The sequence below is a fragment of the Marinobacter lipolyticus genome, assembly GCF_018424605.1.
Lineage (GTDB): Bacteria > Pseudomonadota > Gammaproteobacteria > Pseudomonadales > Oleiphilaceae > Marinobacter > Marinobacter lipolyticus_B.
In genome coordinates this window covers 1-95,596 of record NZ_QTKT01000012.1, presented here as the reverse complement: position 1 = coordinate 95,596, position 95,596 = coordinate 1, and the positions used below count along the sequence as shown (strand labels likewise).

The 95,596-nt window shown below is 60.5% G+C and carries 92 protein-coding genes and 2 tRNA genes; 30 read left to right on the top strand and 64 right to left on the bottom strand.

What is annotated here, in order from left to right; all coding sequences use genetic code 11:
- Positions 1 to 172 precede the first annotated feature (172 nt).
- The 12 genes from putP to DYI22_RS15145 form a co-directional block, all read right to left on the bottom strand.
- Complete coding sequence (gene putP / locus DYI22_RS15200) at positions 173 to 1,663, bottom strand: sodium/proline symporter PutP (protein ID WP_213478927.1); 1,491 nt, start codon at positions 1,661 to 1,663, stop codon at positions 173 to 175.
- Positions 1,664 to 1,900: 237 nt separating this feature from the next.
- Positions 1,901 to 2,680, bottom strand: a complete 780-nt coding sequence (locus DYI22_RS15195) for a helix-turn-helix transcriptional regulator (protein WP_213478926.1) — start codon at positions 2,678 to 2,680, stop codon at positions 1,901 to 1,903.
- Between the two features lie 107 nt (positions 2,681 to 2,787).
- Positions 2,788 to 3,423, bottom strand: coding sequence for a dTMP kinase (gene tmk, locus DYI22_RS15190; protein WP_213478925.1), 636 nt, complete (start codon positions 3,421 to 3,423; stop codon positions 2,788 to 2,790).
- Complete coding sequence (gene mltG, locus DYI22_RS15185; protein ID WP_213478924.1) at positions 3,420 to 4,475, bottom strand: endolytic transglycosylase MltG; 1,056 nt, start codon at positions 4,473 to 4,475, stop codon at positions 3,420 to 3,422. Before mltG ends, tmk begins: the two co-directional genes overlap by 4 nt.
- Positions 4,472 to 5,287 (bottom strand): aminodeoxychorismate lyase, encoded by an 816-nt coding sequence (gene pabC / locus DYI22_RS15180; RefSeq protein ID WP_213478923.1) that lies wholly within the window; start codon positions 5,285 to 5,287, stop codon positions 4,472 to 4,474. The genes mltG and pabC overlap by 4 nt, the downstream gene beginning before the upstream one ends.
- A gap of 9 nt (positions 5,288 to 5,296) precedes the next feature.
- Positions 5,297 to 6,544, bottom strand: coding sequence for a beta-ketoacyl-ACP synthase II (gene fabF, locus DYI22_RS15175; RefSeq protein ID WP_213478922.1), 1,248 nt, complete (start codon positions 6,542 to 6,544; stop codon positions 5,297 to 5,299).
- A 132-nt stretch (positions 6,545 to 6,676) separates the two neighbouring features.
- On the bottom strand, positions 6,677 to 6,910 hold the full coding sequence (acpP, locus tag DYI22_RS15170; protein ID WP_012136033.1) for an acyl carrier protein: 234 nt from the start codon (positions 6,908 to 6,910) through the stop codon (positions 6,677 to 6,679).
- 133 nt (positions 6,911 to 7,043) lie between these two features.
- Complete coding sequence (gene fabG / locus DYI22_RS15165) at positions 7,044 to 7,787, bottom strand: 3-oxoacyl-ACP reductase FabG (protein WP_213478921.1); 744 nt, start codon at positions 7,785 to 7,787, stop codon at positions 7,044 to 7,046.
- A gap of 17 nt (positions 7,788 to 7,804) precedes the next feature.
- Positions 7,805 to 8,743, bottom strand: coding sequence for an ACP S-malonyltransferase (fabD, locus tag DYI22_RS15160; RefSeq protein ID WP_213478920.1), 939 nt, complete (start codon positions 8,741 to 8,743; stop codon positions 7,805 to 7,807).
- 113 nt (positions 8,744 to 8,856) lie between these two features.
- Positions 8,857 to 9,858 (bottom strand): phosphate acyltransferase PlsX, encoded by a 1,002-nt coding sequence (gene plsX / locus DYI22_RS15155; protein ID WP_213478932.1) that lies wholly within the window; start codon positions 9,856 to 9,858, stop codon positions 8,857 to 8,859.
- 43 nt (positions 9,859 to 9,901) lie between these two features.
- On the bottom strand, positions 9,902 to 10,081 hold the full coding sequence (rpmF, locus tag DYI22_RS15150) for a 50S ribosomal protein L32 (protein WP_213478919.1): 180 nt from the start codon (positions 10,079 to 10,081) through the stop codon (positions 9,902 to 9,904).
- An 89-nt stretch (positions 10,082 to 10,170) separates the two neighbouring features.
- Entirely contained in the window at positions 10,171 to 10,731 is a 561-nt protein-coding gene (locus tag DYI22_RS15145; RefSeq protein WP_213478918.1) for a YceD family protein, read from the bottom strand.
- Between the two features lie 129 nt (positions 10,732 to 10,860).
- Between DYI22_RS15145 and DYI22_RS15140 the strand changes: the two genes are divergently transcribed.
- Positions 10,861 to 11,457, top strand: coding sequence for a Maf family protein (locus DYI22_RS15140; RefSeq protein WP_213478917.1), 597 nt, complete (start codon positions 10,861 to 10,863; stop codon positions 11,455 to 11,457).
- Between the two features lie 3 nt (positions 11,458 to 11,460).
- Here the strand turns inward: DYI22_RS15140 and DYI22_RS15135 are convergent, their stop codons facing one another.
- From DYI22_RS15135 to rluC, 3 genes are read right to left on the bottom strand one after another with little or no spacing between them, the layout of a single operon-like run.
- Positions 11,461 to 12,492, bottom strand: coding sequence for a S49 family peptidase (locus DYI22_RS15135; RefSeq protein WP_213478916.1), 1,032 nt, complete (start codon positions 12,490 to 12,492; stop codon positions 11,461 to 11,463).
- A gap of 30 nt (positions 12,493 to 12,522) precedes the next feature.
- Positions 12,523 to 13,170, bottom strand: coding sequence for an HAD family hydrolase (locus tag DYI22_RS15130; protein ID WP_213478915.1), 648 nt, complete (start codon positions 13,168 to 13,170; stop codon positions 12,523 to 12,525).
- A gap of 42 nt (positions 13,171 to 13,212) precedes the next feature.
- The gene (gene rluC / locus DYI22_RS15125; protein WP_228301065.1) at positions 13,213 to 14,190 is read right to left on the bottom strand and encodes a 23S rRNA pseudouridine(955/2504/2580) synthase RluC; all 978 of its coding nucleotides are present in this window, start codon (positions 14,188 to 14,190) and stop codon (positions 13,213 to 13,215) included.
- 710 nt (positions 14,191 to 14,900) lie between these two features.
- On the opposite strand from rluC, the gene rne reads away from it, so the two are divergent.
- Both rne and DYI22_RS15115 read left to right on the top strand, forming a co-directional pair.
- On the top strand, positions 14,901 to 18,035 hold the full coding sequence (rne, locus tag DYI22_RS15120) for a ribonuclease E (RefSeq protein WP_213478913.1): 3,135 nt from the start codon (positions 14,901 to 14,903) through the stop codon (positions 18,033 to 18,035).
- 3 nt (positions 18,036 to 18,038) lie between these two features.
- Positions 18,039 to 18,581, top strand: coding sequence for a YecA family protein (locus DYI22_RS15115; RefSeq protein WP_213478912.1), 543 nt, complete (start codon positions 18,039 to 18,041; stop codon positions 18,579 to 18,581).
- On the opposite strand, the gene DYI22_RS15110 is transcribed toward DYI22_RS15115, so the two are convergent.
- Positions 18,566 to 19,456, bottom strand: a complete 891-nt coding sequence (locus DYI22_RS15110; RefSeq protein ID WP_323132928.1) for a PHP domain-containing protein — start codon at positions 19,454 to 19,456, stop codon at positions 18,566 to 18,568. The genes DYI22_RS15115 and DYI22_RS15110 overlap by 16 nt on opposite strands.
- Before the next feature lie 87 nt (positions 19,457 to 19,543).
- On the opposite strand from DYI22_RS15110, the gene DYI22_RS15105 reads away from it, so the two are divergent.
- The 3 genes from DYI22_RS15105 to DYI22_RS15095 all read left to right on the top strand — a co-directional run bounded on the left by DYI22_RS15105 (position 19,544) and on the right by DYI22_RS15095 (position 20,934).
- Positions 19,544 to 19,843 (top strand): YciI family protein, encoded by a 300-nt coding sequence (locus DYI22_RS15105; RefSeq protein WP_213478910.1) that lies wholly within the window; start codon positions 19,544 to 19,546, stop codon positions 19,841 to 19,843.
- A gap of 124 nt (positions 19,844 to 19,967) precedes the next feature.
- Complete coding sequence (locus DYI22_RS15100) at positions 19,968 to 20,639, top strand: TIGR04211 family SH3 domain-containing protein (RefSeq protein ID WP_213478909.1); 672 nt, start codon at positions 19,968 to 19,970, stop codon at positions 20,637 to 20,639.
- A 4-nt stretch (positions 20,640 to 20,643) separates the two neighbouring features.
- On the top strand, positions 20,644 to 20,934 hold the full coding sequence (locus tag DYI22_RS15095; protein WP_213478908.1) for a PilZ domain-containing protein: 291 nt from the start codon (positions 20,644 to 20,646) through the stop codon (positions 20,932 to 20,934).
- A 58-nt stretch (positions 20,935 to 20,992) separates the two neighbouring features.
- Here the strand turns inward: DYI22_RS15095 and rraA are convergent, their stop codons facing one another.
- Both rraA and ppsA read right to left on the bottom strand, forming a co-directional pair.
- Positions 20,993 to 21,472, bottom strand: coding sequence for a ribonuclease E activity regulator RraA (rraA, locus tag DYI22_RS15090; protein WP_213478907.1), 480 nt, complete (start codon positions 21,470 to 21,472; stop codon positions 20,993 to 20,995).
- Positions 21,473 to 21,501: 29 nt separating this feature from the next.
- Entirely contained in the window at positions 21,502 to 23,874 is a 2,373-nt protein-coding gene (gene ppsA, locus DYI22_RS15085) for a phosphoenolpyruvate synthase (RefSeq protein ID WP_213478906.1), read from the bottom strand.
- A gap of 124 nt (positions 23,875 to 23,998) precedes the next feature.
- On the opposite strand from ppsA, the gene DYI22_RS15080 reads away from it, so the two are divergent.
- Positions 23,999 to 24,814 (top strand): pyruvate, water dikinase regulatory protein, encoded by an 816-nt coding sequence (locus DYI22_RS15080; protein ID WP_213478905.1) that lies wholly within the window; start codon positions 23,999 to 24,001, stop codon positions 24,812 to 24,814.
- A 28-nt stretch (positions 24,815 to 24,842) separates the two neighbouring features.
- Here DYI22_RS15080 and DYI22_RS15075 read toward each other — a convergent pair whose 3' ends face one another.
- A complete protein-coding gene (locus DYI22_RS15075) occupies positions 24,843 to 27,767 on the bottom strand; it encodes an insulinase family protein (protein WP_213478904.1) in 2,925 nt (974 codons plus the stop codon).
- A gap of 99 nt (positions 27,768 to 27,866) precedes the next feature.
- Here DYI22_RS15075 and DYI22_RS15070 point away from each other — a divergent pair, with 99 nt between their 5' ends.
- The 3 genes from DYI22_RS15070 to DYI22_RS15060 all read left to right on the top strand — a co-directional run bounded on the left by DYI22_RS15070 (position 27,867) and on the right by DYI22_RS15060 (position 30,925).
- Positions 27,867 to 28,340: a hypothetical protein gene (locus DYI22_RS15070; RefSeq protein ID WP_213478931.1), complete on the top strand. Its 474-nt coding sequence runs from the start codon at positions 27,867 to 27,869 to the stop codon at positions 28,338 to 28,340.
- Between the two features lie 102 nt (positions 28,341 to 28,442).
- Positions 28,443 to 29,774: an MORN repeat-containing protein gene (locus tag DYI22_RS15065; protein WP_213478903.1), complete on the top strand. Its 1,332-nt coding sequence runs from the start codon at positions 28,443 to 28,445 to the stop codon at positions 29,772 to 29,774.
- A gap of 50 nt (positions 29,775 to 29,824) precedes the next feature.
- Complete coding sequence (locus DYI22_RS15060) at positions 29,825 to 30,925, top strand: response regulator (RefSeq protein WP_213478902.1); 1,101 nt, start codon at positions 29,825 to 29,827, stop codon at positions 30,923 to 30,925.
- Here the strand turns inward: DYI22_RS15060 and DYI22_RS15055 are convergent.
- On the bottom strand, positions 30,885 to 31,583 hold the full coding sequence (locus DYI22_RS15055; RefSeq protein ID WP_323132927.1) for a nucleotidyltransferase family protein: 699 nt from the start codon (positions 31,581 to 31,583) through the stop codon (positions 30,885 to 30,887). The two genes, DYI22_RS15060 and DYI22_RS15055, sit on opposite strands and share 41 nt — an antisense overlap.
- Before the next feature lie 54 nt (positions 31,584 to 31,637).
- Between DYI22_RS15055 and DYI22_RS15050 the strand changes: the two genes are divergently transcribed.
- Positions 31,638 to 32,489, top strand: coding sequence for a 6-pyruvoyl trahydropterin synthase family protein (locus DYI22_RS15050; protein WP_213478901.1), 852 nt, complete (start codon positions 31,638 to 31,640; stop codon positions 32,487 to 32,489).
- 148 nt (positions 32,490 to 32,637) lie between these two features.
- Here DYI22_RS15050 and DYI22_RS15045 read toward each other — a convergent pair.
- The 3 genes from DYI22_RS15045 to gltX form a co-directional block, all read right to left on the bottom strand.
- Positions 32,638 to 32,713, bottom strand: a tRNA-Glu gene (locus tag DYI22_RS15045).
- Between the two features lie 7 nt (positions 32,714 to 32,720).
- Positions 32,721 to 32,796 (bottom strand) — tRNA-Ala (locus DYI22_RS15040).
- A gap of 112 nt (positions 32,797 to 32,908) precedes the next feature.
- Positions 32,909 to 34,393, bottom strand: coding sequence for a glutamate--tRNA ligase (gene gltX, locus DYI22_RS15035; RefSeq protein ID WP_213478900.1), 1,485 nt, complete (start codon positions 34,391 to 34,393; stop codon positions 32,909 to 32,911).
- A gap of 154 nt (positions 34,394 to 34,547) precedes the next feature.
- Here gltX and DYI22_RS15030 point away from each other — a divergent pair, with 154 nt between their 5' ends.
- Positions 34,548 to 35,489, top strand: coding sequence for a zinc ABC transporter substrate-binding protein (locus DYI22_RS15030; RefSeq protein ID WP_213478899.1), 942 nt, complete (start codon positions 34,548 to 34,550; stop codon positions 35,487 to 35,489).
- Between the two features lie 3 nt (positions 35,490 to 35,492).
- Here the strand turns inward: DYI22_RS15030 and DYI22_RS15025 are convergent, their stop codons facing one another.
- The 4 genes from DYI22_RS15025 to DYI22_RS15010 all read right to left on the bottom strand — a co-directional run bounded on the left by DYI22_RS15025 (position 35,493) and on the right by DYI22_RS15010 (position 38,601).
- Positions 35,493 to 36,407: an AEC family transporter gene (locus DYI22_RS15025; RefSeq protein ID WP_213478898.1), complete on the bottom strand. Its 915-nt coding sequence runs from the start codon at positions 36,405 to 36,407 to the stop codon at positions 35,493 to 35,495.
- An 81-nt stretch (positions 36,408 to 36,488) separates the two neighbouring features.
- Positions 36,489 to 37,259, bottom strand: coding sequence for an SDR family oxidoreductase (locus DYI22_RS15020; protein WP_213478897.1), 771 nt, complete (start codon positions 37,257 to 37,259; stop codon positions 36,489 to 36,491).
- A 35-nt stretch (positions 37,260 to 37,294) separates the two neighbouring features.
- Positions 37,295 to 37,702 (bottom strand): MAPEG family protein, encoded by a 408-nt coding sequence (locus DYI22_RS15015; protein ID WP_213478896.1) that lies wholly within the window; start codon positions 37,700 to 37,702, stop codon positions 37,295 to 37,297.
- Between the two features lie 32 nt (positions 37,703 to 37,734).
- Positions 37,735 to 38,601 carry a metal-dependent hydrolase gene (locus tag DYI22_RS15010; RefSeq protein WP_213478895.1) on the bottom strand — a complete coding sequence of 289 codons (867 nt, stop codon included), beginning with the start codon at positions 38,599 to 38,601 and terminating at the stop codon, positions 37,735 to 37,737.
- A gap of 112 nt (positions 38,602 to 38,713) precedes the next feature.
- Between DYI22_RS15010 and DYI22_RS15005 the strand changes: the two genes are divergently transcribed.
- Complete coding sequence (locus DYI22_RS15005; protein WP_213478894.1) at positions 38,714 to 39,772, top strand: AraC family transcriptional regulator; 1,059 nt, start codon at positions 38,714 to 38,716, stop codon at positions 39,770 to 39,772.
- On the opposite strand, the gene DYI22_RS15000 is transcribed toward DYI22_RS15005, so the two are convergent.
- Complete coding sequence (locus DYI22_RS15000; RefSeq protein WP_213478893.1) at positions 39,769 to 40,518, bottom strand: CLCA_X family protein; 750 nt, start codon at positions 40,516 to 40,518, stop codon at positions 39,769 to 39,771. The two genes, DYI22_RS15005 and DYI22_RS15000, sit on opposite strands and share 4 nt — an antisense overlap.
- Positions 40,519 to 40,717: 199 nt before the next feature.
- Here DYI22_RS15000 and dusA point away from each other — a divergent pair, with 199 nt between their 5' ends.
- The 5 genes from dusA (at position 40,718) to DYI22_RS14975 (ending at position 45,271) form a co-directional block, all read left to right on the top strand.
- Positions 40,718 to 41,737 carry a tRNA dihydrouridine(20/20a) synthase DusA gene (gene dusA / locus DYI22_RS14995; RefSeq protein ID WP_213478892.1) on the top strand — a complete coding sequence of 340 codons (1,020 nt, stop codon included), beginning with the start codon at positions 40,718 to 40,720 and terminating at the stop codon, positions 41,735 to 41,737.
- A gap of 145 nt (positions 41,738 to 41,882) precedes the next feature.
- Entirely contained in the window at positions 41,883 to 42,848 is a 966-nt protein-coding gene (gene tal / locus DYI22_RS14990) for a transaldolase (protein ID WP_213478891.1), read from the top strand.
- A 34-nt stretch (positions 42,849 to 42,882) separates the two neighbouring features.
- A complete protein-coding gene (locus tag DYI22_RS14985; protein ID WP_213478890.1) occupies positions 42,883 to 43,332 on the top strand; it encodes a TerB family tellurite resistance protein in 450 nt (149 codons plus the stop codon).
- Between the two features lie 17 nt (positions 43,333 to 43,349).
- On the top strand, positions 43,350 to 44,477 hold the full coding sequence (locus DYI22_RS14980) for a 3-deoxy-7-phosphoheptulonate synthase (RefSeq protein WP_213478889.1): 1,128 nt from the start codon (positions 43,350 to 43,352) through the stop codon (positions 44,475 to 44,477).
- Complete coding sequence (locus DYI22_RS14975; RefSeq protein WP_213478888.1) at positions 44,474 to 45,271, top strand: glycerophosphodiester phosphodiesterase; 798 nt, start codon at positions 44,474 to 44,476, stop codon at positions 45,269 to 45,271. The genes DYI22_RS14980 and DYI22_RS14975 overlap by 4 nt, the downstream gene beginning before the upstream one ends.
- A gap of 69 nt (positions 45,272 to 45,340) precedes the next feature.
- On the opposite strand, the gene sthA is transcribed toward DYI22_RS14975, so the two are convergent.
- From sthA to DYI22_RS14925, 10 genes are all read right to left on the bottom strand, one after another.
- Positions 45,341 to 46,732 carry a Si-specific NAD(P)(+) transhydrogenase gene (sthA, locus tag DYI22_RS14970; RefSeq protein WP_213478887.1) on the bottom strand — a complete coding sequence of 464 codons (1,392 nt, stop codon included), beginning with the start codon at positions 46,730 to 46,732 and terminating at the stop codon, positions 45,341 to 45,343.
- 43 nt (positions 46,733 to 46,775) lie between these two features.
- Positions 46,776 to 47,015: a (Na+)-NQR maturation NqrM gene (gene nqrM / locus DYI22_RS14965; RefSeq protein ID WP_213478886.1), complete on the bottom strand. Its 240-nt coding sequence runs from the start codon at positions 47,013 to 47,015 to the stop codon at positions 46,776 to 46,778.
- A 12-nt stretch (positions 47,016 to 47,027) separates the two neighbouring features.
- The gene (locus DYI22_RS14960) at positions 47,028 to 48,041 is read right to left on the bottom strand and encodes an FAD:protein FMN transferase (protein WP_228301063.1); all 1,014 of its coding nucleotides are present in this window, start codon (positions 48,039 to 48,041) and stop codon (positions 47,028 to 47,030) included.
- A gap of 45 nt (positions 48,042 to 48,086) precedes the next feature.
- A complete protein-coding gene (nqrF, locus tag DYI22_RS14955) occupies positions 48,087 to 49,313 on the bottom strand; it encodes an NADH:ubiquinone reductase (Na(+)-transporting) subunit F (RefSeq protein WP_213478884.1) in 1,227 nt (408 codons plus the stop codon).
- 37 nt (positions 49,314 to 49,350) lie between these two features.
- A complete protein-coding gene (gene nqrE / locus DYI22_RS14950; protein WP_213478883.1) occupies positions 49,351 to 49,959 on the bottom strand; it encodes an NADH:ubiquinone reductase (Na(+)-transporting) subunit E in 609 nt (202 codons plus the stop codon).
- Positions 49,959 to 50,624, bottom strand: coding sequence for an NADH:ubiquinone reductase (Na(+)-transporting) subunit D (locus tag DYI22_RS14945; protein WP_213478882.1), 666 nt, complete (start codon positions 50,622 to 50,624; stop codon positions 49,959 to 49,961). Before DYI22_RS14945 ends, nqrE begins: the two co-directional genes overlap by 1 nt.
- 2 nt (positions 50,625 to 50,626) lie before the next feature.
- Positions 50,627 to 51,430 (bottom strand): Na(+)-translocating NADH-quinone reductase subunit C, encoded by an 804-nt coding sequence (locus tag DYI22_RS14940; protein WP_213478881.1) that lies wholly within the window; start codon positions 51,428 to 51,430, stop codon positions 50,627 to 50,629.
- Positions 51,423 to 52,631: an NADH:ubiquinone reductase (Na(+)-transporting) subunit B gene (locus tag DYI22_RS14935; protein WP_213478880.1), complete on the bottom strand. Its 1,209-nt coding sequence runs from the start codon at positions 52,629 to 52,631 to the stop codon at positions 51,423 to 51,425. The genes DYI22_RS14940 and DYI22_RS14935 overlap by 8 nt, the downstream gene beginning before the upstream one ends.
- Before the next feature lie 4 nt (positions 52,632 to 52,635).
- Complete coding sequence (locus DYI22_RS14930; RefSeq protein WP_213478879.1) at positions 52,636 to 53,982, bottom strand: Na(+)-translocating NADH-quinone reductase subunit A; 1,347 nt, start codon at positions 53,980 to 53,982, stop codon at positions 52,636 to 52,638.
- A 251-nt stretch (positions 53,983 to 54,233) separates the two neighbouring features.
- The gene (locus tag DYI22_RS14925) at positions 54,234 to 55,703 is read right to left on the bottom strand and encodes a glyceraldehyde-3-phosphate dehydrogenase (RefSeq protein WP_213478878.1); all 1,470 of its coding nucleotides are present in this window, start codon (positions 55,701 to 55,703) and stop codon (positions 54,234 to 54,236) included.
- Positions 55,704 to 55,924: 221 nt separating this feature from the next.
- Between DYI22_RS14925 and mfd the strand changes: the two genes are divergently transcribed.
- Both mfd and DYI22_RS14915 read left to right on the top strand, forming a co-directional pair.
- Complete coding sequence (gene mfd, locus DYI22_RS14920; RefSeq protein ID WP_213478877.1) at positions 55,925 to 59,431, top strand: transcription-repair coupling factor; 3,507 nt, start codon at positions 55,925 to 55,927, stop codon at positions 59,429 to 59,431.
- Positions 59,432 to 59,484: 53 nt separating this feature from the next.
- On the top strand, positions 59,485 to 60,270 hold the full coding sequence (locus DYI22_RS14915; RefSeq protein WP_228301062.1) for a CsiV family protein: 786 nt from the start codon (positions 59,485 to 59,487) through the stop codon (positions 60,268 to 60,270).
- On the opposite strand, the gene DYI22_RS14910 is transcribed toward DYI22_RS14915, so the two are convergent.
- The 5 genes from DYI22_RS14910 to DYI22_RS14890 are packed head-to-tail and all read right to left on the bottom strand — an operon-like array spanning position 60,251 to position 64,644.
- Positions 60,251 to 61,033, bottom strand: a complete 783-nt coding sequence (locus tag DYI22_RS14910; RefSeq protein WP_213478876.1) for an S-methyl-5'-thioinosine phosphorylase — start codon at positions 61,031 to 61,033, stop codon at positions 60,251 to 60,253. The genes DYI22_RS14915 and DYI22_RS14910 overlap by 20 nt on opposite strands.
- Positions 61,034 to 61,075: 42 nt before the next feature.
- Complete coding sequence (locus tag DYI22_RS14905) at positions 61,076 to 62,326, bottom strand: mechanosensitive ion channel family protein (protein WP_213478875.1); 1,251 nt, start codon at positions 62,324 to 62,326, stop codon at positions 61,076 to 61,078.
- Positions 62,327 to 62,379: 53 nt separating this feature from the next.
- Complete coding sequence (locus DYI22_RS14900; RefSeq protein ID WP_213478874.1) at positions 62,380 to 62,886, bottom strand: L,D-transpeptidase; 507 nt, start codon at positions 62,884 to 62,886, stop codon at positions 62,380 to 62,382.
- A 60-nt stretch (positions 62,887 to 62,946) separates the two neighbouring features.
- On the bottom strand, positions 62,947 to 63,621 hold the full coding sequence (locus tag DYI22_RS14895) for a TetR/AcrR family transcriptional regulator (protein WP_213478873.1): 675 nt from the start codon (positions 63,619 to 63,621) through the stop codon (positions 62,947 to 62,949).
- A 60-nt stretch (positions 63,622 to 63,681) separates the two neighbouring features.
- Positions 63,682 to 64,644 (bottom strand): hypothetical protein, encoded by a 963-nt coding sequence (locus DYI22_RS14890; RefSeq protein WP_213478872.1) that lies wholly within the window; start codon positions 64,642 to 64,644, stop codon positions 63,682 to 63,684.
- Positions 64,645 to 64,827: 183 nt separating this feature from the next.
- Between DYI22_RS14890 and DYI22_RS14885 the strand changes: the two genes are divergently transcribed.
- Entirely contained in the window at positions 64,828 to 65,448 is a 621-nt protein-coding gene (locus DYI22_RS14885; protein ID WP_213478871.1) for a riboflavin synthase subunit alpha, read from the top strand.
- On the opposite strand, the gene DYI22_RS14880 is transcribed toward DYI22_RS14885, so the two are convergent.
- On the bottom strand, positions 65,421 to 66,578 hold the full coding sequence (locus tag DYI22_RS14880) for a class I SAM-dependent methyltransferase (protein WP_213478870.1): 1,158 nt from the start codon (positions 66,576 to 66,578) through the stop codon (positions 65,421 to 65,423). The two genes, DYI22_RS14885 and DYI22_RS14880, sit on opposite strands and share 28 nt — an antisense overlap.
- Before the next feature lie 121 nt (positions 66,579 to 66,699).
- On the opposite strand from DYI22_RS14880, the gene DYI22_RS14875 reads away from it, so the two are divergent.
- Positions 66,700 to 67,149: a hypothetical protein gene (locus DYI22_RS14875; RefSeq protein WP_213478869.1), complete on the top strand. Its 450-nt coding sequence runs from the start codon at positions 66,700 to 66,702 to the stop codon at positions 67,147 to 67,149.
- Positions 67,150 to 67,211: 62 nt separating this feature from the next.
- Here the strand turns inward: DYI22_RS14875 and DYI22_RS14870 are convergent, their stop codons facing one another.
- The 4 genes from DYI22_RS14870 to DYI22_RS14855 all read right to left on the bottom strand — a co-directional run bounded on the left by DYI22_RS14870 (position 67,212) and on the right by DYI22_RS14855 (position 74,290).
- The gene (locus DYI22_RS14870) at positions 67,212 to 68,261 is read right to left on the bottom strand and encodes a class I SAM-dependent methyltransferase (protein WP_213478868.1); all 1,050 of its coding nucleotides are present in this window, start codon (positions 68,259 to 68,261) and stop codon (positions 67,212 to 67,214) included.
- 103 nt (positions 68,262 to 68,364) lie between these two features.
- Positions 68,365 to 68,538: a hypothetical protein gene (locus DYI22_RS14865; RefSeq protein ID WP_213478867.1), complete on the bottom strand. Its 174-nt coding sequence runs from the start codon at positions 68,536 to 68,538 to the stop codon at positions 68,365 to 68,367.
- Between the two features lie 127 nt (positions 68,539 to 68,665).
- Positions 68,666 to 69,340: a carbonate dehydratase gene (gene can / locus DYI22_RS14860; RefSeq protein ID WP_213478866.1), complete on the bottom strand. Its 675-nt coding sequence runs from the start codon at positions 69,338 to 69,340 to the stop codon at positions 68,666 to 68,668.
- A 66-nt stretch (positions 69,341 to 69,406) separates the two neighbouring features.
- Positions 69,407 to 74,290 carry an NAD-glutamate dehydrogenase gene (locus DYI22_RS14855; RefSeq protein WP_213478865.1) on the bottom strand — a complete coding sequence of 1,628 codons (4,884 nt, stop codon included), beginning with the start codon at positions 74,288 to 74,290 and terminating at the stop codon, positions 69,407 to 69,409.
- Positions 74,291 to 74,433: 143 nt separating this feature from the next.
- On the opposite strand from DYI22_RS14855, the gene DYI22_RS14850 reads away from it, so the two are divergent.
- Genes DYI22_RS14850 through DYI22_RS14825 form a run of 6 tightly spaced genes read left to right on the top strand, consistent with a single transcriptional unit; the run spans position 74,434 to position 81,391 of the window.
- Entirely contained in the window at positions 74,434 to 75,396 is a 963-nt protein-coding gene (locus DYI22_RS14850) for an AAA family ATPase (RefSeq protein WP_213478864.1), read from the top strand.
- Between the two features lie 12 nt (positions 75,397 to 75,408).
- Positions 75,409 to 76,353 (top strand): DUF58 domain-containing protein, encoded by a 945-nt coding sequence (locus tag DYI22_RS14845; protein WP_213478863.1) that lies wholly within the window; start codon positions 75,409 to 75,411, stop codon positions 76,351 to 76,353.
- Positions 76,353 to 76,820 (top strand): DUF4381 domain-containing protein, encoded by a 468-nt coding sequence (locus DYI22_RS14840; RefSeq protein WP_228301061.1) that lies wholly within the window; start codon positions 76,353 to 76,355, stop codon positions 76,818 to 76,820. The genes DYI22_RS14845 and DYI22_RS14840 overlap by 1 nt, the downstream gene beginning before the upstream one ends.
- Complete coding sequence (locus tag DYI22_RS14835; protein ID WP_213478862.1) at positions 76,814 to 77,854, top strand: vWA domain-containing protein; 1,041 nt, start codon at positions 76,814 to 76,816, stop codon at positions 77,852 to 77,854. Before DYI22_RS14840 ends, DYI22_RS14835 begins: the two co-directional genes overlap by 7 nt.
- Positions 77,847 to 79,655: a vWA domain-containing protein gene (locus tag DYI22_RS14830; protein WP_323132926.1), complete on the top strand. Its 1,809-nt coding sequence runs from the start codon at positions 77,847 to 77,849 to the stop codon at positions 79,653 to 79,655. Before DYI22_RS14835 ends, DYI22_RS14830 begins: the two co-directional genes overlap by 8 nt.
- Positions 79,649 to 81,391: a BatD family protein gene (locus tag DYI22_RS14825; RefSeq protein ID WP_213478860.1), complete on the top strand. Its 1,743-nt coding sequence runs from the start codon at positions 79,649 to 79,651 to the stop codon at positions 81,389 to 81,391. The genes DYI22_RS14830 and DYI22_RS14825 overlap by 7 nt, the downstream gene beginning before the upstream one ends.
- 13 nt (positions 81,392 to 81,404) lie before the next feature.
- Here the strand turns inward: DYI22_RS14825 and ccmI are convergent, their stop codons facing one another.
- Genes ccmI through ccmA form a run of 9 tightly spaced genes read right to left on the bottom strand, consistent with a single transcriptional unit; the run spans position 81,405 to position 88,604 of the window.
- Positions 81,405 to 82,673 (bottom strand): c-type cytochrome biogenesis protein CcmI, encoded by a 1,269-nt coding sequence (gene ccmI, locus DYI22_RS14820; protein WP_213478859.1) that lies wholly within the window; start codon positions 82,671 to 82,673, stop codon positions 81,405 to 81,407.
- 41 nt (positions 82,674 to 82,714) lie between these two features.
- Positions 82,715 to 83,197: a cytochrome c-type biogenesis protein gene (locus tag DYI22_RS14815; protein ID WP_213478858.1), complete on the bottom strand. Its 483-nt coding sequence runs from the start codon at positions 83,195 to 83,197 to the stop codon at positions 82,715 to 82,717.
- Positions 83,197 to 83,733 carry a DsbE family thiol:disulfide interchange protein gene (locus DYI22_RS14810; protein ID WP_213478857.1) on the bottom strand — a complete coding sequence of 179 codons (537 nt, stop codon included), beginning with the start codon at positions 83,731 to 83,733 and terminating at the stop codon, positions 83,197 to 83,199. Before DYI22_RS14810 ends, DYI22_RS14815 begins: the two co-directional genes overlap by 1 nt.
- The gene (locus tag DYI22_RS14805; RefSeq protein WP_213478856.1) at positions 83,730 to 85,727 is read right to left on the bottom strand and encodes a heme lyase CcmF/NrfE family subunit; all 1,998 of its coding nucleotides are present in this window, start codon (positions 85,725 to 85,727) and stop codon (positions 83,730 to 83,732) included. Before DYI22_RS14805 ends, DYI22_RS14810 begins: the two co-directional genes overlap by 4 nt.
- 34 nt (positions 85,728 to 85,761) lie before the next feature.
- Positions 85,762 to 86,235, bottom strand: coding sequence for a cytochrome c maturation protein CcmE (ccmE, locus tag DYI22_RS14800; protein ID WP_213478855.1), 474 nt, complete (start codon positions 86,233 to 86,235; stop codon positions 85,762 to 85,764).
- Between the two features lie 14 nt (positions 86,236 to 86,249).
- Positions 86,250 to 86,489, bottom strand: coding sequence for a heme exporter protein CcmD (gene ccmD / locus DYI22_RS14795; protein ID WP_213478854.1), 240 nt, complete (start codon positions 86,487 to 86,489; stop codon positions 86,250 to 86,252).
- Between the two features lie 4 nt (positions 86,490 to 86,493).
- Complete coding sequence (gene ccmC, locus DYI22_RS14790; protein ID WP_213478853.1) at positions 86,494 to 87,237, bottom strand: heme ABC transporter permease CcmC; 744 nt, start codon at positions 87,235 to 87,237, stop codon at positions 86,494 to 86,496.
- Positions 87,238 to 87,256: 19 nt separating this feature from the next.
- Positions 87,257 to 87,982, bottom strand: coding sequence for a heme exporter protein CcmB (gene ccmB / locus DYI22_RS14785; protein ID WP_213478852.1), 726 nt, complete (start codon positions 87,980 to 87,982; stop codon positions 87,257 to 87,259).
- Entirely contained in the window at positions 87,972 to 88,604 is a 633-nt protein-coding gene (ccmA, locus tag DYI22_RS14780) for a cytochrome c biogenesis heme-transporting ATPase CcmA (protein ID WP_213478851.1), read from the bottom strand. The genes ccmB and ccmA overlap by 11 nt, the downstream gene beginning before the upstream one ends.
- Before the next feature lie 190 nt (positions 88,605 to 88,794).
- Between ccmA and DYI22_RS14775 the strand changes: the two genes are divergently transcribed.
- Together DYI22_RS14775 and DYI22_RS14770 are read left to right on the top strand one after the other, a co-directional pair.
- Positions 88,795 to 90,153 (top strand): flagellar hook-length control protein FliK, encoded by a 1,359-nt coding sequence (locus DYI22_RS14775; RefSeq protein ID WP_213478850.1) that lies wholly within the window; start codon positions 88,795 to 88,797, stop codon positions 90,151 to 90,153.
- The gene (locus tag DYI22_RS14770; protein WP_213478849.1) at positions 90,150 to 90,455 is read left to right on the top strand and encodes an EscU/YscU/HrcU family type III secretion system export apparatus switch protein; all 306 of its coding nucleotides are present in this window, start codon (positions 90,150 to 90,152) and stop codon (positions 90,453 to 90,455) included. The genes DYI22_RS14775 and DYI22_RS14770 overlap by 4 nt, the downstream gene beginning before the upstream one ends.
- 31 nt (positions 90,456 to 90,486) lie before the next feature.
- Here DYI22_RS14770 and DYI22_RS14765 read toward each other — a convergent pair whose 3' ends face one another.
- The 7 genes from DYI22_RS14765 to DYI22_RS14735 form a co-directional block, all read right to left on the bottom strand.
- Positions 90,487 to 90,879: a DUF2802 domain-containing protein gene (locus DYI22_RS14765; protein ID WP_213478848.1), complete on the bottom strand. Its 393-nt coding sequence runs from the start codon at positions 90,877 to 90,879 to the stop codon at positions 90,487 to 90,489.
- Between the two features lie 73 nt (positions 90,880 to 90,952).
- Entirely contained in the window at positions 90,953 to 91,441 is a 489-nt protein-coding gene (locus DYI22_RS14760; RefSeq protein WP_213478847.1) for a chemotaxis protein CheW, read from the bottom strand.
- A gap of 129 nt (positions 91,442 to 91,570) precedes the next feature.
- Complete coding sequence (locus DYI22_RS14755) at positions 91,571 to 92,371, bottom strand: chemotaxis protein CheW (protein WP_213478846.1); 801 nt, start codon at positions 92,369 to 92,371, stop codon at positions 91,571 to 91,573.
- Positions 92,364 to 93,161 (bottom strand): ParA family protein, encoded by a 798-nt coding sequence (locus DYI22_RS14750; RefSeq protein ID WP_213478845.1) that lies wholly within the window; start codon positions 93,159 to 93,161, stop codon positions 92,364 to 92,366. The genes DYI22_RS14755 and DYI22_RS14750 overlap by 8 nt, the downstream gene beginning before the upstream one ends.
- A gap of 201 nt (positions 93,162 to 93,362) precedes the next feature.
- On the bottom strand, positions 93,363 to 94,142 hold the full coding sequence (gene motD, locus DYI22_RS14745) for a flagellar motor protein MotD (protein WP_213478844.1): 780 nt from the start codon (positions 94,140 to 94,142) through the stop codon (positions 93,363 to 93,365).
- A gap of 15 nt (positions 94,143 to 94,157) precedes the next feature.
- Positions 94,158 to 94,898 (bottom strand): flagellar motor protein, encoded by a 741-nt coding sequence (locus DYI22_RS14740; protein WP_213478843.1) that lies wholly within the window; start codon positions 94,896 to 94,898, stop codon positions 94,158 to 94,160.
- Positions 94,898 to 95,596 (bottom strand): chemotaxis protein CheB (locus tag DYI22_RS14735; RefSeq protein ID WP_323132925.1); only part of this gene is annotated, 699 nt, incomplete at its 5' end. The genes DYI22_RS14740 and DYI22_RS14735, both read right to left, overlap by 1 nt.

Genomic DNA, 95,596 nt, shown 5'->3' with positions numbered 1-95,596 from the left:
TTCAACGCTGGGCGGGAGCAGCAGCGTCTGACTGCGAGGGGTACCTTCCAGATGTCTCATAAAAAAATAACCGCGAGCCATGTCGCGGTTATTTTGCCAGTTTGGGAGGCTGTTTTCACACAGCCTCCGAAGGGCCCCTTTGCTTAACCGGGAGCATTGCTCCCGGTGGTCGTTACCGGTGGATATGCTGATACTCGCCGGCATCCTCGGTCGCCAGGCTCACCGCCACAATGGCGATGAAGGCCGCGAGGAAGCCAGGGATGATTTCGTACACACCCGGGCCGCCCATGAACTCTCCGTTCCAGCCCAGAGAAATCCATACGATGACCGTCGCAGCGCCCGCGACCATGCCGGCGATGGCGCCAGCACCGTTGGTGCGTGACCACATCAGCGACAGGATGATCAGCGGACCGAAGGCCGCACCGAAACCGGCCCAGGCGTTACTGACCAGCGCCAGAACCTGAGAGTCCGGATCAGATGCAATCACCGCAGCCACCAGGCCGACAGCCACAACACACACCCGGCCCACGTTCACACACTCACGGTCAGTCGCTTCTTTACGCAGGAACAGGCGGTAGAAGTCTTCCGTCAGCGAAGACGATGACACCAGCAGCTGACTGGAGATGGTACTCATAACCGCCGCCAGCAGCGCCGCGTAGAGGAAACCGGTGATCAGCGGGTGGAACAGCAGATCAGAGAGGATGATAAAGATGGTTTCCGGATCCGCCACATCAAGACCGTTGCGCACCGCATAGGCGCGGCCAAAGATACCCAGAGAGATAGCGCCGATCAGGGAAATGCCCATCCAGCCCATACCGATGTTCCGGGCGATGGGTACGTCTTTCAAAGTGCGGATTGCCATGAAACGCACAATGATGTGAGGCTGACCGAAATAGCCAAGGCCCCAGGTCACGGCAGACAGCCAGCCGATAAAGGTCAGCCCTTCGGTCCACGACAGCAGATTCGGGTCCACTTCGTTGAGGGTCTGTGAGGCCTGAGCGAAGCCGCCTCCGCCTTCGCCAAAGAGGACAACTGCCGGCATGATGACCAGCGCCAGCATCATGATGCAGCCCTGGACGAAGTCCGTCATGCTCACTGCCAGGAAACCGCCAACGACCGTGTAGGCCAGAACCACGCCCAGGGTGATGACGATACCCACGGCGTAATCACTGAGGCCGCCGAAGTTAAAGATGCCGGCGAACGCGCTCTCGAACAGTTTACCGCCGGCCACAAGGCCAGACGCCGTATAAACTGCGAAGAAGATAACGATGACGATCGCCGACACCGTCCGCAGCGACAGAGCCTGCGTCGGGAACCGGTTCGCCAGGAACGACGGGATGGTGATGGCATTGCCATAGTGCACCGTCTGCTCACGCAGCCGTGGTGCAACCAGCACCCAGTTAAAGAACGCACCGACAAACAGACCGATGCCGATCCAGGCTGAGGCAAGACCGGACACGTACAGCGCCCCGGGCAGCCCCAGAAGCAACCAGCCACTCATGTCCGACGCACCGGCAGAGAGGGCCGCCACCTTAGGACTGAGAGCTCGCCCACCCAGCATGTAATCTTCCGATGAAGACGTAGATCTGCGCATTGCATAAATGCCGATGGCAATCATGAGCGCAAAATATGCAAATAGACTTATCCAAACACCAATAGCCATAGGGCTCCTCCGGTTTAATGAGTCGGATCAGATCCGCTCGCAAAGCACAGTACGGGCAGAATGCCGGCAAGCTGTACGTTGTTCTTGTTTATTTTCCTGTCGATGGCCGCCTTGGATGAACACTCATCGTGGCGGCTCTTCAAGCGCTATAACTTAGTATTACTACGAATGCCCGGCTTACAAAATCCTACGATTCTCTTGCACAATCCTACGGGACTACCTGAAATACGGATAAAATCAGGCGACGTCCTTACACAACTGCAATCTGGACGGGGTCGTCCCCCTGTATTTCCTCAAGGCATTGGTCAACGCGCTGTGAGACGAAAAACCGGTACGGTAACTGATTTCCGAAACGGAAAGAGACGTTGTCGTCAGCAGATCCGCGGCCTTGTCGAGCCGGGTCTGTAACAGAAACTGGTGTGGTGTGATGCCCGCCACCTCGCGAAACACGGCGTGAAACCGGCTGACGCTCAGGCACGCTTCTCCGGCCAGATCCTCGACACTGATCTTGCGATGCAGGTTGTTGAGGATGTAACGGCGGATAGCTTCCGGGCTGACGGAGTTACGGTTCATTGACAGGGATTGCCGGTCGCTGATCCGATCCGCCATGCTGTAAAGGATGCTGGCAGCAAGATGCTGCTGCAGGGTTATATGATCGGGAGCGCGGTCGAATTCACCGGCGGCGAACTGAACCAGGCCTTGCAGGCGGGTGTCCATCTGCAGGGTGCGGGGCTTTTCGAAGACCCGCATCATTCTCTCGTAATCCGCGTGGGCAGGTGTATTGATGGCGGGTGCCAGTGGATCAAGGTTGATCACCAGCACATAATTCCTGTCATCCCCGCGGTAATCGTGCCTGGCGTCTGTAGGCACCACGAACGCCTTCCAGGTGTCGAGGTGGGCACCGGTGCCGTCGACACTCAATTCCGCTTCTCCGCGGATCCCGACCACGATCTGATGGTGTTCGTGTCGATGTTGGTGTGACGCTGTGGGAAGCTTCAGCAAACGTGCGTTCAACATACCCGGTTTCCGGAGTTATGACTGCAATTTCCACTAATTAAAGCAGACAAGAGAAAAACTTGCACGAAATGGCACGGAACATCCTGATCTTGCGAACCGCCTCTCACTCAGACCGCTGTTGAGACCAGGTGCCGAATGCACTCGGCAACGTCGGCAGTCACTGCGTCCAGCTCTCTGGCGGCGTCGACGATCTGGTAGCGTGTGGGATCGGCACTGGCACGACGAAGGTAGGTGGCCCGGATACGTTCAAAGAACGCAACAGCTTCCTGTTCGAAACGATCCAGTTCCCCCCGGTGTCGCGCCCGGGTCATTCCGGTCTCGACCGGTGCATCCAGCACGATGACCTGATCCGGCCGCAAATCTCCCTGCACCAGGGTCTCCAGCTGCGCGATGCGATCTTCGGCCACGCCGCGACCACCGCCCTGATAGGCAAACGTAGCATCGGTAAAGCGATCGCACAGCACCCACCGCCCGGCGTTCAGCTCCGTAATGATGCGGGTGTGCAGGTGCTGCGCCCGGGCGGCAAACATCAGCAGCAACTCGGTGGTTTCATTGACCGGTTCGTCCCGCGGGGCCAGCAGCAAGTCCCGGATGGCTTCTGCCATGGGTGTGCCCCCCGGCTCCCGCGTCACCACGCAGTCAATACCCAGCGCCTCGAGCGTGCGGGCGGCGGTTTTAAGTTGGGTGGACTTGCCCACTCCCTCGGTACCTTCGAAGGTAATGAAGCGGCCACGGCGGGTCATTGGTTATCCCCGTCTACCACCGGCGCAGGCGACGACCGGTAATCCGAACGGCGATTGAGCTGAAACTCCCGCACGGCCTGCTGATGCTCACTGAGCGTTCGGGAAAACTTGTGAGTGCCGTCTCCACGGGCGACAAAATAGAGGGAGTCGCCCTCCTCCGGGTTGAGCGCCGCGTGAATGGCGTCCTGGCCCGGCAGGGCAATTGGAGTAGGCGGCAAACCATCAATACGGTAGGTGTTGTAGGGAGTATGGCGCTGCAGATCCTTGCGGGTAATGCGGCCCACGTAGCGGTCACCCATGCCGTAAATGACGGTGGGATCGGTCTGCAGACGCATGCCTTTCTCGAGTCGCCGCACGAACACCCCCGCTACTTCGCCCCGCTCATGGGGTGCGCCGGTTTCCCGCTCAACAATCGACGCCATGATCAATGCTTCGTATGGCGAGTCGTAGGGGAGTCCTTCCGCTCGGTTTTCCCACTCAGCGGCCAGAACCGTCTCCATTCGCTGGAAGGCGCGCCGCAGCAGGCTCAAATCGGTCTCACTGCTGGTGAAAGCGTAAGTGTCAGGGAAGAAACGCCCTTCCGGATGCTCGCCCTCGGCGCCAACCGCAGCCATGATGTCCTCATCGCTCCAGTCGGTGGTTTCCCGCGTGAGCCGTTCGCTGTTTGCCAGTGCCTGGCGCATGTCGCGGAAGGTCCAGCCTTCGATGAACTGGATCGACCAGTGCTTGATCTCCCCGGCCACCATTTTGTCCAGAATATCCCGGGCGCTCATGCCCGACGTGAACTCATATTCACCGGCTTTCACCCGGGCATCCCCGGGATTGAGGCGGCCGTGAATACGCAGCCAGAGCGAGTCCCCGACAAACCCCTCGGCCTCCAGCTGACGGGCCACCCGACCGAAACTCGCGCCCTCGGGCACGTCAAACAACACCGGCTCCTGCAAGACAACCGGCTGCTCCAGGGTCTTGAGCCCCTGCCATACCCAGAGCATTCCAGCTGAACCCAGCAGTACGGCGATACAAACAATGGATATCAGTAACTTCCGGATCAAACCTGTGGTTCCACTAAATCGAGAGGGTTGAAGATTGTCGCAAGAGTCCTGTCGACAGGCAAATCTCGCCCATCCAACCTGCGCACCGGCACTACGCCAATAAGACTGTTCATCAGGTAAAGCCCGCTGCACACGTCAGGATCGAGAACGGACGGTGCAATGGCGGTCAGCTCAACCCGCTCGCCCTGCTGCTTGAGCGTGCGAACCACGTAATCCCGCATCACACCGGCGACCGCCAGCTGCCTCGTGGGTGCAGTCTGCCAGCAGCCGTTAACGTTCGCCAGCAGATTGGTACGCGTACCTTCCACCAAATCCCCGCTCGGGTCGGCCATGAGGACTTCGTACAAGTCATCAGTCAGTTCCCGACTGGCCAGCACCTGCTCAAGACGGTTCAGGGTCTTGATGCCGGCCAGTTGCGGATTTACGGTCAGCTGGACGGCAGACGTCGCCACCACAACGCCGTCGGCGCCGGGCAAAGGAGGCATCGGCGCCGACGATACAATCAGGTTGGGCAGCACGTCATCGGCCGGGCGGTAGCCGCGACCTCCCACACCCCGGGTCAGAACCAACTTGAGAACCCAGTCTCCGGTGGCTGCGTAACGGGCCACCGCCTGACGGATCACCTCGCTCAGCTGCGACGCCGTCAGGGGAATGCCCAGCATTGCGGCTCCGGCCATCATTCTGGTCATGTGGCCCTGCAACAGGACACCCTGCGTCCCCTGCATGCGGATGGTTTCAAACAAGCCGTCGCCGTACGCCAGGCCGCGGTCACCGGCGGGAACTCCGGCGCTGTCCGCCCAGATAATATCCATGGCGGCCGGTCAGCCCTCGAAGCGCTGGAATATCAGGGTACCGTTGGTACCACCAAAACCGAAGGAGTTGGATAACGCGATTCGCACGTCCGCAGCCCGGGCCGTGTTGGCAACAAAGTCCAGATCACAGCCGCTATCCGGGTTTTCCAGATTAATGGTCGGCGGCAACACGCCGTCGCGAATGGCAAGCACCGAGAATATCGCTTCCACGGCACCGGCAGCGCCAAGCAGGTGGCCAGTCATGGATTTGGTACTGCTCATGGCCAGCTTATGGGCGTGCCCGCCGAAGACCTGCTTCACGGCCGCCACTTCGGCGACATCGCCCACCAGGGTCGAGGTGCCATGGGCATTGATATAGCTGATGTCGGCGGCCTGAATGCCAGCGTCACGGATCGCATTATTCATGGACCGCGCGGCGCCATCCCCAGACTCGGGCGGGGCCGTAATATGGTGGGCATCGTCGCTCATTCCGAACCCGATGACCTCGCCGTAAATCGTGGCTCCCCGGTTCCGGGCGTGCTCCAGATCTTCGAGCACCAGCACGCCGGCACCATCACTGAGTACGAAACCATCACGCCCGGTATCCCAGGGCCGGCTCGCCTGCTCCGGCTCCTCATTGCGAGTCGACAGTGCCCTGGCGGCCGAGAACGCAGCGATACCGGTGCGCGTGGTGGCCATTTCTGAGCCGCCGGCAAGCATCACATCCGCATCGCCGTAGGCAATGGTGCGGGCGGCATAGCCGATGTTGTGCGTGCCCGTGGTGCACGCGGTGGTGATGGCGATGTTGGGACCGCGATACCCAAAACGGATCGCGACATTGCCGGAAATCATGTTGATGACGGACGCTGGAACAAAGAACGGGGACACTTTTCGGGGGCCCGATTTGTCCATCGCCAGCACGCTTTTCTCGATGAATTCGAGGCCGCCAATGCCGGAGCCAATCGCAACGCCCACGCGGTCATTGTCGAGATACTGGCACTGATCCAGTCCGCTGGCTTCCACCGCCTGCTGCGCCGCTATCAGCCCATAATGGATAAACGCATCCAGCTTTCGAGCTTCCTTGGCTGACAGATAGGGCTCGATGTCGAGATCCTTGATGGCGCCGCCAATCCGGGTGTTGTAGCCAGAGGCATCGAAGCGGTCGATCATTCCTATGCCACTTCGTCCGGCCCGGATTCCCTCCCAGGATGCTTCGACACTGTTACCCAATGGCGACAGCATGCCCATGCCCGTTATTACAACACGTCGTTTTGTCATAACCCCTTTCACCTGATGTAAACCGTGAGGTATCGAAAGTCGATTGGAACGGAAAATCAGCCAATAAAAAAGCCGTCCTCAGAGTTTTCACAAGGACGGCTTTTTGGCCTGGCTTAAACTACGTGCAGAGTATCAGGTGTGCGCGACGATGTAGTCGATCGCGTCCTGAACACTGGCAAGCTTTTCGGCTTCTTCATCAGGAATTTCTGTTTCGAATTCCTCTTCCAGTGCCATGACCAGCTCAACGGTGTCCAGTGAGTCAGCGCCAAGATCCTCTACAAAAGAAGATGAGTTCTGAACTTCGGACTCTTTCACGCCCAACTGTTCACAAACGATCTTCTTCACGCGCTCTTCAACTGTACTCATAATGTCCTCACTTTTGTGTCAACCAAGCAACCTAAGTGCTGCCAGTTTAGTTTAAACCCTACCTGCAAACAAGCAGGGATTCTGTCAAACATGTTGTGCGACAAGGAGTTGCGCACAAGCCCGGGGAATGGGCTTATCCCATGTACATGCCACCGTTCACGTGAATGGTTTCACCCGTCACGTAAGCGGCCGGTTCCGAGGCCAGAAAAGCCACCACAGCAGCCACTTCTTCCGGCGCACCGAGACGACCCGCGGGTATGATTTCCAGCATAGACTCGCGTTGCTTGTCGTCCAGTTTTTTTGTCATATCCGTGTCGATAAACCCGGGCGCCACGCAGTTTGCGGTGATGCCACGATTCGACATTTCTTTCGCCAGGCTGCGGGTAAAGCCTTCAACGCCGGCTTTGGCAGCGCAATAATTGCCCTGCCCGGGGTTGCCCATGCCGGCAACCACTGAGCTGATGTTGATGATCCGACCCCAGCGGGCCTTGGCCATACCACGAAGCACCGCCTTGCTGGTGCGGTAGACGCTGGAAAGGTTGGTTTCCAGAACCGATGTCCAGTCGTCGTCTTTCAAACGCATCAGGAGGTTATCACGGGTGATGCCGGCATTGTTGACGAGAATCAACGGTGCGCCTGACTTCTCCGTCATCTCCTTCAGACCAGCCTCGATGCTGTCTGGGTCGGCGACGTTCATGACAATACCGTAACCGCTCAGCCCGGCTTCCTTCAGCGCCGCGGTGATGGACTCGGCGCCCTCAGCGCTGGTGGCCGTACCCACCACTTGTGCACCCTGCGACGCCAACGCATGGGCGATGGCCTTGCCGATACCACGGGTTGCACCGGTAACCAGTGCGGTTTTGCCTTCAAGAGACATGTCGCGCTCCCTGTTGTTTAAGCTTGACCGAATGCACCCAGCGCTTTGGCGAGTGCATCCGGCTCTTCAATTCCATAGACCGTCAGATTGCGATCGATACGCTTGATCAGTCCCGCCAGTACCTTACCGGAACCACACTCGACGGCGCACTGCACATCGTGCCCAACCAATGTACGTACCGAATCGGTCCACAACACCGGCGAATGCAGCTGCTTGACCAGATTGGCCTTGAGCGAAGCGGCATTCGTCTCGGCGGCAGCGTTCACATTCTGTATCACCGGGATGACAGCATCGTTAAAGCTGACATCATCCAATGCCGCGGCCAGCTCCCTGGCGGCACCTTCCATCAGCGCACAATGGGACGGCACACTGACCGGCAATGGCATGGCCTTGCGCGCACCTTTGCCCTTGCAGGCCTCAATCGCACGCTCCACAGCGGCGGCCGCACCGGCAATCACTACCTGGCCCGGCGCGTTGAAATTGACCGCAGACACCACCTCGCCATCAGCAGCTTCCTCGCAGGCCGCCACCACGTCCGCATCTTCAAGCCCGAGGATCGCCGCCATACGGCCCTGGCCTGCGGGTACCGCGCTTTGCATCAGCTCGCCACGCAACTGCACCAGCTCAATGGCATCCAGAAAATCGAGGCTTTCCGCCGCCACCAGCGCGCTGTACTCGCCGAGACTGTGCCCTGCCAGAAAATCCGGCTTGACGCCGCCAGCCACGAACCACTGACGCCAGAGAGCAACACTGGCCGCCAGCAATGCCGGCTGGGTCACCATGGTCTGATTGAGTTCCTCGGCCGGCCCCTTCTGGCACAGATGCCAGAGGTCGTAACCAAGATGCTGAGACGCTTCCGCGAAGGTCTGTTCGATAATGGGCCAGTGCCCGGCTGCCGTTGCCAGCATGCCAACCGACTGGGACCCTTGTCCGGGAAAAATAAAGGCTGATTTCATAAGCGGAATCTTATCGTCCTTGGGGGGTTGCGGGAGATTAGCCAATAGTACAAGTTAAGCCATTATCCGGCCAAATGACGATCAGGTGGGACAGACTTTAGTCTCAGGCGGGGTCAGATCATCAGATCGTCGAGGCGTTCGTTGATACGCTGGGGCACATCCAGCTCCACTTCCCGGACCGCCTGACGAATGGCTGCCAGCATTGCGCGCTCATTGGCGTTACCATGGCTTTTGATCACCACCCCCTGCAGACCGAGCAAGCTCGCGCCGTTATGACGGGAAGGATCCATCAGTTGCAGTAAGCGCCCGATGATCGGACGCGCCAGCAGCCCGACGAAACGGCCGTACAGCGTGCGGGTGAACGCTTGCTCCATGAGCTCGATAAGCAGCCCGGCAACGCCCTCACCGGTCTTCAGGGCAATGTTTCCGACAAAGCCGTCACAGACCACTACATCCGCTACGTCACGGAACAGGTCACTACCCTCAACGTAGCCAATGTAATTAATGGTGTCGCACTGGGCCAGCATGTGCGAGGCCAGCCTCACCTGCTCATTGCCCTTGATCTCCTCTTCCCCGACGTTCAGCAGGGCCACCCGTGGTTCAGGCTGGGCACAAATGGCAGACGCCATCAAAGAGCCCATCAGGGCATACTGGTAGAGGTTCTCCGCGGTCGAATCGACGTTCGCGCCCAGATCGAGCACATGGCATCGACCTCGCAGGGAGGGAATCAACTTGGAAATAGCCGGGCGTTCGATCCCGGGGTACATCCGGATGATCGAGCGTCCGAATGCCATCAGCGCCCCGGTGTTGCCGGCACTGACGCAGCCCTGGGCCTCGCCGTCCCGCACCAGACCGAGCGCCACCGCCATTGAGGAGTTACGCTTGTGTCGGAGCGCATGGGATGGGCGCTCGTTCATGCGCACCACATCAGCCGCCTCGACAATGCGGATTCGGGCGTGGCCCGGATGCAACAAAGCCTCGAGCTCGCTCCGGATTCCGACCAGAATGAGACTCAAGGCTTCGTTTTCACGCACCGCATCCAGTGCCGCGGAGACAACTACTGCCGCTCCGCGATCGCCACTCATGGCGTCAATCGCGACAGTAACGGAGGTCACCGGTGTTGCGTCTTGCACTGGAGTGCGGCCTGACTGCAACGACTTACTCGTCGCGCGCTTCAATTACCTGCTTGCCGCGGTAGAAGCCGTCCGGAGACACGTGGTGACGACGATGAACTTCACCAGTGGTGCTATCGGTGGACAGAGTTGCTGCGCTCAGGGCGTCGTGTGAACGGCGCATGCCACGCTTTGAGCGGGTCTTTCGGTTTTGCTGTACAGCCATGATTATGCTCCTGACCTGTTAACGTAAACTAAAACAGTAACGTGTGTTCATCAATATTGCGCCAGCCTCCCGCAGGACACTGCGCCCGGTTAATGCTTCTTTGTCTTGAGCCCCGCCAGCACACTGAACGGGTTCTCGTCGGATGTCGTATCTGGCTTCGCCGGCTCGGGATCAGCCTCGTACGCTTCAAGATCTTCCCGTGCCGGGCATTCGCTCCTCGCGTGAAGCGGGAATGGCGGCAGCACCAGAAGCAACTCGTCTTCGCACATGGACCAGAGATCCGCGCTGAAATCGTCCGTCAGGAACGGCTCCAGCTCTTTCGGCAACTGCTGCGCCTGCTCATCACTGGTCACCAATCCAAGCGTAAACTCCGAGACCAGCGTCTCGCGCATGGCATTCATGCAGCGCTGACACTCCAGATCGACCGGAGCCCGCAACTCGCCCGTCACAATGCGACGACGCTGACTGTCCATCGTGAACGACAGCCGCACCCGACACACGGCGCCCTCTTCAAATTCAAACCCGTGAATCGCTTCGCGGAAACGAGGTAAACCGCTCAGAGGGATATCTCCCTCCAGCACGGTGTCTTGCTCCGCCAACCGATAAGGATCGACAGATCTGGGCAATTCGGCGTTTGACGCTTTTGACATAGGCGCGCAATTTTAGGGGGCCGACCGGTCGCTGTCAAAGACTTCATTGCCTTTTACGCCGCGGTTCCGGTATGAATAGGGGTATTCTACGACAATTCCCACCACAACCGTGAATCAACAGGCGATTTAATGACTCCCCGACCGCTGCTTCTGGCTTCATCGTCCCCGTACCGGAAGGCGCTGCTGCAACGCCTGGAACTGCCATTCACCACGGCAAGCCCGGATATCGACGAGTCCCCGGAACCCGGTGAATCCGCCGGGCACCTCGCAGTGCGGCTGGCCCGGCAAAAAGCCGAAGCGCTGGCCGCGGACCATCGCGGACACTGGATCATCGGGTCGGACCAGGTGGCCTGCCTGGCGGATGGCACCCTGCTCAGCAAACCCGGTGACCACGAGCGGGCTGTGCGGCAACTCGCCCGCAGCAGCGGCCAGCAGGTTTCATTTCTCACCGGGCTGGCGCTGCTGGATTCCGAAACCGGCGCCATTCAGACACACTGCGAACCGTTCGAAGTGCGCTTCAGAACCCTGACCACCGACGACATTGAGCACTATCTGACACGGGAACAACCCTACGATTGTGCCGGCAGCTTCAAAATGGAAGGACTGGGCATAGCGCTGTTCGAATCCCTCAGCGGGAGAGATCCGAACAGCCTGGTCGGGTTGCCGCTGATTGCGCTGACGGACATGCTCCGCAACTGGGGGCTCAACCCGTTGCGCCAGCCCTAGCCGCTAGCGCAGCTCGAAGCGGGCTTCCATCAGGCGGTTCGCCAGTCCGCTGCCCACTGAAACGCCGAACTGGTCGACAATATCCTTGAACGGCGACTTGCGGCGACTGTAGTCAACAAGCTCTTCCTCACCAATGACCTGACGCGCTACGTGGGAAGCGCTACCCAGCCCGTCCACCAGCCCGAGCGCCAGAGCCTGCTCGCCACTCCAGACCAGGCCGGAGAACAGTCGTTCGTCGTCGGCCAACCGATCGCCACGCCCTTCCCGCACTTTCTCGATAAATTGCTGATGGGTGGTTTCCAGCACATCCTGCCAGAAGGCCACCTCTTCACCATCTTCCGGCGAGAACGGATCAAGAAACGCCTTGTTCTCGCCAGCGGTGTAAAGCCGGCGCTCTACCCCGATCTTTTCCATGGCATCGGCGAACCCGAAACCACCGGCAACCACCCCGATCGAACCCACCAGGCTGGCTTTATCGGCGTAGATCTCATCCGCCGCAGCCGCGATGTAATAGGCACCGGAAGCGCCCACGTCCGAGATCACCGCATATACCTTCTTGTCCGGGTACTCACCCCGCAACCGCTGGATCTCGTCGTACACATAGCCGGATTGCACCGGGCTGCCGCCGCCGCTATTGATCCGCAACACCACGGCAACGGAGTTATCGGCTTCGAACGCCTCCCGCAAGGAACCCACGATGTTGTCAGCACTGGCCAGCTCATCAGCCGCAATCACGCCAGTGATCTCGACCAGGGCCGTGTGTTTACCGGTGGTGGCGCCCAGGCTGTCGCCCAACGGAAATCGGAACAGAAACAGCAACAGGAACAGGTAACCGAAGGTGAGAAACTTGAAAAAGATGCCCCAGCGACGACTTTTGCGCTGCTCTGACTGCAACGAGAGCACCAGCTTTTCAATCAGCTTCCAGTCGCGACCGGTTTCCGGCGGCAAATTGGGCTTCCCCCGGCCACCGGACGAGGGCGGCTGCGCCGGCGCATCGCCCCATTCCGGTTTGTTATCCGAATTCCAGTCACTCATAGGCTGCTTCCTTTAGACAACGAACGGGCTTCACAGGCCCAGGACATCCCGCAGATCCGTCACCGATTCCACGATGGCGTGGGGCGCATAGTGCCCGAGAACATCACGCTTATGCACGCCCCATTCCACGCCGATGGACGGCATACCGATGCGCTGGGCCATTTCAAGATCGTAGCGGGTGTCGCCAATCATGACCGCCTCGCGTGGCTCAATTCCGTAGAACGACAGAATCTCCTGAAGCATCGCCGGATGCGGTTTGGAGCGAGTCTCATCGGCGCAACGGGTGATTTCGAAATGGGAACCCAACCCGCTCGACACCAGGGCGCCCTCAAGCCCCTTGCGGCTTTTCCCGGTGGCCACTGAACACCCGCGGCCAGAGGAGCGGATATCCGCCACCACATCCGCCATACCGGCGAAGACGTTCTGGGGCGTGGTCACCTTGGCAAAGAAATAGCGGCCGTAGCCTTCGCGGATGCTGTTCATCTCGTCGCGACCAATGCCCGGATAGAGCTTTTCCAGCGCTTCCACCATGCCAAGCCCGATGATATCCCGGTACGCCTCCCTTTCCCTGGCAGGGAACCCCAGCTCGGTGGCCGCCTGGTGCAAGCTGTCCGCGATGTGTTCCACCGAGTCCACCAGGGTGCCGTCCCAGTCAAAAATGACGACTTTTACATCCATAATCTGTTTCCTGTTAAACCAAATGACGGCGCGACAACGGACCTACCGACCCGCAGCCCGACGCGAAGCCAGCCTGTCCAAAACCTGCTGAAACGCCTCGTCGTAGGGCGCTTCCAGCCGCACCGGGTCTCCGCTTACGGGCAAAGAGAACTCAAGGGCCCGGGCATGCAACATCAAACGCTGACCACCGGCGGCGCGAAACGCTTTCAGGCTGCCATCATCCATATACTTGTCGTCCCCGGCAATCGGATGACCCGCCCACATGGCATGAACCCGAATCTGGTGGGTTCTGCCGGTCACCGGAGATGCCTCCACCAGACTGTAGCCCTCATAAAAGGAAAGGCAGCGGAACAACGTCAGCGATGCCTTGCCTTCATCATCAACCCGCACGCGACGCTCCCCGTTTGGCATTTCGTAACGCAGCAGCGGCTCTTCGACGCGCTTAACGGCCTCAGACCAGCCCCCCGCCACCAATGCGTGATAATGCTTGCGAATCCGCTTGTGCCGGAGCTCATCCTGAAGATAGCGCAGGGCCGACCGCTTCTTGGCGATCATCACCAGACCGGACGTGTCACGATCCAGACGATGCACCAGCTCCAGGAAACGCGCGTCCGGGCGCGCCGAGCGCAACACCTCGATCAGCCCGAAACTCAGACCACTACCACCATGCACCGCGATGCCTGCCGGCTTGTTAACCACCAGCATATGCTCGTTCTCGAATACAATGGCGCCTTCCATAACGCCCTGCACTCGCGAACCGGGAGCCACCGCCTCCGGCTTTTCCTTGCGGGTGATCGGCGGAATCCGCACTTCGTCGCCCGCCTTCAAACGAGTATCGGGCTTTACCCGCCCTTTGTTGACCCGCACTTCACCCTTGCGAATGACCCGATAGATGATGCTCTTGGGCACCCCGCGCAACTGCGCCAGCAGAAAATTATCCAGCCGCTGGCCCTCGTTATCCTCGTCCACAGACACCCGGCGGACCCCTTCACGCACCTGGCTGGCTTCGGCGTTCGACAAGGCGGCCTCCTGTGGGGGACGACTGCCGATTCCCGGTTTCTGCCGCTGCGCCGCTTTGCGTCGGGAGGGCCCGGAACGTTGAGACTGCCTGTTTCTGGGAGCTTTCGACATGGGTACCTTAGTGGTGACGAAACAACGGGATTGAAGGCTTGGGCGAATACTGTTATATTCCGGCGTGCTTTGCCGTTTGTCTACGGCCTGACCAACTGGGTCAGAAGCCGGAGCGGCAGAAGTATACCGACACTATTTAAGAGTTTGAACGCCGCAAGCCCAATCATTAGCGGGTGCGGCGATTGAAACGCTCCCCGGCCATCACGGCAAGCCACAGAAAGGCCCCTGACCGGATCCCGGGAGAGCGAAAACAACCGTACGGAAAACCGTCGGGCGACATCGCGAAGAATCATTACCAGCACGCAGGGCCGGGCCGTCCAGCTTACGAATACGACGTGAGACCCAGGCACCAGTGTGAACCTGAAAACGGATAACATGCGTCAACAGACACTTACCTTACACGACTTCCCCCTGCCCTCTGGCAGACGGACCGTCGGCGGTGGTCTCAGGCTTACGGGACAAATCCCCTTAATAGCCTGATCCGTCTGGCCGCCGGTTCGCTTCAGTAGTAGGAAGCCCGCGGCACGCACGTTCTGCTTCGCAGATGCATCTCCCCCCGGTTTTCTGTCAAAACCAAACGACAGGAACCCTTTCTTTCCATGAAAAGAATGCTCATTAATGCAACTCACCCTGAAGAGTTGCGCGTCGCCCTCGTTGACGGCCAGCGTCTGTTTGATCTTGATATCGAATCCAGCTCCCGTGAGCAGAAAAAAGCCAACATCTACAAGGGTCGGATTACCCGCGTAGAGCCCAGCCTCGAAGCCGCTTTTGTCGACTTCGGCGCCGACCGGCACGGCTTTCTGCCCCTGAAAGAAATCTCCAAGGAGTATTTCAAGAAGTCTCCCGGGCAGATCGAAGGCAAGATCAATATCAAAGACGTGGTCTCCGAAGGCCAGGAAGTCATCATTCAGGTCGACAAGGAAGAGCGTGGCAACAAGGGCGCAGCCCTGACCACCTTCATTTCACTCGCTGGCCGCTATCTGGTGCTGATGCCCAACAACGCCCGCGCCGGAGGAATATCCCGACGCATTGAAGGCGAAGAGCGAGCGCAGCTGAAAGAAGCGATGAACGATGTCCAGGTACCCAAATCCATGGGCATCATTGTTCGCACCGCCGGTATCGGACGCACCACCGAAGAACTGCAATGGGACCTGGATTACCTGGTCCAGTTCTGGGAAGCCATTACCCAGGCCGCCGGTGAGCGCAAGGCACCGTTCCTGATCCACCAGGAAAGCAACGTTATCATCCGCGCGGTACGCGATTACCTCCGCCAGGACATTGGCGAGGTTCTGATCGACGCGCCGACCGTGTACGAAGACGTTCTGAATTTCGTGCGGGCGGTCATGCCCACCTTCGAAAACAAGATCAAGCTGTACAAGGATGAGATCCCGCTGTTCAGCCGCTATCAGATCGAAGGTCAGATCGAAACCGCGTTCCAGCGGGAAGTGAAACTGCCGTCCGGTGGCTCCATCGTGATCGACCCCACCGAGGCACTGGTGTCTATCGACATCAACTCCTCCCGCGCCACCAAAGGCCACGACATCGAAGAAACCGCGTTGCAGACCAACCTGGAAGCGGCGGAAGAAATCGCCCGCCAGCTGCGTCTGCGGGACATGGGCGGCCTGATCGTAATCGACTTCATCGACATGACGCCGGCCAAGCACCAGCGCGAAGTTGAGCAGAAAATGCGCGAAGCGCTGGAAATCGATCGTGCACGGGTTCAGGTCGGCAAGATCTCCCGTTTCGGTCTGCTGGAAATGTCCCGCCAGCGCCTGCGCCCCTCCCTCGGTGAAACCCGCAGCGAAGTCTGCCCACGCTGTGAAGGCCAGGGCACTATCCGCGGCATCGAATCCCTGGCGCTCAGCATTATGCGCCTGATTTACGAAGAGTCCTCGAAGGAGAAAACCGGCGAAGTCCGTGCCATTGTGCCGGTAGCCGTAGCTACCTTCCTGCTGAACGAGAAGCGTAAACAGCTTGCCGACATCGAGACGCGCCAGGAAGTCAGCGTTGTCGTGGTGCCGGCACCGCACATGGAAACACCGCATTTCGAGATCGTGCGTATGCGCGACGACGAAAGCGGCGCAGAGCATGTGTCCAGCTACCAGGTTGCCGAGGAATACGCCCAGCAGGAAGAGGACGTGTTCCAGGCGCCCACGGCGCAACCACCGGCTCGCGAGCAGGCTGCGGTCAAAGCAATCCGCCCTGCCCCGCCAGCCCCGGCGCCGGCCAAAGCTGCCGAGACCACCAGCGATCAGGAAGAAGGCCTGTTCCGTAAACTGGGACGCAAGATCGCCTGTTTCTTCAGCGGTGAAGAGGACACTGGCTCCCAGCAGCCGGAAAAAACCCAGACTTCCCGCGATGACCGTCGCACCCAGGGCCGCCAGGATCGCCGCAAATCCCGAGTAGCGAGGGATGAGGGCCGCAGCGGCAACAGAAGCGGCGGTGACCGCCGACAGTCCGGCCAGCAGGGCCGCGGCGGCGACGACAACCGGGGCCGTAACCGTAATCGCGGCGACGACCAGAACCGTGGCGGGCAGCAAGGCCGCCAGGGTGCCGGCGCCAAAGACGCTGACAACAAGGGCGGCGAGAACCGTCGCGGCAACCAGGGTCAGGGTCGCGGCCAGGGCCGCAATCGCCCGCAGCGGGATCAGAAAGATCAGCGCGACCAGCGGGACCAGAAAGACGTGAAGGATCAGAAGGACAAGCGCGAACAGGCGGAGGCCCCTGCCAAGGCCGCACCGGAAAAAAGCAAGGGCGACGATAAGCCTCGCAAGCCTCGCCGCAACCGGAACCGCGATGGCTCTCCTGCCGAGACACCGGCGTCCACGCCCGCGGATCGCAAGGCTTCACGCAGCGAGCGGCACCAGAAGGACACCCAACCGGAAGATCGCGCGGAAACGCCAAAGCCGGAAGTGAAAGCCGATACCGCGCCAAAGGCAGCCGACAACAAACCGGCTGAGAGCAAAGCGGCGGCCTCACCGGAGGCCAACCCCAAGTCGGAGAGCAAGCCCTCAGAAAAGGCGCCCCGCACAGAGGAACAGGCTCAACCCGAGCGCGAGAAGAATGCCGAACAGAAGGCGCCCGGCAAGCCAGTTCAGGCGGAAGAGGCCAGCAAAGAGGCGAACGCCTCTGCAGTTGCCGCCGACTCAGAGGCAAAATCCGGCAACAAGGCAGCCGACAAGCCCAAGGAAGCGCCGAAGACCGAGAGCAAGGCCGCGTCGAAAGACGAGGGCCCGCGAGCGTCTGAACAGCAGGCTGCTGAAAAGCCCCGCGCTGCCCGAAAGTCCGCCGACAAGGCTCCGGAAGCGGCAGCAAAGGTGAAGGACGAGGCCCCAAAAACTGAGGCCGAGTCCAAACCGCAAGCGCCGAAAGCTCCGAAAGCGGAAAATGCGGAAACGGCGAAATCGGTAGAAAGTGCAGCACCGAAAGCGCCGGCGGCCGACGCAAAGCCCCAGCCAGAGCCAGAAGCCAAGACGGAGAAGCCTGCGCCGCAACCGGAGAAGTCGGCGTCTGTTGCTGAGCAGAAGCCCGCACAAAAGCCGACAGAAAAGCCGTCTACAGAGGCGAAGCAGGCCGAACCGGAAAAGAAACAGCCGGAGAAAGCCGCTGAGCCATCCAGTGCGGAAAAGGCACCGGAAGTACCGGTCACGCCTGGACGTGCCTACAATGATCCGAGAGAAGTTCGCAAGCGTCAGCGAGCTGCGGAAGAGGCCAAAAAGGCCGGGAGTAACTAAGGCATGCTATCCAATTCGGACATCGAAGCACTGGAAGACATCCTGTTTGCGGAGCCCTGGGGCGACGAAGCCCTCGATTTCTTCGGCTTCCACGGCGTGGTGTGCGCCAGTGTTGTCGGCCCGGTTGACCTGAGTGCCGAAGACATCTTCCGCCTGGCCACGGGAAGCGATCAGCTTCCTGGCGGCCAGGTGCCGGATATCTTCAGTCACTGCGTTACACAACTGAGCCGGGACATGGCCCATGCCCTGGACATGGGGCAACCTCTGGAGCTGCCGGAGCCGGAAGACGGCGATCCGATGAACGCCCTGGAGAACTGGTGCGCCGGGTTCGTCGACACCTTCCTGGAAAGTGAGGAACAGTGGCTACAGGCGGGCGGCGAAGATGAAACTGCGGATCTGCTGGTTCCGATGCTGACGCTGTCCAGCCTGTTTGATGATGAGGACTTCCAGAAGGTCCGCAACAGCGAAACGCTGTCCAGACAGATGGCCGATGCTATTCCCGACTCACTGACCGACCTGTACCTGCTCTATCACGCCCCGGACTGAGCCGCCGGCGCGATACTTACAGGCTCTCTGAAATGATGCCAGACCGGCTCCAGCCCGTCTGGCATTTTTACGATATTGCCCAGCTCGCACCAGGGCGCTCCCGGAAAGTGGAAATCGCTCCCCTGGGAGGCCAGTAGCTCCTGCCTGCGACACAGCTCGGCGAGAAACCCCAGGTCCCCACTGGACTGCCCGGAAGTGGACACCTCGATTGAGCGACCGCCCGCTCGCATGAAATCGTGAACAAGGCTGCGAAGGCGGGTGGCGGTCATCCGGTATTTTCGGGGGTGGGCCAGCACCGCGATGCCGTTCGCGGCAGTAATCCACTCCACCACCTCCGCCAGCTCCGGCCAGAACGCCTTTACATCACCGGGCTTTCCCGCGCCCAGGTAGCGCTTGAACGCCTGGGCAACGTCCTTCACCTTCCCTTCATCCACCAGCACCCTGGCAAAATGCGGCCTGCCAGGTACATCGCCACCGGCGACGAGCGTGGCCTTCTCCAGAAGGTTCGTGACGCCAGTTTTCTGCAGCCGTTCAACAATCATTCGGGCTCGCCCCCAGCGATTCTCGTGCTGACGGGCCAGCGCCTCACGGAAGGCCGGGTTATCCGGATCAAAGTCCAGACCCACGATATGGATCGTCTGAGTCTTCCATACGCACGACAGCTCTGTTCCGCTGATCAGGCGGACACCGGATGCCGCGGCCTCGGCCCTGGCTTCAGCCAGCCCGGCAACGGTGTCATGATCGGTGAGCGCCAGATGGGTGACGCCCTTGTCCGCTGCCCGCCTTACGAGATCCCGCGGCGGGAGCGCACCGTCAGACGCGGTACTGTGGCAGTGCAGATCAATGCAGAAATCAGACGCTTGGGGTATAGTCACACACATTCCTGAAGCTAATAGGCAATACGGACTGGCAGTGTACCAGCGAACAGATTGCCGATACCAAACAACCTGTCGGAGAGTTTCATGTACTACGCCATTATCAGTGAGGATGTCGAGAACAGCCTTCCCCTGCGCCAGAGTGCCCGCCCCGCCCACATCGAGCGGTTGCAGGCCCTGAAGGCCGAAGGCCGGTTGCTGGTGGCAGGTCCTCACCCGGCGTTGGATACTCCGGAACCCGGGGATGCCGGCTTCACCGGCAGCCTGGTGATTGCCGAGTTTGATTCACTGGACGCCGCCGAGCACTGGGCCGACACCGACCCCTACGTGGACGCCGGGGTGTACCAGAAGGTCATCGTAAAACCGTACAAGGTGGTTCTACCCTGAGCCATCCGGGCGCATCCATGAGCGTATTGTAATAATACGTCGCTTGAACACAGAAAAAGCTGTGACAGAATTGCGCTTTTAAACGCTTACCTCCCGATTATTAGATAACTCAGGACAATAACCCGTGACGTTTATTCGCCTTATTCTCAGTGCTCTTCTTATTGTTTCCTCGGTGGCGGTTGCCCAGGCGAGAACCGTCTATGTAGATGATCAGCTTTACCTGCCGGTGCGGTCCGGCCCGGGCACACAGTTCCGCATTATCGAGAATGCTGTGCCCAGTGGTACCGCACTGGAAGTGCTCGAGGGCGCTGATGACACCTTCACCCGCGTACGCACCCCCAAAGGCAACGAGGGATGGGTGTCCACGCAATACCTCAGCGATACGCCAATTGCCCGAGACCTTCTGCAGCGGGCGACCCGCAACCTTGAGAATGCCCGCAATGAACTGAGCGAAACCCGGGAGCAACTGCAGCAGGTGACCGCTGAGCGCGACCAGCTGCGCAGCTCCGAAACCTCGCTGTCCAGCCGCACTGACGAACTGCAGCAGGAACTTCGCCGCATCAAGGAAGTCTCGGCCGACGCCCTGAACCTTCAGCAGCGCAACGGCGAGCTCCGTGAAGAAAACCAGAAGCTGCGCAATGACCTGGAGGTTCTCACCGCGGAGAATGAGCGCCTTGAGACCAGCAAGGAATCCGATTTCATGCTACTGGGCGCCGGACTGGTCCTGGGCGGGGTACTGCTCGCGCTGATCATTCCCATGCTCAAACCAACAAGAAAAACCGATAACTGGGCGTAAGGCTATGAAGGATTATTCGGAGAAGCGGGATTTCCAGCGCATGCAGGTGAATTCCGAGATCGAAATTACCGATAGCAAGGGGCAGACCTTTGTCGGCACCTGCCGCGACCTCAGCGCCGCGGGCATGCAACTGTATGTCGGGCAGGCGGTGGCGGTTGGCGAGGAATTGCAGACGGTTCTACGCCCCACCGGCGACCAGTTCCCGCCACTGGAAACCGTGTGCGAGGTGGTTCGCTGCGAACCCGAGGGAGACGGTTTCCTGCTGGGAGCGAACATCAGCGAAGTGACTCGCTGACAGACAAAAACGGCGGCCAATGGCCGCCGTTTTTGTTGTTGCACCGAGAACCGCCCGGTCAGACCAGCGGCTTCTCCGACACAACGATGCCGTTGTTGTCAGCATACACGTAGTGGCCAGGATAAAAGGTCACGCCATGGAAGGTCACCGGCACATTCAGGTCGCCCAGCCCACGCTTCTCACTCTTGCGGGGATGGGTGCCCAGCGCCTGGACGCCGAGAGCCGTGTTGCCAATCTCATCCACGTCACGCACGCAACCGTAGATGATCAGGCCAGCCCAGCCGTTAGTCGCGGCTTTCTCTGCCAGCATATCGCCCAGCAGGGCATGACGCTTCGAGGCGCCGCCATCCACAACCATGACCCGCCCGTTGCCGGGGAGTCCCACCTGCTCTTTCACCACGGAATTGTCTTCAAAGCATTTCACAGTGACAATTTCACCGCCGAAGGCCTTGTTGCCGCCGTAGTTGTTAAAGCCCGGCTCTGCCACCAGCACTTCCGGAAATTCGTCACACAGGTCCGGGGTTATAATGTCCGCCACGTTGTTGCTCTCCTTATCCGGGAATTAACTCAGTCAATCTTTTCGTCGGCCAGGAAGAACCAGGTATCCAGCACGGAATCCGGGTTCAGGGAAACAGTGTCGATACCCTGATCCATCAGCCACTTGGCCAGGTCCGGATGATCAGACGGCCCCTGCCCGCAAATGCCAATGTACTTGTTGGCCTTCTTGCACGCCTGGATGGCATTGGACAGCAACGCCTTGACCGCATCGTTCCGCTCATCGAACAGATGCGCGATGATGCCGGAATCGCGGTCGAGCCCCAGGGTGAGCTGGGTCAGGTCGTTGGAGCCGATAGAGAAGCCGTCGAAGTGCTCCAGGAACTGTTCCGCCAGGATCGCGTTGGCCGGCAACTCGCACATCATGATGACGCGCAGGCCGTTGTCGCCACGCTTGAGGCCGTTCTCAGCCAGCAGGTTCACCACCTGCTCCGCCTCACCAACGGTGCGAACAAACGGCACCATAACTTCAACGTTGGTCAGGCCCATCTCGTTACGCACCTTCTTCAGGGCGCGACATTCGAGCTCGAAACAGTCACGGAAGGTTTCCGAGATGTAGCGGGAGGCACCGCGGAAACCCAGCATCGGGTTTTCCTCGTCCGGCTCGTACAGGGTGCCGCCGATCAGGTTGGCGTATTCGTTGGACTTGAAATCGGACAGCCGCACGATCACTTTTTTGGGCGCAAACGCAGCTGCAAGCGTGGAAATACCTTCCACCAGCTTGTCCACGTAAAAATCGACCGGCGACGAGTAGCCCGAAATACGCTTCTCGACGGTCTGCTTGATGTCCCGTGGCAGGCCATCAAAGTTCAGCAACGCCTTCGGGTGCACACCGATCATGCGGTTGATGATGAACTCCAGACGGGCCAGACCCACGCCCTCGTTCGGCAGTGCCTGGAAATCGAACGCACGGTCCGGATTGCCCACGTTCATCATGATCTTGAACGGAATGGCCGGCATGGAGTCAACCGTGTTTTCCCGCAGCTCGAAATCCAGAGCGCCCTCGTAAATCATGCCGGTATCGCCTTCAGCACAGGAAACGGTGACTTCCTGGCCATCGCTGAGCAATTCGGTGGCATCACCGCAGCCAACAACCGCCGGGATACCCAGTTCACGGGCAATAATGGCGGCGTGACAGGTGCGGCCACCCCGGTCGGTAACAATCGCGGACGCGCGTTTCATCACCGGTTCCCAGTCCGGGTCCGTCATGTCCGTGACCAGGACATCGCCCGGCTGAACACGGTCCATCTCGTTGATGCTGTTTACAATCTTGACCGGGCCGCTGCCAATCTTGTGGCCGATACTGCGCCCTTCCACCAGCACTTTGCCGGTTTCATTCAACAGGTAGCGCTCCATGACATTGGCGGACGCACGGCTCTTGACCGTTTCCGGGCGGGCCTGAACGATGTAGATCTTGCCGTCATCCCCGTCTTTGGCCCATTCGATGTCCATCGGGCGCTGATAATGCTTTTCGATGATCATGGCCTGCTTGGCCAGCTCTTCCACTTCCGCATCGGTGATACAGAAGCGGTTGCGATCGTCCAGTTCCACCTTCACGGTTTCCACGAACTCGCCTTCGCCCGGGCTGGAATGGTAAACCATCTTGATGGCCTTGCTGCCCAGGTTGCGACGCAGCACCGCCGGACGCCCGGCTTCAAGCGTCGGCTTATGAACGTAGAATTCATCCGGGTTGACGGCACCCTGCACCACCGTTTCACCGAGACCATAGGAGCCGGTTACGAAGACCACGTCGCGGAAGCCGGATTCGGTATCCAGGGTAAACATCACGCCACTGGCCGCGGTCTCGCTGCGCACCATCTTCTGGATACCGGCGGACAGCGCCACCAGCTTGTGATCGAAGCCGTGGTGAACGCGGTAGGAAATGGCCCGGTCATTGAACAGGGAGGCAAAGACTTCCTTGACGGAGGTGCGCACCTGCTTGAGGCCCACCACGTTCAGAAAGGTTTCCTGCTGCCCGGCGAACGAAGCGTCTGGCAGATCTTCCGCCGTAGCTGATGAACGTACAGCCACCGCCATATGATCATTGCCCGCCCGGAGTGTGGCGTATGCTTCTTCCAGGGCCTTTTCCAGCACATCCGGGAAGGGAGTGTCGATCACCCACTGACGGATACGGGCGCCCACTTTCGCCAGCTCGTTAACATCGTTGACGTCCAGCGTATCCAGGGCCTGGTCGATCTTGTCTTTCAGGCCATCGGTGGCCAGGAACTCACGATAAGCGTGTGCGGTGGTGGCAAAACCACCGGGGACGGTAACACCTGCATTGGCGAGATTACTGATCATTTCACCGAGAGAGGCGTTTTTTCCTCCAACCCGGTCAACATCGGACATTCCCAGGTGGTCAAACCAGATAATGTAATCTTCCAAAGCACGTCTCCCTTGATTCAATAGAGCAATCTGCGCTGCGCAGTCTCGAACTTGGCGTGTATGATACTGTAACCTGTGGCAATTACCTAGGGAACCCGTCGAATCCGGAGCCGAACGAACCACCATGAAACGTACCGCTTTCTTTATTTCTGACGGCACCGGCCTGACCGCCGAAGCCCTCGGCAACAGCCTTCTGGCGCAGTTTGAAAAGATAGATTTCGAGCGCGTGACCGTGCCCTACATCGACGACGCCGACAAGGCCAGGGACATGGTCACGCGCATCAACAAAGCGTCGGAAACCGACCAGAACCGTCCGCTGGTATTCGACACCATCGTAAACGGCGATATCCGCGACATCATTGCGACCGCGGATGGCTTCATGGTGGATATCTTCGGTACCTTCCTCAATCCGCTGGAGCAGGAACTGCAGTCGTCGTCGTCCTATTCCGTCGGCAAGTCCCACGCGATCAATAACGAAGGCAGTTACGAACGCCGTATCGCCGCCGTCAACTTTGCCCTGGACAACGACGACGGTGCCCGCACCCGACATTACGACGAAGCGGACCTGATCCTGGTCGGCGCCTCGCGCAGCGGCAAAACACCGACCTGCCTCTACCTGGCGTTGCAATACGGAGTGAAAGCGGCGAACTACCCGATTACCGAGGAAGACCTGAACGATCAGCAGATGCCCGCAGCGCTCCGGCCCCACAAGGAGAAGATTTTCGGACTGACCATTGAGCCCGAGCGGCTGGCCACCATCCGTAACGAGCGCAAGCCCAATTCCCGTTATTCGTCGCTGAAGCAGTGCATGCACGAAATCGAGGAAATCGAATTGATGTACCGGCGTGAACGCATTCCCTACCTGAACACCACGGCCTACTCGGTAGAGGAAATTTCAACCCGGATCATGGTCACCACCGGGCTGAAACGGAACCGCTGACGCCGACGGCCAGCGGTTCACCTGACCACTACAGCTCCTGGATACTCAGCCCCAGGGCCTCGGCGCGGCTGCGGTTTTCGGGGCTGGTCACCACTGCGGTACTGGCCTGCTCCGGTGCCAGCCACTGCCTGGCCACCCGCTTCAGGTCATCCAGCGTCACCGCCAGCACCCGCTCGCGGAATCTGGCCCGCTGCTCCACTGAGCGCCCGAACAACCTGTTGTGGAAGGCGTGTCGCGCCGCTCCGGCCGGTGAGCGCGGCCGGTCCAGCTGACCAACCACACCCAGAATGGACTCCTCCAGCTCCTGGGGGTCGTGGTCTGTTTGCTGCAGCCAGGTCAGCGCATTGTCGAAATCGTCCAGGGTTTCCTCCAGGCGTGGGTCCCGGTAGGAGAAGAACCGGAATGTACCGTTCACACTGTCCTGCCCGGCTCCGCCACCATAGGCGCCGCCTTTCTCGCGGATTGCCCGGTGCAGGTAACCGTTACGCAGGAAGCCACCCAGCACGGTCAGGGCCGCAGCATCCGGATGGTCCACCGGTACCGTGGGGTAAGCCTTTGCGCAGAAGTTTACCTGGGTCGAGGTCAACCAGGCCTCCCGGGTGGTGTAATTCACCGGCGCCATGCTCCAGGCCTCGCCAGAGCCCGACGACGCCGTCTCCCAGCAGGTCTTGAGGTCATCCACCATCGGGTCCAGTTGATCCTCTTCACCGATCACCAGGAATTCCCGGGCCTGTTTGCGGACTTTCTCGTGCAGAGCCGCCAGTCGGCCGCAGAATGCCGCCAGTTCGGCCGGATCGTTCAGCGCCTTGTCCAGTTCCTTGGTGCCACGAATGGCCGCAAGGCCACCTATGCGGAACGATAGCCAGGCGCCCGGGCTCATACCCTGGGAGGCCGCCCCCATGGCCAGGCCATGGCCACTGCCGGTGACCGCCTGCTCGCGGCGAGCGCGGATCTGCGCCACCAGCTCTCGTACCCGCTCGTGCTCATCGAATCGGGCGCCGTGGAACACGTCGTTCAGCAAACGGGTCAGCTCGCTCCGGTTGCGGGCCAGCGCCTTGCCATTGAAGATCAGGTAGCCGGTGAGATCCTGCACATCATCGATCCGCCCCTTGGCCGAAAACGACGCACTGATGCCTCCGCTTTCCGCGGAGATACGGTCCTGCATTTGCAGGTAATCCAGCTCGCCACAACCCACTTCCGGGATCAGCGTGGTGTAATACGGCAACAGCAACAGCTCGTCTTCGGTCAGTGCCGGCACCGGCAGCACCACCTGCTCATACACCAGGCCATTGGTGCCACGGGCAAAGACGGTAGCGGCAATGTCGCCGTCGTAGCGGCTCTCCGGCTCTGGCATCTGCAGGGGCACGTCGGTGAGATCGACTTTCGGCAGAATGGAATCGTCGTCCTTACGCTGCTGGCGCTCTTCCAGTGCCTGGGCGCGTGCCACAATCTGCTGGACCTCATCATCGGTCAGCGCCGCCTTGCGTTGGGCCAGTGCCTCACGGATGGCCTGCTGCCGATGGCTCTCGAGCTTGTCATCGGGCCGCAGGGTCAGGGTGACCCGATGGGGATTCTCAAGCAGTTTGCTGCGGATCAATCCCGGCACATACTGCGGGTCACGGATTTTCTCGCGCATGTGCGCCAGCACCGGCTCCAGATCCAGCAGCTCCACCGGATCGCCTCCGTGCACCATGGGCGATATCGCGCTCATGATCAGCTGCAGCCCGTAAGGGAACTGGTCGCCGGCAATCTCCCGCTGGTGCAGCTCCAGCTGATGCAGTATGGCTTCGAGACGCTCTTCACTAACCCCTTCGTCAACCACCTTCTGCAGGGTTTCCTCGATCAGGGACTCCAGCGCCTTGTGCTGATCCGGCTCGCTGCCCTCGATACCGCATACGAAGGTCATCTCACGGTTGGAATCTTCCAGCCCGCACATGGGCGACGGCGCATGGCCAATATCGGTGGTTTCCAGCGCTCGCATCAGCGGTGAGGCGCTGTTCTCCAGTAGCACCGCGGAAAGCAGCTGCCCCTCCAGATTCTCCTGCAGATCGAAACTGTGACCCAGCAACCAGCCCATCACGATATGGGTCTTGCGCTCGGTACCCTCACCCTCATTCACCGCATAGCCCTGCTCCACACGCACCGGAGAGAACATGCGCTTTTCATCCCGCACCGGCAGCTCGATATCCAGGCGATCGAACCGCTTGAGTGCCAGCTCCTCGAAGCGCTCATGGTGCTCGTGGGCGGGAATATTGCCGTAGGTAGCAAAAATGGCGTTGCTCGGGTGGTAATGGTGGCGGTAGAACTTCACCAGATCGTCATACTCCAGATCCACAATGTGGTCCGGTTCACCGCCGCTGTTGTAGTGATAGGTCGTGGTCGGGAACAGGTGGCTCGACAGGTTCTGCCACAGCTGGGAGGTGGCAGAACTCATCGCCCCCTTCATTTCGTTGTAGACCACGCCGCGATACACCAGATCCGTTGAGGGATCGTCCGGCTTGTCGAACTCCAGGCGATGACCTTCCTGAGCGAAATCCAGCGGATCCAGTTTGGAGAAGAATACCGAATCCAGATACACCGACAACAGGTTGTCGAAGTCCTTCCGATTCATGCTGGCGAACGGATACGCGGTCCAGTCACTGCTGGTGAAGGCGTTCATAAAGGTGTTCAGCGAACGGCGGATCATCATGAAAAACGGGTCGCGCACCGGGTAGCGCTCACTGCCGCACAACGCCGTGTGCTCCAGAATATGAGCCACGCCGGTGGAATCCATCGGAAACGTTCGCAGCGCGACAAAAAAGACGTTCTCGTCGTTGTCGGCAGCCATATGCAGATGGCGCGCGCCGGTCTTGCGATGACGATACTCTTCCACGGTCAGGTTGAGAGTGTCGATACGGTGACTGCGGAGCTTCTCGAAAGCCGGGTGGGTTGCGTTGTCGATCACAGCGGCCATTCAGTCTATCCTGTGTTTAACAAATTGAGGGTTGTAGGGTAACACGCAAAGTCGATTATCATGCACCAGTCCTCCAGCCATAAGGTAGCGCCCGAATCCATGACCATCGCCGACAGCCACATCACGCCACGCAAGGGCTCAGTCCAGGCGCCGGAAGTTGCCGCCTGGTGGGCAGAGCGCCGCCATTACATCGAACAGATCCGTAAGGTACCCGATGTGCGCCAGCGTTACTGGCGCGAGGCCGCGGTCTATATGCTGCGGCGTATTCTGTGGTCCTTTGGCTTCTTTCCGGTATTCATTGCCTTCTGGGTCCCCTTTGTGATGTCGAGTTTCAATCCCGTGGTCATGGCCACCGACCTGATTCCTCTGCTGCAGGATTTTGTGGCATCCAACCCGGAGGTTCAGGCCACCACCCTCAGTACTCTGGCCATTGCCTGGGCGTCGGTGGGTTTCTTCTTTCTGGTATTCGACTTCGTGCTGACCCCCTTCCGCTCCCCCTATGAATACGAGGCAGACGTGTATATGCGTTCATGGGAACAGCTCAACCATGATCGGCTTCCGGACAAAGTGTGATTTGGCCTGCATTCTCGTTAAGTTCAGACACTTTCTGTTACATAACGTTGCATTCACTGGTTAAGATGATGGGGTCAGGAATGCAGGAATGCGAGGTTTCCCATGGTCGATTTCAGACCACTTCTGTTCATCAACGCACTGGCCCTTATGCTGCTGGTCACCGCGGGGTTTGCCTCGGTTAGCGAGGATGTGCCACTGGCTGACGCGTTGGTCACCGAACCGGAGTCCACCCAGGCGCAGATCGCCCGGATGACCGCCGAGCCCGAACAGACATCCGCTCCGCAACCACCCGCGGAACCAGAGCAGAGCGCAAAGCCGGACCACGGCTCTCGCCCCATCGAGCCGGTAACCGTCGCGGACCTGCCGCGCCAACCACCTGCGGCTGAACATTTTTCGATTGCGCCCATGCCGGAGAATCCAACCCAGGTCGCGATGGCCGAACCGTCCTCGGCGATGCCGACCCGTACCGATGTCGCGCCGGAACCCGCCAGGCCCGCGCCGACAACCGGCATGCTGGTGTTACGGTCCAACGTGATTGGCGACACGGTGACCATCAACGGACGTGAATACGGCGCCACCCGCCTTGATCTGGAGCTTGACCCTGGCCGCTACGACGTGACCATCAGTAAAGACGGCTTCAAGCCCTGGAACCAGACCGTTGCCCTGGAAGCAGGTGACGACATGACACTGGTTGGTAAACTGGAGGCCTACACCACGGTCAATTTCCGCAACGGCACCTGGATCGGCGGTGTCCGCACCGGTGATGGCACCTACGAAGACCGCAATGGCCTCAGGTACGAGGGTCACTTCGTTGACGGCCAGTTCCACGGCGAAGGAACCGCCTGGTACCCCGACGGCAGCCGCTACACCGGTGACTGGAACGAAGGCCGGCGCGAGGGCGAAGGGGTCTGGCGCAGCGCCGACAACAATCGCTACACCGGCCAGTTCCAGGATGACCGGTTCCACGGCCAGGGTACGCTTACCCTGGACAACGGCGATATTCTGACCGGCCAGTGGGCAGAAGGACGCCTGAACGGTCACGGCTCCCTGACAACGGCGGATGGCATGCTTTACGTTGGCGGCTTCCGCAATGACGAATTTCATGGCCAGGGCAGCCTCACCTACCCCGATGGCCGCTTCTATGAAGGCGAGTTCTCCAACGGCGATTTCCACGGAAAAGGTGCGGAAGTGTTTGCCGATGGCAAGAAGTACGAAGGTGAATACATCGAAGGCAAGTTCCACGGCCGCGGCCTGCTGCGCAACCCCAACGGCAGTTCCATCGAAGCCACCTTCAAACATGGCGAACCCTATGGCCAGGTGCGCCTGACCACGGCGGCCGGTGAAGTCTTCACCGCCCGCACCACGGAACCCGGTGTTTGCTATCGGGACAAGAGTTACCGGGCGACCCAGTGCCCGCAACTGGAAGGCTGGTAAGTCATCAGCCCGATAATGAACGCAAAGCTGTAACAGGTTGAGGTTGTGACATGGCGATCAAAAACGCACTTCTGGTAGACGACTCCAAGGTGGCGCGCTTTGCCTTGAGCAAACTGCTGGAAAGCAGAGACATGGAAGTCAACATGGCAGGTTCGGCAGAGGAAGCCCTGGACTTCCTGAACAGCAACCAGCGGCCTGACGTGATTTTCATGGATCATCTGATGCCCGGCATGAATGGCGTGGAAGCCACCAAGGCCATCAAGGGCAATCCGGACACCGCGGCCATTCCTATCATCATGTGCACCTCCAAGAAGTCCCCGACCTTCATGGAGGAGGCCCGGAACTTCGGCGTCTACAACATCCTGACCAAACCGCCCCATACCGAGGGCCTGGGGCTGGTGCTTGATCAGCTGGACAACGACGTGACCGAGGGCACGCTGCCGGAAAACCCGGTGCTGACGGCCGGAGAGCCAGCCCCCGACGCCGACGAAGACCTGCTGAACATTCCCGCAGACGCCGCACTGGAGCTGTCTCCGAAAGCAGAGCCCGGCGCCCGCACCAGCAGCGACGCACCGCAGACCGTGCCACTGACCAGCGACCTGATCGAGCAGATTGCCCGCTCGGCAGTGAAAACCCACATCAACAACCGCCTGCACGAATTGCTGAGCGACCTGTTTGATGAACAGTTTGACCATCTCAAACGCGCCCTGGACGATGCCAGCAAGAAACAGGACGCCGCTGTAGACGACAAACTGAAAGCTCTTTCCGAGCTGGTGGATGAGCGCACCCGCAACCTGCGCGACGAGGTTGCCGCCGAGGTAAATCTTAATCTGGGGCGGGAACTGGCAGACCTGAAGAAAGATCTGGCCCGTAACAGCGGCTTTACCAGCGAGCACATGGCGGAGCTGAAGGACCACATCACCAGCGTGCAGACCATCGATACCGAGTTCTGGCAGACCCTGCAGTCGGAAGCCATCCAGCAGGCCCACGAGATCTCCCGGGAAACGGCGGAAGACATTGCCCAACGCACCATAGACCTGTTCGTGGCCCAGCAGCGCTCTACCACGTCCAAACTCTACACCATGGGCCTTGCCGTCAGCCTGGGTATCTTTACCGTCGGCATTGCCTGGTTGTCGGGCCTGTTTGGCTGAGCCTGGGCCTGACCGCCGCCCAATCCAGCGGGGTGTCGACGTCGTCTGCCACCCCGGGAATCTCCACCCGGGTGGCGCCGGCGGCTAGCAGTACTGACGACGCCCCGCGATCGCCCTCAAGGGCCAGAATCTCTGGCCATAGCCAACGTGGCAGCCACGCCGGCACCCCGGGGCGCCCGGAATATTCAGCCGCCACCGGTTGACCCGGCATAAATCTCGCCGCCCTGGCCATCGCACTCAGAGCAGCGGCATCCAGCAATGGCTGGTCCGCCAGCAACACGAACACGCCCTTGGCTTCCGCGCCCAGGCTGGCTACACCCGCACGCAACGAGGCCGCCATCCCCTCGCCCCAGTCGGCCACCGGCAACCAGCACGCCGGCTGCACCCGGGCGCGAAAGCGCATCAAGGGATACCCGGCTCCGGTGGTTACCGTCACCCGGTCGCTCATCAATCGGGCTTGCCGAATCGCCTGATCCAACAGCGTGCCCTGCCCGGTCTCCAGCAGGGCCTTGCTGCGCCCCATGCGCCGGGACGCGCCCGCCGCAAGCACCAATGCGGGGAATTGCTCATGGCTGGCTTTCGGTGATTTATCTATGGTGTCATCCTCTTGCGAAACGGCGAATGGGCTCAGCGCGATCGACAGACTGCTAGCATTCACGGATTTTTGCTAGAATCCGCCCATCAATCAACCTCATCCTGTTCGGACTTCCCGATGAATCACCTGTTTGTGGACAACCTGACCGTCATTGATTTCGCCTATCTGGACCCCGCCCGGGGACTGGTTGGAGAAAGCTGGATTGCCGACGTGGTTCTCGGTGGCGAGCTGGACGAACAGGGCATGGTGTTTGATTTCAGCAACGTGAAACGCACCATCAAGCGAGTGATCGATGAGCGCGTGGACCACCGGCTGGTGATTCCCCGGGGTTATGAAGGCGTGGCCTGGAGCGAGGAGACGCCCGACACCTTTACCTGGACACTGACCGACGGTACTCGGATCACTCACCGCTCCCCGGATGAGGCGGTGGTCTGGCTGTCCGCGGAGCGGGTAGTGCCGTCAGCGGTGGCTGCGCTGCTGGAACGGGAGTTGATGGCGGTATTGCCGGGCAACGTGACGGACGTGGAGATACACCTGCGTGAGGACGTCATCGAAGGCGCCTATTACCATTACGTTCATGGCCTGAAGAAACACCTCGGCAACTGCCAGCGTATCGCTCACGGACACCGCTCGCCCATTCGCATCGATCGCAACGGCCATCGAGATTACGACCTGGAAAAGCGCTGGGCGACGCTATGGCGCGATATCTACGTGGGCTCGGAGGAAGACGTAACCCGGCGCTGGGTGGACGAGCACGGCACTGCCTACGTCACCTTTGAATACGAGGCCAACCAGGGCGAATTCGCGCTGACGCTGCCGGAACAGCGAGTCTACATGATGAGCACAGATACCACCGTGGAACTGATTGCCGCGCATATGGCGGATCAGTTGAAAGCGGAATTCCCCGAGGACACCATCCGGGTCAAAGCGTACGAAGGCGTTGGCAAGGGCGCTATCGCCTCTCGCTAAGCTCTTTTGCCAGAGTCTGCGCGCGGCGATAGGAAGCCTCACGCCCCAGCCTCAGAGAACGCTTTTCAGCTTTCCTCCAGACACAAAAAAACCGCCCGAAGGCGGTTTTTTTGATGGCTTTCCGGTGGACTAAACCGTCAAGCCGTATTGGCGTCCCCTAGGGGGTTCGAACCCCTGTTGCCGCCGTGAAAGGGCGGAGTCCTAGGCCACTAGACGAAGGGGACTAGAAATTGGTGGAGCCAAGCGGGATCGAACCGCTGACCTCAACACTGCCAGTGTTGCGCTCTCCCAGCTGAGCTATGGCCCCTCAACGGCTGCGTATATTAAGGATCCGCCCTATGGGCGTCAACCTTTAATCTCCATTTTTTTCAGTTTTCTGAACTTCCCTGTCCATTCCGTTTACTTCTTCACCAAAGCGGTTATTCCGCGAGCAATGCCGCGTATTCCTTTTCCACTTTCTTGGTTTCTTTCTTGGAGAAGCCACCCATGACTTCCAGGGCGTGGCGCAACCGGGAGCGGGTCATATCCGGCCCCAGCAACGCCATGGAATCCATCACCGACCAGGAGTTCGGCGTGCCGGCGATGGCCACGAAGATGGAAAACATGAAGTCGCCCATTTTCAGGTCCATGGCCTTGGCCAGGGTCTTGATGTCGGCAAAAATGTTGTCCTTGCTCCAGTGGCGCTGGGCCTCCAGCTTCCACAGGGTGAACTGCAGCACCCGCTTGATCTGGGCCTCTTCCAGCTTGTTGTGGGCGAAGTCTTCCGGCTTGAGATTGAGCATGCCCGAGAACATGAACGACGCCATGGGAGCCACATCGGAGAATACTTCCGCCCTCCCCTTGATGTGTGGAATCAGCGCACGCAGGGCGTCTTCGTTGAACCACCAGCTGCGCATCTTCTCCACGAACTGGTCGTCGCTCAGGTCCTCGCGCAGCCACATTCCGTTCAGCCAGCGCAGTTTTTCCACGTCGAAGACCGGGCCGCCAAGGGACACCCGCTGGATGTCGAAGTTCTCGATCATCTCGTTGAGGGTGAACTTTTCCCGCTCGTCGGGCATGGACCAGCCCATACGGCCAAGGTAGTTGGTGACCGCTTCCGGCAGGAAGCCCATGCGCTCATAGAAGTTGATGCTGGTGGGGTTCTTGCGCTTGGACAGCTTGCTCTTGTCCGGGTTGCGCAGCAACGGCAGGTGACACAATTCCGGCATATCCCAGCCGAAGTATTGGTACAGCAACTTGTGCTTGGGTGCCGAGTTGATCCACTCCTCCCCCCGTAGCACGTGGGTAATCTCCATCAGGTGATCGTCCACCACGTTGGCCAGGTGGTAGGTGGGCATGCCATCGGATTTCAGCAGGATCTGGCAGTCGACCTGGGACCAGTCGATCTCGATGGTGCCCCGGAGCATGTCACGGATTTCGCACACGCCTTCATCTGGCACCTTCATGCGGATCACGTAAGGATCGCCGGCGTCCAGGCGACGCTTCACTTCTTCCTCGGACAGTTCCAGGTCGCCCTTGATGCCGGGGTTCAGGCCCTGGGCCTTACGCTCTTCGCGGATCGCGTCCAGCTCTTCCGGGGTGCGGAAACAGTAAAACGCATGGCCAGCGGTGACCAGATCCAGCGCATACTGGCGGTAGGAATCCTTGCGCTCGGATTGACGATAGGGGCCGTGGGGTCCGCCCACGTCCGGGCCCTCGTCCCACTCCAACCCCAGCCAGCGCAGAGCGTCAAGAATGTCCTGCTCGGACTCTGCGGTACTGCGGGCCTGATCGGTGTCTTCAATACGCAGAATGAACTGGCCACCGTGCTGACGGGCAAAGCACAGGTTGAACAGGGCCACGAAGGCGGTACCAACGTGTGGATCACCGGTGGGTGACGGGGCAATTCGGGTACGTACGGTCATGAAACAGTCCTGGTAGATAAGTGGCCGACTGGAAAGCCACGCATTATAACGATCCGGGAGGAATTTCGCATGAGGTCAGCGGCTCACAACCTTTCGCTGCCAGCGCAATTGTTATATTATAACGTATCAATTCAGAGTCAGAGCCCGATCCATCATGCCCAATTCTTCACGAGCCAGCGCCGTTGCGCTGGGACTGGCTGCGCTGATCAGCCCGCTGTCCACCCTGGCTGCCACTCAGGTGGTCACTTCCATCAAACCGGTCGAACTGCTGGTCAAAGCGGTTGCAGCAGAGGATGTGGAAGTCACCAGCCTGGTAGCTTCAGGCTCCAGCCCCCACAACTACACCATGCGCCCCTCCCAGCGCCGGGCCCTGGAAAACGCCGACGTTATCTTCTGGGTGGGTCCGGAAATGGAAACCTTCCTGTCGCGCCTGCTCGGCGGCGAGGAGTTCAAGGCGAGAGCGGTATCGCTGATGCACGGTGATGAAGTACCGGAAGCTGAGGCTGCTGATGCGCACCATCACGACCATCATGACGATCACAATGACGCCCATGCCCACGATCATGGCGACGGCGAAGACCCGCACATCTGGCTCGACCCGGCACTGGCGCTGGGCATGGCACAGGATATCCATCGGGCACTGTCACAGCTTGAAGGTGCCGACACCGAGGCCCTCGACGCCAATCTTGCCCGCTTCGAAACCTCACTGCGGGAAGCCGAAGACGACATCCGCCACCGCCTGGAACCGCTGGCGGACATCAGCCTGTTTGCCTACCACGATGCCTTTACCCGTTACGCCGGGCATTTCAACCTGAAGCTGGAAGGGGTACTCACGCTGAATCCAGAGCTGTCTCCCGGGGCCCGCCACATTGCCGAGGTGCAGGACAAGCTGCGCGCCGCCAATCAACCCTGCCTGCTCACCGAACCCCAGTTCAATCGCCAGTGGTGGCGCTCCATCACCGAGGGTCTGGACATCACCTTCAGCACCTGGGATCCGCTGGCCACCGACGTTGAATCCGACCGCGACGGCTACGTGAACTTCCTGCAGGGTATTGCCGACAACGCGCTGAGCTGCCTGCCAGAGAAAACCCGGTAAGCCTTACCAGAGCACACCGAGCACAAGGGGAATCGACATCATGGCCAGCAATGTCTGGCCACTGATGATGCCGGCCATCAACGGCGCGTCACCACCGAGCTGACGCGCCAGGATGTAGGACGACGTCGCCGTGGGCAGTGCCGCCAGCAGCACCGCCACCTGCACCAGCATCCCTTCCAGCCCCAGCAACAGCGCCAACCCCGCGGTGATCAGTGGAAACGCCACCAGTTTGGCCACCGATGCCACCAGAAACGGCATTGAAGCGCCCCGCAGGGCTTTCAGTTGCAACCCTGCGCCCACCGTCATCAGCCCCATGGGCAACGCCAGATCGCTCAACGGCGCCAGAACACCGGCCACCAAAGGGTGAAAGCCGACCTGGAAAAAACTCCAGGTCACACCGATCACCGAGCCCACGATCAGCGGGTTGGTCACGATGGCCTTCAAAACCGGGCGCCACCGCAGCGGCCCCTGCCCCGCCACCAGCGAGAACATCAGGATACAGAGCAGATTCAGCAGCGGCACCTTGATGGCCACGGCAATGGCGATCAATGACAGGCCCTCGTCACCCAGCAGCATGCCGGCCGCCGCCAGGCCTACGTAGGAGTTGAAACGGATACCACCCTGAAACACCGAAGAGAACACCGGCCCGGGCCAGCGCCAGAAGCCTTGCAGTAACGCCAGCAACAGCGTCATCACCAGCAGCATGGCCACAATCAATAGCAGAATGTCGCCATAGGCGGACGCGGGCAGGCGGGCCTGGCCCAGCTTGTAAACCAGCATGGCGGGAAACAGCACGTAATAGGTGAAGCGTTCAGCCTGCAGCCAGAAACCGTCACCGGGGAAATTCCAGCGCCGGAACAGGTGCCCCATCACAATCAGTGCAAACACAGGTACCAGCGCCTGAACCATTACCGGCATTGCGTTACTCTCCCGCCCCACGGCCTATAAAGGTCGAAAGAATAACAAAGTTAGCAGGCTAGCGTCTTGACCCGACGTAACCTACTTGCGCCAGAGCTTGCGCAGCACCGAGCGAGTAACCGACGCCGGTGCGGACCGGGCAATCGGCCACAACGCCCGGAACTGCATGGAGATGGGGCGGTGCAGGCGTGGTTGTTCCGCCTGCGCCCACACCTGAGCGGCCACCAGATCCGGGGTCAGGTTCACCCCCAGGCTTTCGAAAAGTCGGGAGCTCTGCTCGTTCTGCTGCACCATGGCGGTTCTGACAAACGGCGGCATCAGATCGCACACACGGATACCGTGGGGCTCCCACTCAATATCCAGCGCTTCCGTCATGGCCCGCACCGCGTGCTTGCTGGCGGAGTAGGACGCAAAATCCGGAATGCCGTAGGCAGCAGAAGCCGAGCTCATGTTCACCACCTGCGCATTCGGCGTGGCTTTCAGATACGGGAACGCGGCATGCAATACCGTCATCAGGCCGATCACGTTGATCTCGACCACCGCGCGATGGTCCGCCAACGTAATCTCCTCGAACGGCCCGACCCGCAGAATGCCGGCGTTGTTGTGCAGCAGCCGCAGCTGGCCGCCGGTGCGCTCGGCAAACGCCGCCAGGCCCCGCGTCACCGAGGCCTCATCCACCACATCCATCACGTGGGTGCTGCAACGGTCGTCACCCAGCTCTTCCCGTAAGGCTGCCAGCGCTGCCTCATCCCGATCCGCCGCGCCGACAAACCAGCCTTTGGCGGCGAACAGCAGCGCGGTTTCACGGCCGATACCGGCGGCCGCGCCGGTAATAAAAATGCAGTCTTTCATGGACACTCCCCGTAATGGTTATCGCAGCGCTTCGATCAGCCCAGCAACAAGCGATAGACCATCACCAGCACCAGCAGGATCTGGATCAGGAAGAACGTCGCCCGCAGGAAGATCTGGACAAACGAGGTACCGCTGATGTGCACCACGCTCTGGGCGATGCGCGCATACAGCACGAATGCGGCCAGGCTGCCGATCGCTTCCAGCCGGTTCATCAGCCCGGCCACCACCACTACCGCCGCAAACACCGCGAAGTTCTCGATGCAATTGAGGTGCGCCGCCTTGGCCCGCTGCAGAATCGGCGCATCGATCGGCTGCTTGTTGCGCTCCCAGCTATCAATAGGTTTGGCGCCAGTGAGGGCCTGAGGCACACGGGGTACGGCATAGATCAGCGCCAGGATCAGCATCCATCCGGCGTACAACAGAACAGCGGTGTAAGCGGTCATTCATACTTCCTTTTTTTTTGAGTTCTGGAACCTTACTCGCCGAGCCACTTCGCCTTGGCTTTTTCAACCAGCGAACGGGCATCGTGATTCCAGGGGTGAAACCTCGGGCTGTAATACTTCAGATAAGATGGCACAAGTTTGCGAAACACGCCGGGCTTGCCCCACATGTAGTTGAACGCACCCGCCCAGGACTTCAGGTTGCTCAGCTGGCCGTCTTCTTTCATCAACTGAACCAGGTGAATGCTGGTGAATACCGGGAAGATTACACTCACCACCAGCATTTCCTGCAGCCGCACGCTCTCGCGGCCACCCACCGCTTTGTAGACGTCAAACGCCACCGCCTTGTGCTCCGACTCCTCAATGGCGTGCCAGGCCCAGATCTTCGCCATGCGCGGGTCCATTTCGTCCAGCGCGTCATACTTCAGCAGGAACTCCTCCGCCATTAGCGCGGTGAAATGCTCGACGGCGACGGTATGGGCCAGTTGCCGCTCCGGGCTGAAGTTCTTGCGCATCCAGTCCATGAACGCCTGAATTTCGCTTTCCAGGCGAGCCAGGCCAATGCCCCGATCCTCCAGGTAACCGTTCAGCAGTTTGTGCTCGCGGGAATGGTGCGCCTCCTGGCCGATAAACGCCCGCACCGCTTTTTTCAGCTCCGGATCGGTAATGCGATCCTGATAATGACGCACGGTATCAATGAAGAAGGTCTCGCCCGGTGGAAACGACGAAGACAGCGCCGCCAGTAGCAGCGTCTTGACCGGATCGTTATCCCACCAGTATTTCGGCACATCCTCCGCCAGATCAATCCTCGGGCGGCGCACCTGGGGAATCACGCTCAGGGGCGACTTGGCAGGCTTGCCTCTGGGCAAACGATTGGCTTTGGCATTCACGGCTGAGGTCATGGGCAGACTCCTGCATTCGGGACTTCTTGCAATCTGGCCTCCAGAGTACTGGTCATGACCCCGCCCCCGTGAGATGTTTGGCGGACAAAGCACTTGTCATTGGTGGCCAACCGTGAGCAACACCCAGCGTTACACCCTTCCAACTGACCTGCCAGGCTGGACCCGGCAGCCAAACCAGCCCGTGACCTACCCGCGCATGTTTGTGGAAGTGGCCCGGGAACTGGGGGCAAACCCCGCGGACGTACTGGAGCAGGCTGGCCTGTCGCCCGGTGCCCTGGATGACCCGGCCGGCCGCATTTCCTACCTGCAGACCCTGCACGTATTCGCCGCAGTGCATGCCGCCATTGGCGATACCGCGCTGGGATTCGACAACGGCTTACGCCTGCCCCTGACCGCTCACGGCAGCCTGGGTTACGCCCTGATGTGCGCCCCCAACCCCAGGGAAGCCATCGCGATTCTGGAACGGTTCTGGAACCTGCGGGGGCGCGGGGTGCTGATGACCGTGCGGCAAACCGAAACCAGCCTGTTCTTTGAAATCGAACCGGAGGTGCCCCTGCCCGAGCCGCTAAGGGAAATGATGTTCAGCTCCATCCTGACCAGTATTGTGCGGGGCATGGAGTTTGTGCAGCCGATCCAGCCCAGTGAACGGGAAATCTGGCTGCGGGGGCCTGAACCGCCTGGATACCAGCGCCGCCGCCAGCAGGTGCCGGGGGTGAAATTCAACATGCCCAGCGCCGGTGTGCTCCTGGGCGGTGACCCGGCCTGGTTGGACGCGCCCCTGCCCACGGCCAACCCCGAAGGCCTGGCCCAGGCGCTGGCCCAGTGTGAGCGGGAAAGCGCACTGACCGAAACCGACAACGACATCACCCGCCAGATCCGCGCGCACCTGGTGCTGGAGCAGAACGGCTACCCCACCCCGGAACAGCTCGCCACCAAGCTGTGCCTCACACCCCGAACCCTTCGCCGGCGACTGCATGAACAGGGCCTGAGCTACAAGCAGATTCTGGATGACGTGCGCCGCCGCGACAGCTGCCATCTGCTGGCCACTTCCGCGCTGGAGATCCAGAGCATCAGTGAGCTGCTGGGCTACGCAGACCCGGCAAATTTCACGCGGGCGTTCAAGAGTTGGACCGGGAAAGCCCCGCGGGTGTGGCGGCGGGATACCCGCTAACCCGTTTTCCTCTGCTCTCTGTGCAGTGCACCGCCGAGGGCATCGAAGTAACCGCGAAAGCATTCATTGATTCGCTGACGCTCGTTACCTCGCGGGTAGAGGCCCGCTCCGGCCTCGTCCGAATCCCGGGTACCCCGCACAAGGAAACGGTTCCGTGGCTGACAGTCCTCCACAAACGCTTCAAAGGCTCGGGCGCAGAGCTCTTCTGGCCTAGCGTAATACAGTACCTTCAGGTGTTCATCCGCTACTCGTGAGGCCCGGAACAATTCACTTGGCGAGGTACCGTCGTCGTTCAGGAGAACCGCCTGAAAGCAGGCGAAAAGGCGGTCATTGAGCGAGTGCTCTTTCGGTTTGGCACTGTTCAGCCAACTGGAAGATGCAAAGCCCTGGTTCGCCACTCCATGAAAGGCCTTGCTTCCCATGTAGTGGTCGAACCCATGAAACCATTCGTGGGCCAGACTGCCAGCACCTGCGTTTTTGGCAAGGGCCAACTGGCGGGTCGCCGGAATATAGTGAGCTGCCACGCCCGGTCTGCCGCCAATACCATATTGAAGCCCCAGAGTACTTCGCAGAGAGACCAGAGACTCCGGCCCCTGAAGCACGGTCATAAGGTCGCACAAGGCCTGATAGAACAGTGCCGCTGCCCGGTCTCGCTCCGGCGGTGTCACCCAACGGCCAATCTCAATACTGCGAAACCCGAATCGGCGCCTGACTTCGACAAACGATACCTGGCATTGATGACCCATGAATACTCCGGAACTGTATATAAATACAGTATTCTGTGGCAAGCCGGGATTGGGGTCAAGACCAGGGGCATCCGACGCGTTGTATCCGTGGTTGCACTACCTTTGCCAAAATGACCAAGCCAAACAGAACACTTAACTGATAAAATGACGACACTTTGTACACTCGAAAACTGGAAAATCCGGGCATTGAATGAGCATTATGGCACCTTCTGAACACAGCGACCGGGCCCCCTCAAGACGCTTTTGCGTCGCCCCCATGATGGACTGGACCACCACCCATTACCGTTACCTGGCGCGCCAGCTCAGCCGCAATACGCTGCTGTACACGGAAATGGTGACCACCGGTGCGCTGATTCATGGCGATACCGCGCGTTTTCTGCGCCATGACGAGGCGGAATACCCGCTGGCGTTGCAGCTGGGCGGCAGTGATGCCGGTGAACTGGCGCATTGCGCGAAGCTGGCGGAGCAGTACGGGTTTGATGAGGTAAACCTGAATGTGGGCTGCCCCAGTGATCGGGTGCAGAACAACATGATCGGCGCCTGCCTGATGGGGCATCCGGACAAGGTGGCCGAGGGGGTGCGGGCGATGATAGACGCCACAGGGCTACCGGTGACGGTCAAGCACCGTATCGGGATTGACGGCCGGGAGTCCTGGGACGATCTGTGCGAGTTTGTGGAGAAAGTGGCTGCTGCCGGTTGCCGCACGTTTATAGTCCACGCCCGCATTGCCGTCCTAGAGGGTCTGAGCCCCAAGGAGAACCGCGACATTCCGCCGCTGAAGTACGACTGGGTGTATCGCCTGAAGGACAGCTACCCGGAGCTGGAAATCATCATCAACGGTGGCATCAAAACCTTCGAGGAGTGCCACCAGCACCTGGAGCACACCGACGGCGTGATGCTGGGCCGGGAGGCGTACCACAACCCCTGGCTGCTGGCGGGAGTCGATCCCGAGTTCTTCGGGCAGGCCTCACCGGTGCAGAGCCGCCACGAGGCGTTACGGGCGACACTGCCGTTTATCCAGCGCGAACTGGACCGGGGCGTATTCCTTACACATATGTCACGTCACTTGCTGGGGCTGTTCCACGGACAGCCCGGGGGCCGTCAGTTCCGCCGCCACATCAGCGAGAACGCCCACAAATCCGGGGCCGGGCTGGAGGTGATCGAAGAGGCCCTGGCGAGGGTTCGCGAACCGGAAGAACCGGTGGTAACGCCCGCTTAACCAGAACTATGCCTTTTGTTGTCTTGTTCCTGTCAGACCAGCCCGTTATTGTAGGGAAATAGCCACAGGCTACGCGTGACACACGCGCTCACACCCGAGGAACGGGTGCTCCAATAACGAATCAACCGGGACGACAGGACGACGAATGACCAGCAAACTCGAACAACTGAAAACCATGACCACGGTGGTCGCCGACACCGGCGATCTGGACGCCATTGCCCAGTGGCGTCCGCAAGACGCCACCACCAACCCGTCCCTGCTGCTCAAAGCCGCCGCATCCGACGCCTATCGCCCGATGCTGGACAAGGCTGTGGCCATGGCCAGCCGCCAGGGTGGTTCCGCCTCCGATCAGCTGGCCTACGCCACGGATGCCCTGGCGGTACTGGCCGGTCGCGAGATTCTGCAACTGATTCCCGGGGTGGTCTCCACCGAAGTGGATGCGCGCCTGTCGTTCGATACCGAAGCCACCCTGGCCCGTGCCCGCCGCCTGATTGAACTTTACGATCAGCAAGGCGTTGACACCGGCCGGGTGCTGATCAAGATTGCGTCTACCTGGGAGGGCATCCGCGCCGCGGAGCAGCTGGAAAAGGAAGGCATCCACTGCAACCTGACGCTGCTGTTCTCGTTCATCCAGGCCGCCGCCTGTGCCGACGCCGGCGCCTTTCTGATTTCGCCGTTTGTGGGGCGGATTCTGGACTGGCACCTGGCCAACAGTGGCCGCGACAGCTATCCGGCCGCGGAAGATCCCGGCGTGCGGTCGGTCTCGCGCATTTACAATTACTACAAGGCCCACGATTACAAGACCGTGGTTATGGGTGCCAGCTTCCGCAACACTGGTGAAATCGAGATGCTGGCGGGCTGTGATCGCCTCACCATCAGCCCTGCCCTGCTGCAGGAGCTGAAAGACGACGCCGGCCAGCTTGAACGTCAGCTCTCACCCGCCACGGCCAGCAGCCACGACAAGCCGGGCACGCTGGATGAGCGCCTGTTCCGCTGGGAATCCAACGAAGACGCCATGGCCACCGAAAAACTGGCCGACGGCATACGCCGCTTTGCGGCGGACCAGATCGAACTGGAAAGCCGGGTTCGCACCTTGGCGAACGCCGCGTAATCCGCAACGCAGACACGGGAGTAGCAGCCAGACCATGATCGAACGCCTGAAGCAGTTGTTCGCCCCCAGTGAGGGAGAAACCCGCCGGGTTCCCGACCAGCATCAGCTGGCGGTGGCCGCTACCGCGCTGATGGTTCAGCTTTCCCAAGTGGACAACAAAGAGGATGACCGGGAACTGAAAACCATTGTGGAATGCGCGGTTAAAGCCCACGAGGTGACCCGGGAAGAGGCAGAAGACATCCTGCAGGATGCCCTCAGCCATGTAGAAGATGCCACGTCGCTGTACGAATTTACCGGCCAGATCAATGAGCACCTGGATCAGGCCGAGAAGCAGTCGCTACTGGAAAGCATCTGGCGGGTGGCGTTTGCCGATGGCCGCATCGACAAATACGAGGAACACCTGATTCGCAGAATGGCGGATCTGCTGCATCTTAATCATCGTGAGTACATGCAGGCACGTCACCGGGCCGAAGGCGCCGACTGAACCTTCAAGGAGCACACATGCTAGCCATCCTCCATCCCGATACGCCGCTGGACAGCGATGCCTATCGTCAGACCCTGCATTTTCTGGAAAACCTGCCCGGCGTTTCGGTCAGGGTCCATGAAATACAGGGCACCAGCCAGCGGCTGACTGAAATCTACCTGCTGGGGGATACCAAGTCCCTCGACAAAGAGGAGATCGAAGCACTACCCGCGGTGGAGCGTGCTATCCGCATTTCCGACGATTACCGCATTCTGGGCCGTCACCGCGATGACCGGCGCCAGAGTGGCTTCAGCTACAACGGGGTGCAATTCAACCAGTCGAACCTGAACATTTTCGCCGGCCTGTGCGCGGTGGATGTACCGGAACACGTCGAGATGATGATGCAGGCGCTGGAGGATCACGGCGAGGTCTGCACCCGCATGGGTGCTTACAAGCCGCGTACCAATCCCTATTCGTTTCAGGGGCATGGTAAAGGCTGCCTGCCCTGGGTGTTCGAAAAGGCCGGCAAGCATGGCATCAAGGTGATTGCCATGGAGATTACCCACGAGAGTCACATCGAGGAGATCGACACCTGCCTGGAAAAGCTGGGCCGCCCCACCGGGGTGATGCTTCAGGTCGGCACCCGCAACACCCAGAATTTCGAACTGCTCAAAGCTATTGGCCGCCAGAGCACTTATCCGGTGCTGTTGAAGCGGGGGTTCGGGATCACTCTGAACGAGTCCCTGAACGCGGCGGAATATCTGGCCAGTGAAGGCAACGCCAACGTCATCTTCTGTCTGCGCGGGATGAAAACCGAAGCTGGCCAGCCCCACCGCAACATGGTGGATTTTGCCCATGTGCCCGCGGTAAAACGGCTGACCCGCATGCCCGTGTGCGTGGACCCGTCCCACTCCGTGGGCAGCCGCGAGCAGTCGCCGGACGGCATTCTCGATGTCATGCACGCCACCGCACAGGGGGTGATTGCCGGCGCCAACATGGTACTGGTGGATTTCCATCCGAAACCGGAAAAGGCGCTGGTCGACGGTCCCCAGGCATTGCTGATGGATGAGTTGCCGGCCTACTTGGAAGACATCCGCCTGTGTCACGATACCTGGAAGAAACGCCAGGCCATTTATCAACGCTTGAAGGAATCAGCCCCAGAATGATCGTCTACGGACACCGGGGAGCCAAGGGAGAAGCTCCCGAAAATACCCTTGCCGGCTTTACCCACGCTCATCGTCACGGCATTCGCCATTTCGAGTTCGATCTGGTGCTATCCAAAGACGGCAAGCCGGTGATCATCCATGACCTTACGGTAGACCGCACCACTGGCCAGAAAGGCAACGTGGCGAACTACACCGTCGATGAACTCGCCGCCATGGACGCGCGCCGTAACTCCACGTCTTGGCCGCGAAAGGTGGGCGTTCCCGCGCTGGAGACCCTGCTGGATGAGCTTCCCGACCTGGAGCACCTGCAGCTGGAGGTCAAAAAAGACAGCCGCCAGCGTCTGAACGTGCTGTGCAACCGGCTGACCGAGATTATTCAGCGCCGGGATCTGTATCAGCGCGTGGCGGTGACCTCTGCCGACACGTGGTTTCTGCAGCAGATCCGGCGGCGTGACCGGCACATCCCCATCGGCCTGGTGACGGAGCGAAAGTTTCCGCGACCGGTGAACCTTGCGGCGCGTCTGCACTGTGATTTCCTGTGCATCAACTGGAAAATCTGCAGCAAGGCCATTGTGGAGGATGCGCACCGGCGTGGCCTGCACGTTTCGGCGTGGACGGTGAACCGCATCCACGACATGCTCGAACTGGAACAGCAAGGCGTGGACAGCATCATTTCGGACTACCCCACCAGCACACGCATGTTCTTTGACAACCGTGCCAGATCAATACCCGCCCTGACCCGCAGCGATCCTCCTGACAGCGTCGGCGAGCCCTCTGCGCTGTCCGCGAGCTGACCTTAAGGGCACAAAAAAAGCCGGGCTGTGGTGACTTCTCCACAGCCCGGCTTTTTGTTTGCGGCGAACTCAGAAAATCCGGTTGAGACCGTTCAGCGCCGCCACCCGGTAGGCTTCCGCCATCGTCGGGTAATTGAACGTGGTGTTAATAAAGTAATTCAGTGAATTGGCTTCGCCTTTCTGGTTCATGATGGCCTGCCCGATGTGCACGATCTCCGCCGCCTGGTCGCCAAAACAGTGAATGCCCAGAATTTCCCGCGACTCGCGGTGGAACAGGATCTTCAGCATGCCTACCGCTTCACCGGTGATCTGGGCGCGCGCCAGGTCCTTGAAAAAGGCCTGCCCCACTTCATAAGGCACCTTGGCCTCAGTGAGCTCGCGCTCGGTTTTGCCCACGGAACTGATCTCCGGAATCGTGTAGATGCCTGTGGGCACATCCGATACGTAGCGGAAATACTCATCGTGAACGATATCCGAGGACGCCGAGCGCCCCTGATCGTAAGCAGCGCTGGCCAGGCTTGGCCAACCGATCACATCGCCCGCCGCATAGATATTCTCCACTTCGGTACGGTAGTGTTCGTCCACTGCCAGCTGGCCACGGCCGTTCGGCACCAGGCCAATGTTTTCCAGCCCCAGTTTTTCGGTATTACCGCTGCGGCCATTGCACCAGAGGAAAGCGTCGGCGCGGATTTTCTTCCCGGATTTCAGCGACAGCACCACCCCGTGGTCATCTCCGTCTACTGACTCATATTCCTCGTTGTGACGCACCAGCACGCCATTGTTACGCAGGTGGTAGCTCAATGCGTCGGATATCTCGTCATCGAGGAAATTGAGAAGACGGCTGCCCGGGTTGATCAGATCCACTTTCACGCCAAGACCGGCAAAAATTGAGGCATACTCGGAGCCGATCACCCCGGCGCCGTATATGATCAGCGTGCGCGGCGTATGGGACAGATTCAGGATGGAATCAGAGTTGTAGATCCGGTGGTGGCGGAAATCCACGTCTGGCGGGAGGTACGGCCGCGAGCCCGTGGCAACAATGGCCTGTTTGAAATGCAGGGTTTCCGCTGACTTGGCGCCACGCACTTCAATCCGGTTGCCATCCAGAAAATAGGCACGGCCGTTTATCAGTTCCACCCGGTTGCGGGCGTAGAACTGGGTCCGCAGCTTCACCTGCTTGCCAATCACCTTCTGGGCGTTCTGCAGTACACGCGGAAAGGAGAACCAGCGTGGTTCGCCAATATCCCGGAACATCTGATTGGTATTGAAGGTGATGATCTGTTTGACGGAATGGCGCAGAGCCTTGGAGGGAATCGTGCCCCAATGAGTGCAGTTTCCCCCGACCGTGGGCTTGTCTTCGATGATCGCGACACGTTTACCGTGTTTCGTCGCATTCATCGCTGCGCCTTCTCCGGAAGGGCCAGCGCCGATAACGACGACGTCGTAATGATGTTCTGCCATGCGTGCAGTGACTCCTTATGTACGTCGTGACAAAGTGGTGTTGTTATTTTCGGGTAGCGTCGTAACTCAGTTCGTCGGCGGTTTTCCCCTCATTGGCAATCCGCTCGTTCTCTTCCTCACACTTCTGCGTGTTACCGCCACAAATATCGCAGGACTGGCTGATACCCAGGGCGCCAATACCGCCGCAGGTGCCGCTGATCGGCTTTCGACCCAGAATCACGCCAATGGACATGGCGGCCACCAGGACCAGTACAATCAATAGAACCAACAGAAAGGTACCCATAAGGCCTCCCCTTTACTGAGTAAGGTACGACGTGAATGCGGGCGTGTGGTGCGATTCGAAGCCGCCTTCCCGCCGCACGATGAAATAGGCGGCGATGTTTTCGCGGGTTGCCAGCGCCTGTGCCCGCTCGTAACCCATCACATTAAATCCCGTCGCCAGGGCATCCGCCCGCATCGCGTTCTCGGCGATTACCGTAACCGACGCCAGATTGTGACGAATCGGTTCGCCGGTATCAGGGTCAATTGTATGCGAATAGCGCCGGCCTTCCGATTCGTAATAGTTACGATAATCACCCGAGGTTGCCATGGCGTGGTGATCCAGAGCAACGACCCGGTTAATCTGACGCCGTTCTGACACCGGCTCCTCTATGGCCAGCCGCCAGGCGCTGCCGTCTGGCTTGCGGCCATTCACCCGCACCTCGCCGCCGATCTCTACCAGATAAGACTCCAGCCCGACGCTCTCAAGGTACCTCGCCACAGCATCCACCGCGTAGCCCTTGGCAATCGCAGACAGATCAATGTATTGCGGGCGGCTGGCACGCACGGCGGGTGGATCTGCCCGCAACTCGAGTTTTTCGTACCCGGTCGCCTCCAGTCGCGTCGCCAGCGCATCCTCGGCGGGAACCTGTTCCGGCCGGGCCTCCGGCCCGAACCCCCACAGGTTGACCACAGGGCCGATCGTCACGTCGAATGCACCGTCGGTCAGGCTCGATACTTCGGCTGCGCCGGCGAGCACCTCATACAACGGGGCCGACAGCTCGATCCATTCCGTCTGGTCCTCAAGGCGGTTCAGGCGGGAAAGCTCGGAATCTTCTCGCCAGGTCGACATGGACGCGTCCACCTCTTCGAGAACCTCGTCAACGCCTTCACCAAGATTCTCAAGGCGCGACTCATCGCCGGTCAATACGACATTGATATGGTACTGGGTACCGAACACCGGCCCGGCGATTTCCCAGATTTGTTCTTCCGACTGAAACGAACAACCCGCCAGCGCAACCGTGGCCAGCGTCAATACGACGCTGGCCATAGCCACCCTGACGGGTCGGAACATGCAGGATGTCATCTGAGTTGATTACCCTCCGAAGTCATCCAGCATGATGTTCTCGTCTTCGACACCCAGATCCTTGAGCATCTTGATGACCGATGCGTTCATGATCGGGGGCCCACACATGTAGAACTCACAATCTTCCGGAGCCGGATGGTCCTTCAGGTAGTTTTCGTACAACACGTTATGGATAAAGCCGGTGGGGCCTTCCCAGTTATCCTCGGGCAGCGCGTCAGAGAGGGCGACGTGCCACTCGAAGTTATCATTTTCCTCGGCCAGGCCGTCGAAATCTTCCACGTAGAACATTTCGCGGACGCTTCGCGCGCCGTACCAGAAGCTGATCTTGCGCTTGGAGTTCAGGCGCTTGAGCTGGTCGAAGATGTGGGAACGCATCGGGGCCATACCGGCGCCACCACCGATGAACACCATTTCAGCTTCGGTCTTCTTGGCGAAGAACTCACCGAACGGCCCCATCACGGTGACCCGGTCACCCGGCTTCAGGTTGAACACGTAGCTGGACATGATGCCCGGCAGGTGATCGGTGCCCGGAGGCGGGGTGGCGATACGAATGTTGAACTTGAGGACACCTTTTTCTTCCGGGTAGTTCGCCATGGAATACGCGCGGATGGTGTCTTCCTTGTTGATCGCCTTGTAGCGCCAGATGTTGTGCTTGTCCCAGTCTTCGTGGAACTCCTCCTCGATATCGAAATCCTTGAAATCGATTTCGTAAGGGGGGCACTCCAGCTGAACATAACCGCCGGCGCGGAAGTCGACTTCTTCGCCTTCCGGCAGCTTCAGCACCAGTTCCTTGATGAAGGTGGCCACGTTGTGGTTGGAGACAACCTCACACTCCCACTTCTTGACGCCAAAGAACTCTTCCGGCACTTCCACCTTCATGTCCTGTTTCACAGGAACCTGGCAGGACAGGCGCCAGCCTTCTTTCTCTTCACGGTTGGTGAAGTGGGTCTTTTCCGTGGGCAGCATGGCGCCGCCGCCGTCCAGAACCTTGCACTTGCACTGGGCACAGGTACCGCCGCCGCCACAGGCAGACGACAGGAAAATGCCGTTGTTGGCCAGAGTTCCCAGGAGCTTGCCACCGGCTTCGGTGGTCAGGGTGTGCTCCGGGTCGTCGTTGATTTCGATGGTCACATCACCGGTGCTTACCAGCTTTGAACGGGCCGCGAGGATAATCGCAACCAGCGCCAGTACGATAACGGTGAACATGACCACGCCGAGAATAATTTCTGTACTCATGGTCTCGCCTTTTCGTTAAACCGAATCACCGGGTTGATTACAGTGAAATACCTGAGAACGACATAAAGCCAAGGGACATCAGACCAACAGTGATGAAGGTGATACCCAGGCCACGCAGACCGTCCGGTACATCGCTGTACTTCAGTTTCTCGCGGATGCCGGCCAGCGCTACGATCGCCAGCGCCCAGCCTACACCGGCCCCGAAGCCATACACCACACTTTCACCGAAGGTGTAGTCCCGCTCAACCATGAACAGCGACGCACCGAGGATGGCGCAGTTCACGGTAATCAGCGGCAGGAACACACCCAGCGCGGCGTAAAGCGCGGGAATGTACTTGTCCAGCACCATTTCCATGATCTGAACAATGGCAGCGATAACCCCGATATACGTCAGCAGCCCGAGAAAGCTCAGGTCAACATTCGGCAACCCGGCCCAGCCCAGGGCGCCCTCACGGAGAACACTGTTATACAACAGGTTGTTCACCGGCACCGTCACGGTCAGTACGACAACAACGGCAATACCCAGGCCAACCGCGGCTTCGATCTTCTTCGAGATCGCCAGGAAGGTACACATCCCCAGGAAGAAGGCCAACGCCATGTTCTCAACGAAAATGGCCTTCAGAATCAAGCTGATATAATGTTCCATCAGAAGGCCTCCTTGGCGGTGTGGCGAGACATCTTGTAATCCGGCTCTTCCACCTGCTCCGGCTTCCAGGTCCGCAGACCCCAGATCGCCAGACCGATGATGAAGAAGGCGCTCGGCGGCAACAGCAGCAGACCGTTCGGCACGTACCAGCCGCCCTCATTAACCACCGGCATCAGCGAAACCCCGAACAGGGAACCCGCACCCAGCAGTTCACGGAAGAAGGCCACGAAGATCAACAGTACCGAGTAACCCATACCGTTACCCACGCCATCCAGGAAGCTCAGCCAGGGGCCGTTCTTCATGGCGAAACCTTCCGCACGGCCCATAACGATACAGTTGGTAATAATCAGACCAACAAATACCGACAGCTGTTTGGAAATTTCATAGGCGAACGCCTTGAGTACCTGGTCGACCACGATAACCAGCGAAGCAATGATGGTCATCTGGACGATGATCCGGATGCTCCCGGGAATCTGGGTGCGCACCAGCGACACCGCGAGGTTGGAAAATGCCGTCACCGAGATTACGGCCATGCACATAACCAGCGTAACGTTCATGCTGGTGGTAACCGCCAGCGCGGAGCAAATCCCGAGGATCTGCAACGCGATCGGGTTGTTACTGAAAATCGGCTCGAAGAGAACCTGTTTGGCTGAAGCGTCTGCCATGATCAGACCTCCCCTTCACGAAGTTTTTGCAGGTAAGGCGCAAAGCCGCGCTCGCTCATCCAGTAATTGACGAGCTGCTGAACGCCACGGCTGGTCAGCGTTGCACCGGAGAGGGCATCCACCTTGTGCTCCCGGTCGGCCGCATCGGCACTGACACCACCTTTGACCAGGCGGATCTGAGGGTCGGCGCGTTCGCCGTCATAGACCTCTTTACCCACCCACTGCTGCTTCCAGCGCGGGTTGTCCACCTCGCCACCCAGGCCCGGGGTCTCCGCGTGCGCGTAGAAACCCAGACCTTCGATGGTGTTCAGGTCACCTTCCAGAGAGATAAAGCCATACAGCGTGGACCACAGGCCATAACCGTGAATCGGCAGCACCACGCGGGTCACTTCGCCGTTCTCGCTCATAGTGTAGACCTTGGCGATGTCCGGACGGCGCTTGATGCCGGCCTTGTCTTCCGAGGACGGAATATCGGTGGACATTTCCGGATCGGAAGCCGCCTTGTACATGTCGTACTTCATCGGATCCTGGACATTCACCACTGACGGCTCAACGTACTCACCGGTGTTGAGGTCGACCAGGCGAACTTCGAACTGCTCGAACAGCTCCTCGATTTCCGCAGCACTTGCCCCCTGGGGCAGCAGGCCCGCAGCGGACAGGATGTTGGTCTTGATGTCCAGGTTCTGGTTCTTGATCTGCGCGGGTCTGAGCGATACCGCCGCGGTGGACACCACCACCGAGAAGACAATACTCAGAACCAGGGCAACAATCAGCGTTCTGGAGACAGTTTCTTTAGCTTTAGCCACGTGCGAGCCTCCGTTTGATGTTGGCCTGGACCACGTAATGATCCATCAGCGGTGCGAACAGGTTAGCGAACAGAATGGCCAGCATGATGCCTTCCGGGAACGCCGGGTTCACGACGCGGATCAGCACGGTCATCACGCCCACCAGGATACCGAAGCACCAGCGGCCGGTGTTGGTCATCGCGGCGGAGACCGGGTCGGTTGCCATGAACATCATGCCGAAGGCGAAACCGCCCATGACCAGATGCCAGTGCGCAGGCACGGCGAACATCGGATTGGTGTCAGAGCCAACCGCATTCAGTAGCAACGACATACCGATCATGCCGATGAGCACACCGCCGACAATGCGGTAGGAGGCAATTTTCATCATCAGCAGGATCGCGCCGCCAATCAGCACCGCCAGCGTCGACGTTTCGCCCATGGAACCCTGGATGGTGCCCATAAATGCAGACATCCAGCCAATCTGGGTCTCCAGTGCTTCCAGACCACCACTGGCCGCCCAGCTCAGGGCCGTCGCGCCGCTAAAGCCGTCGACTGCGGTCCACACCGTGTCACCGGAAATCTGCGCCGGATAGGCAAAGTACAGGAACGCACGACCGGTCAGCGCCGGGTTCAGGAAGTTCTTGCCCGTACCGCCGAACACTTCCTTGCCGATCACCACGCCGAAGGTGATGCCCAGGGCAACCTGCCACAGCGGAATGGTGGGCGGGCAGATCAGCGCGAAGAGCACGGAGGTCACGAAGAAACCTTCGTTGACTTCGTGACGACGCACGGTGGCGAACAGCACTTCCCAGAAACCACCTACCACGAAGGTAACGAAGTAAATGGGCACGAAGTACGCCATGCCGTAAACGAAGTTGTCCCACATGCCGGCGCCAGCGCCGGTTACCGCCAGGGCCTGGATGAAGGCAGTCCGCAGACCACCGTCAGCCACCATGGCATCCGGGTTGGCAGCCAGGAAGTTGTTGGCCTGGAAACCGATGTTCCACATACCGAAGAACATGGCCGGGAAGGTACACATCCACACCGTGATCATGATGCGTTTCAGGTCAACGCCGTCACGCACATGGGAAGTGGTGGAGGTTACGCTCGAAGGCGAGTAGAAAATGGTATCAACGGCTTCGTACAGCGCGTACCAGCGCTCGTACTTGCCGCCCTTTTCAAAGTGATGCTCGATGCCATCGAGAAACTGTCGGATTGCCATCGTATTAGCCCTCGATCTCGATTCGGGTCAGGTTCTCACGGAGAATCGGACCGTATTCGTATTTACCCGGGCACACGAAGGTGCACAGCGCCAGATCTTCTTCATCCAGCTCCAGTGCGCCCAGTTTCTGTGCCGTTTCGGTGTCGCCGACAATCAGCGACCGAAGCAGCTGGGTCGGCAGGATGTCCAGCGGCATGACCTGCTCGTACGCGCCCACCGGTACCATCGCCCGTTCACTGCCGTTGGTGGTGGTGGTGAAATTGAACAGCTTCTTGCCCGCCAGTTTGGACAGGTAGATGTTGAGCACCGAGAACTTGTTCGGACCTGGCGACAGCCAGCCCATGAACTCGCGCTTGTTGCCCTCTTCCAGTACCGACACCTGGTTGGCAAAACGCCCCAGATAAGCACAGGGTCCGTCACCACGACGGCCACCGAACACGGAGCCGGAAATCATGCGCACGTCGCAGTCGGTCGCCACCTCATCCTTCAGCAGCTCGGTCAGGCTGGCACCCACACGGGTGCGAATCAGGCGCGGCTTCAGCGCTTTCGGGCCGCCGATAGCAACAACGCGATCCACCGGCAGCTCACCGGTTTCGAACAGCTTGGCGATATCGATGACGTCCTGGTAACCGATCGACCACACCACCTTGTTGCCGGCAATCGGGTCCAGGTAGTGAATGTGGGTGCCCACGTTGCCTGCCGGGTGTACGCCGTCGAACTGATGAACTTCGACGCCGTCGGACTTGGGAACCGGCACGTCCGAGCCGGGCTTACCGGTGACAAACACCTTGCCGCTGGTCAGCTTGCCCAGAATCTTCAGGCCTTTTTCGAACGCGGCACCGTTTTCACGGATGATCACGGTCGGGTCTGCGGCCAGGGGATTGGTGTCCATCACGGACACGAAAATAGAGTGCGGTGCCGAATCAATGGCGGGCACTTTGCTGTAAGGACGCGTTCTCAACGTCGTCCACAGGCCGGATTCAACAAGATTATCCACCACCTGCTGACGCTCGAGCCCGGCGAGGTCTGCCTCGCTGTATCGGGCAAAGGTCTCGGCCTCGTCGCCATCAATCTCGATGACAACCGACTGGAAAACACGACGCTCACCACGGTTGATTTCTTTCACCACACCGGCTGCCGGTGAGGTATAACGAACGCCTTCGGTCTTCTTGTCCGTGAACAGCAGCGTACCGCGCTTGACACGGTCTCCCTCTTTCACAGCCATCGTCGGCTTCATGCCGTTGTAGTCAAAGCCGATCAACGCCACGTGGCGAACGGATTTGCCGTCGGTGATGGTCTGTTCGGGAGCGCCGCTGATGGGAAGATCCAGGCCTTTTTTGATCTTGATCATTAGCCTCATCCAATCATCAGAAACTATTCTATGGATTTGTAACGCCCGACTCCTGCGGCCCAGGAAACGATGAGAAACGGGGTGCCAGACGTACCCAAAATCGCGCCAATTATAGAGATTAGTTAATCTCATTTCCACCAGAAACCCTGCGGACTTTGTGCCCGAACGTAACTCGCCAGGGATTCCTCCGCCCCAAAAAAAGAAACCCCGCCAGCGGGACTGGCGGGGTTTTCTGACTGATCAGCGGATGATCAGTCGCGGGCGCGCTTGGGGAAAATCGGGTAAGTCACGCCAGCCATCTGATTGACCACTCGCACCACCTGGGCGCTGTAGCCAAACTCGTTGTCGTACCACACGTACAGGATCAGCCGCTTGCCACCAGCAATGGTAGCCTGGGAGTCCACGATACCGGCATGGCGGGAGCCAACGAAGTCAGTGGAAACCACTTCCGGCGAGTTGACGAAATCGATCTGCTTCTGCAGCTCAGAGTGCAGCGCCATTTCACGCAGATACTCGTTTACGCCTTCAACATCCACGTCCTTTTTCAGGTTCAGGTTGAGGATGGCCATGGACACGTTCGGCGTGGGAACCCGGATCGCGTTACCGGTCAGCTTGCCTTTCAGCTCCGGCAGAGCCTTGGCAACCGCCTTGGCGGCGCCAGTCTCGGTGATCACCATGTTGAGCGCGGCACTGCGGCCACGGCGACTGCCTTTGTGGTAGTTATCGATCAGGTTCTGGTCGTTGGTGTAGGAGTGCACGGTTTCTACGTGGCCGTCTTCGATGCCGTATTCGTCCTGGATCGCCTTCAGTACCGGCGTAATCGCGTTGGTGGTACAGGAGGCCGCGGAGAGGATCTTGTCTTCCTCGGTGATCCAGTCGTTGTTGATGCCATAAACGATGTTCTTGATGTCGCCCTTGCCCGGCGCCGTCAGGATAACGCGGCTCACGCCTTTGGACTTCAGGTGCAGCCCAAGGCCCGCTTCGTCACGCCAGATACCGGTATTGTCGATCACAATGGCGTTGTTGATCCCGTACTCGGTGTAGTCCACCTGGTCCGGGCCCTTCGAGTAAATCACCTTGATGTAGTTGCCGTTGGCGATCAGCGCAGACTCTTTTTCGTCAACGGTAATGGTGCCGTCGAATGGCCCATGCACGGAATCCCGGCGCAGCAGGCTGGCACGCTTTTCCAGATCGTTTTCGGCGCCGCCCTGGCGGACCACGATAGCGCGCAGACGCAGGTTGTTACCGCCACCGGCCTTTTCGATCAGGATACGGGCCAGCAGTCGACCGATACGACCGAAGCCGTATAAAACCACGTCTTTGGTGTCGTTCTCGGCATTCTCTTCAGACTGGGTTGCGTACTGACCCACGATCGGGCCGATTTCACGCTTGAGAAAGTCTTCCAGCGAACCGCCTTCGGCCTTGAACTTGACGGCCAGCTTGCCGATGTCGACGTGAGCGCGACCGAGCTCCATGCTGTCCATGGCCTGCAGAATCGGAAGCGTATCGTGGACAGACAACTCGCTGTCTTCGACCTGACGGACAAAGCGATGGGCACGAATAATACCGATAACGGACTGATTGATGATGGCGCGACCGTAAACGGAGGTAACCACGTTATTCTTGCGGTACAGACGGCCGATCAGCGGAATCATTGCTTCCGCAGTGGATTCTCTATCGGTCCAGTTAGACAGGTGCTGGTTAATCTGTTCGTGACTCACGCTTGAACCTCTGCAGTTGGCACTTGGAAAATTGGGCGCATATTATCCAACTTAAAATGCCAGACCGCAAATACAGACGACCATCCCGCCCGTACACGATCTGCGCAGGCGGACGGCACGGACAACGCGGCACGCCGCACCGCCATGACAGCCACTGCCACGACCGGTAGAATACGCGCCTCGCCGCCCCGACCTTACACAGATGGAGATTCGATACGCCCATGACTGACGGTGCATCTTCCCGACACGCCCCTGCCCTGGTGGCACCGGCATTCCCCGGCAAGGCCGGCGACCATCGTCGATGGGGCCAGTTGCACGGCAGCAGCGATGCCCTGGCGATCTGTGAAAGCGCGCGGCAGCACAACGGCCTTACCCTGGTCATCACCCGCAGCACCGACGACGCCATCCGCCTGGAACAATCCATGCGGTTCTACCTCGGCCTGCCGGCGGAGGAAGATGGCGCCACGGTGACGGACAACGGCCTTGAACTGCTTTCCCTGCCGGACTGGGAAACACTGCCTTACGACCTGTTCTCACCCCATCAGGACATCACCTCCCGGCGCATTCGAACCCTGCACCGCCTGCCATCCACTCGCCAGGGCGTGCTGGTGGTGCCGGCGCGCACACTCATGCACCGGCTGCCGCCTGTCAGCTATCTGCAGGGCAACACACTGCTGCTGGAAGTGGGCCAGACCCTCGACATCGACACCTGGCGACTGCAACTGGAGTCCGCCGGCTACAGGCACGCAGAGAACGTCTATGAGCATGGCGAATACGCGGTTCGCGGCGCCATTCTTGATATTTTTCCCATGGGCGCCACACAGCCCTACCGTATTGATCTGTTCGATGATGAAATTGAAACCCTGCGCACGTTCGACCCGGAAACCCAGCGCTCCATCGACCGCATCGAGCGGATAGAACTGCTGCCGGCCAACGAATTCCCGTGGAACAAAGAGGCCCGATCCGGATTTCGGAACCGCTGGTTCGAGCACTTCCCCAACGCCGATAAAAGCGCGCCCATCTATCAGGACGTCAGCCACGGCATCACGCCACCGGGCATCGAGTATTACCTGCCCCTGTTCTTTGACGAGACGGCCACACTGTTCGATTACCTGCCCGAGGGAACCCACGTCTTCACCGCAGATGGGCTGAACGACGCCGTTGGCCACTTTGACGCCGACACCCGCGCCCGCCACGAGGACCGCCGCCACGACCGCCTGCGCCCGATCCTGCCGCCTGCGGAACTCTTCCTGCAACAGGAGGAGCTATTCGGCCACCTCAAGCACTTTCCGCGGGTCACCATGAGCTCCGACAGCGTGGACGGAGCCGGAGCCGCCAATTGTGGCGCAGCAACCTTGCCGGATGTGGCCATGGACGGACGCGCGGCCGACCCGGCGGCACGGCTGAAACGCTTTGTTCAGGAATTCGGTGGCCGCGTTTTGCTGTGCGCCGAGTCCTCTGGTCGCCGCGAAGCGCTGATCGACAACCTTGCCGACCACGGGGTCCGGCCTGTCACGCTGGATGGCTGGCAGTCGTTCCTGACCGCCACGGACGACCCCTTGAGCATAACCATTGCGCCCATGGAGCAGGGACTGCTGCTTCCTGACCAGCACCTGGCACTGGTGACGGAAACCGCACTTTTCGGCGAGCGTGTTCTGCAGCGCCGGCGGCGGGAGAAACCCACGGAAGTTGATGATTCCGGTTACCGGGATCTGTCCGAACTGCGCATCGGCGCCCCGGTTGTGCATATTGACCACGGCGTGGGACGCTACCAGGGTCTGGAAACCATTACCGTCGAGGGCGAGGCCAGCGAGTTTCTGATGCTGGAGTATGCCGGCGGTTCCAAACTGTATGTGCCGGTGTCCAGCCTGCACCTGATCTCCCGCTACAGCGGCTCTGACACCGAACACGCCCCGCTGCACAAACTCGGCACCGAGCGCTGGAGCAGCGCCAAGCAGAAGGCACTGGAGAAAATCCGCGACACCGCTGCCGAACTGCTGGACGTCTACGCCCGTCGTGAGGCCCGCAAAGGCTTCTCTTTCGAAGACCCGAAAGAGGCCTACCGCGCCTTCGCCGCCGGCTTCCCGTTCGAGGAAACTCCGGACCAGCAGGTGGCCATTGAATCCGTGTTCGAGGACATGACCAGCGAACGGCCCATGGACCGCCTCGTGTGTGGCGATGTCGGCTTCGGAAAAACCGAAGTGGCCATGCGGGCGGCGTTCATGGCGACGTTCTCCGGCAAGCAGGTGGCGGTGCTGGTGCCGACCACCCTGCTGGCACAACAACATTACGAATCTTTCCGTGACCGTTTCTCCGATACCGCGGTCAACGTCGAGTTGCTCAGCCGTTTCCGCAGCGGCGCACAGACCAGCAAGGCAATGGCCGCCATCGAAGCCGGCAAGGCCGACATCGTGATCGGCACCCACAAGCTGCTTCAGGGCGACATGAAGTTCCGCAACCTGGGCCTGGTGATCATCGACGAAGAACACCGCTTCGGCGTGCAGCAGAAGGAAAAACTCAAGGCCCTGCGAGCCGAGGTCGACATGCTGACGCTTACGGCGACGCCAATTCCCCGTACGCTGAATATGGCCATGGGCCACCTGCGGGACCTGTCCATCATAGCCACCCCGCCGGCGCGGCGGCTGTCGGTGAAAACCTTTGTCCGCCAGCGCGACGACGCCATGGTCAAGGAAGCCATCCTGCGGGAGATCCTGCGGGGCGGCCAGGTGTACTTCCTTCACAACGACGTGGCGACCATCCAGAAAACCGCCGAAGATCTGCGCCGGCTGATACCAGAGGCCCGGGTTGGCGTCGCCCACGGCCAGATGCGCGAGCGTGAGCTGGAACAGATCATGTCGGACTTCTACCACAAGCGCTTCAACGTGCTGGTGTGCACCACCATTGTGGAAACCGGTATCGACATTCCCAGCGCCAACACCATCATTATCGAGCGCGCGGACAAGTTTGGCCTCGCCCAGCTGCATCAGCTGCGGGGCCGGGTCGGCCGCTCTCACCACCAGGCCTACGCCTACCTGCTGACACCGCCGCCGCGCAGCATCACCGCCGACGCCAAAAAGCGGCTGGATGCGATATCCGAAGCCCAGGATCTGGGGGCCGGTTTCATGCTCGCCACCCACGACCTGGAAATTCGCGGTGCCGGTGAACTGTTGGGAGAAGAGCAAAGCGGACAGATCGAGAGTATCGGTTTCACCCTGTACATGCAGTTGCTCGACGAGGCAGTCAAGGCCATTCGCGAGGGGCGCACTCCCAACGCCGACCTGCCACTGAGCCATGGCACCGAGATGAATCTGCGCATCCCGGCGCTGATACCGGATGACTACCTGCCGGACGTGCACAACCGGTTGATGCTGTACAAGCGCATTGCCAGCGTCAGCAAGAAAGATGAATTAAAAGAACTTCAGGTTGAGATGATCGATCGTTTCGGTTTATTACCGGAGCCGACCAAAAACCTGATGCGGCAAACCGAACTTCGACTGCGGGCCGAGTCGCTCGGCATAGTGAAAATCGACGCCGGAAAGGAATGGGCCAGACTCGAGTTCGGCGCCTCAACGCCGGTTGACCCGCTGGTTCTGGTTAAAAAAGTGCAATCCGCGCCCGACCAATACCGCCTGGAAGGGGCCAACAGTTTCCGGTTCCGGCTGAAGGATGATTCAACCGGTGGTAAACTCGACGGCATTTCCGACATGCTCGGGCAGCTGACGGCCTGAAATTCAGGCCCTGCCCGCTCAACGACAGTCTTTGACACAGTGGAGTACAGCCCTTGCGAACGCCCGGTTACGCCCTGCCCGGAAAGGCCCTGACAACCCTGACCGCCGCCCTGCTGGCCGTCGCCCCCCTGTTTGCCAGTGCGCAGGAGCAGCGGGACAACTACTACCGGGCCGAGATCGTACTGGTCGAGCGACTGGTTGACCCGGAAGCGGTTACGGAACGCATGGCCAGCCGCGTGCCGGCGACCGACGAGGACGTGACCGCCCGAATGAAGGTGGAGCGCGAAGATGGCAGCACCGATACCACACTGCAACTGGTCCCGGACAGCGAGCTGCACCTGCGCTCGGCAGCACAGCGTCTGCAGAACAGCGGCCGGTTCCGGGTGTTGATGTCCGCGGGCTGGTATCAGTCCTTCCCGCCCGATTACGACGGCGAGCCGATGAAGGTGGCGGTTGGCGACTGGCTGGCTGAGGCGGGACACAGGGAAGTAGAGGGGCACATCACCATCGACCGCCAGCGGTATCTCCACGTGGGAGTGCACCTGAACCACTGGCAGCCAGGAGAGCCGGTCGACGTTCCGCTGCAGGATGTCGGGAATGTTATCAACGACGACACCGTGGCGACGTCCGACACGGAAAACCCGGACGACGGCTCGATCGGCAGTCTGGCCCAGGGCGGCGATATTGGCGCCGACAGCGTTAGCTCACCCGAGCCGAGGGCGAAAGCCGAGCTGTTGACCTGGATTCGCGAAACCCGCCGTATGCGCAGCGAGGAAGTCCATTTTCTGGACTCCCCCACCATCGGCGTGCTGGTGTTCTTCAAGCGGGTTGAGAACTGAGGGCGCCCAACCCGCCCATGGCTTCCACCAGAATCCGCTTGACCCCGGACATGCCTTGCTCGATCGCGGCCTCGATCTCTTCCATGGTAATGATGTGGTCGGATTTTCCGGCCGCCCAGTTCACCACCAGCCCCAGGCACACGTAGTTCAGCTTCAGTTCAGCGGCCAGTGAGGCCTCCGGCATGCCCGTCATTCCGACCAGATCGCAGCCATCCCGCTCAAGGCGGACAATTTCAGCGGCCGTTTCCAGCCGCGGGCCCTGGGTCGCCCCGTACACACCGAAATCCGAAATCGGGACGTCCAGCTTACTGGCCGCCTCAACCAGCACAGCGCGTGCCGATTCCGTATAGGGGAAACTGAAATCGATGTGGGTGACGGCATCGAGCTCGCCTTCAAAGAAGGTGCTGCCCCGCCCCCAGGTATAATCAATGATCTGATCGGGAATCACGATGTGCGCGGGCCCCATGACCGGATGGATACCGCCCACCGCATTGACCCCGACCACCGTGCGAACGCCGGCGTTCTGCAACGCCCACAGATTGGCGCGGTAGTTCACCTGATGGGGCGGAATCCGATGGGGGTTGCCATGCCGGGACAGGAAGATCACCCGCTGCTCGCCCAGAATGCCCTCCACCAGCGGGGAAGACGGCGCCCCCCAGGGCGTCTGCACTTCCCGTTCCCCGGTGATTTCGAGACCTGACAGGGTTGTCAGGCCGGTGCCGCCGATGATGCCGACCGGTGCTGACGCTGATGCGGTACTCATACCTTTCTGTTCTCCACCCTTAACTCCCTCACTGTGTTCACCTCAATCGCCATCGCCGGTGGCTTCGGCCGACGAACCGTAGCGGGTGCGCTGGGACGGATGGGACTTGTCCGATCCCTCGTCGTCGTTCTCGATCGGACCGTCGTCACTGTCATTGTCAGCCTGGTCGGAGCGCTCGCTCTGGGCACTGGCCAGCCGAACACTGTCGGCCACGTGCAGCGTGCGCGTCGGGAAGGCCACCTCGGCACCATGGCTTTCAATGATGTCGCTGATTTTCAGCAGCACGTCCTGCTTGACCTCATGGAACTTCACCCACTGGGTCGTTTTGGTAAAGGTGTACACCATGATATCCAGTGACGACGCATTGAACGCGAGGAAATTCACGATCAGCGTCTCGTCACTTTCGATGTCCTCGTGATTCTCCAGCATGGTGCGGATTTCCGACACAATGGTGGCCATCTCCCGCACGTCTGCGTAGCGAATGCCGATTGTTTCGGAGATGCGGCGATGGCTCATGCGGGAGGGGTTTTCCACCGCAATGGTGGTAAAGGCGGCGTTGGGTACGTACAGCGGGCGCTTGTCGAACGTGCGAATGGTGGTCAGACGCCAGCCGATATGCTCGACGGTGCCCTCAATGTTACGGTCCGGCGAACGCACCCAGTCACCGACCTTGAACGGCCGGTCCAGGTGGATGATGAAGCCGCCAAAGAAATTCGCCAGCAGATCCTTGGCCGCAAAGCCCACCGCAATGCCGCCCACACCCCCGAACGCCAGCACACCGGATATGCTGTAGCCCAGTGACTGCATGGCAATCAGCACCGCCGTGATGATGACCACAGCACGGGACAGCTTGCTGACGGCATTCACCGTGGTGTAATCCATGGGGGTTTTCATTTTCAGCGGCGAGGTAAGAATACCTTCTGCCTCTTTCACCAGCCGCAGCAGTGCCCAGACCAGCACCCAGACAAACCCGATCTGCAATAGCTTTTCATTAACCGAGAAAATTTCCGCCTCGGAGTAGCGGTACGCCACCTCGGCCGCCCAGTAAACGCCCTGGATCCAGACGAACGCCACGGCGGGTTTTCTTGCCGCGTGCAGCACCGCGTCATCCCAGAGATTCCTGGTTTTGCTGAACCGCTTTTCCAGCGCGCCGATAATGTGGCTGGCAATGTAAGCCACCGTGGCCGTTCCGAAGACCAGTGAAAACACTACGATGCCGACCCGCCAGCTCTCCGATAACAGGTCCCAGTTTTCGATCCAGCCGTTAATGGTGGCCTGCAGCTCTCCGATCATGAACATCCCCGGTGGTTAATTCAGTGTGTCGCTAATGCAAGAGGCAAATCCGGTCAGGCTTCGTGAATGACCACAGCGGTGCCCGGCTCGACCAGATCAAACAACGTAATCACATCGGCATTACGCATGCGGACGCAGCCATGGGATTTTGCCACGCCCATGGGCTCGGTATCCGGTGTGCCGTGAATGTATATGAAGCGACGGAAACTATCGACCCCGGGGCCGCGATTTTTTCCGGGCTCACTGCCGCATAGCCAGAGTATACGGGACAGGATCCAGTCACGGTCGGGATGTCGGCTGGCAAGTTCTGCGGTGTAGATTTCACCGGTGGGGCGGCGGGCCACGAACACTGTATTGGCGGGCAGACCACCACCAACCTTGGCGCGAACGAAGTGTTTTCCGCGGGGAGTGCAGCCACTGGCGTTGCGTTCGCCGGGGCCATTGAGGGCAGTGGATACCGGGCACTCGAACACACGACAGCCCCGGCCGTCCACCAGCGCCAGCGATTGCGAGGCAATATTGATATCAATGTGAGGGCCTGCGCCCCCTGATGCGCTCATGTTGAGTCGAGCTCCCGAATCGGCTTTGCCAGAGCGGAAGCCTAACCGACGGAACTGACCTCAGGCAACCGGGGCTTCTTTGAGGGAAGGCATCAGCACCGCATCCTCCGCCTGCATGCCTGCCGCGAGGAACGGCACCAGCCGGGCGGCGATTTCCTGCACCGTGGTTTCCACGCCCAGTTTGTTCTGCAGAATGTCCCTCAGGGCATCGCTACTGGACATGGTGAACGCGGTGGCGCCCAGCATGAACTGGATGCGCCAGTAGCGATCCACCGCCGACAACTGGGGAGTCGCTTCTTTGAGCAAACGCATGAAGCGACTGAACGGCTGGCTGTACTCCTGCTCCAGGAATTTGCGCAAATGGCCCTGCGACTGGGTGTAGGCAAGTCCGAGCAACCGCATGAAAATGGAAATACCCTTCTCGTTGCGCTGAGGCATGCGCACGGCGCTTTCGGTTAATGCCCAGAGAGTCTGGTTGAGCGTCGGAGGCTGGCCCTCACAACGCGCCTCAAGATCATCAAAGGCTGTTTCCAACGTGGCCGAGAAGGGCGTCAGGAAGCGGGCGAACACCGCATGGATCAGCGCGTTCTTGGAGCCAAAGTGGTAATTGACAGCGGCAAGATTTACTTTAGCCTTACTGGTAATCATCCGCAGTGAGGTTTCAGAGAAACCCCGGTCGGCGAACAACTCCTCGGCTGCATCCAGAATGCGGTCAACGGTATCAGACTGAGCCATGTTGTTTTCGGTGCCTCTAGCAAACGTCTGTTTGAAACATACGTTTGAGGCACCTTTATGTCAAGCTCTCTGCCCGGGCGAGGCAGCCACGCCGGCCCAGCCACGATCAATGGCCTGCTGATTGCCGTCAAAGAACGCTTTCTGGACCCGGTCGTAGGCCTTCTCCGCCTCCAGCAGATAGATGAGATAGAGGCGGAAATACTCGCGCCGGGTCATGTTCCGCGACAGCGTCCGGTGCTCTGACAAAGCCAGCAGCTCGCTGAACCGCGACGACCGCAGCGAGGCGTTGAACTCAGCCATGCGGGCACATTGCCAGATCAGTCCGTCTTTGCCTTCCAGATGTTCAACATGCTTGCGGGCGTCCCGGAGCATCCGCTGGCGGCGGACAATCAGGTCAAGGTACGAAGGGCGTGAGCTGTATATTCGACGAACCGCCGGTACCCCCATCATCAGAATAATCACGAAGGCGCCAAAACCGCCGCCGGCTATCCAGGCAGGTACAAACCCGGTCAGACCACTGAGGAAGATCAGCGCCGCTACCAGGGCACTGAAAACCCACAGGTCCCGGCTACGCCTTGCCGCGGCGAGCGAATAATTGTCCGGCCAGCCAGGCATCGCCAGCAGATCAAAATCCATCAGCAACACCCGATCGCACTGCTTGAGCATCAGTCGCAGTTTACGTTGCCGGCTTTCCGCCATGGCCTGCTCGATGTCGGCGGGCTCTTCCGCATCGCTTGGGTCGACGGCCTCAGCCTCAGCTGCCTCATCTTCCGTTTGCGGCCGGTCCCCGTCGGGAGACTCATCGCCCTGCTGACCGGCCGCAGACCGGGCCCCACCGTCATCGGCCTCCGGCTGTTCCGACGTCGCGGGCGCCCGGGCTATCTGGGATACACCGGGAACAGGGGCCTCCCGGTCAGGGGGCACAGGCACCGGCACCGGGTCAGCTGCACGTCCCGGCCGCAACACCGGCTCGCCCGGAATCGGCGCTGTGCGTGTTGCCGTTTTCAGTCTGTTCTCTGCCATAACCTTCTACCAATGACGCGCCCGGGCAGTCGTCCGCGATGCCGACTGGGCGAATGGAATCTACACTAGCGTATCGGCCCGTGGCCGGGAAACTTGAGCCCTTGGCATCGCCCGGCGGTATCGCTATGCTTTGCCGGTGTTTCCACAGCGCCGGCCCATGCCGCGCCACAACGAGGTGAGTTCATGTTTACAGGTATTGTCCAGGGCGTTGCCATCATTGAGAAAGTGTCTCCGGCGCCGGGGCTGAACACCTACGCCATCCGCCTGCCCGCTGAACACAGCAAAGGCGTCACCATTGGCGCGTCGGTGGCGATCAACGGCGCCTGCCTGACCGTGACCCGTCAGGACGCCGATTGCCTGTACTTTGATGCCATGCAGGAAACGCTGAAGCTGACGACGCTGGGCGGCGTCAGCGAAGGTGATCGGGTAAATTTTGAACGGGCGGCGCGGATCGGCGACGAAATCGGTGGGCACCTGCTGTCAGGCCACGTTCATACCACCGCCGTGGTAACGTCAATTCTGCGGCCGGAGAATAACGTAACCATCGAATTCGAAGTACCGGAAGCCTGGGCCCGTTACCTCTTTGCGAAAGGCTACATAGCCATCAACGGGGCGAGCCTGACGATCGGCGAGGTCACCAGCAACCGTTTCAATGTGCACCTGATTCCAGAAACCCTGAGGGCCACCACCTTCGGAGACATTCGTGAGGGCGATGCCGTCAACATCGAGATCGACAGTCAGACCCAGACCATTGTGGACACCCTGTCGAGACTCGGTTACGACCGCCCTGCCCCGGTGCGCTGACCCGAAGCCTCGAACACGACAAATTTCGGGTCGGCCTGCAACTGCTCCACTTGCAGGAAGAACCGATGCAGGCTGCGGTGGTAGCCAAGATGGCGGTTGCCCACCATCAGCAACTGCCCGCCTCCCGACAGATGGCGGGACGCCTGCTGAAACAGCCGCAAGGCAATGTGATCGCCCACCACGCCGCCCTCATGGAACGGCGGATTGAGAAGAATGAAGTCAAACTCACCCGCACCTTCGTCGATACCGTCGCGGTGATGGAACTCCGCCTCGGCATCAAGACCGGCAGTCCTGACATTACGTCGGGCACTCGCGACCGCCTGACTGGAGACATCACTGAACACCACGTGCACGTCTGTCCGCTGCTGCAGCACCTCCAGCCCGAGCACCCCGTTGCCGCACGCCAGATCCAGCACGCGCGCCCCTGGCGCCAGTGAGGCAGCACACCTGCGAACCTCCGGCAACAACAGTCGGGTACCGATATCGAGGCGCTCGCGGGCAAACACCGCCGGCAGACCACCGATCAGTTGATTACCGGTAGGTGCCGGATAGCCCTTCCACTGGCCATCCCAGTCATTCAATCTCGGCTCCCCGCGCCCGCAGATCACCACCCGCGCCTTTTTTCTGGCCGGGCAGACGTCCAGGGTGACAAGTAACTCCGCGAACACCTCTGCACTGCGATCCGGCAGGTGTTTGATCATACCCCCGGCGATCACCACACCTTCCGGTGCCAGCACCTGATTCACCCACCTCAGCATCCAGCGGAGATAATCGATTTGCCGGGGTATGCGCAGGACCACCACATCAAACGGTCCATCAGGCGGGCTCAGCCAGCTCAACGGTGGCGAGGCGATCAGATTATTGGCGACACTGTTGCGTTCCAGAGCCGTCACCAGGGTGGCGCTGTCGGCAAGCGATACCACGTCATGCTGAGCCAGGCCCAGGGTCAGAGCGCCGAACTGGTCATCCAGTACCAGCACCCGCGCCGGCCCCACGGTGTCTATCCGCGCAGCGGCCTGCTGCAGCAACAGTTCATCCGCCGCGTCCCAGGCCCTCAGTGAACGATCCGTGTTACCGGGGCGCTCAAGGGTCAGGCTACGAGCGGGCGTTTTCAGAGTATCGCTTGTCATTTCAGGCACCAATTCAGGCAGGGTTCAGAAGCGGAATCATTCTAGGCTGATTATTCTAGAAATTAACCCTATGGTGACATCCAAGTTGTTCTGTAACCGAAGACACACGAGAGATCCCTATATGATTCGCGATTCCATCAAGACCCGCTTTGAGTCTGTTCAGGCCGCCGGTAAGCGCTTTGAGGACCAGCTTCGCCCACAGCTCGACAAGGCCTCCGCTGAATTTAAGAAGCTGCTGGCCAATCTGGGTGCTGATGTGTCCGAGCCCCGCAGCCTGTCGGAGGTGGTGAGCCAGATTCGCAGCAAGAATCCGACGTTTCGCGAGTTCACCCTGCGTCTCGACGTCGCGACCTACGATCTGCGCAAGAAACTGTGGTGGGACGCCAACATGATGACCGCTTACGTCACCGACAAGGCGGGCAAAACTTACCAGACCGACGTCAGGCCCAAACTGACCGAAGCCCGCAACCGCGCCGAGTCCGAAGCCCGACGGCTGTTCGGGCAGATTCGTGATCTCGCACCCCGCCGCGCCACTGCGGAGCGGGCTGACGAGGCCTCCAGCGCAAACTGATTTCAGGTTGGTTCCCCTTTTCTGTTGGAAGCAACCTTTTGCCCCTCACCCCAGGGGCTTTTTTATGTCTGGCGCTTGGCGGAATACACCGTGAAGCGTTTATCGCTGGCCAGCCGCGTTACCGGACCAATGGTCTTCCTGATCACCGCCTCGTAGGGCAGGAAACTGTTGGCAACCAGGCGCAGCTCCCCGCCAGGCTGCAGGTGCGCTGCCGCTTGCCGGAGGAACTGTTCGGTCATGGTGGTATCGGTGCGGACACCGGCGTGAAACGGGGGATTGGTGACGATGGCTCGGTACTTCCGGGTGACCGCCGCAAGCCCATCCGAGGCCAACACGTCCCCCACGGCCTGGCTTCTGCGATAGGTGGCACCGGCACACAGGACCGCCTGGGACTGGACGTCCACGGCATCAATGGGCGACGGCTCAATACCGGCGGACCGCTGCCACGCCTGAATCCAGCAGCCGATCACGCCGGAGCCACAGGCAAAATCCAGCGAATGGCCCCGTGGCAGGGGCTGCTCGGCGAGAGTTTCCAGCAGCATCAGGGTGCCCTGATCCGGCTCTCCGTCGCTGAAGATACCCGGCAGCCCGGCAACATCCACACGCACACCGGCCGCTTCCACGGCGTGCCAGCTCATCCAGCGCTGCAGCTCGAAGGTTTCTCCGGTGGCGAAGCCATCCGCCAGCCAGACCTGACAATGGCGGGCACTGTCCACCTTGGTGGCCTCGGGCGCGACAGCCTTCACCTGCTTGACTGCGCCGGCGATACCCTCGCGTTTCTCTCCAATCACTATCAGCCTGGCGCCGTCTGCCGCCAGGAATCCGGCCAGCGCCAGACGAAACGCCAGCTCCGCACGGGCCTTGGGGAGAAACACCACGATGGTGTCGGCACACCCCGGCTGCAACGCAGGATCATCGTAACCGAAGGCTGTGCGCCAGCCCTGCAGGGCCGGGGCAGCGGCAAACACACCGGCGTGATCGGTCACCGCCAGACCGCCGCCGGGCAGTGCCGACAACAATCCGGTGTCCGACAGCCCAAGCAGGGCCAGGCGGCCGACAATGTGTTCGCGGTTTCTTAACAGTGCTTCGTGGGCGTTGGGTAATGCAGACATGGTGTTCGGGTATCCCGCGCTGGTGTACAGGCGCAATACTCTAACCGGATTCGGGCGCGGAGTCTTGGGGGAGAACGATCCGGCGCCTCGATAATCCCGGCGCTTACTTGTAGCGGGCCACCGTACCTACCCGCAGAGCATCTTCCGGGGACATGCCCCAGTCTTCCGGCTGTGCGGACTGACGGGCGGGCTCGCCCCTGCGTGGCTGATCCACAGAAGCTTCAACGCTTTTGCGCTGGTTCAGGGCATTCAGAGCTTTTTGCATCAGATCTCGCATGGTTCACCTCCTCACTGACTACGAGACAAGTGTACCGGAGCGATCGAAGGGGTTCTGTGATGCCCCCGGGGGTCAACAAGTGACCCCTATCACGATTTTTTGACAATTTTTTACAGTTCGAGCGTCATTATTTTTGACGGCCAGAGCGAACCGGGCGCTCGATCAGCTCCTGCAGGCTTCGTGCCTGAACCGTCTCCCGCTCTTCCTCACCCGAGATGGACAGCCCCATGTCGCGCAAAATGCCATCTGCCACATCATAGACAAAGCCGTGCACGGTCAGGGCCTGGCCGCGCCGCCAGGCTTCCTGAACAATGTTGTTCTGGCACACATGGCCCACCTGCTCCACCACGTTCAGTTCACACAGGCGATCCACCCGGTCCTGCTCGCTGGCAATGCCGTCCAGCACCGACTGATGTTTGTCGCGCACGTCCTGCACGTGGCGCAGCCAGTTGCTGATCAGGCCAAAACCTTCGTTCAGCAAAGACGCGCGCACACCGCCGCAACCGTAATGGCCCACCACCAGCACATGCTTGACCTTGAGCACGTCGATGGCGAACTGGAGCACCGAGAGACAGTTGAAGTCCGTGTGCACCACCACATTGGCCACGTTACGATGAACGAACAATTCGCCGGGCATCAGATCAACGATCTGGTTTGCAGGTACCCGGCTGTCAGCACAACCGATCCACAGATACTCCGGTGCCTGCTGATTGGACAGCCGATCAAAAAACTGAGGATCCTGGGCCTTGATTCCGTCGGCCCAGGATTTGTTTTTTCCCAGAAGATGATCCAGTTGCCCCATTACCATTCTCCCCGTTGATTAATCCTGTTGAGGAATTGAACGGTAATCAGCGCCTTAACGCAATACTCAGTTGGTCTGAACCTCGCCCTCCGGATGACTGCTGTGCATGGTGGATTGTGCCAGGTCCAGCAACTCCCGGAGAGCCACCGAGAACATGGCGTACTCCGGCTCGCGAACCCCTTTGAGTTCAGACAGCATGACTTTCCAACGGCTGATCATGGCTTCGTGTCGCGCCATCCAGGCATCCACGCACCCGGACACCTCCCCCGGCTTGCCGGCGAGCTTGAGCACGCCCGTGGTCAATGCCCGCTGCTGCCAGTCGAGATCCTCGCGGAAGCTCTCACGGGCCAGCGCCTGCCAGTGTGACCCCGGCGTCAGCCCGGCGATGGCATTGGCAAACCAGCTCAGATCGAGTTTCTCGCCCAGGTCATAGTAGAGATTGGCCACGGTTTTCAGCGGCATGCCGGTGGCCTCTTTCGCCTCGATGATGCCCAGCGACGAATACAGGTAGGTGGTTCCCGCCAGCACCGACGCCAGCTCCTTTGGCAGCCCCGCGTCGGTCAGTTCGGAGAACCGCTTGTCCCAGTGGGCCCGGGCCTGCTCACCCAGATAATCCGGCAGATCGGCGGTTATCTTCCAGACACTGTCGGCAAAGCGCTCCATATGGGTCTGGATGTTGAGCTCGGCACGCCGGTTGCGCAACAGCCAGCGCACGGAGCGCCGTATCAGCCGCATCAGGTCGTTCATCAGTTCCATCTGCAGCGCCGCCGGAATATGGAAATCGAGAGATTCAATCCGGTCCCACCAGGTGTCCAGTCGGAACACATCCCGGGCAATAATCCACGCCAGGGCAATGGACGCCGGGTCTGCTCCGGTAGACTGCGACAGTCGTTCCACAAAGGTAATGCCCATGTGATTGACCATGTCGTTGGCGATCTGGGTGGCAATGATTTCCCGCCGCAGCTGGTGCTCCCCCAGCTCGTCCGAGAACTTGCGGGTCAGCGCCTGGGGAAACACCTTGTACATTTCCCCGGCCAGCAGCGGTTCGTCGGGCAGTGAGCTGTCAATCAAGGTCTGCTTGAGATCCCCTTTCACGTAGGAGATCAGCACCGACAGTTCCGGCCGGGTGAGCCCCTTCTTGTCCAGCTTACGTTCGGACAGGGTTTCGTCCTCGGGCAGGAACTCCAGAGTCCGGTTCAGTTTGCCCTCGCTTTCCAGGGTATTCATCAACCGCCGGTATTCCTCCATGCGGATGGTGGCATCCACCGAGGCAATGCTGATGGCCTGGGTCTGACGGTAGTTGTTCTTCAGCACCAGTTCTGCCACGTCATCGGTCATGTCTTCCAGCATCACATTGCGTTGCTTGCCCGTCAGGTCGCCCAGGGCCACCGCACGATTGAGCAGGATTTTCATATTCACTTCGTGGTCGGAACAGTCCACCCCGCCGGAGTTGTCGATGAAATCGGTGTTCAGGCGCCCACCCTTGAGGGCGAATTCGATACGCCCGAGCTGGGTCATGCCGAGGTTGCCGCCTTCACCCACCACCTTGCAGCGCAGTTCGGAACCGTTGATGCGAAGCCCGTCGTTGGCCTTGTCACCCACGTCGCCATGGGTTTCGACCTGGCCTTTGACGTAGGTGCCAATGCCGCCGAACCACAGCAGGTCGACCTGCGCCTTGAGAATATGGGTGATGAGCATGTTTGGGGGCACCCGGTCTGACTTGATGCCCAGCAGCTTTTTCATTTCAGCGCTGACCGGAATCGACTTGGCACTGCGACTGAAGACCCCGCCGCCCTTGGAGATCAGCTTGCTGTCATAGTCGGTCCATGCCGAGCGCGGCAACTCAAAAAGCCGCTTGCGCTCCTTGTAGCTCTTCTCCGCGTCCGGCGTCGGGTCAATAAAGATGTGCACATGGTTGAACGCCGCCACCAGACGGGTTTTCTCCGAGCACAGCAGGCCATTGCCGAACACATCACCGCCCATGTCACCGATGCCGATGGCGGTAAACTCATCGAGCGCCGGGTTGATCCCCATTTCGCGGAAGTGGCGCTCGACCGACACCCAGGCGCCGCGGGCAGTAATGCCCATTTTCTTGTGGTCATAACCGTTGCTGCCGCCGGAGGCGAAGGCATCGCCCATCCAGAACCCGTATTCGGCGGCCAGGCCGTTGGCGATATCGGAGAAGGTCGCGGTGCCCTTGTCAGCGGCCACCACCAGATAGTGATCATCCTCGTCGTGGCGGATCACCTGGGCGGGCGGCGCAATGTCGCCATCCACCAGATTGTCGGTGATGTCCAGCAGGCCGCGGATGAAGGTCTTGTAGGCCTCGATGCCTTCCGCCTGAAACGCCTCGCGGTCCGAGGGGTCGGGCAGGCGTTTGGCAACGAAGCCGCCTTTGGCGCCGACCGGCACGATGACTGCGTTCTTCACCTGCTGGGCTTTGACCAGCCCCAGTATCTCGGTGCGGTAATCCTCAAACCGGTCGGACCAGCGCAGCCCGCCCCGGGCCACTTTACCGCCGCGCAGGTGAACCCCCTCGACCCGCGGGGAGTAGACGAAGATCTCAAACATCGGCATCGGCAACGGCATGTCCGGAATCTTGGTGGGATCGAACTTCACGCTGATATACGGCTTGGGGCGCCCGCCCGCGTCCAACTGGAAGTAGTTGGTGCGCAGGGTGGCCTGCATGAGCTCCAGATACAGCCGTAACACCCGGTCTTCGCTGAGGTTCTCAACAGTGTCCAGACCGGCGTTGAATTCGATCTCGAGCTTCTGCTGGGCCGCCCGGCTCTTGCCGTCACTCTGATAGCGCTCCGGGTTGAAACGAACCTCGAAAAACTCCAGCAGCATCTGCGCCAGATCCACATGATTGACCAGCGTATTGGAGATGAACGTCTGACTGTTGGAGAAACGGATCTGCCGCATGTAGCGGGCAAACGTCCTCAGCAGGGCAATCTGCCGCCAGCTCATGTAAGAGGCCAGCAGCAACCGGTTGAAGGCGTCGTTTTCCGCATCGCCGTACCAGACCCGCCGGAACAGATCCTCGAAAATCGGGCGGATACGGTGGATGTCCACCACGTTTCCGCTGTAGGCCTGCAATGTGAAATCGTGGATCCACACCACCTTGCCATGACGGTCCCTGACTTCAAACGGATGCTCGCCGATTACCCGGAACCCGAGGTTGTCGAAGATCGGCATCACATCCGACAGCGGCAGGGGTTCGTCAGCGTAAAACAGCTTGAAATGGAGCACGCTCTCCTCTTCCTCGAGCGCGCGGTAAAAGCTCATGGTCAACTGACCGTCCGCCGCACCGGAGATGTGCTCCAGATCAATGGCGGCCCGGCGCGGCGAGAACATATCCGTGTAGCTGGCAGGGAAGCCAGCGGAGTACAGCCGGTGCAGCTCGTTGCCCTGCTCTTCGCCGTACACCTCGTTCAGCGCCTCTGCCAGACCGTCGCGCCAGGACTGCGCCAGTTCGATGACTTTTTCGCGGATCTCGGCAATCGGCAACTGGCGGTTTTCCACCTGGGGCACGCGAATGGTGAACTGCACCCGCGCCAGCACCGACTCGGAAAAATGCGTCACGAATTCGATGTCATCCGCTTCGAGCCGGTCCAGCAACACCTGCTCGACCTTCAGCCGCAGTTCCGTGTTGTAGATATCCCGCGGGAAGAACGCGAGGCAGGTGACGAACTGGCCGTACACATCTTCGCGCATGAACAGTTCGATGCGTCGCCGCTCCTGGATGTAAAGGATGTTCTTGGCAACCCCGAGCAGTTCCTGGGGATCAATCTGGAACAGTTCATCCCGCGGGTACAGCGTCAGGATCTGCTCCAGCTCCTTGCCGGCATAATCGTCCCGCAGGAACCCCGACCGTTTCATCACCAAGGCAAATTTGCGGCGCAACAGCGGAATCTCGTCTGGCCGCTCGTTGTAGGCCCGGGAGGTATAGAGGCCAAGGAAGCGCCGCTCGCCCACCACTTCGCCCTTGCTGTTGAACTTCTTGACGGCGATGTAGTCCGGATAGGCTGGCCGATGCACCCGTGACCGCTGCGCGGATTTGGCGAATATGAAGATGTCGTCGGTGCGGGTCATCTCGTGCCGGGTCCGCTGCGGCAGCTCGTTCAGCCGGACCTTATCAGGGCGTTCGTTATTGACCCGCAGAATACCCAGCTCGGAGTTTTCAACGCGGCGAACCACCATGCCGCTTTTGTCCCTGGCGAAATCGTATTCGTCGTAGCCCAGAAAAGTGAAGCGGTCCGCCAGCAGCCAGTTCAGGAAGGCGCGGGCTTCCTCCTTGTCTTCGTCACTGATGCCTGCGGAGGTGGCATCCAGCTCGGCCAGGATGTCGCTCACCTTGCCGGTCACCACCGAGAAATCCTCCACGGCAATTCGCACTTCGTGGAGGATGGTCTGTAACACGTCCTCCAGTTCGCGCAGATCGCGGCTGTCGCTGTGGCGGTCAATCTCCAGCACAATGAACGCCTCGTACTCTGAACCGGCGCTGGATTTCTTGGTGGAATGGAGCTTTTTAAGCTTGCCGTCGGCATCGCGATCCACCCGGAGGATGGAATGCTGGATCGAATGGGTGCCGATTTCCCGCTGGTTGATGGCAATCCGCAGGGAATCAATCAGAAACGGGATGTTCGGATGCAGAATGAAGATGACGGTGTGAGTCGACTGCCAGCCGTCGCTCTCAAGGTCCGGGTTGAACACCGCCACCGGCGTTTCCTCGGCACTGCGTTTCTGCAGAAACTGCCACGCCGCCAGGACAGCGCCATAGGTATCCGAGAATCGTCGACTGACCAGCTCCTCAAGGGGAATGTGAGCGTAGTGCTGCTTGGCAAATTCACTGATCTTTTTTGCTTCGGTCTTCGCAATCTTTTGTGCGAAGGCATCAGCCAGCTGTTCGAAAAACTGGTCCTTGCTGGCCACCGTCAGCGCGTTCATAGTCAACCTCGGTTAGTGTGAAATAAACGTAATCAGGGTATCGTCACATAAGCATAGTCAAGCCCTTGATTTTTGCCGTCCAGATGCCAAAACTGCGGCAACTACCTACGCTTAGAGCCTCCACAAAGGAACAACGAATACCCATGTCACTACAGCATACGTTCGGGGAGCTTCGATCTCAGTTAGCGAAAAGGATCATAGGCCAGGAGAAGCTGGTCGACCGGCTGCTGATCGCGCTGCTGGCCGACGGCCACCTGCTGGTGGAAGGTGCGCCGGGGCTGGCCAAGACCACCGCCATCAAGGCCCTCGCCGACCATCTCGAGGGCGACTTCCATCGCATACAGTTCACCCCCGACCTGTTGCCGTCGGACGTCACCGGCAGTGAGATCTACCGGGCGGAAACCGGCCAGTTCGAATTCCAGCACGGCCCCATCTTCCACAATCTGGTGCTCGCCGATGAAATCAACCGGGCGCCGGCGAAAGTACAATCCGCGCTGCTGGAAGCCATGGGCGAACGGCAGGTCAGCGTCGGCATGCGCACCTTTCCGCTGTCGCCATTGTTCATGGTGATGGCCACTCAGAATCCGATCGAACAGGAAGGTACCTACCCGCTTCCCGAAGCCCAGCTCGACCGTTTTCTGATGCACGTGGTCATTGACTACCCGTCGGCCGACGCGGAAAAGGCCATCCTGCACCTGGCCCGAAACGATTACCGCCAGGGGCAGCCGGCGGCAGAGGTGCGGCTGAGCGCGGAGCAGGTTTTCCAGGCGCGTCGCGAAATTGCCGATATCTACATGGCCGACTCGGTGGAGCAGTACCTGTTGGCACTGGTGCTGGCGACCCGGAATCCCCAAAGCCTCGACCCGGAGCTGGCGCGGTGGACCGCTTTTGGCGCCAGCCCCCGTGGCACTATCGCTCTGGATCGTTGCGCGCGCGCACTGGCGTGGCTGGATGGCCGCGATTATGTCAGCCCGGATGACGTGCGCCAGATTGCCTTCGACGTGCTGCGTCATCGTATCCTGCTGACCTTCGAAGCCGAGGCCGAAGGTATGACCGCCGATACGGTGATACAGAGGCTGATCGACCACGTTCCTGTCACCGCCTGATCAGAATCACCCATGCCAGCGTCCCACGCCACCCATATCGACCTCCCCGCGCTGATTCGCCTCCAGGCGGATGCGCGGGCGCTGAAACTGCCGGCGGCGCGCCCCGTGCGAAGTCAGCAGGCGGGCTTACAGCGTTCGCCACGCCGGGGCCGCGGCATGGCATTCGCGGAAGTGCGCCAGTATCAGCCCGGCGACGACATTCGCAGCATAGACTGGCGGGTGACGGCACGGCGGCAATCGCCTCACACCAAACTTTACGAAGAAGAACGGGAAAGACCGGTATTGCTGTTATGCGACCTCGGGCCCAGCCTGTTCTTTGCCAGCACAGGCGCCTACAAACAGGTGCGCAGCGCCCAGCTGACCGGCATCCTGTCCTGGCTGGCATTATGGGCGGGCGATCAGGTCGGCGGCATTGTCTTCAACGGCGGCGATCTGACCGTGCAGCGCCCGGCCCGGCGCAAGAAATCGGTGTTACAACTGCTCGACACCCTGGCAAAGTTGCAGAAGGCGCCGGGCGCAGAACGTGCGACGCAAACCACATTCGCCTCGCCGACGGCAGACCTGAATACGGCGCTGAAAGAGGCCCGGCGTGTGGCCCACACCGGCAGCCGGATTTTTGTCATCAGTGATTTTCTGAACATCACCGCCGACAGCGCGCAATTGCTCGGGGCCCTGGCGAAACACAATTCGGTCAGCGCCCTGCGCGTGGCCGATCCCCTGGAATTGCACCTGCCTGACAGCGGACGTTTCGCGGTAGCCGGGGACGAGGGCCCAGTGTGGTTTGATGCCGGCAACCCGAGATTCCAGCAGGCCTGGCAGGACAAGGTGCAGCATCATGAAGCGGCACTGGCCGACTGTTTCCGGACCTCCGGCGTGCGCCCGGCCACGGTGATGACCGGCGACGAGCCCGCCTTTGTGTTGCAGTCCCTGCTGGGGCCGCGGGGGAGGATCGGCTGATGGAACAGAACCCACTGGATCAACTTCGCGACATTCACCTGCCCGAGACCGGTGGTTTCTGGCCGCCCGCGCCCGGCTGGTGGGTTCTGCTGGCGCTCGTGCTGGTCGCCATCGTTGCGGTGATCATGCTGGTACGCCGCCGGCGCCGGAAGAATCGCTGGCTGCGGGTGGCGCGTCGGGAACTGGAACACCTGGCGCGCACTCACCACGCCGACCCGCGATGGTTTGCAGACCTCAACGCGCTGTTGAAACAGTGCGCCCGCACCCGTTACCCGCACCACCACCCGGAAGCGCTCAGCGGCCAGCAGTGGGCGGACTTCCTGCTGAAAACCAGCCCGCGGGACCGGATCGCCTCGCGCCCCCTCGTCGAGGCCATGGTCAACAGCAGCTGGCAGCCCGACACATCCGCCGATCCGCAGAAGGCACTGGCCTTCGCACGTGAGTGGCTGGGGGGGCAGGCATGCTGAATCTTGCCTATCCCTGGGTGCTGCTGCTGGCGCTGGTTCCGTTGCTGATGCGGCTCGGCAAACGGTCGGGGCATTCCGTGGACGCACCGGTCTTGCCGGTGGGTCACTGGTTATCGGACCTTCCCGGCGTCAGTCGCAGCGGCAGCCGGCTGGCGTGGTGGCAGGCCCTGATGCTACTGCTGTCATGGCTGCTGCTGGTGGTCGCCGCCGCCCGGCCGCAACACGTGGGAGAACCGGTGCAGATGCCGGTGAGTGGGCGTGACCTGCTGCTGGCGGTGGACATTTCCCCCAGCATGGACGAACAGGACATGGTAATTCAAGGCCGCGGCATTAACCGATTGCAGGCGGTGAAGCGGGTTGTGGATGACTTTATCCAACGCCGGCAGGGTGACCGCCTCGGCCTGCTGCTTTTCGGCACCGAGCCTTACATTCAGGCGCCGCTGACCTTTGATCTTGCCACCGTGCGCACGTTACTGAACGAATCCGGTATCGGCATGGCGGGCCGGGCCACCGCCATTGGCGATGCCATCGGCCTGGCGGTCAAACGCCTGCGGGACCGCCCGCAGGACCAGCGCGTGGTCATCCTGCTGACCGATGGCGCCAACACCGCCGGCGAGATCACCCCGGACAAAGCCACCGAGATCGCCAAAGCCACCGGGGTACGCCTGTACACCATCGGCATTGGCGCCGAGTCGATGATTCAACGGGGACTATTGGGCTCCCGCCAGGTCAATCCGTCGCGGGACCTCGACGAAGCGTTGCTGCAGCGCATGGCCGAGCAGACTGGTGGAGAATACTTTCGCGCCCGCAGCCTGCCGGAGCTGGAGCTGATCTATGAGAGCATTGACCGGCTCGAACCCATTGAACTCGAGGGCAAGCACTACCGTCCGGTCACCGACCTGTTCGTCTGGCCCGCCGCCGGTGCGGTCGGCCTCTGGTTGTTGCTGCAGGCGTTGAAGCTGATCCGCCTGGCCGGAAAGCGTCGCCCTGGCGCCCTCGATGAGCGTCCACAAAGGAGGTTCGGCCGTGGCTGATTTCCATTTCCTGCGCCCCCTCTGGTTGCTGCTGGCACTGGTGATTCCGGTTCTGCCGCTGATTTACCGCAAGGCGCGACAGAGTGACAGTGGCTGGTCGCGCATCATCCCGGACGCACTGCTGCGGCCGGTGATCAGTCGGCACGGGCAAACCGGTGGGCACAGCCGGACCCCGTTTCTGGCTGCCGGAGCAGGCCTGCTGGTGCTGGCGATTGCCCTGGCCGGGCCGGCGTGGCGGCAGATTCCAACGCCCCTGCAGCAACAGAACGACAGCCTGGTGGTGGTGCTGGACCTGTCACTGTCGATGCTGGCAACCGACGTGGAACCGGACCGGCTGACCCTGGCAAAACGCAAGATCCGCGACATTCTCGAGGCACGGGAAGGCAGCCTGACCGCCTTGGTGGTGTTCGCCGCAGACGCCCACGCGGTCAGCCCGCTGACAGATGACCGCAACACCATCACTGGCATGCTGGGCGTACTCGACCCGGTGATCATGCCCGCGGCGGGCAACCGCGCCGACCTGGGCATACAGCGGGCGCTGCAGCTGCTGCAGCAGGGCGCGCCGGGAAGCGGCCGCATACTGCTGATTACCGACAACGTCAGTGACCGGTATCAGGACCGTATTTCCAATCTCCTGCAAGGCAGCCGGTTCCCGCTGAGCACCCTGGTGGTGGGTACCGCGGAAGGCGGCCCCATCCCTCTCCCCAAACGGGGATTTATCCGTGAAAACGGTCGCGTCGTGATGGCCAAGGCGAGCCCGTCGGCGCTACAGAAACTGGCCCGAGACAATGGCGGACGCAGCCACCACCTGACCCTCGACGACACCGACATCACCAACCTGAGTCTGCGCCCTGAAGATTCCGGCGACTGGCAGGAGAGTGAGCGGGAACTGACGGTAAACCGCTTCCAGGACGACGGCTACTGGTTGTTGTGGCTGGCCCTGCCTCTGCTGTTGATTGGCTGGCGCCGGGGTGCGCTGGCGTTGGCGCTTTTCACCCTGCTACCACTGGCGCCGCGGCCGGCCATGGCCCTGAGCTGGGACGAGCTTTGGGCACGCGAGGATCAGCGCGCCCCGCAACTGATCGCCACGGATCCGGGAAACGCCGTCCGCCAACTGAACAGCCCGGAATGGCGGGGCAGCGCCCAATACCGTAACGAGGAATACGAAGCGGCCGCCGAATCCTTTGCCCGCGCGGATACCCCGCGGGCGCACTACAATCGTGGTAATGCCCTGGCTCACGCCGGCAAACTTCAGGAGGCGCTGGCCGCCTATGACGAAGCGCTCGCCGCCCAACCGGGGCTAGAGGATGCCCGCGTCAACCGCCGCATTGTCGAGCAGATGCTGAAGCAGCAACAGGCCGACAACCAGTCCGGAGACAGCGGCAACCCGGACAACTCTGACTCCCGGAACGGCAGTAATAACAGCCAGAACAGTCAGAATTCCCAGAGCAGTAATGCCTCTGACGATTCGCAGGATCAAAACGGCCAGCAGGGCACTCAACAAGGCAATCAAGGCAGTGAACAGGCCGGCGGCCAACAGAATCAGCCGGGCGGCCAGGGCAATCAGACAGAACAACAGGAATCCACAGCGTCATCCGGACAACAACCCGGTGCCGGGACCGGCAAGTCCGGCCAGGCCCAGGCGGCCCCGGCTGAGATCTCCGAATCGCCACTGACACAGGGCCAGGAGCAATGGCTGAGGCGAATCCCCGATGACCCCGGTGGCTTGTTGCGGCGGAAATTTCTGCAACAGTACCAGCAACGTGATACTCAATCCGACGAGGGTGACACCCCATGGTGAAACAGCTTGCGACTCCACTCTTTCTGATAGTGATGCTGTGCTCACTGGCCTGGCCCACCCTGGCTGCCAACGATCTGACGGTCGAGCCCGACCGCACGACGCTCTACGAGGGTGAAGTGCTGACACTGAATGTCCGGGGCAGCATGAAGATCGACATCAACCTCGGCAACCTGTTCGATCTGGACATCTCCAGCCTGCCCTCGCCGGATATCGAGAAAGTGGAGGAGAATTTCGAGATTCTGGCGCGCAATCAGCGCTACAGCATCCGCACTGTTAACAACGAGATGATTGGCGAAATCACCTGGACCTATCAGCTGGCGCCAAAATCCACCGGCGAGCTGACCATCCCTGCGCTGTCGTTCCAGCAAGCCACTTCCGACCCGGTAACGATCGAGGTGATCAGCGGCACCCCGCCCGACCGGGACACCGAAGCGAGCCGCGACACCTTCATCGAACTGGCGACTGACAAGGACGAAGTCTACGTGCAGGAACAGCTGGTTCTGACCATCAAACTGTTCTTCAGTGGCAACCTGATCCGTGGCGAGCTGTCCGAACCTGAGCATCCGGACGCCATCATTGAAAGCCTGGGCAAACAGCGCGAATACAGCCGTTACCGTGACGGTGTCCGCTTCCGGGTGGTGGAGCGCCGCTACGCCATCTACCCCCAGCAACCGGGTGAATTCAGCCTCAACACCATTCGCTTTGAAGGTCGCGCCCGCACACCGGACGGGCAACTGAAGTTCCTGCGGGACAGCGAAGACCTGTTTACCATCCCCGTTAAAGCCATACCGGCCGGGTTCACCGGCGACACCTGGCTACCGGCCAGCCAACTGACACTGACTGAATCCGGCCTGGCCTCGGGCCAATCTCTGGCCACCGGTCAGAACCTGACCCGCACCCTGTCGCTGCAGGCGGACGGTTTACCCGCGGAAACGCTGCCGCCGTTCGCCGGCATGGAGATCCCGGGCATCCGCACCTACCCGGAAACGGCCCAGCGCACAACGGACAGCACCGCCGACGGGCTGGTCGCAAACCTGACCCAGACCACCGCGCTGGTACCCGTGCAGGCCGGCGAACTGGTGTTGCCGGAAATCCGCATTCCCTGGTGGGACACCGCCGCAGACGAGCAGAAAGTGGCGGTGATACCGGCCAGAACACTGGCGGTGGCTGGCCAGCCGGGCCAGGCCGCCACCGTGCCTCCCCAGGCGAGTGAACCGCCGGAAACCGCGGCTGACAACAGCGGTCAGCCAGGCGACGGAGCGAGCGAAGGATCGGACTTCTGGCAACTGTTAAGCCTGACACTCGCCATTGCCTGGCTAATCACCATCGGGTTGTGGTGGCGCGCCCGACGACGCCCGCCTGCCGGCCAGGAGCGCAATGATTCTGACGATGAGGGCGAGAAGGCGCTGTTTGACCGCCTGCTGAAAGCGGCCGGAGCGGGCTCATCCGACACCCTGAGACTCCTGCCCCAGTGGGCGAACCGCCGCTTTGAGGGCACCTCGTTCGACAGCGTAGCGGAAGTGACTACCCATCTGCGGGATCCGGCGCTGAATCAGACCCTGGCGGAGCTGCAGCAAAGACTGTTCGGCAAACCCGAACACCACGACCGTCGCTGGGATGGCGAGGCGTTGATCGGGGCACTGAAGCGGGTTCGCAGCCAGCGCCCCCACGGGTTGTCAAAAAGTGAGGAAAGCCTGCCGCCACTTTACCCGGAGGCCCTGGCCAGCCGCCCCTGACTGAAACCTCAGGTCAGTTGCGCAACTGCTGGTCAATGACCAGGGTGGCGGCCACATCCTGGCTTTCGGACACGGCAACCGGTTCGTCCAGCTCGCCCTGCCAGTCCCCCGCCTGCGCCATGGCGTTGCCGGAACGCGACAGCCGCGCCACCAGCGCCACTTCCGAGACGTCAGAGAGGCGGTTGTCGGGCGACATGGTAAAGCGATCATCCAGGCGCACATCCACCGGCAGGTCGGCCGCGGTCAGGCGGGCCACCGCCAGGGGCACCCGGTTCTGGCGGTCGGTACTGCGGGCGAACAGGAACAGCGTGGTGTCATCCGGGACCTGTCCTGCGAAGGCGCTGGACAGTTCAACCCGAACCGTCACACCAGGGCCTGACGCCTGCGCTGTCTCCGGTTGCGGCGGCTCCTGCCCCAGCCGCTGGTAGGCCTCGCTGATGCCATTACGGATTGAGGCCAGTTGGGGGTGATCCGGAGCCACTTCGACGATGCGCTCCCAGAAGCGGATGGCTTGCTGATAGTTGCCCGCACTGAAAGCGGAAATACCCAGCAGCCCCAACGCGTTCACCTCGTCCGGATTCAGCGCCCGCGCGTTTTCGATCGCACCACGAACCTCCTCACTCATCTCGCCCTGGCTGTTGAAGAACAGCGCCTGGGCAGACAGTCCCCAGGCAGTGGCCCTGGCCTGGTTATCGTCGTCAATCTGACTGGCCAGCTGCTCAAAGGCCCAGGCCGCATCTGCGAACTGTTCCAGACGCATGTAGCTACGCCCCAGCATGGCCCAGCCTTCGGTGTTCTGCGGCTTATCCTCAAGCCGCGCCCTTAGCTGCGCTGTCAATGCCGCCATCTGTTCGGCCCGGTCGCCCTCCGCCGCGGTCATTTCCTGCATGGCACGATACTGGGCGACCTCTTCCATTGCGCCCCACTGCTGGTAGAGATAAACCGCCGCCGCGGGAACAATAGCCAGACTCACCAGTGTGATCACCACGGCGCTGCGACGTCCGGGCTTATTCACGATGCCCTTGTCAGCGTCCGGTACATCGTCAAGCATGCTTCCCGCCAGTTCTTCCCGCAGTTGACGATAGTTTTCCTCATCCAGGATTCCGGCCTGATATTCGTTATCCAGCTCCTTCATGCGGGAACGGTAGGCCATCAGATTCTGATTGCGTAAATCCAGTTGGGCGCGGGCGTCAGCCCGGTGCGAGAACAAAGGCCAAATGACGAAAGCCAGCGCCAGACAAATCAGCGCGGCGGCAAGTATCCAGAACAACGTGTCAGTCATAAGTGAGTCGTAATCTATCCACGGGGAATGGGAATGTCAGTTCAGGACCTTGGGTCCCGGTCTTCATCGGCAAGCAATTGATCCACGCGAGACCGCTCCTCGGCGGTCAATTCAGCGCTCTGCTCGCCTCGCCGGCGGGAACGAATCACAATACCGGCCACCACCAGCAGGCCTGTACCCACCGCAATGGCCGGCGTTGCCCACAGCAAAACGGTGCGGCGGTCCAACTCGGGGTTGTAGCGTACGAACTCCCCGAAACGATCAACCAGGGCACCGACGATATCGTCATCAGAGGCCCCGTCCTGCATCATACGGTAGACCGCATCGCGCATGTCCCGGGAAATCGGTGCGTTGGAATCCGCGATGTTCTGATTCTGGCACTTGGGGCAGCGCAGCTCCGAAATCAGCTCGCGATAGCGCTGCTCCTCCTGCAGGCTGTCGAAACCCTGCACATTGGCTTCATCCGCCGCCAGTTGCAGAGGGAGCATCAAAGCCAGCACCCACATAGCAATCCGCCTGCCCATCAGGCACCCTCCCGGTAGCGTTTCATAATGGGTTCAAGGTCCTGCTTCCAGACCTTTTCATTGACCACACCCACGTGGCGGTAGCGCACGATACCGTCGGCGTCGATCACGTAGGTTTCCGGCGCGCCGTAAACGCCCAGGTCAAAACCCAGGGTGCCGCGAGGGTCGTAGATGGTCACCTCGTAGGGATTGCCCAGACGCGTCAGCCACGTTAATGCGTCATCGCGGTTGTCTTTGTAGTTCAGCCCGATGATCCTCACGCCTTTGTCTTCCGCCAGCCGCAGCAGGTCGTCGTGTTCATCGCGGCAGGCCGGGCACCAGGTGCCCCACACGTTCAGCAGCGACACCTCGCCTTCGAACACCGCGGCATCCAGTTGCGCTTCCGCGTTGCCCAGCTCAGACAGTGAGAACGCAGGCACCGACTTGCCGACCAGCGCCGAATCCAGCCGGTTGGGGTCCTTGCCAATCCCGGCAAAGAGCACAACACCCAGTACCACCACCAGAATCAAGGGAATGAACAGGAACATACGCTTCATGACATTGCCTCCGCCGTGTCACCACGCGGGGGCACGGTGCTGGCCGCTGCAGGCGCTACAACCTTGTCACGCACACGGTAGCGGCGATCGGCAATGGCCAGGAAACCGCCCGCGGCCATGAACAGGGAGCCCAGCCACAACCAGCGCACCAGCGGCTTGTATTGCAGGCGAATCGCCCAGGCATCGTCGCTGATGCGCTCGCCGACGGCGACAAAGACGTCGCGGAACAGTCCGCCGTCTATGCCTGCCTCGGTCATCACGTTGCGCTGCACCAGGTACTGACGCTTTTCTGGATGCAGAACCGATACCGGCTCACCATCGAGGGTGACGTGAAAGGTGCCGTACTGGGCGGTAAAATTACGCCCTCGTCGATCGCCTATCTCGATGAACTCCACCTGATAGTCGCCAACCATGGCGGTATCACCCGGAGACATGCGCACATCCCGCTCAATACCGTAATTAGACACCACGGTGGCTCCGGCCATCGTAATGGCCAGGCCCAAATGACCAAGCACCATACCGTAATAGCTCCGGGACTGGCGTCTCAGACCGTGCCAACGCCCTTTTCTCGACGCGGATTTGTCCCACAGATCCCAGAACGTGGCCACCGACACCCACACGGCGGCAAAGCAGCCAGCAAACGCCCATGGTTTGAAGCCACCGTAGACCACCATCACCGCGGACGTCGCCACCAGGCTGACCGCCAGTGGCCACAGCAGTTTGCGACCCAGCCAGCCGCCGTCGGTCTTCTTCCAGCGGGAGAAGATACCGGCGCCGAGTAACAGGCCGGTCGCCACGGCCAGCGGGCTGAAGGTGGTATTGAAGAACGGCTCTCCGATCGACAGCCGGCCCATGTCCAGATAGTCCAGCACCAGCGGATACAGCGTGCCAATCATCACCAGCAACGTGGCCGCCACCAGCAGTACGTTGTTGAGGAGCAGGAAAATCTCGCGGGACAGCGAGCCATAGCGGGCGCGCACATGCACCACCGGCGCTCGGAACGCATAGAGCACCAGGCTGGAAACGACGGTGATTGCCAACAGCGCCAAAAGGAAAGTGCCGCGCTCCGGGTCAGAAGCAAACGCATGCACCGACGTCAGCACGCCGGACCGGACCAGGAAGGTGCCGAGCAGGCTGAGTGAGAACGTGACAATCGCCAACAGCACGGTCCAGCTCTTGAACACGCCACGCTTTTCAGTGACCGCCAGCGAATGCATCAGCGCCGTACCAGACAACCAGGGCAGCAACGAGGCGTTTTCCACCGGATCCCAGAACCACCAGCCACCCCAGCCCAGCTCGTAATAGGCCCACCAGCTGCCCAGCGCAATCCCCAGTGACAGGAACGCCCAGGCTACCGTGGTCCATGGCCGCGACCAGCGGGCCCAGGCGGCATCGAGCCGGCCGTTCATCAACGCCGCAATGGCAAACGCAAACGCGACCGAGAAGCCCACATACCCCATGTACAGCATCGGCGGGTGAACGATCAGCCCGAAGTCCTGCAACAGCGGGTTCAGGTCGGCACCGTCTGCCGGTACGTTGGGCAGCATGCGATCAAACGGATTGGACGTCAGGATGATGAACAGCAGGAAACCGACGGTGATCATGCCCATCACCGCTAACACCTGGGCGATCATCACCGCGGGCAGGCGGCGGCTGAAGACCGCCACCGCCAGGGTCCAGCCCGCCAGCATCAGAATCCACAACAGCAGCGAGCCTTCATGGCCTCCCCAGACGGCACTGAACTTGTAGTACCACGGCAGCAGGCTGTTGCTGTTGTTGGCCACATAGGCGACCGAGAAATCGTCGATCAGGAACGCGTAGGTCAGAATCCCGAACGCCAGCGCGATAAACACAAACAGGCCCGCCGACAGCGGGCGTGCAAACGCCTGTAAATGGTCACGACCGGTGACCGTGCCTGCCAGCGGCACCACGGAAAGCAGTACTGCAAGCATCAGCGCCAGTATCAGCGCGAACTGTCCGAGTTCCGGATACATCAGCCCTCTCCAACATCAGAAAATAGAATATGTCTCAGTAGCCAGCGCCAGTACTATTGCCGTCAACGGCCTTGTGCTTGCCGCCAGAGGCACGCTCAAGCGCCTCGGCCACTTCCGGTGGCATGTAATTTTCATCGTGCTTGGCCAGCACCTGATCCGCCACAAACCGGCCGTTGTCAGTCATGCGCCCCATGGCCACGACGCCCTGCCCCTCGGCAAACAGATCCGGCAGAATCCCGGTATACTCCACCAGCACAGAGGAGTTGAAGTCGGTGACCTTGAACTCCACCTTCAGGCTTTCCGGATCCCGCAGCACCGATCCCTCTTCAACCATCCCACCGGCACGGATTCTGACATCCACCGGCGCCTCACCCGCTACGATCTGGCTGGGGTCATAGAACAGGTTGATGTTCTGACGCAGGGCGTAGGTGGTCAGCCCCACAGCAACGGCGATCCCTGCCAGTAAGAAGAGGACGATAATCAGCCGTTTTTTTCGGATAGGGTGCATCGGTTGCCTGCCATTCAGTCTTGAGAATCGTTGACACGGCTGAAGCTGGCGGTCGCCACTGGCCGTGAGGTAGAGGATTGGTCACGCCCTGTGCGGCTCAGCTCGCGCCGCTGCGCCGCCATGACCTGTCGGCGCTGGTGCAAGGACCAGAACACCAGAGCGCCTAACAGTAGGAAAAACACCCCATAACAGGTCCACACATAGGGGCCGTGGCCTTCCATGACAACGAATGCAGTCAGTGAATCAAACGCCATCCGGTCAGCTCTCCTCCGCCTGCACCAATGCTTTTACCCAGCGGGTGCGACGTTCACGAACGAGTATTTCGGTTTGCATGCGCAGGCAGGCAAACCAGCCAAAAATCAGGTACAGACCCAGCACGGACAACAACAGCGGCACCCACATTTCCATGGGCATGGCCGGTTTTTCGGTCAATTTGAACGTCGCCGGCTGGTGCAGGGTATTCCACCACTCCACGGAATACTTGATGATCGGTATATTCACTACCCCCACCAACACCAGCACCGCGACCGCCCGGGCTGACGATTTCTCATCGGAGATTGCCGCTCCCAGCGCAATAACGCCGAAATACAGAAACAGCAGGATCAACATGGACGTTAACCGCGCATCCCAGATCCACCAGGTACCCCAGGTGGGCTTGCCCCAGACTGCGCCGGTGAACAGGGCAAGGAACGTCAGCACCGCGCCGACAGGGGCCGCGGCCTTGACGAAGACATCTGCCAGTTTCATGCGCCACACCAGGGTTACTACCGCTGCCACCGCCATCATGATGTATACGGACTGCGCCAGGAATGCGGATGGCACATGAATGAAGATGATGCGATAACTGTTCCCCTGCAGGTAATCCTTGGGCGCAAACGCCAGCCCCCAGATCAGACCGGCGAACAACAGCACCACGCCGCCCCACATCAGCCAGGGCATCAGCCGGTTCGCAATACCGAAGAACCACTTCGGCGAACCCAGCTTATGAAAGAATTGCCACATCAGGGTTACCTTTTACCTGTTAACTGTTGGACAGACTGATTCGCAGTGCCGCCGCTGCCGCAAAGGGCGCCAGCGTGATCGCCAGCACCAGAAACGCCCCCATCAGCGCAATGTAGCCGCCCACCGGTGCGCCCTCCGCCGCTGCAGCCACCGTACCCGTGCCGAAAATCAGCACCGGAATGTACAGCGGAATGATCAGCAGAGACAAGAGCACCCCCGCCGACTTCAGCCCCAGTGTCAGCGCGGCGCCAATGGCGCCAATGAGACTGAGCACCGGCGTCCCGATCAGCAGCGTTAGACACAGAACCGCAATAGAGTTCCCCTCCAGGTGCACCATCACCCCCAGCAGCGGCGCCAGCAGGATCAATGGCAGCCCCGTCAATACCCAATGGGCGGCGGTTTTCGCCAGCACCAGCAGGAACAGGGGCTGCGGCTGCAGCACCAACTGCTCCAGGGTGCCGTCATCGAAATCGTGGCGGAACAGGTGATCCAGGGACAGCAACACAGACAACAGCGCGGCAACCCAGAGAATGCCACTGCCAGCCAGCTGCAGGAATGACACTTCCGGGCTGACCCCCAGGGGAAACAGCGTGACCACCATAACGAAAAACAGCAGCGGATTGAGCAGGTCCTGGCGCTGACGAAAGGCCGCCCTGAGGTCCCGCACAAACACCACCCTCATGGCAGTGAACACACTCACCGCGTCTGCCTCCGGGCGCAGGCCGGCCCGTGCATCAAAGGCCATCAGCACCTCCCAGACAGATGCGCTGCATGGATGGCAGCTGCAGGTCATGGTGGGTGGTGACCACGACAGCGCCACCATCACGGGCCCGCTGCACCAGCAGGTGCTCCAGCGCCGTCACCCCGTCGATGTCGATCGCGGTGAACACCTCATCGAGAATCCACAACGGTTCGTCTGCAATCAGCAACCGTGCCAGTGCTACGCGGCGTTGCTGGCCGGCTGACAGGCGACGGCAGGGCACATCCTCGAAACCGGCCAGCCCGGTTCCTGCCAGTGCCTTCAGCAAAACCCCATCGCTCATAGCCTTTCGCCCGGCCATCAGCGCACGGAGATTCTCCACGGGTGTCAACAGGGGTTTGATACCCGGGCGATGGCCCAGGTACAGCATGTTATGGAGGAACTCTTCACGCCGGCGGGCGCGGGGTTTGCCCAGCCAGAGCAGTTGCCCGCTCCAGGCATCGTTCAACCCGGCCAGAATCCGCAACAGGGTCGTCTTGCCGGACCCATTGGGGCCCTCGACACGGGTCAACGTACCGGGCAGTATGGAAAAAGAGAGATCCCGGAACAGCATCCGGTCGTCGCGTTCACACTGCAGATTGACCGCCTGTAATAACGGCTCAGACATCAGGGCCTCAGATCTTGCACAACGCCGGGATAATGTCCGGCATTGCAAACATTCAAGCCTGCCCCACCCGGCACATGCATTGATATGCATTGAGAGGGACAGACATTTCACACAGGCAATGGAAACCAGCGCGGCGTATTATAACGAAACCGTGCCCTGAATACTCTTGTCCGGAATCAAATCAACGCTGATGAAATTACCAAACGGTAACCTGACACCGCCATCCACCGGCGACCAGCCCCGACAGCCCGCGGCAACCGGCAGCCAGCCGTCCCAGGCGACGTCAACCAATGATGCCGCCGCCAGGCTCTCCGCACGCCAGCAGCTGGACCAGCTTCAGTTGAGCAACCGGCAGACGGTACTGGCGCGGGTTGCCGAGGTACTGAACCGTCAGTCGGACGCCGGCGCGCAGTTACTGCTGGAAGTGCGCGGGCGGACCCTGCCCATTCAGGCCGCCATCGGCGATACCGCGCTGGAAACCGGAGATTGGGTCAAGGTCATGCGCGCGGGCAATGAATTGCAGTTGCTCGGTAAGCTGGCTCCCGCCCAGGAAGCGGGCATCGCGCGCGCACTGGCCCAGCGGTTACCCTGGCAGCAAAGCCTCGATGCCGGGCTGGGACGCATCCTTGCCAGTCTGACCCAGGGGGTGCGGCCCGATAACAGCGGTACCGCCCTGCCCTCATCGGTTCAGCTCCAGCCTTTGCCGGCGCCGGTGCGCCAGGCCATCGAACAACTCATCGGTCGGCTACCCGTCAGCAGTCAGCTCGCTGGCCCCGACGGTGGCTCCACTGCCAGTCAGCAAGTTCGCCAGTGGATTGCCGAAAGCGGGCTGTTCGCCGAGGCGCGACTGACCCAGAGCCGCGACCCGGCGCTGCCGGACCTGAAACTCTCGCTGGCACGACTGGTCACCGCGCTGCTGGAACACCAGGGTAGCGGCCCGGAACAGTTCAACCGGCTGACACCCTTGGCCACCCCGGAACTGATCCAGTCACCCCTGCAATTCCCCAATGCGCTGGCACCACCGCCACCGCAAACCAGCGCAGAACCGACCACCGTGGGCCAGATGCTGCGACTGCTGGCCGGTATGCTGAACCGCATCACGGTGAATCAGTTGCACAGCCAGGTGCTGTCGACCCGTACCACCGCCGAGGCTCCCGCGCCGGTCGCCACGCTGCTGCTGGAGCTGCCCTGGGTCACGCCCCAGAATGAACCGCGCCTGGCCCAACTGAGAATCGAACACGATGGCGAGGATGGGGAAAACGGCGGAAAAAGGGCCGCCGGTGCTACCGAGTGGCGGCTGACCCTGGCCATGGATCTGGATGACGCCGGCCCGGTGCATTTTGACGTCGCGCTGCGGCAACAGCAGGTGTCTGCCCGTGTCTGGGCGGAGAAACAGCACACCCTGGCGCAGGTTCAGCAGAGCCTGCCCACATTGCGACAAAGTCTTTCTGATCTGGGCCTGGAAGTGACCGATCTGGAATGTCGCAGGGGCAATCCGAAAGGAGCAACGACGCGGCTGGAGCATCGACTGGTGGATACCCGGGCATGAAGAATCACACTCATTCAGCGACCGCCAACGCCGCAGTGGCGTTGAAATACGACGGTAAATCCGCGCCCACCATTGCCGCGACGGGAACCCATGAGCTTGCGGAGGAAATCATCCGGATCGCCCGGGAGCACAAGGTCCCGCTTTACGAGAACCCGGAACTGGCGAGCATCCTGGCCCGGCTGGATCTGAACGAGGAAATTCCTGAAACCCTCTATCAGGTGATCGCGGAAATTCTGGCGTTCGCCTTCAACCTGCAGGGCAAGACACCGGAGGACGCGGGCAAGGCGCCGCCAGAGCGTTAAGCCGGGCAGGCAGCGCCCGCCCGGACTGCCCTCAGGCGGCCTGACGCCGGCGCAGAGCCGAGACCAGCTCGGCTTCAGGGCGGGAAATACCGCAGGTATTCATCAGGTCATCAATATCGGCGCCCAGATCCACCAGGCGCGAGGCTTCATCGTAGGAAATTCTCAGGGGGTCGTTCTGGCGCATTTCGTCCAGCGTCGCGCGCAGCTCATGCAGCTGCCGCTCGCAGGTGACCAGGCGCTGCCCCACCCCCATACTGCCGCTGGTGGTGGCATGGAGTTCACGGCCCAGGCTGTCACAGCGCTCTTTGAGCTGGTGACGCAGGCGTCGGATCTCGCGCTGCGACAGGGCTGCCTGCACGGCCATCAGCCCGAGGGCGGTCACCGTCAGGACCCAGGGGATCAGGGAAGCGTATTCTGCAAACATGATGAACGTCCTCAGCTTGGTTTAACCACCGGGGCGTCCATCGTGCCGACCTGTACCGGACCTGGGTCCGTTATTACAGTGCCGCGATTTCAGCCCACTCGTGGTCTGACAACATTTTGTCGAACTCGACCAGAATGATCAGTTCGCCATCCTTATTGCACACGCCCTGGATAAACTTGGCGCTTTCCTCGTTACCCACGTTCGGTGCGGTTTCAATTTCACTGGCTTTCAGATAAACCACTTCGGCCACGGAATCCACCAGAATGCCCATGACCTGGTTGGCCGACTCCATCACCACAATGCGGGTGGCGTCCATCACTTCCGAGTCGGAAAGACCGAACCGGCGGCGAGTGTCGATCACCGTCACCACATTGCCCCGCAGATTGATGATGCCAAGCACGTAATCCGGTGCACCCGGAACCGGCGCAATCTCGGTGTACCTCAGCACTTCCTGAATCTGCATGACGTTCAGACCATAGGTCTCATCATCCAGGCGGAAGGTCACGTACTGGAGTACCTGATCGTCCTGGGCCTGATGTTGTTGTCCGCTCGGGGATGCCATAGCGTTGTCTCTCCTCTTGGGCTGCCCGGCGGGCAACCTGATCGTCAAAAAATCATCATCAGTGCCCAATACTATATTTAAGGGCACAAACCGTGCCAGCACTGCACGGTTTCATTCAGTAACCCGGCATCAGCCCAGATCCAGGTGATGCTCCCGCTCTGCTCGCACCAACAGATCCGCCATGGCGCGCACATCAATCAACGCACACATCTGCTTGACCACCGTGCCGGCCAGCCACGGCCGCTTGCTGCGCGCAGTGCGCCAGCGCACGTCTTCCGGGTTCAGGGTGAACGACTGGGCCACATCGTCACAGGCCAGGCCCCACTCACTGTTATCCAACCGGATCACAAAGCGGTAGTTGTCCCTCGCGTTGGCAGGCACCCGGCCGGCCATAATCCATTCGGCACTGTCGACAACCCGCAGGTTGTGATCCCGATCTGCGCGAATCCCCATATACCATCGCGGGCTGCCAGGAATCGGTTTGATGCCCTCTTCAATGCGATGGATGGCACCGAGGAGAATCAGTGGCACCGCCAGTTGCAGGCCGGCCACGGTAAAGATCAGACACTCGAACGGCTGCTCTGACCAGTCAGGGCGGGACGAGCTCCGCTCGGGGTCGGCTTCCGGCGTGGCTTGCTGCCCGGCTTCTGGCACCACCTCGAGAGCGCGTTCCGGCAGCCTTTCTGACTGACGGATCGCCGGCTCCGCTGCCGGAACTGGTTCCGGTTCAGGTTCTGCAACAGAAGCGGGTTGCGCCTCCGCCAGAGGGCTCACCCGGGTTTCCGCCACCGGCGCGGGGGCCGGTCGGGCGACGACCGGCGCCGCCTCTTCCTGACGTGCGGTGTCGGTCGCCGTGTGCAACAGTTCGTCAAGGTAGCTGGCGATCGCCGAGGCCGGATCCGCCAACCTTGTCAAATTCTCGTCAGCCATATTTCTGTTCCCGCCCGGCGCCAGTGTTGGCCAGCAGATCATCCAGCAGACGGCTGTAGGCGCGAACACCATGGGTGCTGCTGTCCACTGCTGAGGGCACCAACCCTGCCTGGCTGGCATCGCGGAACTTGGTGTCCACCGGAATGGCGAAACGCCATAACGTGTCCGGATACGTTTTGCGCAGCAGATTCAGGCTCTTGGTAGAGGCCTGGGTGCGGCGATCGAACAGCGTCGGCACGATGGTGAACGCCAGCTCGTTCTTCTGCGACCGCATAACCATTTGCAGGGTATGCAGCATGCGCTCAAGGCCCTTGATCGCAAGGAATTCCGTCTGTACCGGGATGACCAGGTGCTGGGCAGCTGCCAGCGCGTTCACCATCAGTACGCCCAGCGAAGGGGTGTTATCGAGAATCACATAATCGAAATCGTCCCAGAGCTGGGCCAGCGCACGGGACACGATCAGCCCCATACCCTCGACGCCGATCATCCGCCGCTCCAGCGTCGCCAGCGCGGTACTGGCCGGCAGCAACGACACGCCGTCACAGCTGGTCTCGGTTACCAGCTGCGCGGCAAGACCTTCAGGAACCTTGCCTTGATGCTGAAACAGATCAAACACACTGTGGGCAATAGTGTCCGGATCGTATCCGAACCAGCTGGTCAGCGACCCATGGGGATCCAGGTCCACCACCAGCACCCGCTTGCCCCGCTCCGCCAGCAACCCGGCCAGCGCCACCACCGAAGTGGTTTTTCCGACACCGCCTTTCTGATTGGCTACTGCCCAGATTCGCACGTTATGCTCTCCACTCTATCGTTCCTGCTCTTGCTGAAACCCAAGGCCACCGACCCTATCCCAGTGTATCGGCCATGACCGGAGCAACTTGAATACCGCCCGGCAAGTCTTTGCCGGGACATTCGGTGTAGGGGGATAAATACAGAAACCGTGCCAATCCGCCAATACGCAGCGACCACAGCGATTGTCCACTCAGCCAGTTCAGCGCATGGTTCCGCGGATGCTGGCGTCCCGGGAGATCAGTAACACCACGCGCCGGTTGCGGCGACGACCTTCTTCGGTGTCATTGCGGGCGACCGGCTGGTGCTGGCCGTAACCGACCGCCGCCAGGCGCTCCGGTTCGACACCTTCCATCGCCAGCATACGCACCACCGCGGCGGCACGGGCGGCCGACAGCTCCCAGTTGGAGGGATAGGCACTGGTGCGAATTGGCCGGTTGTCGGTAAAGCCTTCCACCTTGACCGCATTGTCACGGTTACGGAGCACGCCAGCGATCTTCTTGACCACCTCGAAACCGTCGTAGTGCGGTTCGGCAGAGCCGCTGCTGAACAGCAGGCTGTCCGGTAGGTTCAGTTCCAGCCAGCGCTTGTTGCTCTCCAGCGACACCACCCCCTGGCTGATCAGCTCGTCAAAGTCCAGCGTCAGCTGATCGGCGATGGTCCGCAGCTCGGCACTCCGGTCCTGCTCGCTGAGTGCCGGGTCGACCGTTTCGGCAATGTCGGGGGATATGACGTCGTCGGTCGCGGCGGCCGTTCCGCGCTGCGACTGGTCGCCCACTTCAATGGGCTGAAAGGACCGCTGGGGGGCGTTGAAAACGCCGGTCAGGGTTTCCGACAGCACCTTGTACTTGCCCTCGTTGACCGAGGAGACCGAATACATCACCACAAAGAACGCGAACAGCAGGGTGATGAAATCAGCGTAGGAGATCAGCCACCGCTCCTTGTTGTGAAGGTCCTCCTGGGGCTGCCTACGACGTCGCATAGTTCCACCCGGGGCTCACTGCACAAACCCCCGCAGCCGCAGTTCTATGGATTTGGGGTTTTCCCCGTCGGCAATGGCGATGATGCCATCGATCATCATGTCCTCGTAACGGGTGCGCTGGCGAACAATGCCCCGCATCTTGTTGGCTACCGGGAAAAACAGCAGGTTTGCCAGCGCCACCCCGTAGATGGTGGCGACAAACGCAGTAGCGATGCCGCTGCCAAGGGACTGGGGATCTTCCAGATTGGTCATCACCTGAATCAGCCCCATTACGGCGCCAATAATGCCGATGGTCGGGGAGTATCCGCCCATGGCCTCGAACACTTTCGCGGATTCCAGATCCCTGTCCTCGCGGGATTCCAGATCCACCTCCAGGATACTGCGGATGCTTTCGGTTTCCGCGCCATCCACCAGCAACTGCAGACCTTTGCGGGCGAAACGCTCAGGCTCCTTGTCCGCCAGCCCCTCAAGCCCCAGCAAGCCCTGCTTGCGGGCCTTGACGCTCCAGTCGATGACCTTGCCGATGCCGTCTTCGAGGCTCACGTAGGGTGGAACGAACACCCAGCGAACCTGCACAAACGCCCGCTTGAGCAAGGGCCAGGAGGTTTGCAGGATAGTGGCGGCCAGGGTTCCGCCAATGACAATCAGCGCCGCCGGCCCGTTAAACAGTGAACCGACTGCCCCGCCTTCAAGGAGGTTGCCGCCAAGGATGGCGGCAAAGGCGAGAATAATCCCCAGCAGACTGAGAATATCCATCAGCTCACCCCTTCCACCAGCCGGGCACCAATATCATTCAACGCCAGCACTTCGTCCGAGAGCCCGGCCTTGGCGACCGCCATGGGCATGCCGTAGATCACCGAGGATTTCTCATCCTGGGACCAGATCACCGAACCGCTCTGCTTCATCAGCCGGCAACCTTCTTTGCCGTCCGCCCCCATGCCGGTCAGAATCACCCCCAGGGTCTTGCCGGGATAGCTGCGGGCCAGGGAACCGAAGGTCACATCCACGCAGGGTTTGTAGTTCAGCCGGTCGTCCCCCGGCAGAATACGCACCCGGGCCTGACCGCTGCGATTCTCGATCATCATCTGTTTGCCGCCGGGGGCAAGCAACGCCAGCCCCGGCCGCAATACGTCGCCGTCTTCCGCCTGACGGACTTCGATCTGGCACAATTTGTTGAGGCGCTCTGCGAAGGCCGGAGTGAAGCTGGCCGGCATGTGCTGCACCAGCACGATGGGCGCGGGAAAACTGGCGGGCAGCGCCGTCAACACCCGCTGCAGTGCGACCGGCCCACCCGTGGAGGTGCCAATGCCTACCACGGCATAGCGCCTGGCAGGGCCACGGCGCGAAGACCGCGACGACGGCGCCGGGGGTTCTGCCACCGCAGGCTGGGCGGTGCGCGATGCGGGGGCGTTAGCCTGGCCGGCCCGGCTGGGGGGCTTGGGCGGCTCCCGGCG

Bases quoted from the DNA above. Each gene is read 5' to 3' on its own strand.
- putP (WP_213478927.1), bottom strand. From the start codon at position 1,663: ATGGCTATTGGTGTTTGGATAAGTCTATTTGCATATTTTGCGCTCATG.
- DYI22_RS15195 (WP_213478926.1), bottom strand. From the start codon at position 2,680: ATGTTGAACGCACGTTTGCTGAAGCTTCCCACAGCGTCACACCAACAT.
- tmk (WP_213478925.1), bottom strand. From the start codon at position 3,423: ATGACCCGCCGTGGCCGCTTCATTACCTTCGAAGGTACCGAGGGAGTG.
- pabC (WP_213478923.1), bottom strand. From the start codon at position 5,287: ATGGATATTATCTGGGCGGACAGCGCCGGAGTTCCCGCCGGTGACCGC.
- fabF (WP_213478922.1), bottom strand. From the start codon at position 6,544: ATGACAAAACGACGTGTTGTAATAACGGGCATGGGCATGCTGTCGCCA.
- acpP (WP_012136033.1), bottom strand. From the start codon at position 6,910: ATGAGTACAGTTGAAGAGCGCGTGAAGAAGATCGTTTGTGAACAGTTG.
- fabG (WP_213478921.1), bottom strand. From the start codon at position 7,787: ATGTCTCTTGAAGGCAAAACCGCACTGGTTACCGGTGCAACCCGTGGT.
- fabD (WP_213478920.1), bottom strand. From the start codon at position 8,743: ATGAAATCAGCCTTTATTTTTCCCGGACAAGGGTCCCAGTCGGTTGGC.
- rpmF (WP_213478919.1), bottom strand. From the start codon at position 10,081: ATGGCTGTACAGCAAAACCGAAAGACCCGCTCAAAGCGTGGCATGCGC.
- DYI22_RS15145 (WP_213478918.1), bottom strand. From the start codon at position 10,731: ATGTCAAAAGCGTCAAACGCCGAATTGCCCAGATCTGTCGATCCTTAT.
- DYI22_RS15140 (WP_213478917.1), top strand. From the start codon at position 10,861: ATGACTCCCCGACCGCTGCTTCTGGCTTCATCGTCCCCGTACCGGAAG.
- DYI22_RS15135 (WP_213478916.1), bottom strand. From the start codon at position 12,492: ATGAGTGACTGGAATTCGGATAACAAACCGGAATGGGGCGATGCGCCG.
- DYI22_RS15130 (WP_213478915.1), bottom strand. From the start codon at position 13,170: ATGGATGTAAAAGTCGTCATTTTTGACTGGGACGGCACCCTGGTGGAC.
- rne (WP_213478913.1), top strand. From the start codon at position 14,901: ATGAAAAGAATGCTCATTAATGCAACTCACCCTGAAGAGTTGCGCGTC.
- DYI22_RS15115 (WP_213478912.1), top strand. From the start codon at position 18,039: ATGCTATCCAATTCGGACATCGAAGCACTGGAAGACATCCTGTTTGCG.
- DYI22_RS15105 (WP_213478910.1), top strand. From the start codon at position 19,544: ATGTACTACGCCATTATCAGTGAGGATGTCGAGAACAGCCTTCCCCTG.
- DYI22_RS15095 (WP_213478908.1), top strand. From the start codon at position 20,644: ATGAAGGATTATTCGGAGAAGCGGGATTTCCAGCGCATGCAGGTGAAT.
- DYI22_RS15080 (WP_213478905.1), top strand. From the start codon at position 23,999: ATGAAACGTACCGCTTTCTTTATTTCTGACGGCACCGGCCTGACCGCC.
- DYI22_RS15075 (WP_213478904.1), bottom strand. From the start codon at position 27,767: ATGGCCGCTGTGATCGACAACGCAACCCACCCGGCTTTCGAGAAGCTC.
- DYI22_RS15070 (WP_213478931.1), top strand. From the start codon at position 27,867: ATGACCATCGCCGACAGCCACATCACGCCACGCAAGGGCTCAGTCCAG.
- DYI22_RS15065 (WP_213478903.1), top strand. From the start codon at position 28,443: ATGGTCGATTTCAGACCACTTCTGTTCATCAACGCACTGGCCCTTATG.
- DYI22_RS15060 (WP_213478902.1), top strand. From the start codon at position 29,825: ATGGCGATCAAAAACGCACTTCTGGTAGACGACTCCAAGGTGGCGCGC.
- DYI22_RS15050 (WP_213478901.1), top strand. From the start codon at position 31,638: ATGAATCACCTGTTTGTGGACAACCTGACCGTCATTGATTTCGCCTAT.
- gltX (WP_213478900.1), bottom strand. From the start codon at position 34,393: ATGACCGTACGTACCCGAATTGCCCCGTCACCCACCGGTGATCCACAC.
- DYI22_RS15030 (WP_213478899.1), top strand. From the start codon at position 34,548: ATGCCCAATTCTTCACGAGCCAGCGCCGTTGCGCTGGGACTGGCTGCG.
- DYI22_RS15025 (WP_213478898.1), bottom strand. From the start codon at position 36,407: ATGCCGGTAATGGTTCAGGCGCTGGTACCTGTGTTTGCACTGATTGTG.
- DYI22_RS15020 (WP_213478897.1), bottom strand. From the start codon at position 37,259: ATGAAAGACTGCATTTTTATTACCGGCGCGGCCGCCGGTATCGGCCGT.
- DYI22_RS15015 (WP_213478896.1), bottom strand. From the start codon at position 37,702: ATGACCGCTTACACCGCTGTTCTGTTGTACGCCGGATGGATGCTGATC.
- DYI22_RS15010 (WP_213478895.1), bottom strand. From the start codon at position 38,601: ATGACCTCAGCCGTGAATGCCAAAGCCAATCGTTTGCCCAGAGGCAAG.
- DYI22_RS15000 (WP_213478893.1), bottom strand. From the start codon at position 40,518: ATGGGTCATCAATGCCAGGTATCGTTTGTCGAAGTCAGGCGCCGATTC.
- dusA (WP_213478892.1), top strand. From the start codon at position 40,718: ATGGCACCTTCTGAACACAGCGACCGGGCCCCCTCAAGACGCTTTTGC.
- tal (WP_213478891.1), top strand. From the start codon at position 41,883: ATGACCAGCAAACTCGAACAACTGAAAACCATGACCACGGTGGTCGCC.
- DYI22_RS14985 (WP_213478890.1), top strand. From the start codon at position 42,883: ATGATCGAACGCCTGAAGCAGTTGTTCGCCCCCAGTGAGGGAGAAACC.
- DYI22_RS14980 (WP_213478889.1), top strand. From the start codon at position 43,350: ATGCTAGCCATCCTCCATCCCGATACGCCGCTGGACAGCGATGCCTAT.
- DYI22_RS14975 (WP_213478888.1), top strand. From the start codon at position 44,474: ATGATCGTCTACGGACACCGGGGAGCCAAGGGAGAAGCTCCCGAAAAT.
- sthA (WP_213478887.1), bottom strand. From the start codon at position 46,732: ATGGCAGAACATCATTACGACGTCGTCGTTATCGGCGCTGGCCCTTCC.
- nqrM (WP_213478886.1), bottom strand. From the start codon at position 47,015: ATGGGTACCTTTCTGTTGGTTCTATTGATTGTACTGGTCCTGGTGGCC.
- DYI22_RS14960 (WP_228301063.1), bottom strand. From the start codon at position 48,041: ATGGCCAGCGTCGTATTGACGCTGGCCACGGTTGCGCTGGCGGGTTGT.
- nqrF (WP_213478884.1), bottom strand. From the start codon at position 49,313: ATGAGTACAGAAATTATTCTCGGCGTGGTCATGTTCACCGTTATCGTA.
- nqrE (WP_213478883.1), bottom strand. From the start codon at position 49,959: ATGGAACATTATATCAGCTTGATTCTGAAGGCCATTTTCGTTGAGAAC.
- DYI22_RS14945 (WP_213478882.1), bottom strand. From the start codon at position 50,624: ATGGCAGACGCTTCAGCCAAACAGGTTCTCTTCGAGCCGATTTTCAGT.
- DYI22_RS14935 (WP_213478880.1), bottom strand. From the start codon at position 52,631: ATGGCAATCCGACAGTTTCTCGATGGCATCGAGCATCACTTTGAAAAG.
- DYI22_RS14930 (WP_213478879.1), bottom strand. From the start codon at position 53,982: ATGATCAAGATCAAAAAAGGCCTGGATCTTCCCATCAGCGGCGCTCCC.
- mfd (WP_213478877.1), top strand. From the start codon at position 55,925: ATGACTGACGGTGCATCTTCCCGACACGCCCCTGCCCTGGTGGCACCG.
- DYI22_RS14910 (WP_213478876.1), bottom strand. From the start codon at position 61,033: ATGAGTACCGCATCAGCGTCAGCACCGGTCGGCATCATCGGCGGCACC.
- DYI22_RS14905 (WP_213478875.1), bottom strand. From the start codon at position 62,326: ATGATCGGAGAGCTGCAGGCCACCATTAACGGCTGGATCGAAAACTGG.
- DYI22_RS14900 (WP_213478874.1), bottom strand. From the start codon at position 62,886: ATGAGCGCATCAGGGGGCGCAGGCCCTCACATTGATATCAATATTGCC.
- DYI22_RS14895 (WP_213478873.1), bottom strand. From the start codon at position 63,621: ATGGCTCAGTCTGATACCGTTGACCGCATTCTGGATGCAGCCGAGGAG.
- DYI22_RS14890 (WP_213478872.1), bottom strand. From the start codon at position 64,644: ATGGCAGAGAACAGACTGAAAACGGCAACACGCACAGCGCCGATTCCG.
- DYI22_RS14885 (WP_213478871.1), top strand. From the start codon at position 64,828: ATGTTTACAGGTATTGTCCAGGGCGTTGCCATCATTGAGAAAGTGTCT.
- DYI22_RS14880 (WP_213478870.1), bottom strand. From the start codon at position 66,578: ATGACAAGCGATACTCTGAAAACGCCCGCTCGTAGCCTGACCCTTGAG.
- DYI22_RS14875 (WP_213478869.1), top strand. From the start codon at position 66,700: ATGATTCGCGATTCCATCAAGACCCGCTTTGAGTCTGTTCAGGCCGCC.
- DYI22_RS14870 (WP_213478868.1), bottom strand. From the start codon at position 68,261: ATGTCTGCATTACCCAACGCCCACGAAGCACTGTTAAGAAACCGCGAA.
- DYI22_RS14865 (WP_213478867.1), bottom strand. From the start codon at position 68,538: ATGCGAGATCTGATGCAAAAAGCTCTGAATGCCCTGAACCAGCGCAAA.
- can (WP_213478866.1), bottom strand. From the start codon at position 69,340: ATGGGGCAACTGGATCATCTTCTGGGAAAAAACAAATCCTGGGCCGAC.
- DYI22_RS14855 (WP_213478865.1), bottom strand. From the start codon at position 74,290: ATGAACGCGCTGACGGTGGCCAGCAAGGACCAGTTTTTCGAACAGCTG.
- DYI22_RS14850 (WP_213478864.1), top strand. From the start codon at position 74,434: ATGTCACTACAGCATACGTTCGGGGAGCTTCGATCTCAGTTAGCGAAA.
- DYI22_RS14845 (WP_213478863.1), top strand. From the start codon at position 75,409: ATGCCAGCGTCCCACGCCACCCATATCGACCTCCCCGCGCTGATTCGC.
- DYI22_RS14840 (WP_228301061.1), top strand. From the start codon at position 76,353: ATGGAACAGAACCCACTGGATCAACTTCGCGACATTCACCTGCCCGAG.
- DYI22_RS14835 (WP_213478862.1), top strand. From the start codon at position 76,814: ATGCTGAATCTTGCCTATCCCTGGGTGCTGCTGCTGGCGCTGGTTCCG.
- DYI22_RS14825 (WP_213478860.1), top strand. From the start codon at position 79,649: ATGGTGAAACAGCTTGCGACTCCACTCTTTCTGATAGTGATGCTGTGC.
- ccmI (WP_213478859.1), bottom strand. From the start codon at position 82,673: ATGACTGACACGTTGTTCTGGATACTTGCCGCCGCGCTGATTTGTCTG.
- DYI22_RS14815 (WP_213478858.1), bottom strand. From the start codon at position 83,197: ATGGGCAGGCGGATTGCTATGTGGGTGCTGGCTTTGATGCTCCCTCTG.
- DYI22_RS14810 (WP_213478857.1), bottom strand. From the start codon at position 83,733: ATGAAGCGTATGTTCCTGTTCATTCCCTTGATTCTGGTGGTGGTACTG.
- DYI22_RS14805 (WP_213478856.1), bottom strand. From the start codon at position 85,727: ATGTATCCGGAACTCGGACAGTTCGCGCTGATACTGGCGCTGATGCTT.
- ccmE (WP_213478855.1), bottom strand. From the start codon at position 86,235: ATGCACCCTATCCGAAAAAAACGGCTGATTATCGTCCTCTTCTTACTG.
- ccmD (WP_213478854.1), bottom strand. From the start codon at position 86,489: ATGGCGTTTGATTCACTGACTGCATTCGTTGTCATGGAAGGCCACGGC.
- ccmC (WP_213478853.1), bottom strand. From the start codon at position 87,237: ATGTGGCAATTCTTTCATAAGCTGGGTTCGCCGAAGTGGTTCTTCGGT.
- ccmB (WP_213478852.1), bottom strand. From the start codon at position 87,982: ATGGCCTTTGATGCACGGGCCGGCCTGCGCCCGGAGGCAGACGCGGTG.
- ccmA (WP_213478851.1), bottom strand. From the start codon at position 88,604: ATGTCTGAGCCGTTATTACAGGCGGTCAATCTGCAGTGTGAACGCGAC.
- DYI22_RS14775 (WP_213478850.1), top strand. From the start codon at position 88,795: ATGAAATTACCAAACGGTAACCTGACACCGCCATCCACCGGCGACCAG.
- DYI22_RS14770 (WP_213478849.1), top strand. From the start codon at position 90,150: ATGAAGAATCACACTCATTCAGCGACCGCCAACGCCGCAGTGGCGTTG.
- DYI22_RS14765 (WP_213478848.1), bottom strand. From the start codon at position 90,879: ATGTTTGCAGAATACGCTTCCCTGATCCCCTGGGTCCTGACGGTGACC.
- DYI22_RS14760 (WP_213478847.1), bottom strand. From the start codon at position 91,441: ATGGCATCCCCGAGCGGACAACAACATCAGGCCCAGGACGATCAGGTA.
- DYI22_RS14755 (WP_213478846.1), bottom strand. From the start codon at position 92,371: ATGGCTGACGAGAATTTGACAAGGTTGGCGGATCCGGCCTCGGCGATC.
- motD (WP_213478844.1), bottom strand. From the start codon at position 94,142: ATGCGACGTCGTAGGCAGCCCCAGGAGGACCTTCACAACAAGGAGCGG.
- DYI22_RS14740 (WP_213478843.1), bottom strand. From the start codon at position 94,898: ATGGATATTCTCAGTCTGCTGGGGATTATTCTCGCCTTTGCCGCCATC.